At 65.9% G+C, this 109950-nt stretch carries 112 protein-coding genes, 2 tRNA genes and 1 other RNA gene (2 of these 115 only partly in view); 49 read left to right on the forward strand and 66 right to left on the reverse strand.

The features are described from left to right. Positions 1–971: the 3' portion of an AI-2E family transporter gene (locus SGRAN_RS15225; protein ID WP_067185050.1), read on the forward strand. 112 nt of this gene lie to the left of the window's left edge; only the last 971 of its 1083 coding nucleotides appear in the window; the start codon falls outside the window, past its left edge; it ends in the stop codon at positions 969–971. A gap of 593 nt (positions 972–1564) precedes the next feature. Here SGRAN_RS15225 and SGRAN_RS15230 read toward each other — a convergent pair. Beyond that, on the reverse strand, positions 1565–2089 hold the full coding sequence (locus SGRAN_RS15230) for an FKBP-type peptidyl-prolyl cis-trans isomerase (RefSeq protein WP_067185053.1): 525 nt from the start codon (positions 2087–2089) through the stop codon (positions 1565–1567). 371 nt (positions 2090–2460) lie between these two features. Then, positions 2461–2667: a 30S ribosomal protein S21 gene (gene rpsU, locus SGRAN_RS15235; RefSeq protein ID WP_003047635.1), complete on the reverse strand. Its 207-nt coding sequence runs from the start codon at positions 2665–2667 to the stop codon at positions 2461–2463. A 263-nt stretch (positions 2668–2930) separates the two neighbouring features. Between rpsU and SGRAN_RS15240 the strand changes: the two genes are divergently transcribed. The 4 genes from SGRAN_RS15240 to SGRAN_RS15255 all read left to right on the forward strand — a co-directional run bounded on the left by SGRAN_RS15240 (position 2931) and on the right by SGRAN_RS15255 (position 6634). Further along, entirely contained in the window at positions 2931–3695 is a 765-nt protein-coding gene (locus SGRAN_RS15240; RefSeq protein ID WP_067185055.1) for a class II aldolase/adducin family protein, read from the forward strand. 27 nt (positions 3696–3722) lie between these two features. Further along, the gene (locus SGRAN_RS15245; protein WP_067185059.1) at positions 3723–4268 is read left to right on the forward strand and encodes a (2Fe-2S)-binding protein; all 546 of its coding nucleotides are present in this window, start codon (positions 3723–3725) and stop codon (positions 4266–4268) included. Positions 4269–4392: 124 nt separating this feature from the next. Then, a complete protein-coding gene (locus tag SGRAN_RS15250; RefSeq protein ID WP_082737461.1) occupies positions 4393–5244 on the forward strand; it encodes an RcnB family protein in 852 nt (283 codons plus the stop codon). A gap of 118 nt (positions 5245–5362) precedes the next feature. Continuing rightward, positions 5363–6634, forward strand: coding sequence for a metal-dependent hydrolase family protein (locus tag SGRAN_RS15255; protein ID WP_067185064.1), 1272 nt, complete (start codon positions 5363–5365; stop codon positions 6632–6634). A gap of 7 nt (positions 6635–6641) precedes the next feature. On the opposite strand, the gene SGRAN_RS15260 is transcribed toward SGRAN_RS15255, so the two are convergent. Then, complete coding sequence (locus SGRAN_RS15260; RefSeq protein ID WP_067185066.1) at positions 6642–9284, reverse strand: EAL domain-containing protein; 2643 nt, start codon at positions 9282–9284, stop codon at positions 6642–6644. Positions 9285–9429: 145 nt separating this feature from the next. On the opposite strand from SGRAN_RS15260, the gene SGRAN_RS15265 reads away from it, so the two are divergent. After that, a complete protein-coding gene (locus SGRAN_RS15265; protein ID WP_067185068.1) occupies positions 9430–10461 on the forward strand; it encodes a fatty acid desaturase family protein in 1032 nt (343 codons plus the stop codon). Between the two features lie 20 nt (positions 10462–10481). Here the strand turns inward: SGRAN_RS15265 and SGRAN_RS15270 are convergent, their stop codons facing one another. Both SGRAN_RS15270 and SGRAN_RS15275 read right to left on the reverse strand, forming a co-directional pair. After that, entirely contained in the window at positions 10482–10961 is a 480-nt protein-coding gene (locus SGRAN_RS15270; protein ID WP_067185071.1) for an asparaginase domain-containing protein, read from the reverse strand. Between the two features lie 29 nt (positions 10962–10990). Further along, positions 10991–12607 carry a lysine--tRNA ligase gene (locus tag SGRAN_RS15275; protein ID WP_067185073.1) on the reverse strand — a complete coding sequence of 539 codons (1617 nt, stop codon included), beginning with the start codon at positions 12605–12607 and terminating at the stop codon, positions 10991–10993. Positions 12608–12912: 305 nt separating this feature from the next. On the opposite strand from SGRAN_RS15275, the gene SGRAN_RS15280 reads away from it, so the two are divergent. The 3 genes from SGRAN_RS15280 (at position 12913) to SGRAN_RS15290 (ending at position 16916) form a co-directional block, all read left to right on the forward strand. Next, a complete protein-coding gene (locus SGRAN_RS15280) occupies positions 12913–13278 on the forward strand; it encodes a PilZ domain-containing protein (RefSeq protein WP_067185075.1) in 366 nt (121 codons plus the stop codon). A gap of 288 nt (positions 13279–13566) precedes the next feature. Beyond that, entirely contained in the window at positions 13567–16302 is a 2736-nt protein-coding gene (locus tag SGRAN_RS15285) for an ATP-dependent DNA helicase (RefSeq protein ID WP_067185078.1), read from the forward strand. Positions 16303–16364: 62 nt separating this feature from the next. Beyond that, a complete protein-coding gene (locus tag SGRAN_RS15290) occupies positions 16365–16916 on the forward strand; it encodes a SixA phosphatase family protein (RefSeq protein ID WP_067185079.1) in 552 nt (183 codons plus the stop codon). Between the two features lie 198 nt (positions 16917–17114). On the opposite strand, the gene SGRAN_RS15295 is transcribed toward SGRAN_RS15290, so the two are convergent. From SGRAN_RS15295 to rpmF, 5 genes are all read right to left on the reverse strand, one after another. Further along, positions 17115–17453: a MerR family transcriptional regulator gene (locus SGRAN_RS15295; RefSeq protein ID WP_067187115.1), complete on the reverse strand. Its 339-nt coding sequence runs from the start codon at positions 17451–17453 to the stop codon at positions 17115–17117. Between the two features lie 59 nt (positions 17454–17512). Further along, positions 17513–17806 (reverse strand): integration host factor subunit alpha, encoded by a 294-nt coding sequence (locus tag SGRAN_RS15300; RefSeq protein WP_067185082.1) that lies wholly within the window; start codon positions 17804–17806, stop codon positions 17513–17515. 161 nt (positions 17807–17967) lie between these two features. Further along, a complete protein-coding gene (locus SGRAN_RS15305) occupies positions 17968–18933 on the reverse strand; it encodes a beta-ketoacyl-ACP synthase III (protein WP_067185085.1) in 966 nt (321 codons plus the stop codon). Next, entirely contained in the window at positions 18930–19964 is a 1035-nt protein-coding gene (plsX, locus tag SGRAN_RS15310; RefSeq protein ID WP_067112487.1) for a phosphate acyltransferase PlsX, read from the reverse strand. The genes SGRAN_RS15305 and plsX overlap by 4 nt, the downstream gene beginning before the upstream one ends. A 22-nt stretch (positions 19965–19986) precedes the next feature. After that, positions 19987–20166 (reverse strand): 50S ribosomal protein L32, encoded by a 180-nt coding sequence (gene rpmF / locus SGRAN_RS15315; protein ID WP_056348227.1) that lies wholly within the window; start codon positions 20164–20166, stop codon positions 19987–19989. Between the two features lie 318 nt (positions 20167–20484). Here rpmF and SGRAN_RS15320 point away from each other — a divergent pair, with 318 nt between their 5' ends. After that, positions 20485–20922, forward strand: coding sequence for an MAPEG family protein (locus SGRAN_RS15320; RefSeq protein WP_174521672.1), 438 nt, complete (start codon positions 20485–20487; stop codon positions 20920–20922). Between the two features lie 205 nt (positions 20923–21127). Here SGRAN_RS15320 and SGRAN_RS15325 read toward each other — a convergent pair whose 3' ends face one another. The 4 genes from SGRAN_RS15325 to ygfZ form a co-directional block, all read right to left on the reverse strand. Then, entirely contained in the window at positions 21128–21805 is a 678-nt protein-coding gene (locus tag SGRAN_RS15325; protein WP_067112490.1) for an MBL fold metallo-hydrolase, read from the reverse strand. A gap of 209 nt (positions 21806–22014) precedes the next feature. Then, entirely contained in the window at positions 22015–22578 is a 564-nt protein-coding gene (locus tag SGRAN_RS15330; protein ID WP_067185087.1) for a retropepsin-like aspartic protease family protein, read from the reverse strand. A 46-nt stretch (positions 22579–22624) separates the two neighbouring features. Further along, positions 22625–23248 carry a hypothetical protein gene (locus tag SGRAN_RS15335; protein ID WP_067185090.1) on the reverse strand — a complete coding sequence of 208 codons (624 nt, stop codon included), beginning with the start codon at positions 23246–23248 and terminating at the stop codon, positions 22625–22627. 31 nt (positions 23249–23279) lie between these two features. Beyond that, positions 23280–24017: a CAF17-like 4Fe-4S cluster assembly/insertion protein YgfZ gene (ygfZ, locus tag SGRAN_RS15340; protein WP_067185093.1), complete on the reverse strand. Its 738-nt coding sequence runs from the start codon at positions 24015–24017 to the stop codon at positions 23280–23282. Between the two features lie 68 nt (positions 24018–24085). Between ygfZ and pyrC the strand changes: the two genes are divergently transcribed. Beyond that, entirely contained in the window at positions 24086–25108 is a 1023-nt protein-coding gene (pyrC, locus tag SGRAN_RS15345; protein ID WP_067185095.1) for a dihydroorotase, read from the forward strand. A gap of 16 nt (positions 25109–25124) precedes the next feature. Here pyrC and rarD read toward each other — a convergent pair whose 3' ends face one another. Both rarD and SGRAN_RS15355 read right to left on the reverse strand, forming a co-directional pair. After that, positions 25125–26042 carry an EamA family transporter RarD gene (rarD, locus tag SGRAN_RS15350; RefSeq protein WP_067185098.1) on the reverse strand — a complete coding sequence of 306 codons (918 nt, stop codon included), beginning with the start codon at positions 26040–26042 and terminating at the stop codon, positions 25125–25127. 25 nt (positions 26043–26067) lie between these two features. Beyond that, on the reverse strand, positions 26068–26289 hold the full coding sequence (locus SGRAN_RS15355; protein WP_067185099.1) for a hypothetical protein: 222 nt from the start codon (positions 26287–26289) through the stop codon (positions 26068–26070). Between the two features lie 216 nt (positions 26290–26505). Here SGRAN_RS15355 and SGRAN_RS15360 point away from each other — a divergent pair, with 216 nt between their 5' ends. From SGRAN_RS15360 to SGRAN_RS15375, 4 genes are all read left to right on the forward strand, one after another. Then, positions 26506–26910, forward strand: a complete 405-nt coding sequence (locus tag SGRAN_RS15360) for a glycine zipper 2TM domain-containing protein (RefSeq protein WP_311879940.1) — start codon at positions 26506–26508, stop codon at positions 26908–26910. A 424-nt stretch (positions 26911–27334) separates the two neighbouring features. After that, positions 27335–27886, forward strand: coding sequence for a GNAT family N-acetyltransferase (locus SGRAN_RS15365; protein WP_067112511.1), 552 nt, complete (start codon positions 27335–27337; stop codon positions 27884–27886). Continuing rightward, a complete protein-coding gene (locus SGRAN_RS15370) occupies positions 27883–28320 on the forward strand; it encodes a DUF1330 domain-containing protein (protein ID WP_067185102.1) in 438 nt (145 codons plus the stop codon). Before SGRAN_RS15365 ends, SGRAN_RS15370 begins: the two co-directional genes overlap by 4 nt. Before the next feature lie 144 nt (positions 28321–28464). Next, positions 28465–29211: a hypothetical protein gene (locus tag SGRAN_RS15375; RefSeq protein ID WP_067185104.1), complete on the forward strand. Its 747-nt coding sequence runs from the start codon at positions 28465–28467 to the stop codon at positions 29209–29211. Between the two features lie 168 nt (positions 29212–29379). On the opposite strand, the gene SGRAN_RS15380 is transcribed toward SGRAN_RS15375, so the two are convergent. Both SGRAN_RS15380 and SGRAN_RS15385 read right to left on the reverse strand, forming a co-directional pair. Continuing rightward, a complete protein-coding gene (locus SGRAN_RS15380; protein WP_067112520.1) occupies positions 29380–29562 on the reverse strand; it encodes a CsbD family protein in 183 nt (60 codons plus the stop codon). 116 nt (positions 29563–29678) lie between these two features. Further along, on the reverse strand, positions 29679–30413 hold the full coding sequence (locus tag SGRAN_RS15385; RefSeq protein ID WP_067185107.1) for a Crp/Fnr family transcriptional regulator: 735 nt from the start codon (positions 30411–30413) through the stop codon (positions 29679–29681). A 429-nt stretch (positions 30414–30842) separates the two neighbouring features. On the opposite strand from SGRAN_RS15385, the gene SGRAN_RS15390 reads away from it, so the two are divergent. Then, positions 30843–32231, forward strand: coding sequence for a DUF1254 domain-containing protein (locus SGRAN_RS15390; protein WP_067185110.1), 1389 nt, complete (start codon positions 30843–30845; stop codon positions 32229–32231). Between the two features lie 217 nt (positions 32232–32448). On the opposite strand, the gene SGRAN_RS15395 is transcribed toward SGRAN_RS15390, so the two are convergent. The 3 genes from SGRAN_RS15395 to thiS are packed head-to-tail and all read right to left on the reverse strand — an operon-like array spanning position 32449 to position 33778. After that, on the reverse strand, positions 32449–33225 hold the full coding sequence (locus tag SGRAN_RS15395; RefSeq protein ID WP_311879941.1) for a bifunctional sulfur carrier protein/thiazole synthase protein: 777 nt from the start codon (positions 33223–33225) through the stop codon (positions 32449–32451). 2 nt (positions 33226–33227) lie between these two features. Next, complete coding sequence (locus tag SGRAN_RS15400) at positions 33228–33578, reverse strand: VOC family protein (protein ID WP_067113501.1); 351 nt, start codon at positions 33576–33578, stop codon at positions 33228–33230. Next, positions 33578–33778 carry a sulfur carrier protein ThiS gene (gene thiS / locus SGRAN_RS15405; RefSeq protein ID WP_210434152.1) on the reverse strand — a complete coding sequence of 67 codons (201 nt, stop codon included), beginning with the start codon at positions 33776–33778 and terminating at the stop codon, positions 33578–33580. Before thiS ends, SGRAN_RS15400 begins: the two co-directional genes overlap by 1 nt. A gap of 78 nt (positions 33779–33856) precedes the next feature. Here thiS and SGRAN_RS15410 point away from each other — a divergent pair, with 78 nt between their 5' ends. From SGRAN_RS15410 to SGRAN_RS15425, 4 genes are all read left to right on the forward strand, one after another. Then, entirely contained in the window at positions 33857–34309 is a 453-nt protein-coding gene (locus tag SGRAN_RS15410) for a type II 3-dehydroquinate dehydratase (RefSeq protein WP_067185114.1), read from the forward strand. A 69-nt stretch (positions 34310–34378) separates the two neighbouring features. After that, the gene (gene accB / locus SGRAN_RS15415) at positions 34379–34858 is read left to right on the forward strand and encodes an acetyl-CoA carboxylase biotin carboxyl carrier protein (RefSeq protein ID WP_067185117.1); all 480 of its coding nucleotides are present in this window, start codon (positions 34379–34381) and stop codon (positions 34856–34858) included. A gap of 8 nt (positions 34859–34866) precedes the next feature. Further along, positions 34867–36228, forward strand: coding sequence for an acetyl-CoA carboxylase biotin carboxylase subunit (gene accC, locus SGRAN_RS15420; RefSeq protein ID WP_067185119.1), 1362 nt, complete (start codon positions 34867–34869; stop codon positions 36226–36228). A gap of 375 nt (positions 36229–36603) precedes the next feature. Continuing rightward, positions 36604–37953 (forward strand): L,D-transpeptidase scaffold domain-containing protein, encoded by a 1350-nt coding sequence (locus tag SGRAN_RS15425; protein ID WP_237233532.1) that lies wholly within the window; start codon positions 36604–36606, stop codon positions 37951–37953. A gap of 450 nt (positions 37954–38403) precedes the next feature. Here SGRAN_RS15425 and SGRAN_RS15430 read toward each other — a convergent pair whose 3' ends face one another. Further along, the gene (locus SGRAN_RS15430; RefSeq protein WP_237233533.1) at positions 38404–39120 is read right to left on the reverse strand and encodes a murein L,D-transpeptidase catalytic domain family protein; all 717 of its coding nucleotides are present in this window, start codon (positions 39118–39120) and stop codon (positions 38404–38406) included. A gap of 206 nt (positions 39121–39326) precedes the next feature. On the opposite strand from SGRAN_RS15430, the gene SGRAN_RS15435 reads away from it, so the two are divergent. Then, a complete protein-coding gene (locus tag SGRAN_RS15435) occupies positions 39327–39671 on the forward strand; it encodes an arsenate reductase family protein (protein ID WP_067185124.1) in 345 nt (114 codons plus the stop codon). Positions 39672–39683: 12 nt separating this feature from the next. On the opposite strand, the gene SGRAN_RS15440 is transcribed toward SGRAN_RS15435, so the two are convergent. Both SGRAN_RS15440 and recF read right to left on the reverse strand, forming a co-directional pair. Then, positions 39684–40040 (reverse strand): hypothetical protein, encoded by a 357-nt coding sequence (locus SGRAN_RS15440; RefSeq protein WP_148650893.1) that lies wholly within the window; start codon positions 40038–40040, stop codon positions 39684–39686. 24 nt (positions 40041–40064) lie between these two features. After that, positions 40065–41174 (reverse strand): DNA replication/repair protein RecF, encoded by a 1110-nt coding sequence (gene recF, locus SGRAN_RS15445; protein WP_067185130.1) that lies wholly within the window; start codon positions 41172–41174, stop codon positions 40065–40067. A gap of 341 nt (positions 41175–41515) precedes the next feature. Here recF and SGRAN_RS23185 point away from each other — a divergent pair, with 341 nt between their 5' ends. Next, complete coding sequence (locus tag SGRAN_RS23185; RefSeq protein ID WP_255211446.1) at positions 41516–41641, forward strand: hypothetical protein; 126 nt, start codon at positions 41516–41518, stop codon at positions 41639–41641. A 58-nt stretch (positions 41642–41699) separates the two neighbouring features. Further along, positions 41700–41879, forward strand: a complete 180-nt coding sequence (locus tag SGRAN_RS15450; RefSeq protein WP_067109263.1) for a PspC domain-containing protein — start codon at positions 41700–41702, stop codon at positions 41877–41879. 100 nt (positions 41880–41979) lie between these two features. Here SGRAN_RS15450 and SGRAN_RS15455 read toward each other — a convergent pair whose 3' ends face one another. The 5 genes from SGRAN_RS15455 to SGRAN_RS15475 form a co-directional block, all read right to left on the reverse strand. Beyond that, positions 41980–42666, reverse strand: a complete 687-nt coding sequence (locus tag SGRAN_RS15455; protein ID WP_210434153.1) for a protein-S-isoprenylcysteine O-methyltransferase — start codon at positions 42664–42666, stop codon at positions 41980–41982. Positions 42667–43120: 454 nt separating this feature from the next. After that, complete coding sequence (rpoC, locus tag SGRAN_RS15460) at positions 43121–47404, reverse strand: DNA-directed RNA polymerase subunit beta' (protein WP_067185132.1); 4284 nt, start codon at positions 47402–47404, stop codon at positions 43121–43123. Between the two features lie 53 nt (positions 47405–47457). Continuing rightward, positions 47458–51636, reverse strand: a complete 4179-nt coding sequence (gene rpoB, locus SGRAN_RS15465) for a DNA-directed RNA polymerase subunit beta (RefSeq protein WP_067185134.1) — start codon at positions 51634–51636, stop codon at positions 47458–47460. A 391-nt stretch (positions 51637–52027) separates the two neighbouring features. Then, complete coding sequence (locus tag SGRAN_RS15470; RefSeq protein ID WP_067185137.1) at positions 52028–52564, reverse strand: redoxin domain-containing protein; 537 nt, start codon at positions 52562–52564, stop codon at positions 52028–52030. Further along, a complete protein-coding gene (locus tag SGRAN_RS15475; RefSeq protein ID WP_067185140.1) occupies positions 52561–52797 on the reverse strand; it encodes a hexameric tyrosine-coordinated heme protein in 237 nt (78 codons plus the stop codon). Before SGRAN_RS15475 ends, SGRAN_RS15470 begins: the two co-directional genes overlap by 4 nt. A gap of 242 nt (positions 52798–53039) precedes the next feature. Between SGRAN_RS15475 and SGRAN_RS15480 the strand changes: the two genes are divergently transcribed. Then, positions 53040–53624 (forward strand): hypothetical protein, encoded by a 585-nt coding sequence (locus SGRAN_RS15480; RefSeq protein WP_237233534.1) that lies wholly within the window; start codon positions 53040–53042, stop codon positions 53622–53624. An 86-nt stretch (positions 53625–53710) separates the two neighbouring features. On the opposite strand, the gene SGRAN_RS15485 is transcribed toward SGRAN_RS15480, so the two are convergent. After that, positions 53711–54352, reverse strand: coding sequence for a TetR/AcrR family transcriptional regulator (locus SGRAN_RS15485; RefSeq protein WP_067185142.1), 642 nt, complete (start codon positions 54350–54352; stop codon positions 53711–53713). Positions 54353–54424: 72 nt separating this feature from the next. On the opposite strand from SGRAN_RS15485, the gene SGRAN_RS15490 reads away from it, so the two are divergent. Continuing rightward, entirely contained in the window at positions 54425–55867 is a 1443-nt protein-coding gene (locus SGRAN_RS15490; protein ID WP_067185146.1) for an 8'-apo-carotenoid 13,14-cleaving dioxygenase, read from the forward strand. A 120-nt stretch (positions 55868–55987) separates the two neighbouring features. Then, the gene (locus SGRAN_RS15495; protein ID WP_210434154.1) at positions 55988–57010 is read left to right on the forward strand and encodes a hypothetical protein; all 1023 of its coding nucleotides are present in this window, start codon (positions 55988–55990) and stop codon (positions 57008–57010) included. Positions 57011–57109: 99 nt separating this feature from the next. Here the strand turns inward: SGRAN_RS15495 and rplL are convergent, their stop codons facing one another. Together rplL and rplJ are read right to left on the reverse strand one after the other, a co-directional pair. Then, the gene (rplL, locus tag SGRAN_RS15500; RefSeq protein ID WP_067109294.1) at positions 57110–57484 is read right to left on the reverse strand and encodes a 50S ribosomal protein L7/L12; all 375 of its coding nucleotides are present in this window, start codon (positions 57482–57484) and stop codon (positions 57110–57112) included. A 67-nt stretch (positions 57485–57551) separates the two neighbouring features. Further along, a complete protein-coding gene (gene rplJ / locus SGRAN_RS15505) occupies positions 57552–58067 on the reverse strand; it encodes a 50S ribosomal protein L10 (RefSeq protein ID WP_067185150.1) in 516 nt (171 codons plus the stop codon). 584 nt (positions 58068–58651) lie between these two features. Between rplJ and SGRAN_RS15510 the strand changes: the two genes are divergently transcribed. Together SGRAN_RS15510 and SGRAN_RS15515 are read left to right on the forward strand one after the other, a co-directional pair. Then, positions 58652–59245 (forward strand): PadR family transcriptional regulator, encoded by a 594-nt coding sequence (locus SGRAN_RS15510; RefSeq protein WP_404950379.1) that lies wholly within the window; start codon positions 58652–58654, stop codon positions 59243–59245. An 11-nt stretch (positions 59246–59256) separates the two neighbouring features. Continuing rightward, entirely contained in the window at positions 59257–59604 is a 348-nt protein-coding gene (locus SGRAN_RS15515; protein WP_067185153.1) for a DUF2218 domain-containing protein, read from the forward strand. Here SGRAN_RS15515 and SGRAN_RS15520 read toward each other — a convergent pair. The 4 genes from SGRAN_RS15520 to SGRAN_RS15535 all read right to left on the reverse strand — a co-directional run bounded on the left by SGRAN_RS15520 (position 59577) and on the right by SGRAN_RS15535 (position 64851). Further along, on the reverse strand, positions 59577–62375 hold the full coding sequence (locus SGRAN_RS15520; protein ID WP_237233535.1) for a DUF3857 domain-containing protein: 2799 nt from the start codon (positions 62373–62375) through the stop codon (positions 59577–59579). The genes SGRAN_RS15515 and SGRAN_RS15520 overlap by 28 nt on opposite strands. A 71-nt stretch (positions 62376–62446) precedes the next feature. Further along, a complete protein-coding gene (locus SGRAN_RS15525) occupies positions 62447–63850 on the reverse strand; it encodes an amino acid permease (RefSeq protein ID WP_067185157.1) in 1404 nt (467 codons plus the stop codon). Between the two features lie 64 nt (positions 63851–63914). Beyond that, positions 63915–64556: a YoaK family protein gene (locus SGRAN_RS15530; RefSeq protein ID WP_067185161.1), complete on the reverse strand. Its 642-nt coding sequence runs from the start codon at positions 64554–64556 to the stop codon at positions 63915–63917. 7 nt (positions 64557–64563) lie between these two features. After that, a complete protein-coding gene (locus SGRAN_RS15535; RefSeq protein ID WP_067185162.1) occupies positions 64564–64851 on the reverse strand; it encodes a 4a-hydroxytetrahydrobiopterin dehydratase in 288 nt (95 codons plus the stop codon). 52 nt (positions 64852–64903) lie between these two features. Between SGRAN_RS15535 and SGRAN_RS15540 the strand changes: the two genes are divergently transcribed. The 3 genes from SGRAN_RS15540 to SGRAN_RS15550 all read left to right on the forward strand — a co-directional run bounded on the left by SGRAN_RS15540 (position 64904) and on the right by SGRAN_RS15550 (position 66709). Further along, entirely contained in the window at positions 64904–65332 is a 429-nt protein-coding gene (locus tag SGRAN_RS15540; RefSeq protein ID WP_067185165.1) for a metallopeptidase family protein, read from the forward strand. Then, complete coding sequence (ccmA, locus tag SGRAN_RS15545; RefSeq protein ID WP_067185168.1) at positions 65329–65916, forward strand: heme ABC exporter ATP-binding protein CcmA; 588 nt, start codon at positions 65329–65331, stop codon at positions 65914–65916. Before SGRAN_RS15540 ends, ccmA begins: the two co-directional genes overlap by 4 nt. A 145-nt stretch (positions 65917–66061) precedes the next feature. Further along, complete coding sequence (locus tag SGRAN_RS15550) at positions 66062–66709, forward strand: heme exporter protein CcmB (RefSeq protein WP_067185170.1); 648 nt, start codon at positions 66062–66064, stop codon at positions 66707–66709. A gap of 196 nt (positions 66710–66905) precedes the next feature. On the opposite strand, the gene rplA is transcribed toward SGRAN_RS15550, so the two are convergent. The 5 genes from rplA to secE all read right to left on the reverse strand — a co-directional run bounded on the left by rplA (position 66906) and on the right by secE (position 69992). Next, positions 66906–67601: a 50S ribosomal protein L1 gene (gene rplA, locus SGRAN_RS15555; RefSeq protein ID WP_067185172.1), complete on the reverse strand. Its 696-nt coding sequence runs from the start codon at positions 67599–67601 to the stop codon at positions 66906–66908. Positions 67602–67605: 4 nt separating this feature from the next. Further along, entirely contained in the window at positions 67606–68037 is a 432-nt protein-coding gene (gene rplK, locus SGRAN_RS15560) for a 50S ribosomal protein L11 (RefSeq protein ID WP_067109329.1), read from the reverse strand. 159 nt (positions 68038–68196) lie between these two features. After that, the gene (locus SGRAN_RS15565) at positions 68197–69135 is read right to left on the reverse strand and encodes an acyl-CoA thioesterase (protein ID WP_148650894.1); all 939 of its coding nucleotides are present in this window, start codon (positions 69133–69135) and stop codon (positions 68197–68199) included. Positions 69136–69219: 84 nt separating this feature from the next. Further along, positions 69220–69756 carry a transcription termination/antitermination protein NusG gene (nusG, locus tag SGRAN_RS15570; protein ID WP_067109332.1) on the reverse strand — a complete coding sequence of 179 codons (537 nt, stop codon included), beginning with the start codon at positions 69754–69756 and terminating at the stop codon, positions 69220–69222. 38 nt (positions 69757–69794) lie between these two features. Continuing rightward, positions 69795–69992: a preprotein translocase subunit SecE gene (gene secE / locus SGRAN_RS15575; RefSeq protein WP_067109334.1), complete on the reverse strand. Its 198-nt coding sequence runs from the start codon at positions 69990–69992 to the stop codon at positions 69795–69797. Between the two features lie 371 nt (positions 69993–70363). On the opposite strand from secE, the gene SGRAN_RS15580 reads away from it, so the two are divergent. Beyond that, a complete protein-coding gene (locus tag SGRAN_RS15580; protein ID WP_067185175.1) occupies positions 70364–70984 on the forward strand; it encodes a PilZ domain-containing protein in 621 nt (206 codons plus the stop codon). Between the two features lie 64 nt (positions 70985–71048). Here SGRAN_RS15580 and SGRAN_RS15585 read toward each other — a convergent pair whose 3' ends face one another. Both SGRAN_RS15585 and SGRAN_RS15590 read right to left on the reverse strand, forming a co-directional pair. Beyond that, positions 71049–71369 (reverse strand): DMT family transporter, encoded by a 321-nt coding sequence (locus SGRAN_RS15585; RefSeq protein WP_067185178.1) that lies wholly within the window; start codon positions 71367–71369, stop codon positions 71049–71051. An 85-nt stretch (positions 71370–71454) separates the two neighbouring features. Further along, positions 71455–71530, reverse strand: a tRNA-Trp gene (locus SGRAN_RS15590). 213 nt (positions 71531–71743) lie between these two features. Between SGRAN_RS15590 and SGRAN_RS15595 the strand changes: the two genes are divergently transcribed. Both SGRAN_RS15595 and SGRAN_RS15600 read left to right on the forward strand, forming a co-directional pair. Then, complete coding sequence (locus SGRAN_RS15595) at positions 71744–72676, forward strand: DMT family transporter (RefSeq protein WP_067185180.1); 933 nt, start codon at positions 71744–71746, stop codon at positions 72674–72676. Further along, positions 72673–73290 (forward strand): glutathione S-transferase family protein, encoded by a 618-nt coding sequence (locus SGRAN_RS15600; RefSeq protein ID WP_067185183.1) that lies wholly within the window; start codon positions 72673–72675, stop codon positions 73288–73290. Before SGRAN_RS15595 ends, SGRAN_RS15600 begins: the two co-directional genes overlap by 4 nt. A gap of 164 nt (positions 73291–73454) precedes the next feature. On the opposite strand, the gene SGRAN_RS15605 is transcribed toward SGRAN_RS15600, so the two are convergent. Together SGRAN_RS15605 and SGRAN_RS15610 are read right to left on the reverse strand one after the other, a co-directional pair. Then, complete coding sequence (locus tag SGRAN_RS15605; RefSeq protein WP_067185186.1) at positions 73455–74327, reverse strand: sigma-70 family RNA polymerase sigma factor; 873 nt, start codon at positions 74325–74327, stop codon at positions 73455–73457. Next, positions 74327–74785, reverse strand: a complete 459-nt coding sequence (locus SGRAN_RS15610; RefSeq protein ID WP_067185188.1) for a carboxymuconolactone decarboxylase family protein — start codon at positions 74783–74785, stop codon at positions 74327–74329. Before SGRAN_RS15610 ends, SGRAN_RS15605 begins: the two co-directional genes overlap by 1 nt. Before the next feature lie 267 nt (positions 74786–75052). On the opposite strand from SGRAN_RS15610, the gene SGRAN_RS15615 reads away from it, so the two are divergent. After that, positions 75053–75430, forward strand: coding sequence for a DoxX family protein (locus tag SGRAN_RS15615; RefSeq protein ID WP_067185190.1), 378 nt, complete (start codon positions 75053–75055; stop codon positions 75428–75430). A gap of 75 nt (positions 75431–75505) precedes the next feature. On the opposite strand, the gene SGRAN_RS15620 is transcribed toward SGRAN_RS15615, so the two are convergent. The 4 genes from SGRAN_RS15620 to SGRAN_RS22320 all read right to left on the reverse strand — a co-directional run bounded on the left by SGRAN_RS15620 (position 75506) and on the right by SGRAN_RS22320 (position 79938). Next, the gene (locus SGRAN_RS15620; protein WP_067185193.1) at positions 75506–76480 is read right to left on the reverse strand and encodes a DUF6607 family protein; all 975 of its coding nucleotides are present in this window, start codon (positions 76478–76480) and stop codon (positions 75506–75508) included. Between the two features lie 26 nt (positions 76481–76506). Beyond that, positions 76507–78777: a TonB-dependent hemoglobin/transferrin/lactoferrin family receptor gene (locus SGRAN_RS15625; RefSeq protein ID WP_237233536.1), complete on the reverse strand. Its 2271-nt coding sequence runs from the start codon at positions 78775–78777 to the stop codon at positions 76507–76509. Between the two features lie 45 nt (positions 78778–78822). Further along, positions 78823–79128: a hypothetical protein gene (locus SGRAN_RS22315; RefSeq protein WP_148650895.1), complete on the reverse strand. Its 306-nt coding sequence runs from the start codon at positions 79126–79128 to the stop codon at positions 78823–78825. Positions 79129–79353: 225 nt separating this feature from the next. Next, positions 79354–79938: a hypothetical protein gene (locus tag SGRAN_RS22320; protein ID WP_148650896.1), complete on the reverse strand. Its 585-nt coding sequence runs from the start codon at positions 79936–79938 to the stop codon at positions 79354–79356. A gap of 85 nt (positions 79939–80023) precedes the next feature. On the opposite strand from SGRAN_RS22320, the gene SGRAN_RS21890 reads away from it, so the two are divergent. Then, positions 80024–80302: a helix-turn-helix domain-containing protein gene (locus SGRAN_RS21890; protein ID WP_237233537.1), complete on the forward strand. Its 279-nt coding sequence runs from the start codon at positions 80024–80026 to the stop codon at positions 80300–80302. Here SGRAN_RS21890 and cas1 read toward each other — a convergent pair whose 3' ends face one another. Then, a complete protein-coding gene (gene cas1 / locus SGRAN_RS15635) occupies positions 80303–81370 on the reverse strand; it encodes a CRISPR-associated endonuclease Cas1 (RefSeq protein ID WP_067185197.1) in 1068 nt (355 codons plus the stop codon). A gap of 18 nt (positions 81371–81388) precedes the next feature. Next, the gene (locus tag SGRAN_RS22325) at positions 81389–82342 is read right to left on the reverse strand and encodes a hypothetical protein (protein ID WP_148650897.1); all 954 of its coding nucleotides are present in this window, start codon (positions 82340–82342) and stop codon (positions 81389–81391) included. Positions 82343–82424: 82 nt separating this feature from the next. Between SGRAN_RS22325 and SGRAN_RS15640 the strand changes: the two genes are divergently transcribed. Genes SGRAN_RS15640 through SGRAN_RS15650 form a run of 3 tightly spaced genes read left to right on the forward strand, consistent with a single transcriptional unit; the run spans position 82425 to position 86374 of the window. Next, positions 82425–82994: a hypothetical protein gene (locus tag SGRAN_RS15640; protein ID WP_067185200.1), complete on the forward strand. Its 570-nt coding sequence runs from the start codon at positions 82425–82427 to the stop codon at positions 82992–82994. A gap of 12 nt (positions 82995–83006) precedes the next feature. Next, the gene (locus SGRAN_RS22330) at positions 83007–83372 is read left to right on the forward strand and encodes a hypothetical protein (RefSeq protein WP_148650898.1); all 366 of its coding nucleotides are present in this window, start codon (positions 83007–83009) and stop codon (positions 83370–83372) included. Further along, on the forward strand, positions 83369–86374 hold the full coding sequence (locus tag SGRAN_RS15650) for a hypothetical protein (RefSeq protein ID WP_067185204.1): 3006 nt from the start codon (positions 83369–83371) through the stop codon (positions 86372–86374). Before SGRAN_RS22330 ends, SGRAN_RS15650 begins: the two co-directional genes overlap by 4 nt. Before the next feature lie 77 nt (positions 86375–86451). Here SGRAN_RS15650 and SGRAN_RS21895 read toward each other — a convergent pair whose 3' ends face one another. After that, positions 86452–87339: a DNA adenine methylase gene (locus SGRAN_RS21895; RefSeq protein WP_210434156.1), complete on the reverse strand. Its 888-nt coding sequence runs from the start codon at positions 87337–87339 to the stop codon at positions 86452–86454. A gap of 34 nt (positions 87340–87373) precedes the next feature. Continuing rightward, positions 87374–88651: a hypothetical protein gene (locus SGRAN_RS22335; RefSeq protein ID WP_148650899.1), complete on the reverse strand. Its 1278-nt coding sequence runs from the start codon at positions 88649–88651 to the stop codon at positions 87374–87376. Between the two features lie 212 nt (positions 88652–88863). On the opposite strand from SGRAN_RS22335, the gene SGRAN_RS15660 reads away from it, so the two are divergent. Continuing rightward, positions 88864–89052 (forward strand): hypothetical protein, encoded by a 189-nt coding sequence (locus tag SGRAN_RS15660; protein WP_067185208.1) that lies wholly within the window; start codon positions 88864–88866, stop codon positions 89050–89052. 315 nt (positions 89053–89367) lie between these two features. Here the strand turns inward: SGRAN_RS15660 and SGRAN_RS15665 are convergent, their stop codons facing one another. From SGRAN_RS15665 to SGRAN_RS15705, 9 genes are all read right to left on the reverse strand, one after another. Beyond that, a complete protein-coding gene (locus SGRAN_RS15665; RefSeq protein WP_067185211.1) occupies positions 89368–90375 on the reverse strand; it encodes a PhoH family protein in 1008 nt (335 codons plus the stop codon). Between the two features lie 150 nt (positions 90376–90525). Beyond that, positions 90526–91890, reverse strand: coding sequence for a tRNA (N6-isopentenyl adenosine(37)-C2)-methylthiotransferase MiaB (gene miaB, locus SGRAN_RS15670; protein WP_082737297.1), 1365 nt, complete (start codon positions 91888–91890; stop codon positions 90526–90528). Between the two features lie 7 nt (positions 91891–91897). After that, entirely contained in the window at positions 91898–92692 is a 795-nt protein-coding gene (locus tag SGRAN_RS15675; protein WP_067185215.1) for a lysophospholipid acyltransferase family protein, read from the reverse strand. Further along, a complete protein-coding gene (locus tag SGRAN_RS15680) occupies positions 92661–93086 on the reverse strand; it encodes a Fur family transcriptional regulator (protein ID WP_067105391.1) in 426 nt (141 codons plus the stop codon). The genes SGRAN_RS15675 and SGRAN_RS15680 overlap by 32 nt, the downstream gene beginning before the upstream one ends. A 126-nt stretch (positions 93087–93212) precedes the next feature. Further along, complete coding sequence (locus SGRAN_RS15685) at positions 93213–93644, reverse strand: MucR family transcriptional regulator (protein ID WP_067105392.1); 432 nt, start codon at positions 93642–93644, stop codon at positions 93213–93215. 110 nt (positions 93645–93754) lie between these two features. After that, entirely contained in the window at positions 93755–94231 is a 477-nt protein-coding gene (locus SGRAN_RS15690) for a GNAT family N-acetyltransferase (RefSeq protein WP_067185218.1), read from the reverse strand. Next, the gene (gene tsaB, locus SGRAN_RS15695; RefSeq protein ID WP_067185221.1) at positions 94228–94845 is read right to left on the reverse strand and encodes a tRNA (adenosine(37)-N6)-threonylcarbamoyltransferase complex dimerization subunit type 1 TsaB; all 618 of its coding nucleotides are present in this window, start codon (positions 94843–94845) and stop codon (positions 94228–94230) included. Before tsaB ends, SGRAN_RS15690 begins: the two co-directional genes overlap by 4 nt. Positions 94846–94860: 15 nt before the next feature. After that, positions 94861–95454, reverse strand: a complete 594-nt coding sequence (locus SGRAN_RS15700; protein ID WP_067185224.1) for a malonic semialdehyde reductase — start codon at positions 95452–95454, stop codon at positions 94861–94863. A 22-nt stretch (positions 95455–95476) separates the two neighbouring features. Then, entirely contained in the window at positions 95477–96058 is a 582-nt protein-coding gene (locus SGRAN_RS15705; RefSeq protein ID WP_067105461.1) for a NifU family protein, read from the reverse strand. A gap of 61 nt (positions 96059–96119) precedes the next feature. Between SGRAN_RS15705 and SGRAN_RS15710 the strand changes: the two genes are divergently transcribed. The 3 genes from SGRAN_RS15710 (at position 96120) to SGRAN_RS15720 (ending at position 99942) form a co-directional block, all read left to right on the forward strand. Then, on the forward strand, positions 96120–96992 hold the full coding sequence (locus SGRAN_RS15710; RefSeq protein WP_067185225.1) for a hypothetical protein: 873 nt from the start codon (positions 96120–96122) through the stop codon (positions 96990–96992). Positions 96993–97014: 22 nt separating this feature from the next. After that, a tRNA-Thr gene (locus SGRAN_RS15715) sits at positions 97015–97090 on the forward strand. Positions 97091–97206: 116 nt separating this feature from the next. After that, positions 97207–99942 carry a M14 family metallopeptidase gene (locus SGRAN_RS15720; protein ID WP_148650989.1) on the forward strand — a complete coding sequence of 912 codons (2736 nt, stop codon included), beginning with the start codon at positions 97207–97209 and terminating at the stop codon, positions 99940–99942. 18 nt (positions 99943–99960) lie between these two features. Here SGRAN_RS15720 and SGRAN_RS15725 read toward each other — a convergent pair whose 3' ends face one another. Then, positions 99961–100542 (reverse strand): TetR/AcrR family transcriptional regulator, encoded by a 582-nt coding sequence (locus SGRAN_RS15725; protein WP_082737298.1) that lies wholly within the window; start codon positions 100540–100542, stop codon positions 99961–99963. A 151-nt stretch (positions 100543–100693) separates the two neighbouring features. Here SGRAN_RS15725 and SGRAN_RS15730 point away from each other — a divergent pair, with 151 nt between their 5' ends. The 4 genes from SGRAN_RS15730 to SGRAN_RS15745 all read left to right on the forward strand — a co-directional run bounded on the left by SGRAN_RS15730 (position 100694) and on the right by SGRAN_RS15745 (position 107612). Continuing rightward, the gene (locus SGRAN_RS15730) at positions 100694–101881 is read left to right on the forward strand and encodes an efflux RND transporter periplasmic adaptor subunit (protein WP_237233538.1); all 1188 of its coding nucleotides are present in this window, start codon (positions 100694–100696) and stop codon (positions 101879–101881) included. Beyond that, the gene (locus SGRAN_RS15735) at positions 101878–105078 is read left to right on the forward strand and encodes an efflux RND transporter permease subunit (RefSeq protein WP_067185235.1); all 3201 of its coding nucleotides are present in this window, start codon (positions 101878–101880) and stop codon (positions 105076–105078) included. The genes SGRAN_RS15730 and SGRAN_RS15735 overlap by 4 nt, the downstream gene beginning before the upstream one ends. Further along, a complete protein-coding gene (locus tag SGRAN_RS15740) occupies positions 105078–106490 on the forward strand; it encodes an efflux transporter outer membrane subunit (protein WP_067185237.1) in 1413 nt (470 codons plus the stop codon). The genes SGRAN_RS15735 and SGRAN_RS15740 overlap by 1 nt, the downstream gene beginning before the upstream one ends. Before the next feature lie 276 nt (positions 106491–106766). Beyond that, a complete protein-coding gene (locus SGRAN_RS15745; RefSeq protein ID WP_067185239.1) occupies positions 106767–107612 on the forward strand; it encodes a hypothetical protein in 846 nt (281 codons plus the stop codon). 4 nt (positions 107613–107616) lie between these two features. Here SGRAN_RS15745 and SGRAN_RS15750 read toward each other — a convergent pair whose 3' ends face one another. Further along, complete coding sequence (locus SGRAN_RS15750) at positions 107617–108249, reverse strand: cation transporter (RefSeq protein ID WP_067185241.1); 633 nt, start codon at positions 108247–108249, stop codon at positions 107617–107619. 68 nt (positions 108250–108317) lie between these two features. Between SGRAN_RS15750 and SGRAN_RS15755 the strand changes: the two genes are divergently transcribed. Together SGRAN_RS15755 and SGRAN_RS15760 are read left to right on the forward strand one after the other, a co-directional pair. Next, on the forward strand, positions 108318–108731 hold the full coding sequence (locus SGRAN_RS15755) for a MerR family transcriptional regulator (protein ID WP_067185244.1): 414 nt from the start codon (positions 108318–108320) through the stop codon (positions 108729–108731). Beyond that, a complete protein-coding gene (locus SGRAN_RS15760) occupies positions 108728–109066 on the forward strand; it encodes a YnfA family protein (RefSeq protein ID WP_067187124.1) in 339 nt (112 codons plus the stop codon). The genes SGRAN_RS15755 and SGRAN_RS15760 overlap by 4 nt, the downstream gene beginning before the upstream one ends. Before the next feature lie 204 nt (positions 109067–109270). On the opposite strand, the gene ssrA is transcribed toward SGRAN_RS15760, so the two are convergent. Then, positions 109271–109628, reverse strand: a transfer-messenger RNA (tmRNA) gene (gene ssrA, locus SGRAN_RS15765). A gap of 23 nt (positions 109629–109651) precedes the next feature. Continuing rightward, positions 109652–109950, reverse strand: partial view of a large conductance mechanosensitive channel protein MscL gene (mscL, locus tag SGRAN_RS15770; RefSeq protein WP_067105404.1) — the 3' portion only. Its footprint extends 115 nt past the window's final position; 299 of the gene's 414 nt are visible here — the last part of the coding sequence; the start codon falls outside the window, past its right edge; the stop codon is at positions 109652–109654.

Below are 109950 nucleotides of genomic sequence, written 5' to 3' on the forward strand. Positions count from 1 at the left end.
TCGGCGCCTGCATCATCCTGATCCAGCCGATCCTGCTGATCTTCGCGGGGATCGTGATGGCATCGATGCTCGACGGCGGCGCGCGCCTGCTCGGCCGCGTGCTGCCGATCGCGCGCAGCTGGCGACTGCTGATCGTCTGCCTCGGCATCGTCGCCTTCATGGCGTGGGCGATCCTGTTCGCGGGCTCGCAGATCGCCGACCAGGCCGCCGCGCTGCAGCAGGTGGTGATGGCGCAGATCGACCGCGTCGCCGCCTGGGCGAGCGAGCACGGCATGGGCAATCTGGAGATCGACACCAAGACGGTCACCGACAATCTGGCCGGAACCGTCGGCCGCGTCACCGCGGCGCTGGGCACCGTCTTCGGCGCGCTCACCAGCCTGGTGATGATCATGGTGCTCGGCATCTTCCTCGCGATCGAGCCGCGGCTCTACGAACGCGGCGTGGCGTGGATGCTGCCGATGAAGGCGCGCGAGGATTTCTACATCACCACCGCGCGCATGGGCTTCACGCTGCGCCGGCTGATGGCGGGGCGGCTGCTCGGCATGGTGGTCGAAGGGATCGGGACATGGCTTGCCTGTCTGGCGGTCGGCATTCCAATGGCGGTTCTGATGGGTCTGCTGACCGGCCTGCTCGCCTTCATTCCCAACATCGGCGCGATCGTCTCGGGCGTGCTGCTCGTCCTCGTCGGCTTTTCGGCGGGCGTCGATACCGGGCTGTGGGCGATTGCCATCTATTTCTTCGTCCAGACGGTCGACGGCTATCTGATCGTCCCGATGGTCGCGAAACAGACGGTCGACCTCGCGCCCGCTCTGGTGCTGGCAGCGCAGATCCTGCTCGGCACGCTGCTCGGCATCCTCGGCCTGTTCCTCGCCGACCCGATCGTCGCGATGATCAAGGTCGCGCTCGAACGCGAGGCGGAGCGCAATGCCGGCTCGCAGGCCGGTAACAAGAAGGCGGCGACGGGCTCCTGAAGCGCGAGCCTATGGGAATGAATAGCCATCGCTCCCGCGGACGCGGGGCGCGAAACGTCACACGACGCCGACGCACTTTCGTTACCGGGGACAGCGTGGCCAAATCCGCAATCGCTGAAATGGCCTTGGGGATGGATTCCACACACTTCCATCTTGTCATCTCCGCGAAAGCGGGGATCCAGAGCGGGCGTCGGCTAACCTTTCTCTGGGTTCCCGCTTTCGCAGGAACGACGAAGTAAGAAACGAGAATGGTGAAATCCGGTCGGCATCAGACGACCGAATCGATCCACGCCGCCCGGAGCCGGATTGTCCGGACAAGTCACGCCGTGACCCCGCGCAGGCGCACGCGCGGCTATTCTCTCAAAAAATTTCCCACATTACCGCCGAATGGCTCATTCGCTTTGCGGACATATGCGGCTCCCTCTCACAGGGAAGGCCTTTCGGCACGCACGCGCCGGGTGCGTTTCGCCCGCCGGGGAACGAAACAAGGGGGTACGTAGCGTGACTTTTGTATACTTTGGAATAATATTACACGCTCGCTAAGCCCGCCCGGCGGAGCGCATTCGCCGTCCCGAACGAGCCCGGCCGCGCCCTTACTGCTGCGGCGCGGGCGCCGGGGCGCCGGGGACACCGGGAGCGCCGCCTTGCTGCATCATCTGTTGCTGCTGCATCATCTGCTGCATCGCGCGCACTTCGGCCTCGGTGCGGAAGTCGATCAGTTCGACGTCGAAATGCAGCGTGCTGTTCGCGGGAATCGGCCCGACGGCGCGGTCGCCGTACCCGAGCGCGGGCGGGATGCTGATCTTGTACTTGCCGCCCTTCTGCATGCGGGTCAGCGCCTCCGAAAAGCCGGGGACGACCTGCGCCACCTGCATCGGCGCCTGCTCGTTCGAATCGAAGACGGTTCCGTCATCGAGCTTGCCCTCATATTTGACGAGCACGACATCGCTGATCGTCGGGCTGGGGCCGGTGCCCGCCTTCACCACCTCGAACCCGATGCGCGGCGTCGCGGAGAAGGCGAAGGCCGTGCCGACCGCGAGCAGCACCGCCAGCCCGATCCACAACAGCCAGAGCCCGCCCTTGCTCACCGGGCGCAATGGAACCGCAGTCACGCTCATCTTCTCATCCTTCCCCTACCCCGGTGTCGGGGCGAAAATATCGCGTCGCCTATAGGCGGAGCGACGCGGAAGGGTCCAGAGGCAATATGCGTCGCTTATGCACCGGCCATGCTGACAAGTTGGCGTATATGCCCTCGGACAAGCGAGGGATTGTACCCCGGCGAAAGCCGGGGTCCAGATGGCGTCGTGCAACCTCGCGTGGCCCCCGGCTTCCGCCGGGGAACGGTTATGTGTTGGAAAGAGAAAGTCGCCAGACAAGACCAAAAGGGGCGTAAGGGCGCGCGCCCCCCGCACGTCGCGCCCAACGAAAAAGGGCGCCGCGTTGCCGCAGCGCCCTTTTCTCGAATCAGGATCCCGGACGGGAAACGGACTTACTTGATGCCGTCGCGTTCCATCCGCTTGCGCTCCATCTTGCGGGCGCGGCGGACGGCGGCGGCGCGTTCGCGCGCGCGCTTCTCGCTGGGCTTTTCATAGTGACGGCGCAGCTTCATCTCGCGATACACGCCCTCCCGCTGCAGCTTCTTCTTGAGCGCGCGAAGGGCCTGGTCGACATTATTGTCGCGAACGATGATCTGCATACGCCGTGTCGTCTCCTGTTCGTCCAAACGGTTCTGGCGCCGGATAGAATGCCGGTATGCCGTGACCGCCGATATTCGGGCAATAAAAAGAGCGCCGCGACACCGCGACGTTCGGATGCAGCGCCCCTAAAGAGATTCGCGCCCAAATGCAAGCCCCGACGCGGCAGCCCGGCCGCCGTTCGCGCGCGGCCGGGATTGTGCCCCGCCCCGCGCCTGTGGCATAGGTAGCAGGACGAAACCCAAAGCAGAAAGAGGATCAGGCCATGGCGACCCAGCTCAAGCGCAACAGCAAGTACAGCGAAGCCGAGTGGACGGCGCGGCAGGAACTCGCCGCCTGTTACCGCATCTTCGCGATGATGGGCTGGGACGAGATGATCTTCAACCACATCACGGTGAAGCTGCCCGACGAGGACGGCAGCTATCTGATCAACCCCTATGGCATGCATTTCAGCGAGGTCACCGCGTCGAGCCTGATCAAGATCGACATCGACGGCAACAAGGTCGACGCCGACAATCCGTGGCACGTCAACAAGGCGGGTTTCGTCCAGCACAGCCTGTTCCACCGCGCGCTGCCCGACGCGCATGCGATCATCCACACCCACACCACCGCGACGATGGCGGTCTGCTCGCTCGAAGGCGGGCTGCAGCCGACCAATTTCTATGCCTGCAACTATATGGGCCAGATCGCCTATCACGACTTCGAGGGTATCACGGTGCGCGAAGAGGAAGGCGAGCGCCTGCTCGAGCATCTGGGCGACAAGCGCATCCTGATGCTGAAGAATCACGGCCCCGTCGTGATGGGCCGCACCCTTCCCGAGGCGTTCATCAAATATTGGGCGCTCCAGCGCGCGTGCGAAATCCAGCTTGCGACGATGAGCATGGGCAAGCCGGTGCTGATCGGCGACGACGTCGTGAAGGTCCACCAGCGCGACCTTTACCAGGCGCAGATTCCGGGCGGCGCCGGCAAGGCCGAATTCGACGCGATGGTGCGCAAGGTCGACAAGATCGACACGAGCTGGCGTGACTAATCCGTACCTTTCGCTATTGCGGATCGCATGACGAAATTCTCGGTCAACGACCGTCCGGTCGAATATCGCATGGACCCCGAAACGCCCCTGCTGTGGGCGCTGCGCGATGCGTCGAACCTGACCGGGACCAAATATGGCTGCGGCACCGGTGATTGCGGCGCCTGCACCGTCGACATCGACGGCGAGGCGATCCGCAGTTGCCTGGTCACCATCGCCGAATGCGAGGGGCGCTTCGTTACCACCATCGAAGGCCTGTCGCGCGATCGCAGTCATCCGGTCCAGCAGGCCTGGGTCGCCGAGCAGGTGCCGCAATGCGGCTTTTGCCAGTCGGGGATGGTCATGACCGCCGCGGCGCTGCTCCGCAAGAACAGCAACCCCGGCGATGCGGAGATCGACGCGGCGATGACCAACATCTGCCGCTGCGGCACCTATCCGCGCATCCGCGCCGCGATCCGCCTCGCCGGACGAGTGCTGCGCGGCGAGGAACGGATCGCCGCGGCGCCGCCCCCCGGCATCCGACCCGAGGATGCCGCGCGCGCCATTCCCGCGCTGCGTCCCCCGCCGGGACGCTGACCCGCAAGCTGAACCGCAGGCAACATCACGGTTCAGCGGTGACTCATCTTGTCCGCGGTAACTTTCGATTCATCTTCCCGGCTGGCCCCTCCAGCATGCGGGACATGAGTTGGAGAATGGCGAGATGAAGAATTGGATCGGAGGGTTGCTGATCGCCGCGACGATGCTGACCCCCATCGCCCCCGCCGCCGCGCAGGCGCGCGACGGCCATCAGTGGAGCCAGCGCGGTAGCAGCGGCGATCGCGGCGCGCGTAGTGCCGGCCCCCGCGGCGAAGCGCGCGGCCAGCGTCAGCAGGCCCCGCGCCCGCAGATGCGCCAGCAGCAGCCGGTTCAGCCGCGCGCCGAGCGCAGTCAGCGCTGGAACGGGCAACAGCAACGTCCGCAGCAGCAGCAACGCCAGCAATGGCAGCGCCCGCAGCAGCGCACCGAAGCACCGCGGAGCGACACGCAGCGCCAGCGCGGCACCACCTATGACCGGAGCCGTGACAGCCGCACCGATCGCCAGTGGGACCGCAACCGCAATGGGCAGGTCGACCGTCGCTCGGACCGCAATCGCAGCGGCACTGTCGACCGCCGTTGGGACCGCCGCAACGACAATCGCATCGACCGGCGGAACGACCGCAATCGCGTCGCCGACCGCCGCTACCGTGACAACCGGTCCGGCAACAACTGGAACCGCAGCTGGCGCGACGATCGCCGCTACGACTGGCGCAGCTATCGCGATCGCAACCGCAGCTATTACCGGATGCCGCGCTATTATAATCCGTATCGCGGACGCAACTACACCCGGTTCAGCATCGGCTTCACGCTCGGGTCGCTGTTCTACAGCCAGCGCTACTGGATCAACGATCCCGGCTATTATCGCCTGCCGCCCGCCTACGGCCCCTACCGCTGGGTCCGCTATTATGACGACGCGCTGCTCGTCGATACCTATTCGGGCGAGGTGGTCGACGTCATCTACGACTTCTTCTGGTAATATTCCTTTCGGTTACCGGAAGCTCCCTGAAGGGCCGGCTCTTGCGCCGGCCCTTCTTTTATGCGCATTCCCCATTATCGCGCCGCGTCGTCACGGCCGGAAAGACAGGGGAAACACTATGCGCAAACTGGGCCTGGTCGCCGCAGCAACATGCGCGCTGATGAGCAGCGCCGCCATCGCCAAGACCACCGTCATCTATGCCGGCCATGTCATCACCGACGTCGCCCAGCCGGCACAGGGACCGTCGACCGTCATCGTCACCGACGACCGCATCACCTCGATCGCGCCCGGCCGCGTCGACGCGCCTGCGGATGCCGAGATCGTCGACCTCGGCGACAAGACCTTGCTTCCCGGCCTGATCGACCTGCACGTCCACCTGACCGGCGATCCCGGCGGCGATTATCGCTCGGAAGCCGTCGAACCTGACGAATGGGGCGTCGTGGTCGGCGAAAAGAATGCGCGGATCACGCTGCGCGCCGGCTTCACCACCGTCCGCGAGGCGGGATCGGCGCAATATACCGCCTTCGCGCTGCGCCGCGGCACCGCCGAAGGCCTGATCGAGGGGCCGCGCATCGTCGCCGCCGGTCCGGCGCTCGCAATCATCGGCGGACATGGCGACGTCACCGGCTTTCGCGAGGATATCCACGCGGTGCTCGACCAGGGCTATACCTGCACCGGCGCGGTCGAGTGCGCCGAAAAGGTCCGCAAGGCGTCGCGGGCGGGCGCCGATGTCATCAAGATCACCGCGACGGGCGGCGTGCTGTCGCAGCAGGGCCGCGGGCTCGGCGCCCATTTCTCGAATGCCGAGATGGAGAGCATCGCCGAAACGGCTCATTCGCTTGGATTGAAGGTGATGGCGCATGCGCACGGCGCGCGCGGCATCGAATCGGCGGCGGCCGCGGGAATCGACAGTATCGAGCACGGCACCTTCGCCGACGAGGCGGCGCTGAAGGTCATGAAGGCGAAGGGCACCTATATGGTTCCGACGCTGATGGCGTTCGAGGGTATCCGCGAGCGGCTGGGCAAGGGCATCTATACGCCGACGGTCGAAGCGAAGGTGCGGATGACGCTGAACGACGTCGGCAAGGCAATGGCGCGCGCGAAAGCGCTGGGCGTTCCGATCGCCTTCGGCACCGACGCCGGCGTTTTCGAGCATGGCCGCAATGCCCACGAGTTCGCGCTGCTCGTCGAGCATGGCCTGACGCCGCGCGAGGCGCTGGCGAGCGCGACCACCGTCGCCGCGCGCCTGTTGTCGATGGAGAATGAGATCGGCCGCCTCGCCCCCGGCATGTCGGCCGACATGATCGCCGTGTCGGGCGATCCGCTGAGCGACGTGACGACGCTCGAAAAGGTCGATTGGGTGATGACGCGCGGGCGGATCGCCGGCTGACCGGCGGTCAGGCCGCGCGCTCGACCCGTCCCGATCCTTCGCCCGCCGGGCGCGGCTGACCGATCAGCCGCGCCGTCTCGACCGCTTCGGCGAAGCGGACGCCGACGCGATTCGCATCCGACCAGCGCGCCTCGGCCTCGATCGTCAGGTCGGGGCCGAATTCGAGGGTCAGCGGGGTTCCTTCGGGTACATTCCACAGTCCCTCGACCAGCGCGCCGCGTGACGAGACATTGCGGACGATGGCGTCGTAATCATGGCCGCCGCTGTGGACGCGAATGGTACGGAAGGTCCGCAGCCGCGTTTCCCGCACGCTCTTGAACCCCTGCGCGACGACCTGGCCCCCGCCGGCATCGAGAAGTGCAAGCACCTCGTCGACATCGATCGGCTTGCCATAGATATAGCCCTGGACATGGCTGCATCCGAGGCCGCGGATCAGCGCGAGGTCATCGTGCGTCTCGACTCCCTCGGCGGTCGTTTCCATGCCCAGCGCATCGGCAAGGCTGACGATCGACGCGATGATCGCCGCATTCATGCTGCTCTTGTCGGCGGCGCCGAGCACGAAGCTCTGGTCGATCTTGATCTTGTCGAACGGCGCTTTCTTCAGATAGCCGAGCGCCGAATAACCGGTGCCGAAATCATCGAGCGCAAGGCGCACCCCGGTGCGCTTGAGCCGCTGGAACATCTCCAGATTCTCGGGGCTTTCGTCGAGGAATATCCCCTCGGTGATTTCCAGTTCGAGCTGTTCGGGGCGAATGCCCGACGCCGACAATGCACTCATCACCGTCGCGGGCAGCTTTTCATTGGCGAATTGCCGCGGCGAAACGTTGACCGCGATGCGATAATCGGGGCCGAGCCGTGCGATCGTGTCGCAGGCGGTGCGGATGATCCACTCGCCGATCGGAACGATCAGGTTCGAATCCTCGGCGATGGGGATGAATTTCGACGGGCTGACGACATTTCCCGTGTCGCGGCGCCAGCGGATCAGCGCCTCGAAGCCCGAGATGCGCTCGCTCTTCACATCGACGATCGGCTGATAAAGCAGCGCCAGTTCGTCGCGCGCCAGTGCCTCGCGCAGCGAATCCTCGATCGCTTTCCGCTCGCTCGCCTGATCGTGCATCGCGTCGGCATAGAAACGATAGACGCCGCGCCCCGCATCCTTTGCGGCATAGAGCGCAAGGTCGGCGTTGCGGACGAGCGACGAGGCGGAAATGCCCCGCCCTTCCGATACCGCGATGCCGATCGACGATCCGATGCGCACCTGCTCGCCCTCGATGGCGAAGGGCTTGGCGAGGCTGAGGATGATCGCGTTGGCGATGCCGGCGAGCTTTTCGGGCTGGACCATCTGCGGCAGCACGATCTGGAACTCGTCGCCGCCCAGACGGCCGACCTGGCCCCTGTCGCCGACGATCTGGGTCAGCCGCCCCGCCACCTGCTGCAGAAGCTGATCGCCGACCGGATGGCCCAGCGTGTCGTTGACCGCCTTGAAACGATCGAGGTCCATCAGCAGCAGCGCGCAGGGTTGAGGCTGGCCGACGTGATTGCGGAGCGCGCGTTCTAGCAGGTCGGCGATATGCCGCCGGTTGGCGAGCCCGGTGAGCGTATCGTAGCGCGCGAGTTGATTGATCTCGCGCTCCGACCGCTTCATCTCGGTCAGGTCGGTACCGCTGCCGCGGAACCCCTGGAAATTGCCAAGTTCGTTGCTGATCGGATTGCCCGAGATCGACCACCAGCGCTCCTCGCCCGGCACCGCCGCCTGCACCGTCAGTTCCTTGAACGGCGTGCGCGACGACAGGCTGAAGCCGAGCGTGCGTTCTTCGCTTTCATCGTTGCCGAGCCGGCGGCGGATGATGTCGGTGAAAGGCCGGCCGAGCAGGTCGCCGAGCGGTCGGCCGAGCTTCGCCGCGACCGTCGGCGAGATATAGACGAGCTGGCCGTGGCGGTCGGTTTCCCAGAACCAGCCGCGCCCCGCCCTTTCGAAATCGCGCACGAGGCCCAGCGCGCGCTGCTGTTCGCTGACCGCCAGACGGGCTGCACGCGTCGCGCGGCGCTGGTGCCGGATATCCTCACGCATCATCACGATGAGCAGGCCGAGAAAGACGAGGCCCGCGATCGCGAAGGGCCACGACGCGGCGCCGAGCGCGCCGCCGAGCGCGCTGGCGCCGGCGAAGGCGAAGAAAGCGGGCCGCGCGATCGCCGCGGCCGAGGCGGCGACGAGGATCGAGCCCGCCTGGATCGCCAGGACGGCGTCGAACCAGCCGGCGGGATCGGGCGCCGCAATCTCGGCAAAGGTCGATGCGGAGGTGAGCAGGCTTCCTGCGGCAAGCAGGCCCAGGCACAGCGGGACGGTCAGCCGCGGGTCGGGCAGCGCCGCGACCCGACGGCTGCGTGCGACCTGACCGATCACCGTCAACGCAAGGTCGCACAGCAATCCCGCCGCCATCGGCGCCCAATGCAGCGGCGACGCCAGAAAGGGCGACGGGCCGGGAAAGAAGGCGAAGGCGAAGAAGCCGAGCGAACGCGCGATCAGCACATAGTGCCAGAGCTGCGCGACCCGCATCAGCCGCGCCACGAAGTCGGGCGAATCGAACAGCGACACATCCGCGGACGCTTCGCCGGTGGCCGGCCGTGTGATGATGCGTTTCGCCCCCAAGATCGTGTCATTCCTGCTGGAAGGGATCACCGCCCCTCTTTCAGAAAGGGGTTTCCAAATCCTTAGTCGGACCCAGCGAAACTCCTGATTTTGTGCCAGAATGGACGATGTTCCGTTTCATGGCGAAACTTGTTAGGATCGGCCCATGCCTGCCGTCCGCCTGCTGCCGCCCGACCGCTTTTTCGACCGCGCGCAATGGTCTGCCATCACGCGCGTCTCGGCGTGGCGGGGGCCGTGGCTCGTCGCGCATGCGTGGATCGTCAGCATCGCCGCGGTGGGGCTTGCCGCCTGGGCGCAGAACCCGGTCGGCTGGCTGCTGGCGATCATCCTCGTCGGTGGACGCCAGCTCGGCCTCGCGATCCTGATGCACGAGGCGGCGCACGGACTGCTCCACCCCAAGCGCAAGGTGAACAATTTCCTTGGTCAGTGGCTGACCGGCGCCGCGACCGGATCGGACCTGTTCGCCTATCGCACCTACCACCTCCAGCACCACAAGTTCACCCAGCAGGCCGAGGATCCCGACCTGTCGCTGTCGAAGCCGTTTCCGACGACGCGCGCCAGCCTGTGGCGCAAGGTGGTCCGCGACCTGACCGGGCAGACCTTCCTCAAGCAGCGCACCGCGCAGTTCCGCTTTGCGCTCGTCGGGCTCAGGGCGATGCTGCGCGGCGAAGGCGGCGCGAAAGGATCTGGCGGAACGCGCGCCGGAACACCCTTCAACCGGCAGTCCGACGACGGCATGACGGCGCCGACGATCGACGCCGCCGGCGCGATGGCGGTGACGCGCGCGGTCGGCCGGTTCCTGCTCGTGCAGGCGGTGCTGCTCGCCGCGTCGCTGATCCTCTATGGCTGGACCCCGTGGCTGCTGTGGACGCTGAGCCTCGCGACGACCTTCCAGCTTTACTTGCGCATCCGCAACATCGCCGAACATGCCTGCACGACGACGGGCAGCGACGATCCCTTCACCCATGCACGCACCACCCATGCCGGCTGGATCGCGCGCGCCACCGTGGCGCCCTATTGGGTCAATTACCACGCCGAGCACCATCTGTTCATGGGCGTGCCCTGCTATCGCCTGCCCGCAGTCCATGCGATGCTGGGAGAAGCCGGGCGGCACGAGGCGATGACGATCGCACCGCATTACCGCGCGGTGCTGCGTCAGGTCACCGCGAAGGGCTGACCGGGCGCGCCCCTCGCCCCCTATTGCTGGACAAAGCGCTGGCCGGCGCGGTCCTTCACGGTCGTCGCGGGGTCGAAGATCATGCCGTTCATCGCGATATAGACACCCGGCGGCAGCGTCTGCACCGCGGCGAGCGCGAAGCCGACGTTGAATTCGGCGTCGCTCGCGCGCACCGAGGCGGGCTGCATCGCGCCGGTCATCACGATCGTCTTGCCGGGGATTCCCGCCAGCACCCGCCCGGTCAGGACCATGGTATCGGTGCCGTGGGTGACGAGGATGCGCGCCGCGTCGCTCGCCGCCACCGCTACGCGGATCGCCTCGCGGTCGGCATCGTCCAGTTCGAGACTGTCCTTGCGCATCAGCTGCGTCACGCGGTGCGGGACATGGACGTTATTCTCGCGCAGCATGTCGGGGATCGCCGCGGGCCCGATCTGGAATTCGGACAAGGCGTCGAAATAGACCTTGTCGATCGTTCCGCCGGTGGTGAAGATGTCGATCATATAAGGCCCGCCTCAAAAACAAGGGTCGATTACGCCAAAGCCTCCGCGATCAGCCGCCGGGTGTTGGCGATGCCGAACAGCGCGATGAAGCTGCCCATGCGCGGCCCGGCGCTCGACCCAAGCAGCGTCTCGTAGAGCGCCTTGAACCATTCGCGCAGGTTTTCAAAGCCATAGGTCTCGTCCTTGCCAATCTCGTAGACGATGTTCTGGATGTCGTCCGCGGCGGTATCGGCGGGCAGCGCGGCGAGCCGCGCGTCGAGTTCGGCCAGCGCCGCCGCCTCGCCGCCGCGCGGCTTGCGGCGCTGGAGCGTCGGCGCGACATAGTCGCGGTTGTAGGCCATCGCATTGTCGATCAGCCGGTCGAGCTCGGGCCAGGTCGCCGCGTCCGCCCCCGCGACATATTGGCCGAGGTAGCGCCAGATCTGCTCCTTCGACGCATCGGCGCCCATCACCCCGACGAGGTTGAGGAGCAGGCCGAAGCTTACCGGCAGTTCGGTCGCGGGCACAGCCTCGCCGCGCGCGGCGTGGACGTGATGCACCGGGTTGCCGAGCTTCTTGTCCGGTTCCTGCGCCGGGTAATTGCCGCGCATCTGGAGATATTCGTCGATCGCCTTGGGGATCACGCCGATGTGGAGCTGTTTCGCCGCCTTGGGTTCGCGATAGGCATAGAAAGCGAGGCTTTCCTCGCTGCCATAGGTCAGCCATTGCTCGATCGACAGGCCGTTGCCCTTCGACTTCGAAATCTTCTCGCCCTTTTCGTCGAGGAACATCTCGTAGATCAGCCCCTCGGGCTTGCGGCCGCCGAGCGCCCGCGCGATCTTGCCCGACTGGACGCCGCTGTCGGTCAGGTCCTTGCCGTACATCTCGTAATCGACGCCGAGCGCGACCCAGCGCATCGCCCAGTCGACCTTCCATTGCAGCTTGGCACCGCCCGACAGGATGCTGTGGGTGATTACAGTCCCCCCGTCCTCGAACGACACCAGCCCCGAGTCGGCGTCGACCACCGTCACCGGAACCTGGAGCACGACGCCCGAGGTCGGGCTGATCGGCAGCACCGGCGAATAGGTCGCCGCACGCTCGGCGCGCAGCGTCGGCAGCATGATCGCCATGATCGCGTCATAGTGGCGCAGGACATTCTTCAGCGCGTCGTCAAACGCCCCGGACCGATAGCGTTCGGTCGAGCTGACGAATTCGTAATCGAAGCCGAAACGATCGAGAAAGTCGCGCAGCATCGCATTGTTATAATGCGCGAAACTTTCATATTTGCCGAACGGGTCGGGAATGGCGGTGAGCGGCTTGCCCAGATGTTCGCGCAGCATTTCCTGCTGCGGGACATTGTCGGGCACCTTGCGCAGGCCGTCCATGTCGTCGCTGAACGCCACCAGCCGGGTCGGCGCAGGCACTCCGGATTCATTGGCGGTCAGCGTCTGATAGGCGCGGCGGACCATCGTCGTGCGCAGCACCTCGTTGAAGGTCCCGATATGCGGCAGCCCCGACGGGCCATAGCCAGTTTCGAAGACGACGGGCTCGCTCCCCGGCTTGCCGTCCGGATAGCGTTTGACCAGCTTGCGCGCTTCCTCGAACGGCCAGGCCTTTGAGGTTAGCGCGGGTTCGCGCAGCGACGGATGGAGATGAAAGTCGGTCATGGCGCGCCCATAGCGGCAACGGGCGCCCAAGGGAAGAAGGGCGGATTTCCGCGCAACTTCACAGTGGAAACGCATAGGCGACCACGCCGATCGTCGTTTAAAGCCGCAAAGGCTCCGCTCGCGCAGTGCATTTTAGTGGCCTTTGTGGCTTTAGGCGGCGCCTCTCCTGCCGAAGGGCAAATGGCGAATGGGGGCGCATCTCCCAGCATGAAGCACGGCGGCGCAATGTGGACAGAGCGTTTTTTGCGTTTCGCGACCGATGAGCGTTACCGGAATATTTACCATGACCGGCCTAGCCTTTCGGCATGACCAGCACCCCGCCCCGCCCCCGCGCGCACAAGCGCACCCCGGTCTCCATCGAGGTGATCGTCAACGGCGTTCTGAACCATGTCGAGGGGCGGATCGTCGACCTGTCCGAAGGCGGCGCGCGGATCGATGGCGCCAGCCTGCCCGAACGATCGCGCTGCGAAATCCATTATGCGGGACAGGTCGTCTATGCGGTGGTGATGTGGTCGGAATGGGACCGCATGGGCGTGCGCTTTCCCTATGAACTGACGCAGGGCCCGCTCCATGCCGCGCTCGAACGCGCACGCGGCGCGGCCGCGATCCCGGCGACGCCGGTCTTCCTGAGCAACCGCGCGATCGGTTTCGGGCGACGCGGAGTGAGTTGAGGCGCGGGGCGGTTTTATCCATCCCTGCTTTGTCATGCTGAACTTGTCTGGCAATTATTCCCTTTGGACAGATGCAGTTCCCCGGCGAAAGCCGGGGTCCACGGGGGGCAGTCCATGCCAATCTGGACCCCGGCTTTCGCCGGGGAACAAGCTCTATACGTGGAGGGCGCACCTCTTACCTGTCTGAAGGATATATACGCCGAACAAGTTCAGGTGACGAATAGCGAGGGATATCGCCGAAGAGCACCGCCCCTTGCCGCGTTCCTCTTTTGTCCTTAGCTTGGCGCGATGGCGCCCGCCTCTCTCTCCCTGCCCGCGATCCATGCGAGCCATGTCGGAATCTGGCTGTCCGATACCGCGGGGCGGGTGCAGCGCGTCGGGCGCGGCGAGGCGATGGCGGCGGTGGCGGGAACGCCGCACCTGCTGCTTGGCGCGACGCTGACCGGCGACCGGCTCGGCTATCCCGAGCTGTCGGGGCTCGACCTGCTCGAACTGTTCGCTTTCCTTCACCCCGCGCGCTTCGCGGTGCCGACGCCGGCGGGCATCGCCGCCGCGCTCGGCCTGCCCGCGGCGCAGCGCGAGGATGAGGTCGCGGCCTTTCTGCCGCAGGCGGCGGCGGCGATGCTCGCCTGCCTCGACGATCCCGACTGGCCCGAGCGCGAGGGGGCGTGGCACGCGCTGCAAGCGCTGACGCGCCAACGCTGGCCGTGGGCGCCGCTGATCCAGCCGCGCCTCGCCGCACCCGACCGCGCCGACCGCTGGCTGTTCGCCCGCCTGCCCGAATGGGAGGAGCAGCCGCCGCGCGCTCAGCCGCGACAGGTGGTGCTCGATCCGGCGAACGTCGCGGCGCGGCTCGACCGGCTGACCGGCGACGGCGCCGAGAAACGGCCGGGGCAGCAGGATTATGCACGCGCGGCGACGGCGATCTTCGCCCCGCGCGAACGCCGCGACACGCCGCAGATGCTGGTGGCCGAGGCGGGTACCGGGATCGGCAAGACGCTGGGCTATCTCGCCCCCGCGAAGCAGTGGATCGACGAGTCGGCGGGCAGCGTCTGCATCTCGACCTACACCAAGGCGCTGCAGCGCCAACTCGCGCGCGAGACCGAGAAACTCTATCCCGACGCGCGCGCGCACCGCGAGAAGGTGGTGGTGCGCAAAGGGCGCGAGAATTACCTCTGCCTGCTCAATCTGGAGGACGCGCTGCAGGGCGGTTTTTCGGGGCGCGCAGCGGTGCTGGCGCAACTCGTCGCGCGCTGGGCCGCCTATACGCGCGACGGCGACATGATCGGCGGCGACCTGCCCGGCTGGCTTCCCGCGCTGTTCCGCCGCAACGGCGCGACGGCGCTCACCGACCGGCGCGGCGAATGCATCTATGCCGGGTGCCCGCATTTCCGCAAATGCTTCATTGAGCGCTCGACGCGCGCGGCGGCGCAAGCCGACATCGTGATCGCCAACCACGCGCTGACCATGGTGCAGGCGGCGCGGCCGCGAGACGGCGGCGCCCCGGCGACGCGGTTGATCTTCGACGAGGGTCATCATCTGTGGGATGCCGCCGATTCGATGTTCGCGGTCGCGCTGACCGGGCAGGAAGCGATCGAAATCCGCCGCTGGATCATGGGCCCCGAAGGCAAGGCGCGCGGCCGCCGGCGCGGGCTCGCCGCGCGGCTCGCCGATGTCGCGAGCTATGACGAGGCCGGCGAGCGCGCGATCCAGGCGGCAATCGCGGCCGCCGCCGAACTGCCCGGCGACGGTTGGCTCGCGCGGCTGGCAGAGAATGCCCCGTGGGGGGCGATCGAACGGCTGCTCGCCGCGGTGCGCGGACAGGTCTATGCGCGCGGCGCCGATCCGAAGCAGGCCGACAGCGGCTATGGGCTGGAGACCGAGCTTGCCGACCCCGACCCCGAGCTGGTGACGGCCGCCGCCGCCGCGAGCGACGCGGTCGAGGCATTGCTGCGCCCGCTGATGGCGCTCGGCAAGCGGCTCGACGCGCTGGTCGAGGACCCGCCCGACTGGCTCGACGGACAGGCGCGGGCGCGTGTCGACGGGGCGCGGCACAGCCTGGGGACGCGGATCGACACGCTCGGCGCGTGGCTGGCGCTGCTCGGGCGCGTCGGCGGCCCCGCCGACCCCGATTTCGTCGATTGGCTCGCGGTCGAGCGGTTCGACGGGCGCGAATATGACTGCGGACTGCATCGCCACTGGCTCGACCCCGCGAGGCCGGTCGCGGAAATCGTCTATCGCCCCGCGCAGGGCGTGCTCGTCACGTCGGCGACGCTGCGCGGCAACGGCCACGCGGCCGACGACTGGAGCGACGCCGACATCCGCACCGGCGCGCGCCATCTGGACGGAGGCGTGACGCATTTCGCGGTTCCCAGCCCGTTCGACTATGCACGCCAGTCGGAGGTGCTGATCGCCACCGACATCGCGCGCGGCGACCTGCCCGCGCTCGCGGGCGCCTACAGCCGGCTGATCGAGGCGGCGGGCGGCGGCGCGCTGGGGCTGTTCAGCGCGATCCGGCGGCTGCGCATCGTCCATGCGCGCATCGCCGACCGGCTGGCGCGCGCCGGGCTGCCGCTGTTCGCGCAGCATGTCGATCCGCTCGACACCGGGACGCTGGTCGATATCTTCCGCGCCGACCCGCACGCCTCGCTGCTCGGCACCGACGCCCTGCGCGACGGGGTCGACGTGCCCGGCGATTCGCTGCGGCTGGTGGTCATGGAAGGTGTGCCCTGGCCGCGCCCGACGATCCTGCATGCCGCGCGCCGCGCGGCGCAGGGCGGCAGCGCCTATGACGACCGGGTGATCCGCGCGCGCATCGCGCAGGCCTTTGGCCGGCTGATCCGCCGCAGCGACGATTTCGGCCAGTTCGTGATGCTGTCGCCGAGCTTTCCCTCACGGCTGCTGAGCGCCTTTCCCGACGGAACGCCGATCCGCCGCCTGCCGCTCGACGAGGTGGTCAATCGCGTCGCCGCCGCGAATGTCGAGCGGCGAAAAAGCGCCTATGCCGCCTTTTCACCGTCCTGAGTTTGCGGCACAAGGCGGCGGATTCGCGGGGGACAGGTGCCCGAGCGTCCGGGGGAGAGATTTTGAAGAGTTTGACCATCCTGCGCCACGCCAAATCGGGCTGGGACGCCGCCGTCGAGCGCGACTTCGATCGTCCGATCAACGCCCGCGGCGCACGCGGGGCCGAACTGATCGGCCAATATGCTAAGCGGCAGGCATGGCCGATCGACCGGATCGTCGCCTCCCCCGCGGTGCGCGTCGCCGAGACGCTCGCCATCTTCCAGCCCGCCGCGGGGCTCGACCGAATCGAACCGCACTGGGACCGGCGCATCTACCTTGCCTCGGCGGCGACGCTGATCGACGTGCTGCGCGACACCGGCGGCGATGCAGAGCATCTGCTGATCAGCGGGCACAATCCGGGGCTGGAGGACCTGATCCTGATGCTCGTTCCCGAAGCGCCCGACGACGCTCAGCGCGCGCTGGTCGAGGAGAAGTTCCCGACCTGCGCCCTTGCGCGGATGGACCTCGATATCGCCGAGTGGAGCGACCTCGACGTCAATCAGGCGCGCCTTGCGGCGCTCATCCGTCCGCGCGACCTCGACCCCGCGCTGGCGCCGGCGATGGACGATGACTGAGCCGCAACCGCTCGCTTCCAAAGCTTCGTCACCCCGGACTTGATCCGGGGTCCACTCACGCAGCGCCGAGAGAATGGACCCCGGATCAAGTCCGGGGTGACGGGGAAAGATAGGCTGCGTGGTCACCGCGAAGGCGGATGCCGTTGCCAGCCTTACGCGACGTGGCGGCCCCCATCTTCGCGGGGGCGACGACAGTTTCTAGCGCAACGCCGCCGCGAGGCGCTGGCGCAGCGCCACCAGCGCTTCGACCGGAACCCGGCCCGTCGCGGGTACCGCAGCCGTCGGCTCGGCGGCGTCCCCGTCCGGCGCCGCGGCGCCATCGGATTCGGACAACGCCTTGCGCGCGCCTTCGACCGTGAAGCCCTGCACGTGCAGCAGATGGTGGATGCGCTCGGCGAGCGCGATGTCGGCCGGGCGGTAATAGCGGCGGCGCCCCGACCGCTGGAGCGGTTTCAACTGCGGAAAGCGGGTTTCCCAATAGCGCAGCACATGGGTCGGCACCCCGATCCGGTCGGCGAGTTCGCCGATCGCGAGCATCGCGCCCGCCGCCTTGCCGCCCGTCGTTTCGTCAAACTCCGCCACGGCCGACGTCCGGTTCAGGTGCCGGCGACACGGGCACGCATCGCCTGGCTGGCGCGAAAGGTCATTACGCGGCGCGGCAGGATCGGCACTTCGATGCCGGTCTTGGGATTGCGGCCGATGCGCTGCGCCTTGTCGCGCAGCACGAAGGTGCCGAAGCCCGAAATCTTCACATTCTGGCCGGCGGCGAGCGCGTCCGACATATGCGCGAGAATCGATTCGACGATTGCCGCCGATTCGTTGCGCGACAGGCCGATCTGCTGGTTGATCCGCGCCGCGATGTCCGCGCGCGTGAGCGTCCCTGCTACCATCTTCTTCCCTTCCCCTCCTGAAAGCTGGTGCTCGGGAAGGCCCCCACCGTCACGAGTCCCACACGCATGTGTAACAAAAGCGAAGAAATCCGCCAAACTGAAAAGGATGGAGCGAGGAGTTGATGCGGTGAGCCATGCGGGGCCGACTCAGTGCGCGGCGGTCATATCCGCAGGACGGCCGCGCCCCAGGTGAAGCCGCCGCCCATCGCCTCGAGCACGACGAGGTCGCCGCGCCGGATGCGCCCGTCGCGCACCGCGAGGTCGAGCGCCAGCGGCACCGACGCCGCCGAGGTGTTGGCGTGCTGGTCGACGGTGAGCACGACGCGATCCGCGGGCAGCCCCAGCTTCTTCGCGGTCGCGTCGATGATGCGTTTGTTCGCCTGATGCGGCACAACCCAGTCGATGTCGGCGGGCGAGAGGCCGACGTCCGCCAGCACCTCGCCCAGCACGGCGGCGAGGTTGGTGACAGCATGGCGGAACACCTCGCGCCCCTGCATGCGGACGTGGCCGACCGTTCCCGTCGTCGACGGGCCGCCGTCGACATAGAGCATGTCGCCATATTGCCCCTCGGCATGCAGGCGAGTCGCCAGGATGCCGCGATCGTCCGCGACCTCCTCCGCCGCCAGCACAACCGCGCCCGCGCCGTCGCCGAACAGGACGCAGGTCCCGCGATCTTCCCAGTCGAGGATGCGGCTGAAGGTCTCGCTGCCGATGACGAGCGCATGCTTCGCGGCGCCGGTGCGCAGCATCGAATCGGCGACAGAGAGCGCGTAGAGGAAGCCCGAGCACACCGCCGCGACGTCGAAGGCGATGCAGTCGGGCGCGCCGATCAGCGCCTGAACCTTGGTCGCGGTCGCCGGGAAGGTGTTGTCGGGGGTCGCGGTCGCGACGATGATCAGGCCGATGTCGGCGGCCGCCAGTCCCGCCGCCGCGAGCGCCTGCCGCGCCGCGTCGGCCGCCAGCGTTCCCGTCGTCTCGTCGGCCTCGGCGATGTGGCGGAAGCGGATGCCAGTGCGCTCGACGATCCATTCGTCGCTGGTATCGACGCGCTTCGCGAGTTCGTCGTTCGAGACGCGCGTGCGCGGCAGCGCCGAACCGGTGCCGACCAGAATTGAACGACGCGTCACGCCGCGTCCTCGCGGCGGAAATTGGCGAGATCGTCCGTCACCTGACGCGTGATGTCCTTTTCGATGAGTTCGGCGCACAGATGCACCGCATTGGCGACGCCCTTGGCATCGGCACTGCCGTGGCTTTTCAGCACGACGCCGTTGAGGCCGAGGAACACCGCCCCATTGTGGTTGTTGGGATCGAGATGGTGGCGCAGCAGCTCGGTCGCGGGGCGCGAGATGAGGAAGCCGATCTTCGAGCGCAGCGAACTGGTGAAGGCACGGCGCAGCAGGTCGGTGACGAAGCGCGCCGTCCCCTCGATCGTCTTGAGCGCGATATTGCCCGAAAATCCGTCGTGGACGATCACGTCGACCCGGCCGCGCGACAGCTTGTCGCCCTCGATGAAGCCGGCGAATTCCATCGGCAGACCCTGCGTTTCGCGCAGGATCGCGGCGGCGTCGCGGATCTCGTCGGTGCCCTTGAGTTCTTCGGTGCCGATGTTGAGCAGCGCGACGCGCGGGCGTTCGAGCCCCATCGCGGTGCGCGCATAGGCAGCGCCCATCACCGCGAACTGGACGAGGTTGGTCGCGTCGCACTCGGTATTGGCGCCAAGGTCGAGCATCACCACGTCGTTGTCGCCGAGCGTCGGCAGCAGCGCGGCGAGCGCCGGCCGGTCGATTCCCGGCATCGTGCGCAGCGCGAGCTTCGCCATCGCCATCAGCGCGCCGGTATTGCCCGCCGACACGGCGCCGCCGGCGTCGCCCCGCTTCACCGCATCGATCGCGAGCCCCATCGAGCTGCCGCGGCCGTTGCGCAGCGCCTGGCTCGGCCGATCCTCACCCGACACTACCTTGTCGGTGTGGACGATCTCCGACGCCGCGCGCAGGTTCGGATGGTTTTCGAGCGCGGTCTTGATCCGCGTCTCGTCACCGACGAGCAGAAAGCGGAGGCCGTCGTGCTGATGACGCGCCATGGCCGCGCCGGCGCACATCACGCGCACGCCGACATCACCGCCCATCGCATCGATTGCGATTCGCGGTGTCAGGCTCATGGAAGCGGCCTCCGATTAATGGTCAGGCGCCGACCGACACCACTTCACGGCCATTGTAGTGGCCGCAGGCGTTGCACAGGTTATGCGGGCGCTTGAGCTCGCCGCAGTTCGGGCATTCCTGATAGGCTTCGACCTTCAGGCTGTCGTGGCTGCGACGCATGCCGCGCTTCGAGGGCGAGGTTTTTCGCTTGGGGACGGCCATGATATATCCTGCATTCTTAACTGTTTAACCGAATCGGCGAACCCGGACTTGTCGCCCACCGCCAAGGATGGAAAACGACTGGCCCGCCCGCCGTGCCGAAGGCTGCCCCGCCATGAAACGCGGGAAAATCTTCCGCCGGAAGGTGCCTCAACGCCTGATGGTGTCGGGTGCCGGATCGGGCGCGGCTATAGCGTTTTTGCCCGCAAAGGCAAGCCCCGAGCGCGAACGGGACGACGCTTGCCGATTGTCCGCGACGATGCCACACCCTTGCAGTGCCGGACAGCAGGAAAGAGCCGGGCCACAGACGGGGGAAGCGACATGATCATATTGCCGATCAGCCTGACGATCGCGGCGGGCGCCGCACTGCTCAACATCTGGATCGCGATGCGCGTCGGCCGCGTGCGCGGCGAGGCGAAGGTCTCGATCGGCGACGGCGGCGACGAACGGCTGATCCGCCGGATGCGCGCGCACAGCAACTATGTCGAGAACACGCCTTTCGTGCTGATCCTGCTTGCGCTCGTCGAGCTGGGCGCCGGCTCGTCGATCTGGCTATGGGCGGTCGGCGCCCTCTATCTGGTCGCGCGCATCCTGCACGCGATCGGCATGGACGGGCTGGGATGGGCGCGCGGCGCCGGCATCACCGTCACCATGCTGATCCAGCTCGGCCTCGCGGTCGCGGCGCTGCTCACCGTCTATCTGACCCCGACCAGCATCAGCTCTACCCTGACCGAGACGGTGGCGGTGGAATCGGAATAGCGGTTGAGCCGGGCCCGGCGGGACCCGGAAGGACTCGTCATTGCGAGCGGCGAAGCCGCGCGGCAATCCAGAGCGGGCGTAGCCCGCCCTCGATTGCTTCGCTTCGCTCGCAATGACGGCAGCGGACCGATGAGTCGGGCGACCTGGAGCGGCGTGCCATGAACCCGCAACGCCCCTTATCCGTTCAGATTTAAGACTCGATGTCCTAGGCCCCCTGGTGTGCCCCCATCGCCATGTCGCCGACATAGGGATTGGTGCGCCGTTCCTGCGCAAAGCTGCTGTGCGGTCCGTGGCCGGGCAGGAAGATGGTATCGTCGCCGAGCGGCCACAGCTTCTGCGTGATCGAATCGAGCAGTTGCTGGTGATCGCCGCGCGGGAAATCGGTGCGGCCGATCGATCCCTGGAACAGCACGTCGCCGACGATCGCGAGCTTCGACGGGCGATGATGGAAGACGACGTGGCCCGGGGTGTGGCCGGGACAATGGATGACGTCGATGACGAGGTTGCCCACCGTCACCGTGTCGCCGTCCTTCAGCCAGCGATCGGGCTCGAACACCTCGCCCGCCATGCCGTAGCGCGCGCCGTCCTCGCCCAGCCGCTCGATCCAGAAGCGGTCGTCCTCGTGCGGCCCTTCGACCGGGACGCCGAGCTCCTTCGCCAGTACGCCCGCCTGTCCGCAATGGTCCATGTGGCCGTGAGTGACGAGGATCTTCTCGACCTCCACCCCCGTCTGGCGGATCGCCTCGCGTAGCTTCGGCAGATCGCCGCCGGGATCGACCAGCGCCGCCTTGTTGGTTTCGGTGCACCAGAGCAGGGTGCAGTTCTGCTGGAAGGCGGTGACCGGGACGATCGCGGCCTTGAGCGGGGGATTGGGAGCGTTCATGCGCTTCGATGTGGGGAAATGCGGCGGGGTTGGCAAGGGCGGAGGGACTTGTAGTCGCGCCCTCCTCCCCTCCCGCTTGCGGGAGGGGCCGGGGGTGGGCCGGCGGCGTTGCGTCTGCCCACCCCGCTGCGGCTAGCGAACAAGTTCGCAAGCCTCGCTGCCCCTCCCGCAAGCGAGAGGGACAGGCGCACTTTCCGATGGTACCGGAATCAGCGCAGCGTCATCGTGTCGCCTTCGATATTCACCGCGTCGAGCCGCGACAGGAAGCTCTGGCCGAGCAGCGACACGCCCATGTCGGCATCGACCACCGCCGCTTGGACGCCGCGAACCTCGATCCCGTCCACCTCGACGCTGTCGAGCATTACCGGGCGCATCGGCACCGCGCCGCCCGCGGTATTCGCCATGCCCGCGACCGGCAGGCGATCGACGTCGATCCCGATCGCCTCCGCATCGCGGCGCGTCAGCGCGACGATCGAGGCGCCGCTGTCGACCATCATGCGGATATTCGCGCCGTCGACATCGGCGTCGGCATAGAAATGCGAATCGCCTGCGCGGCCGATCCGCACCTCCCCCGACCCGCCGCGCGCGGCGGCGGGTGCCGAAGACCAGCCATGACGGCGCTTCGTGGTAGTCCAGTTGCCGTTCGCGTCGTCATTGCCCGCATCGGCGGCGACTCCGGCATTGCCGATCGACGCCGTCCGGCTGGCGATTCCCGCCATCCCGATCGACACCGCCGCGACCACCGCGGCCAGACCCAGCATACGCCCCAACATGGCAGCGATTGTCGCAGGTCGGGGTTGGGGAATCGTTAAGCCGCGGTCAGAATCCGGTGACCGGCGTTTCGATGAAGGCGCGCCATTGCGGCGATCCCTCGCGCAGCGAATAAGCGATGCGCGCGCAGCCATAGGGGCGGCCGGGCGCATTGTCGGCTTCGGCTGCGGTGCGCGGCCAGACGGCTTCGGCCGGCGGGCGGGCGCTCCAGCAGACGAGCGCCTCGGCCTCGGGCCGCGCCGCGATCTCGGCGCGCTCGGTGGCGGAATAGGAGGCAGGGACGCTCCATCCCAGAATGCGGCGCGTCGGCGGCGTCTCGCCCGCGAGCAGCGGCGCGAAGGCACCGCATGGGTCGGCCAGCAGCGCTTCCACCGCGCGGGCATCCGCCGCGCCCAGCCATGGCCCGCCGAGCAGGGGTCGCCAGCGCGCGACATCGCCCGCGCGCAACGCCGCCAGCAGCGCGTCGGCCGCCGCGGCGAAGCGCGGCAGCCACGGCGAATCGCCGGCAAGGTCCGAAAGCGGCGTTGGGATCCGCACCGCATCGTCCTCATAGCCGGGGACGAGCGGCGCCGCCGCGGGCGGTTCGGCCGCCGGGGCAGGCGGCGCGCAGCGGCTCTGCGCGACGGCGGGCGTCGCGGCCGCCAGCAGGAAAAGAGTCAGGATCGCGCGCATGCCGCCATCATAGCGGCGCAGGCTGCACGCGTCATGAACCGTCCGACGCCAGCGCCTCGCGCATCCATGCGGGCGCCTTGGCCGCGTCGATCGACTCGACGCGGCGATGCTCGATCGACCAGCCGAGTTCGGGATAGGCGACCACCTGCCGCCTGGCATCGGCGTCGGCGATCGGCACGACGACCAGCCGCCGGTTGACCTTCTGCCGCCAGTTCATCCGCGCGGTGTTCTCCTGCCCGACATAGCAGCCCTTGGTGAAGCTGACGCCGTGCAGTTCCGCGGCATTGCATTCAAGCCACAGCGTCGTGCCATCGCCCAGCTCGGCCCGCCCCTCGGTGACGCCGAGCGACAGGCGGTGCGCGTGCCACGCCGCGGCGGCGCCCTCCCCCTCTTCGCCCTCATCGGCCGGGCCGAGCCAGCGCTGGCCGAGGTCGGGCAGGCGCGGATCGGGCTCGCCGAGGTCGCCGTAAGGCGCCCAGTGCACGGACAGGCCGGGCTCGGGCGCGATGGCGATCGCGCGGCGCAGGCGGTAGAGGGTCAGCCGCTTGACCAGCGCCTCGCTTGCTGCGCGCTCGCAGTCGATGAGGAGGTCGTCGCGGTCGCCCCAGATCAGGAAATCGAACAGCACCTTGCCCTGCGGCGTCAGCAGCGCCGCCCAGACCGGCAGGTTGCCCGACACGTCGTTGGTGACGAGTCCCTGCAGGAAGCCGCGGACATCCTCGCCCGACAGGCGGACGAGGGCACGATCGTCTAGGGTTGTGTTGGCCATGGAGGGACAATAGGGAGCCCGGGAACGAACTTAAAGCCCTTCCCCTGACCGGGAGGGGGGAGTCCAGCATGACCGACCGCCTGATTCTTCGCCGCCCCGACGACTGGCACGTTCATCTGCGCGACGGCGCGATGCTGGCGCATGTCGCGCCGTGGACCGCGCGCCAGTTCGCGCGCGCGATCGTCATGCCCAACCTGTCGCCGCCGGTGACGACGGTCGCCGAAGGCGTCGCCTATCGCGAGCGCATCCGCGCCGCGGTGCCCGCCGGGCTCGATTTCACGCCGCTGATCGTCGCCTATCTCACCGACCGCACCGATCCCGGCGAAATGGCGCGCGGCCATGCCGAGGGCGTGTTCACTGCCGCAAAGCTCTATCCGGCGCACGCGACCACCGGCAGCGCGCACGGCGTCACCGACATCGCCAACATCATGCCGGTGCTCGAGACGATGCAGGCGATCGGCATGCCGCTGCTGATCCACGGCGAGGTCACCGACGCGGACGTCGACATCTTCGACCGCGAGGCGGTGTTCATCGACCGCACGCTCGCGCCGCTGGTCACGCGTTTCCCGGCGCTCAGGATCGTCTTCGAGCATATCACGACGGCCGAGGCCGCGCAGTTCGTCGCCGACGCCCCCGCTACCGTCGCCGCGACGATCACCCCCCAGCATCTCCACATCAACCGCAACGCAATGCTCGTCGGCGGCATCCGCCCGCACGCCTATTGCCTGCCGGTCGCCAAGCGCGAGCATCACCGTCTGGCGGTGCGCGCGGCGGCGACCTCGGGCTCCCCCAAATTCTTCCTGGGCACCGACAGTGCGCCGCACGCGGTGCATACCAAGGAAGCCGCCTGCGGCTGCGCGGGCATCTTCAACGCGCCCTTCGCGCTCGAAAGCTATGCGACCGCGTTCGACGAGGACGGGGCACTCGACAAGTTCGAAGGCTTCGCGAGCGAGCATGGGCCGCGCTTCTATGGCCTGCCCCTCAACGAGGGTACGGTGACGCTCGAACGCGGCGCGGTGATGGTCCCCGACCGCATCGGCGAGGTCGTGCCCTTCCACGCCGGCGAAACATTAGGCTGGCGGCTGGCGTAGGGTCCGTCCCCGCCAGTCAGGGCGTCGGCGCAACCCGCGCGCCGCGCGATTTCGCCCAGATATCGAAGCTGAACAGCGCGATGCTGATCCAGATCAGCAGGAAGCAGAAGAGTTGCGCCGGTTTCAGCGGTTCGTCGAACAGGAAGAGGCCGAGCAGGAAGACGATGCTCGGCGCGAGATACTGGCAGAAGCCGAGCGCGGCGAAGCTCATTCGCCGCGCCGCGGTCGCGAAGAACAGCAGCGGGATCGCGGTGATCGCCCCCGCCGACACCAGCAACAGCGTGATGTCGCGGTCGGAGCCGAATCCCACCCCATCGCCGGCCGCGACATAATAGACCGCGACGACGAGCGCGGGCACGAACAGCAGCGTCGTCTCGATCGCCAGACCCGGCAGCGATCCGACCGGCGCCACCTTGCGCAACAGGCCATAGAAGCCGAAGCTGAAGGCGAGCGTCAGGCTGATCCACAGCGTTTCGAGCGCACCGCCGAGCAGTAGCGCGACGCCGAGCGCGGCGATCGCGACCGCCATCATCTGGAGCCGCGAGAGCCGTTCGCCGAGGAAGATCATTCCCAGCATCACATTGACCAGCGGGTTGAGATAATAGCCGAGGCTGGTCGCCAGCACATGGTCCGTCACGATCGCGTAAATGTAGACGAGCCAGTTGAGCGCGATCAGGATCGAACTCACGAGCAGGATGCGCAGCGTCCGCCAATCCCTGAGCGCCGCCAGATAGGCGCCGATCTGACGGCGGAAGACCATGATCGCGAAGCAGAGCGGCAGCGACCAGAGGATGCGCTGCGCCAGCACCTCGACCGGCGGCACGCTGACCAGCAGCTTGAAGAAGATCGGGACGAAGCCCCAGATGCCATAGGCGGCGAGCGCATAGGGCAGCCCGCCCTGATCGCTCCCCTGCGGGGCAGTGGCTCGATTCATGACGCGGGGTCGCCCGGTCGGCTGGTCAGAGGATGCCGCCGCCGAGCATCAGGCGTATCACGCCGACGACGATCACGACGATGTTGAGGTTGCGGCCGCTCGTCCGTCCCGACATCGCGCCCAGCGCCAGCCCGACGATGGCGATCGGCACGATCACCCAGTTCGCCCAGCCGAGCAGCGGGATGAAAGCCGGGATGGCCAGGACCAGCGCGAAAACGCCGATGACAAGCGAAAGGAGGTTGAGCATGGCTCTATGTCGCACGGCCGCCTGCGCCCTTCAAGCCACTTCGGCGGTCGCACGGCGATAGCCGCGATGCGAGAATTGTCTCGGTTCATCTATCGAAATACTCGCTTCGTCTTGTTGCCCAGGGTTCATGCAACGCAGTCCAGACAAGGCTCGTTCTCCCCATCGAAGCGTCCGCCGTCCGTGCGGCGGTCAGGACGCCAGACCAGGAAAGGATTCATGATGCAGAATTTCACCAAAGGCCTGATTGGCGCTTTCGTCGCGGCAGGCGTCGTCGGCAGCGTCCCGGCCTACGCCGGCCTGTCGAGCGCGGTTGCCGCTCCGGGCTATCACAAGGCGGAGGCTTCGGCCGATTATTACAAGAAGCGCAAGCACCGCCGCAATTATGCCTCGCGCGACGAGCGGATCAATTCGAACACCCGCATCTGGCGCGACAGCGACGGGCGCTATCGCTGCAAGAAGGACAATGGCACGACCGGCCTGCTGATCGGCGGTGCGGTCGGCGGCCTCGCCGGACACGAGATTGCCGGCGGCGGCGACAAGCTGCTGGGCACGGTGCTCGGCGCGGCGGGCGGCGCGCTGCTCGGTCGCGAGATCGACCGCGACAAGTATCGCTGCCGCTGATCCAGCGGACTCCAATGCGGGGTGCGGGTCCGAGACCCCTCCATCCGCTCCCCGCATGGAAGAGGGCGTCGACTTAGCTGTCGGCGCCCTCGTTCGTTGGGGCCATTGTCGTTCGGGCAAGCGAGGCCCTGTTCCCCGGCGAAAGCCGGGGTCCACGCGGGGCGGCAGCTCATGCCATCTGGACCCCGGCTTTCGCCGGGGAACGGTTAGCTGTCGAAAAAAGAGATGGTTGCCAACTTGTTTGGGAATCCATGGTCTGCACTGTCCATGGTGCGGCATCGAAGGACACGGCGGGCCATGGATGCTGAAACGCGTTCAGCATGACGAAGGAAGAAAGGGTATCGGCGGGCTTGCCCCTCGCCCCGCCTTGTCGCACAACCGGTCGCCCCGGCGCTTGCCGAAACGCCCTTCGGAAAGGATCGCCATGCTCAACGGCCCGTTGCTCGTCACCGAACGGCTGATCCTGCGCCCGCCGGCCACCGAGGATTTCGATGCCTTCGCCGCCATGTGCGCCGAAGAGGAGACGATGCGCTTCATCGGCGGCACCTGTCCGCGCTCGTCCGCATGGCGACATTGGTGCACGCTCGCGGGCGCGTGGCATATCCGGGGTTTTTCGATGTTCTCGGTGATCGAGCGCGCAACGGGCGAATGGGTCGGGCGGCTGGGGCCCTGGGAGCCCGACGGATGGCCGGCGCCCGAGATCGGCTATGGCGTGCGCGCCCGCTTCGCCGGCAAGGGCTATGCCTTCGAGGGCGCGGTTGCGGCATGCGATTTCGCGGTCGAATTTCTGAAATGGCCCGAACTGATGCACAGCATCGACCCCGCGAACGGCCGCTCGCAGGCACTGGCGCGGCGGCTGGGCGCCACCAATGCGGGCCCGACCCGCCTGCCCCCGCCCTTTGAGCACGCCCCCGTCGACGCCTGGACGCAGAGCGCAGAGGCATGGCGGGCCAAACGCAAGGAATTCCGTCCATGACCGATCGCCATGTCGACCCCGAACGCGCGCAGTTCGATGCCTTCAAGGCGCTGCCGCGCGATACGCCGATCCATATGCTGAACCTCGTGCGCTTTCGGGCCGAGGCCGCCTACCCGGCCGACCACCCGCTCGCGGGCAAGCGGCTGAGCGGCGCGGAGGCCTATGCCCATTACGGGCGGGACAGCGGCCCGGTGTTCGAACGGCTCGGCGGCCGGGTCGTCTGGCGCGGCACGATGGAAGCGATGGTGATCGGCCCGGCGGACGAAAGATGGGACGCGGTATTCGTCGCCCAATATCCGAACAGCGGCGCCTTCATGGCGATGGTGACCGACCCCGTCTATCGCGAGGCGGTGGTTCACCGGCAGGCGGCGGTCGAGACCTCGCGGCTGATCCGCTGCGCGCCGGGAACGGCGGAAACGAAGGGTTTCGCATAGGGCGCGCGGTGCGGCCGACGGAATAGCGTCTCGCTCCGGCACAGTTTTCGGCTAACAAATCCTTGCCTGTTAACGCTTTTTCCTCACATCTTCTTAACCAGCTTCCGGCAAGCCCGAGGCCAAGAGATTAAGGGAGTGTTAGCAATGATCGTGCGGGGAAAATGGCTGGTTGCCGGCTTGCTGGTGGCGACGTCGGGGCTCGCCGGCTGCCGGGACAATCCCGCCGCCAAGGCGGAGTTGAAGCCGCTCGACGACGGGCTGACCAACGCCGACCCGACGGTGAAGGGCGCGCTCGAAGACAAGATCATGGTCGATCCGAAGCTGACCGGCCAGGCGAACCGCAACGCGGTCGGACCGGGCAACCGGCCGGTCGACGGCGGCGTTCCCGGCATCGGCGCCGGCAAGGCGGCGACCGCGGCCGAAGCCGCGGCGGCGATGAAGGCGGGCAAATTGCTCGCCGCGCCCAAGGCGCTGCCGTTCGAGGCGAATTGCGACGGGTGCGAGGCGAAGCGCCCCGTCACCATCGGCGCGCTCGCCCGCGAGCAGGCGAAGGGAAGCTGCGATGCGAAGCTGACCTATGGCAACCAGTGGGCCGACCGCCTGCCCGCCGCCTTCCCCGTCTATCCGCGCGCGACGCTGCGCGAGGCGGCCGGAGTCGCCGGCGGCCAGTGCAACATCCGCGTCGTCAATTTCCAGACCGCCGCCTCGCTGCAGGGCGTTCTCGACTATTATCACACGATGGCGATCCGCGCGGGCTATACCAGCGACCACCGGATCAACGGCAATGAGCATATGCTGGGCGGCACGCGCGGCGACCTCGCCTATGTCGTCTTCGCGCGCCGCGACGGCGGGGTGACCGACGTCGACCTGGTGGCGTCGGGCGGAAAATAGCGGGCGGATTTCGGTATCAAGACCGGTAGGGTCCGGCCTTCCGCAGGCCGGATCCTCTTTCGATCCGCATCTCCACAGGCCATGGAGCGCGATCGTCAGGCAAGAAATGAAAATGCCCCGGAGAGAGGGGAGCTCCGGGGCATTTTCCATGTGCGGTGAAGGCTATCGTCAGACCTTGTCGCCGAGCGCGCCCTTCACCTTGCCGCTGAGATTCTGCGCTTCGCCCTTGCGTTCCTGAAGCTCGCCCTCGGCGCGCAGGCGCTCGTTGTCGGTCGCCTTGCCGACCGCCTGCTTCGCATTGCCGATCGCTTCGTTCGCGAGGCCCTTGGCCTTGTCTTTCATTTCACCCACGGGAGAGTCTCCTTGTTGATCGAGGCCGCATCGCCTCATGCCCGATCAACGCACCGACCGGGCCCATGTTCCACGGGCGCGGCAAAACGCGCGGGCCGCAAGGCAGCCCGGGTGGATCAATCCCCCGCCGCGGCGATCGCGTCGAGCGCCAGCGGATCGCGGATCGTGATGCGGTTGTAATCGGTCGCGATCAGCCCCGCCTCCTCGAAGCCGCGCAGCAGCCGGTTGACGCTCTGACGCGTCACGCCCAGCATCGCGCCGAGCTGTTCCTGCGGCAGGCGGAGGCCGAGTTCGGTGCCATCCTCGCCCGCGATGCCATGGATGCGCGCGAGGCCGACGAGCGTCGCCGCCATCCGCTGCTCGAGCGAGCCGAGTTGCTGGTCGTTGAGCAACCGCAGGCTGTCGCCCTGGCGCGCGCACATGAACAGCGCGATGTCGCGCCACAGCGCCGGTTCCGCATCGAGGATCGCGATCAACGCGTCGGCGGGCAGGTGAAGCAGGATACTGTCGGCATGCGCGCGATAGGCGAAATGGATGGGCTGGCGGTCGAGCAGGCGCACGAGCCCGACCACATCGCGCGGACCGGCGAGGCCGAGCACGAATTTCTTGCCCGCCGCCGACACGCGGCTGATCTCGATACCGCCCGAGACGACGACGAAAGCCTCGCGCCGCCGGGGATCGCGCGGATAGATTTCGGTGCCGCGCGGATAATGTCCGGCCCGCGCGATCGCCGCGAGATCGGCGAGCCGCGCCGCGGGCCAGGCGGCGAAAAGCTGACAGGACCGCAGCATCTCCAGCCGCTCCTCGCGGCTCCAGCGGTGCTCGCCCCGCTTCGCCTGCCCCCTCGCCATATCCAACCGGCCTCCCGCCCGTCGTTCTAGTTACCTGAATCTGACATTTGCCACATCGAATCCGTCATCCCGGGCTTGACCCGGGATCCCGCTTCCTTTCGCGCACGGACGGAGGAAAAGCGGGACCCCGGGTCAAGCCCGGGGTGACGATGAGGACAAAAACTTTGAGTCCACCATATTAGAGCGGCGTACAATAAACCTGCAACGCCCCTTATCCGTTCGTGTCGAGCGAAGTCGAGACACCCATCAGCGTGGCGCAAGGCCGATGCGTGTCTCGACTTCGCTCGACACGAACGGGACGATGGGTCAGATTTAAGGCTCGATGCTCCAATGCCGGGAACCGGAATCCCAGAAGATTGTCGCCCGGATGACAGACTGGCGCCGCCGCGAACGCTAGCGGGACGGAAAATCTGCGAGGAGATCGGTTCGATGAAAAGCCTGCTGGCCCTGATGGCGATGGCGACGATTCTGCTGCCCGGCGCGGCACGGGCGGCGCCGGTGAGCGAGGAGGAGGCCTATGCCGTCGGTCTCGAAGCCTATGCCTACGCCTATCCGATGGTGCTGATGGAAGTGACGCGGCGCGTCGCGACCAACGCCCGGGAAGGCCGGTTGCGCGCGCCGATGAACCAGTTTTCGCACATGCGGCGCTATCCCGACGCGACCTTCAGGGACGTCGTGCGGCCCAACGCCGACACGCTCTATTCGAGCCTGTGGTACGATGTCGGTAACGAACCGCTGGTCCTGACGCTGCCCGACACGGCGGGGCGCTACCATGTCGTGCCGATCATGGACATGTGGACCGAGGTGTTCGCGACGCTCGGCACGCGCACGACGGGCAATGACGGCGGCACCGTTGCGCTCGTCGGCCCGCGCTGGCAGGGCACGTTGCCCCAGGGCATGCGGATGGTGCGCAGCCCGACCGACATGGGCTGGATCATCGGCCGCATCCAGACCAACGGCGCCGACGATTACGATCATGTCCACATGCTGCAGGCACGCTATGCCGCGACGCCGCTGTCGGCATCGGGCAAGCCGCAGGCGGTCGCCGCGCCGGCGAAGGCCGATCCGTCGGTCGACATGACGACGCCGCCGGTCGAGCAGGTCGCGGCGCTCGCGCCCGACGCCTTTTTCGCGCTGTTCGCCGAGACGATGAAGCGCAATCCGCCGCACGCCACCGACATCGCGATCCTGCTGCGTATGGAAAAGGTCGGGCTGGAAGCGGAGCGGAGCTTCGATCTCGGCAAGGCCGAACCGGCGGTGCAGCGCGGGTTGGCCCGCGCCGTCGCGGACGGCTATCGCCGCATCGTCGAACGGCGCCGGAGCGTGCCGCTGAGCCGCGATGGCTGGGTCGCGCTGGGCAATGCGCTCGGCGTCTATGGCAATGATTATCTCCAGCGCGCCTTCATCGGCTATGCCGGGCTCGGCGCGCTGCCGCCCGAGGAGGCCATCTATCCGATGGCGCCGGTCGACGGCGACGGCAAGCCGCTGAACGGCGCGGCGCGCTATGTCCTCCATTTCGACAAGGAGCGGATTCCGCCCGCCGACGCCTTCTGGTCGCTGACCATGTACGGCGCCGACCAGTTCTTTGCCGCCAATCCGTTGAACCGTTTCGCGATCGGCGACCGCGACAAGCTGAACTTCAACGCCGACGGCTCGCTCGACCTCTATATCCAGACGGACAGCCCGGGCGCCGACAAGGAAGCCAACTGGCTGCCCGCACCCGCGGGGCCGTTCACGATGAACCTGCGCCTCTACCTGCCGCGGCGCGAAGCGCTGGAGGGGCGCTGGACCCCGCCGCCGGTGAAGCGGGTGCCTTAAGCAAGGTTATGCGCCAGCCTTGATCCGTTCGTGCTGAACGGATTTGGAATTGGCCGTGCCGATATGCCTAGAGCGTGATGACATCGAATGGACTCGTCATTGCGAGCGGCGAAGCCGCGCGGCAATCCAGAGCGCGCGGTAACCGCTCTGGATTGCTTCCCCCGGATCAGGTCCGGGGTCGCAATGACGAAGTAGGTCAATCCAAAGTCATCAAAGTCTAGATCAGCCCCGCGAGCGGGCTAGACGGGTCGGCATAGCGGCGCTGCCCCATGCGGCCGGACAGATAAGCGTCGCGGCCCGCTTCGACCGCCAGTTTCATCGCGCGCGCCATGCGGATCGGGTCCTTCGCCTCGGCGATCGCGGTGTTCATCAGTACCCCGTCGCAGCCGAGTTCCATCGCCACCGCCGCATCGCTCGCGGTGCCGACGCCCGCATCGACGAGCACCGGCACCGATGCACCCTCGACGATCAGGCGGATCGTCACCCGGTTCTGGATGCCGAGCCCCGACCCGATCGGCGCACCGAGCGGCATAACCGCGACGGCGCCCGCATCCTCGAGCTGCTTCGCCGCGATCGGGTCGTCGACGCAATAGACCATCGGCAGGAAGCCCTCCTTCGCCAGCACCTCGGTCGCGTGGAGGGTTTCGCGCATGTTCGGATAGAGCGTCTTCGCCTCGCCCAGCACCTCCAGCTTGACGAGGTCCCAGCCGCCCGCCTCGCGTGCGAGGCGCAGCGTGCGGATCGCGTCGTCGGCGCTGAAGCAGCCCGCGGTGTTGGGCAGATAGGTGATCTTCTTCGGATCGATATAGTCCGTGAGCATCGGCGCATTCGGGTCCGACACGTTGACGCGGCGCACCGCGACGGTGACGATCTGTGCCCCCGACGCCTCGACCGCGGCGGCGTTCTGCTCGAAATCCCGGTATTTGCCGGTGCCGACGATCAGCCGCGACGTGAAGGTCCGCCCGGCAACGCTCCAACTGTCGATACTGTCCACATTCAATCCTTGTTCTGCACCACGTTCGCAATGTCGCCGAGGGGATCGCGAACGAAAAACCGGCGAACGCCCCAGGGTTCGTCGCGCAGGGCGTAGACGATCTCGTGCCCCGCCGCGACCGCGCGGGCATGCACCGCATCGACGTCGTCGACGCCCACCGAATAGGCGGGCCGCAGCCCCGACGGGTCGTCGGTCAGGACGCTGATCTGCGCCGTCGGCTGGGTGGACGAGCGATAGATAGTGATGAAATCGATCGCCATCGCCGTTTCCAGCCCCAGCACATCGTTGAAAAAGCCCGCGCCTTCCCGGACGTCGCCGGCATAGCGATTGGGCACGATCCGCGCGACCGCCATCAGCCGCCTCCCACGAAATGGACGATTTCCAGTGCGTCACCTTCCGCAAGCGCCACATCGGCGAGGGTCGAGCGCGGCACGATCTCGCGATTGCGTTCGACCGCGACCTTCTTCACGTCGAGCCCGAGCGACGCGACGAGGTCGGCGATACTGCCCCCGCGCACCTGCCTCTGCTCTCCGTTGAGGATGATCGCAATCACCGCCGCTGCCCTTCTTTGCGTTTCGCCGTGCAGCCCATATAGGGGGAGCGAGCCCCGCCGCAACCGAAAGCCAGGTCTTTGCCGGAAACCCCCTCCAAAACCCCCGTCGTCTTCGTCCTTTCGGGCCCCAACCTCAACCTGCTCGGCACGCGCGAGCCCGAAATCTACGGCCACGATACGCTGGACGCCATCCACGCGCGGCTGGCCGCGCAGGCGGCCGGGCTGGGCCTGTCCGTCGACTGCCGTCAGTCGAACCACGAGGGGGTGCTGATCGACTGGCTGCACGAGGCGCATTTCGCGAGCGCGAAGGCGGTGCTGCTCAACGCCGGCGGTTATACGCACACCTCGATCGCGCTGCACGATGCGATCAAGTCGATCGCGGTGCCGGTGATCGAGGTTCATCTGTCGGACCCGAAAAGCCGCGAATCCTTTCGCCATATCAGCTATATCGGCATGGCGGCGGCCGCGCATTTCGCGGGGCACGGCGCGAACAGCTATACGCTGGCGCTGGACGCCGCCGCGCGTCTCTGACAAGAGGGCGCGACCAGAACAGGGGTCGAGTGCCACCAAGGCACCACAACAACAACAGGAACTATCGCAATGGGTGACCACAAGGATCAGGGCATCAACATCGATCCGGCTTTCGTCCGCGCGCTCGCCGAGCTGCTCGACGACACGCAGCTTTCGGAAATCGAGGTCGAGGACGGCGACCGCAAGGTGCGCGTCGCGCGAACGCTGACCGCCGCCGCAGCCGCGCCCGTCGCCTTCGCCCCCGCGGCCCCCGCCGCCGCTCCCCTCGCGCCGCCCGCTCCCGCCGCGGCGCCGCCGCCCGCCGCCGACAGCTTCGCCGACGCGGTCAAGTCGCCGATGGTCGGCACCGTCTATCTCGCGCCCGAGCCGGGGGCGCCGACCTTCGCCAGCGTCGGATCGTCGGTGAAGGAGGGCGACACCGTCCTGATCATCGAGGCGATGAAGGTGATGAACCCGATCACCGCCCCCACCTCCGGCACGCTGAAGGCCGTGCATGTCGAGAACAGCCAGCCGGTCGAGTTCGACCAGCCGCTGTTCACCATCGGCTGATCCATCCGATGACGATCGAGAAACTGGTCATCGCCAACCGCGGCGAGATCGCGCTGCGCATTCACCGCGCCTGCCACGAAATGGGGATCAAGACAGTCGCGGTGCATTCGACCGCCGACGCCGACGCGATGCACGTCCGCCTCGCCGACGAGGCGGTATGCATCGGCCCGCCGGCGGCGAAGGACAGCTATCTCAACATTCCCGCGATCATTTCGGCGGCCGAGGTGACCGGCGCCGACGCGATCCACCCCGGCTACGGCTTTCTGTCGGAAAATGCGCGCTTCGCCGAGATCATCGAGGCGCACGGCATCACCTTCGTCGGCCCTAAGCCCGAGCATATCCGAACCATGGGCGACAAGGTCGAGGCCAAGCGCACCGCGGTCGAACTGGGCCTGCCCGTCGTTCCCGGCTCGCCGGGCGCCGTCATCTATGGCGACGAGGCGAAGCGGATGGCCGAGGAGATCGGCTATCCGGTGCTGATCAAGGCGGCGTCGGGCGGCGGCGGCCGCGGCATGAAGGTCGTTCCCGACGCCGACAGCCTCGAAAGCCTGATGGGCCAGGCATCGAGCGAGGCGGCGGCGGCATTCGGCGACCCGACCGTCTATATGGAGAAATATCTCGGCAATCCGCGCCACATCGAATTTCAGGTGTTCGGCGACGGCAACGGCAATGCGATCCACCTCGGCGAGCGCGACTGCTCGCTCCAGCGCCGCCACCAGAAGGTGCTGGAGGAAGCGCCCTCGCCCGTCATCTCGGCCGAGGAACGCGCGCGCATGGGCCAGATCTGCGCCGATGCGATGGCGAAGATGCACTATCGCGGCGCCGGCACGATCGAGTTCCTGTGGGAAAACGGCGAATTCTTCTTCATCGAGATGAACACCCGCATCCAGGTCGAGCATCCGGTGACCGAGATGATCACCGGTTTCGACCTCGTCCGCGAACAGATCCGCATCGCCGACGGGCGCGGCCTGTCGGTCCGTCAGGAAGACCTGGAATTCCGCGGCCACGCGATCGAATGCCGGATCAATGCCGAGGACCCGCGCAGCTTCCTGCCCTCGCCGGGCAAGGTGACGCAATATCACGCCGCGGGCGGCATGCACGTCCGCGTCGATAGCGGGCTCTATGCGGGCTATGCGATCCCGCCTTATTACGACAGCATGATCGGCAAGCTGATCGTCTATGGCCGGACGCGCGAAAGCTGCATGATGCGGATGCGCCGCGCGCTCGACGAGATGGTCGTCGGCGGGATCAAGACCAACATCCCGCTGCATCAGGCGCTGCTCGCCGACCCCGACGTGATCGACGGCAACTACACGATCAAATGGCTCGAGGACTGGCTCGCGCAGCAGGATGCCGAAGCGAAGGGGTAGGGCGCGGGGCCGAAGCCGGCCACTCGGCGTCGTTGCGAGCAGCGAAACCGCGCGGCAATCCAGAGCGTGGCGGGAGCATCGCGCCTCTATCCTGAATCACTGTCCCGTTCGTGTCGAGCGAAGTCGAGACACCCATCGGCCTTGCGCTACGTCGATGGGTGTCTCGACTTCGCTCGACACGAACGGATTTCAGTTGGTCCGGATTAAGCACGGCGCTCTGAATTGCTCCGAGATTGCTTCTCCCTGATCAGATCCGGGGTCGCAATCGCGACGCCGGTCAAGGCCATCGAACTCCGGCACCACCTCCATTCGGAGCCACCCTGCCCACCCGTCCCGCGCTTCCAAACCCTTGGAAACTCGGTTATGGCGGGGCGCATGTCGAAACTCTCCCCCCGCTTCGCATTCGCCCTGCCGCTTCTTTTCGCGGCCGCACCAGCCCTCGCGCAGACGACCGACGTCAAGGAGGATTCGGTCGTCCTGCAACCCGACAAGGTCACCGACGACGCGCCCGTCGTCGAAACGCTGGCCGAAGCCAATCTGCCCGACTGGTCGGCGAACAATGCGAAGGCGCTGCTCGCCTTCATCGGCAATGTCGGCGCCGAAGGATTGTTTCCAAAGGATTACAACCCCGACGGGCTGCAGGCCGCGATCGCCGGCGGCGACCAGGCGCGGCTCGACAAGGTCGCGACCGACAGCTTCCTGCTGCTCGCGACGCATATGCGCGACGGGCGCACGCCGAACGCAGCGCGCAAGCAGTGGTTCATGACCGACAACGACGCCGAACAGACGCCGCTGATCGCATTGCTCACCTCCGCGCTGCTGTCCAATTCGGTTCCCGACGCGCTGCTCGGCCTCGACCCGGTCCATCCCGATTTCGCCGCGCTCAAGGCCGCGCTCGCCGTCGCCAAGACGCCCGCCGACGCCAATGCGATCCGCGTCAACATGGAGCGCTGGCGCTGGATGCCGCGCGACCTGGGATCGGGCTATGTCGTCAGCAACGTTCCCGAATATCTGACCCGCGTCGTTCACGACGGCGTCGTCATCGCAACGCACAAGGCGGTGGTGGGCAAGCCGTCGACGCCGACGCCGCAGCTCAACCCGATGGCGACGGGCGTAATCCTCAACCCGACCTGGACGCTGCCGCGCAGCATCATCAACGAGGGCATCGGCGCGACGATCGCGCGCAATCCCGCTTCCGCACGCGCGCAGGGCTATACCTGGACGGGCAGCGGCAAGACGCTGTCGGTCGTGCAGCAGCCCGGTGCCAACAACGCGCTGGGCGTGATGAAGATGGAGATGCTGAACGAACACGCCATCTACCTGCACGACACGCCGTCGAAGGGCGCCTTCGCGCAGGCGGCGCGCGCGTTCAGCCACGGCTGCATCCGCACCGAGCGCGCGCTGCACTTCTCGGGCCTGATGGCGGTGATGTTCGCCGGCCGCAGCCCCGAAGAGTTCGGCGAGGCGGTGGCGAGCGGCAAGACGACGCGCTTCGGCTTCGAAAATCCCTTCCCGGTCTATGTCGCCTATTGGACAGTCGTTCCCGATGCCAAGGGCGGAGTGAAGAAACTCACCGACATCTATGGCCGCGACGCGCCCGTCGTCGCCAGCTTCGCCAAGCCCGGCCGCACCGCGGCGGTCGTCATCTCCCCGGCGCCGCCGACCGTGGTGCCGACGATCCCGGCCCCCAACGTCACGACGCAAGCGACGACCGGAATCTATTGAGCCTGACGGTCATAGCCGGGTGACGCCGCATGGGATCACCATTGAATAGCTAGAGCGGGATGACATCGAATCGTCATTGCGAGCGGAGCGAAGCAATCCAGAGCGGTTTGCGCACGCTCTGGATTGCCGCGCGGCTTCGCCGCTCGCAATGACGAAGTAGGTCAATCCACAATCATCAGAGTCTAAGCCGACAGCCGCGTGCTCCTGCGCAGGCGGGAGCCCAGAGCGACAAAGAGCCAGCGTCGGCATTCAGAACCGGGTCCCCGCCTTCGCGGGGACACCATCATTTTTGTTTGGCGTTTATACCCTTGAGACAGGGACGCTGGTGATCCCCGGCGAAAGCTGGGGTCCATGCGAGGCAGGCGCACGTAGCTGGACCCCGGCTTTCGCCGGGGAACGCTCACCTGTCGGAAGGGGATAATTGCCTTTTCATTCAAGGACGATCATGCCCTAATCCGCCGTCTTGGGCAGTGGTCCGTTGGCGCCGGTGCGGATGATGTTGTCCGCGACCGGCGGCAACTCGAACGGCGCCGGCGGCGGCGATACGCTCAGCTTGTCGGCGAAGAGCAGGCGCCCGGGGCCGAGCTTGTAGAGGATTTGCGGCAGCAGCGTCTCGCCGAACACGAAGCAGCCTTCGCTGCGCCCGAGCTTGCCCTGCGTCGCAATCAGCGCGGGGTCGGCATACCAGGCGCCGTGGACGACGATCGCGCGGATATCGGCATTGCTGTTGTCGGGCTCCAGCCCCGCGAGGCGCATCGACGAGCCGTTGGCGCCCCAATAATAGTCGCTGGTGCGATAGGCGCCGCGCGAACTGGCCAGCGATCCGACGCGGTTCGAGAAACTCTTGAGCCAGCCGTCGTGCTGCGGATCGGAGCCGCGACCGTGGGTCACCGGATAGAGGTCGATGGTGCCCGCGACGAGGTCGACAAGCGCGAAGCGCGGACGCGAAGAGGGGAGTCCGAAATCGACGATGCCGACGCGATCGGTCTGGCCGATTCGGTTGCCCTGCCGTTCGAGCTGCTGGCGCGCGACCGCCAGATAATCGACCGGCGGCGCGGGCGGCGCCACCGGCTGCCGAATCCAGTCGGGGAGCTGCGCGCGGGCCGGGGCGGCGGCCATCGCCCCCGCACCGGCCAAGGCCGCCAGCATCGCCCTGCGATCCATCATCTCATTCACGTGCAACCCAACCCCGCATCGGCCGCCAGCCGGCGGCTCCTCGACCGTCATAAGCGCCTGTCCGCGTGGCAAAGGCAAGACGGTCGTGCTTCGTCATGCGGGAGAATGTGGCATATTCGCCATGAATAGCGGGTTTACGCCGGCGCCCCTTTTTCACGACCTTGCCCGCGCCGGACCCTCGCGGTAGGAGCGAGCGCATGAAAGCGACCATCTGGCACAATCCCGCCTGCGGCACCTCGCGCAAGACCCTCGCCATCCTCGAAGAGACGCCCGGCGTCGAGGTCGAGGTCGTCGAATATCTGAAGACGCCCTACACCGCCGACAAGCTGCGGCAACTCTTCGCGGACGCCGGGCTGACAGCGCGCGAAGCGCTTCGCCTGCGCGGCACCGACGCCGAGGAGCGGGGCCTGCCCGACGCGGGCGAGGATGCGATCATCGCCGCGATGGTGGCCAATCCCGCCTATGTGAACCGGCCCTTCGTCGAAACCGACAAGGGCGTGCGTTACTGCCGGCCGCAGGACGTGGTACGGGAAATTCTCTAGACTGCCGTCCCGTCACGGACATTGCACGCCAACGCTGCCCGGCGGCACGCAGATGAGATACGTCCCGTCATCGCCGCGTCGCAGCTTCCAGCGCATTTTCCGGCCGTCCCGAATGTGCGTGTGGCCGAAATAGCGGACGGTGATGACGCGGGCCAGGCGCTGACCGCTCAGCACGCGCGAGACGTGCAGTCTGGCCGTCATCCAGCCGTGACCCAGCACGTCATCGGGATCGTTCGTCGATTGATAATCGTGGAGATTTTCGAGCCGTCCAATCAGGTCCACATAGGGCGTCGCCGCAGGCGCTTCGGCGGCCGCCCCGGAACCGAGCATCAGCGCGCCAACCAGCGTGGCTGAGTGTCTCCACGGCATCCCGCACCTCCCCTTGGTTATTCTTCATGCGGCCGAAATCCGACCGCCCGCGATATGGAATCGCATCACCGGGCCCGGCATCGCGTCGAACAGCGCCGGCTCGGTTCCGGTCAGCCACGCCTGCCCGCCCTGCCCCGCAAGCCGTTCATAGAGCGCGGCGCGGCGCGAGGGGTCGAGGTGCGCGGCGACCTCGTCGAGCAGCAGCACCGGCCGTCGCCCCCGCGCCCGCGCCACGCAATCGCCGTGCGCGAGGATGAGCGAGAGCAGCATTGCCTTCTGCTCGCCGGTCGAGCAGCGCGCCGCCGCGCGGCCGCTCGCGGCGTGGACGGCGGACAGGTCGTCGCGGTGCGGTCCGGCGGTCGCCCGCCCCGCTGTCGCATCGATCCGCCGCCGCCCCGCGAACAGCGCACGCAGCGCCTCGGCCGTCCATGGTTCGGCGCGGGCCTCCCCTTCGCTGTCGACGAGCGTCAGCAGCGGCCGCGCGAAGGGGGCGTCGGGCTGCTGCGCCAGTTCGGCGGACAGCGCCGCGAGCGTGTGCTGCCGCGCGGCGTCGATTGCGGCGCCATGCTCGGCGAGTTGCGCTTCGAGACTGGCAAGCCATTGCGGGTCCGTCGAAGCCGCGTCGGCGAGCAGCTTGCCGCGCGCCCGCAGCGCCGCCTCGTAGCGGTTGCCGTGCTGCGCGTGGCGGGGATCGAGCGCCAGCACCAGCCGGTCGAGAAAGCGCCGCCGGTTCCCCGCGGTCTCGACAAACAGCCGGTCCATCGCGGGGGTGAGCCACAGCACCGACAGCCAGTCGCCGAGCGCGGTCGCCGCCGCCGCGCCGCCGTTGATCCGCACCAGCCGCCGCCCCGGATGCGCGGGCTCGATCCCGGTGCCGAGCGCGACCGGCGGCAGATCGTCGCCCGCAAGCACCTCCGCGAACACCGCGAAGCCGCCGCCCGCCCCATCGCGCACCATCTCGGCGAGCGGCGCGCGGCGCAGCCCGCGCCCCGGCGCGAGCAGCGAGATCGCCTCCAATATATTGGTCTTGCCCGCGCCATTGTCGCCGTGGAGCGCCACCAGCCCCGGACCGGCAGCCAGATCCGCGCCGGCGTGATTGCGAAAATCGGTCAGCGAGAGGCGGATCAGCGTCATCGGCTTTCCGCGTAGGATATTTCCCACGCCAAGGGAAACCGCTCTTTCACCCCGTGCGGCGCGGCAGCGGGATCAGCGGGCGGGTTCATTGGCCACGAACCGGGGAGACGGACCAACCTTCCATGCGGAGATGACGAAAAACGCCCCGTCGAATCCAAGTCGCATAGATTATGCCGATCAATGGTATTTTTCACCATCATCGCGCAATTCTCACAACGAAATAAAATATCAAAACCGCAAGAACAGCGCTGAACCGCCAATGAACGCAATTGGCACGATCCCTGCATAACACGGGACATCCACCGGATAGTCCGGATGGGAGGAAAGAAAGGAACTTCACAATGGCCCGTTTCGACATGGACTCGTTCAAAAGCTACGCCCTCGCCGCCTTCGCATCGCTCTATGCCTCGGCCCTGCTGATGGCGATCGCCGCCCAGAACGCGCAGGTCGGCTCGCTGGTCGTCTGACCGGCCGCCGCCTTCGCCAGCAACTCCGGCCCCCGTGGCCGGGATCGAAAGGAACAATATGAAACAGGGTTTTCGCAAGAATCGTCAGGACGGCCTGATCTTCGGGGTCTGTGCCGGCCTGGCCGATCAGTTCGGCTTCGACGTCTTGTGGACACGCGTCGCCTTCGTGGCGCTGACCTTGCTCGGCTTCGGCCTGCCGCTGCTGCTCTACCTGACCGTCGCGATCCTCGCGCCCTAGCAGCACCGGGCCGGCCGCCTTCGAGGCGCCAGCACCGGCCCGCCCATTTCCAGAACCAGAAGCCCGTCGGCCATGCCGGCGGGCTTTTTCATTCATCGATTCAGCGCGCCCTTTTCGGGAACAAACGGTCGGTGCGCGCGCAATATTCGTCCCATGCGTCGCCGAAACGGCCACGCATCAGAGCCTCCTCGTTCGGAACGCGAAGGAACCACATGGCCGCGAAGGCGGGCACGACCAGAAAGCCGGCGATCCAATTATGGATCAACAGCGGCTGCGCGAGCGCCGATATCCAGATCGCGGCATACATGGGATGGCGAATACGGGCATAGATGCCCTTTGCGACCAACTGGTGCCCGTCGCGAACCTCCAGCCCCGGACTCCAGTTGCGGCCAAGGTCCGCATGGCTGCGCCAGAACAGCCACAGATAGGCGGGCTGCGCCAGCGCCCCGATCGCCGTCGCCCAGTCGGGCAGCGAATAGTCGGCAAAGCCAAGGCCCCCTACCGCAAGATGAAGAAGGGGCAGCACCATCATCGCAAGAAACATCGCCGCAAGCAGCAGGATTTCGTCCAGTCCTTTGCGCGCATCGACCACGATATTGGCGCGGTTGCGCTTCGCATGCGGCGTGCGAATGGCGAAGGTCGCGACGAAGGCCGCGAGCCAGACCAGCGCGCCCCAGCCATTCTCCCGCCATCGCAGCGCGGCAGCCAGCAACAACGCGAGAGCGACGATCACGGTCGCCGCCATGACCAGCCCTTTCAGGATCGGTCGCTGCGCCTTGTCCGCCATCTTTCCCTCCCGTGCATGCGTCGATGGCTGCCGCTTACTATATTTGATATTGATTCTCAATATCTATTGAAAAGAGGGCCAGCCGGAAACTCTCGGTCTCTTGCCCATGCCGAACTCGTTTCGACATCCGTGGCCGACCTCACCTTCATTCAAGGACGGCCGTATCCCTTGAAGCTGGGGATTATCCCTGTCCGACATGGATTGTGTTCCCCGGCGAAAGCCGGGGTCCATGCCAGATGGCGCTGCCACTTCCGGACCCGGCTTTCGCCGGGGAACGAGACCCGCCATGAGATTCAAGGGAGAGACGAACCAATCCCGTTCAGGGTAGCGCAACAGGAAGGATTGGCCGTGCCGAACGCAGACATATTCGCGAGCCACCGGCCTTCCAAAAGAAAGCCCCGCCGGATCGCTCCGGCGGGGCTACTTTCCTTTGGCCGTCGGGCCAGCGTGGGGCTTATTCTTCCTCGCCGCCTTCGGGACGGTCCTCGACCATCACGTCATCGGTGGTGAAGTCCTCGCCCTGCACCTTGCCGAGCGGATCGTCGCCCAGCGCAGCTTCGGGGCCCTGCGCCAGTTCGGCCGCATGCTCCTCGGCCGCCGTCTGCGGCGCGACGAGGTGCGCCTCGTTCGCGGCGCGCATGGCGGCGCGCAGCGCGGCGTCCTTCGACGAAGCGGTGACGCGGACGCGGTTCATCGCCGCACCGGTGCCGGCCGGGATCAGACGGCCGACGATGACATTCTCCTTGAGACCCATCAGCGAGTCGACCTTGCCCTGCACCGATGCTTCGGTGAGAACGCGGGTCGTTTCCTGGAAGGACGCCGCCGAGACGAAGCTGCGCGTCTGCAGGCTCGCCTTGGTGATGCCGAGGAGGACCGGGCGACCCTCGGCAGGCTTGCCGTTCTTGGGCAGCTTGGCGTTATATTCCATCATCTCCAGATAATCGAGCTGCTCGCCCGGCAGCAGCGTGGTGTCGCCGCCGTCGGTGATCTCGACCTTCTGCAGCATCTGGCGGACGATCACCTCGATGTGCTTGTCGTTGATCTTCACGCCCTGGAGTCGATAGACTTCCTGGATCTCCGCGACGAGGAACTCGGCCAGCGCCTCGACCCCCATGACATCGAGGATGTCGTGCGGGTTGGGCGAGCCGCTGATCAGCGCGTCGCCGCGCTTCACATAGTCGCCTTCCTGCACCTCGAGCACCTTCGACTTGGGGATCAGATATTCGACCGGATCGCCCTCTTCCGGAACGATCGCGATCTTGCGCTTCGCCTTGTAGTCCTTGACGAATTCGATGCGGCCGCTGATCTTGGCAATCACCGAATTATCCTTGGGGATACGCGCCTCGAACAGTTCGGCGACGCGCGGCAGACCGCCGGTGATGTCGCGCGTCTTCGACGCTTCGCGCGTGACACGCGCCAGCACGTCGCCCGCCTTCACATCCTGCCCGTCGTCGACCGAGATCATCGTGCCGACCGCGAGCAGGTAGCGCGCCGCTTCGCCGCTCGTCTCGTCGAGCAGGGTCAGTCGCGGCTGGAGCTCTTCCTTCTTGCCGCGGCCCGTGGCGCGATATTCGATGACGACGCGCTGCGCGATGCCGGTCGCCTCGTCGACCTGTTCGGCCAGCGTCTTGCCGTCGATCAGGTCCTGATACTTCACGACACCGTTCTTTTCGGTGATCAGCGGCATGGTGAACGGATCCCATTCGGCGATCCGGTCGCCCTTCTTCACCTTTTCGCCATCCTTGTGCATGATCTGCGCACCATAGGGCAGACGATGTGTCGCGCGCTCGCGGCCCTCGGGGTCGATGACCGCGATCTCGCCCGAACGCGACAGCGCCAGACGGCGGCCGCGCTGATCGACGATCGTTTCCATGTCGCGATATTCGATCGTGCCGTCGGAGATCGCCTCCAGGTTCGACTGTTCGTTGACCTGCGCCGCGCCGCCGATGTGGAAGGTTCGCATCGTGAGCTGCGTGCCCGGCTCGCCGATCGACTGCGCCGCGATGACGCCGACCGCTTCACCGATGTTCACCGGCGTGCCGCGCGCGAGGTCGCGGCCATAGCATTTGGCGCAGACGCCCAGTGCCGCTTCGCAAACGAGCGGGCTGCGGATCTTGACCGCCTGAACCTCGGCCTCCTCGATCTTCGCGACCGTGGCTTCGTCGAGCAGCGTTCCGACCGGCGCAAGCAGCGTACCGTCGGAATCGGTGACGTCCTCGAGCGTCGTGCGGCCGAGGATGCGCTCGCCGAGCGACGCGATCACCGATCCGCCCTGCACGATCGCACGCATTTCCATACCGCGATCGGTGCCGCAATCCTCCTCGATCACCACGCAATCCTGCGACACGTCGACGAGACGGCGGGTCAGATAGCCCGAGTTCGCCGTCTTGAGCGCCGTGTCCGCCAGGCCCTTGCGGGCGCCGTGGGTCGAGTTGAAATATTCGAGGACGGTCAGGCCTTCCTTGAAGTTCGAGATGATCGGCGTTTCGATGATCTCGCCCGACGGCTTGGCCATCAGCCCGCGCATGCCGGCAAGCTGCTTCATCTGCGCCTGCGAACCGCGGGCACCCGAGTGCGCCATCATGTAGATCGAGTTGATCGGCGCGAGGCGGCCGTCGTCGAGCTTCGGCGTGGCGCGAATCTCGTCCATCATCGCGTTCGCGACCTTGTCGCCGCACTGCGACCAGGCGTCGATCGCCTTGTTGTATTTTTCCTGCTGCGTGATCAGACCGTCCTGATACTGCTGCTCGAAATCCTTCACCAGGGCGCGCGTCTCGTCGACCAGCTTCTCCTTGGCCGCCGGGATGATCATGTCATCCTTGCCGAACGAGATGCCGGCACGGAAAGCGTGACGGAAGCCCAGCGCCATGATCGCGTCGGCGAACAGCACCGTCTCCTTCTGCCCGGTGTGGCGATAGACCTGGTCGATGACGTCGCCGATCTCCTTCTTGGTGAGGAGGCGGTTGACTACGTCGAAGGGCACGGTGTGCGACTTCGGCAGGCATTCGCCGATCAGCATGCGGCCCGGGGTGGTCTCGAACCGCTTGAGGTAGCTGTTGCCCTGCTCGTCGGTCTGCGGGACGCGGCTGACGACACGCGTGTGCAGCGTCACCGCGCCCGTATAGAGCGCCTGGTGCACCTCGGCCATGTCGGCGAGCAGCATGCCCTCGCCCGGCTCGCCCTCGCGCTCCATCGACAGATAATAGAGGCCGAGCACCATGTCCTGCGACGGCACGATGATCGGCTTGCCGTTCGCGGGGGACAGGATGTTGTTGGTCGACATCATCAGCACGCGCGCTTCGAGCTGCGCTTCGAGCGACAGCGGGACGTGCACGGCCATCTGGTCGCCGTCGAAGTCGGCGTTGAACGCAGCGCACACCAGCGGGTGAAGCTGGATCGCCTTGCCCTCGATCAGCACCGGCTCGAACGCCTGGATGCCGAGGCGGTGGAGCGTCGGCGCGCGGTTCAGCAACACCGGATGCTCCCGGATCACCTCGTCGAGGATGTCCCAGACTTCCTTGCGTTCCTTCTCGACCCACTTCTTCGCCTGCTTCAGGGTCATCGACAGACCCTTGGCGTCGAGGCGCGCGTAGATGAAGGGCTTGAACAGTTCGAGCGCCATCTTCTTGGGCAGGCCGCACTGGTGCAGCTTGAGTTCGGGGCCGGTCACGATGACCGAACGGCCCGAATAGTCGACGCGCTTGCCGAGCAGGTTCTGGCGGAAGCGGCCCTGCTTGCCCTTGAGCATGTCGGACAGCGACTTGAGCGGACGCTTGTTGGCGCCGGTGATCGTGCGGCCGCGGCGGCCGTTGTCGAATAATGCGTCGACGGCTTCCTGCAGCATGCGCTTTTCGTTGCGGACGATGATGTCCGGGGCGCGCAGTTCCATCAGCCTTTTCAGGCGGTTGTTGCGGTTGATGACGCGGCGGTAGAGGTCGTTGAGGTCCGAGGTCGCGAAGCGGCCGCCGTCGAGCGGCACCAGCGGGCGCAGTTCGGGCGGGATCACCGGGATGACTTCCAGAATCATCCATTCGGGACGGTTGCCCGATTCGATGAAGCTCTCGACGACCTTCAGACGCTTGATGATCTTCTTGGGCTTCAGCTCCGACTTGGTCGTCGCCAGCTCTTCCATCAGGTCGGCGCGTTCCTGTTCGAGATCGAGATTCTCGAGCAGCACGCGGATGGCCTCGGCGCCGATCCCGGCACTGAATGCGTCCTCGCCATATTCGTCCTGCGCGTCGAGCAGTTCATCCTCGGTGAGGAGCTGGAACTTCTCCAGCGGCGTCAGGCCAGGTTCGAGGACGATATAGGCCTCGAAATAGAGGACACGCTCAAGCTGCTTGAGCTGCATGTCAAGCAGCAGGCCGATACGCGACGGCAGCGACTTCAGGAACCAGATGTGCGCGACCGGCGCGGCCAGTTCGATATGACCCATGCGCTCGCGGCGGACCTTGGTCACCGTGACCTCGACGCCGCACTTCTCGCACACGATGCCCTTGTATTTCATGCGCTTGTACTTGCCGCACAGGCATTCGTAATCCTTGATCGGACCGAAGATGCGTGCGCAGAACAGGCCGTCGCGTTCGGGCTTGAACGTGCGGTAGTTGATCGTCTCGGGCTTCTTGATCTCGCCGAACGACCACGAGCGGATGCGCTCGGGGCTGGCGATGCCGATCTTGATCATGTCGAAGGTTTCGGGCTTCGCCACCGGGTTCATGAAGTTGGTAAGCTGGTTCATATTTCAGGCTCCATCTTCCCCTCTCGCGGCAAGCAAGAGGGGTGAGGAAAAAATCATTCGGCGGCTTCGGGAAGAGCGTCCGGACCTTCGTCGGGATCTTCGTCCGAATAGGACGACAGTTCGACGTTGAGGCCCAGCGAGCGCATTTCCTTGACGAGTACGTTGAAGCTTTCGGGAATGCCCGCCTCGAAGGTGTCGTCGCCCTTGACGATCGCTTCATAGACCTTGGTGCGGCCGATCACGTCGTCGGACTTCACCGTCAGCATTTCCTGCAGCGTGTACGCCGCGCCATAAGCCTGGAGCGCCCAGACCTCCATCTCGCCGAAGCGCTGGCCGCCAAACTGCGCCTTACCGCCCAGCGGCTGCTGGGTGACGAGGCTGTAGGGGCCGATCGAGCGCGCGTGGATCTTGTCGTCGACCAGGTGGTGCAGCTTGAGGATATACATATATCCTACCGTCACCCGGCGGTCGAAGCGGTCGCCGGTGCGGCCGTCATACAGATCGACCTGACCCGAGCGATCGAGCCCGGCGCGTTCGAGCATCGCCGACACGTCGCCTTCGCGCGCGCCGTCGAACACCGGCGTCGCGAAGGGCACGCCCAGCGACAGCCGCCCGGCGAGGTCGACGACCTGATCGGGGGTCCGCGCCTCGATGTCGGCGGCATAGTCCTCGCCATAGGCGTTGAGCAGCGCCTCGCGGACCGCCTCGGGCGGCGAGGCCGCTTCGGGGTTCGGGTTCGCCGCGCGCCACTCGTCGAGCGCCGCGGTGATCTGCCGCCCGAAGCCGCGCGATGCCCAGCCGAGATGCGTTTCGAGGATCTGACCGACGTTCATGCGGCTCGGCACGCCCAGCGGGTTGAGCACGACATCGACGTGCGTCCCGTCCTCGAGGAACGGCATGTCCTCGATCGGCAGGATGCGGCTGATGATGCCCTTGTTGCCGTGACGGCCGGCCATCTTGTCGCCCGACTGCAGCTTGCGCTTGATCGCGACGAACACCTTGACCATCTTGAGCACGCCCGGCGCCAGTTCGTCGCCGCGCTGCAGCTTTTCGACGCGATCCTCATATTTCGCGTTGATGCGCTTGATCGCCTCGTCATACTGCGCCTTGATCGCTTCGAGCGCGGCCTGTGCGCGGTCGTCGACGACGGCGAGCTTCCACCAGTCGGAGCGTTCGAGCTCGACAAGCTGCTCCTCGGTCAGCGCCTCGCCCTTCTTCATGCCCTTCGGCACCGCGCTTGTGGTCTGGCCGACCAGCAGTTCCTTGAGGCTGGAGAAGGTCGCGCGGTTGAGGATCGAGCGTTCGTCGTCGGCGTCCTGCTTCAGCCGCTCGATCTCCTCGCGTTCGATCGCGATCGCGCGCTCGTCCTTGTCGATGCCGTGGCGGTTGAAGACGCGAACCTCGACGACCGTGCCAGACACGCCCGGCGGCAGGCGCAGCGAAGTGTCGCGCACGTCGCTCGCCTTTTCGCCGAAGATGGCGCGCAACAGCTTTTCTTCCGGCGTCATCGGGCTTTCGCCCTTCGGCGTGATCTTGCCGACCAGGATGTCGCCCGGGCCGACCTCGGCGCCGATATAGACGATGCCCGCCTCGTCGAGGTTGCGCAGCGCTTCCTCGCCGACGTTCGGAATGTCGCGGGTGATGTCTTCCGGCCCGAGGCGCGTGTCGCGCGCGGTGACCTCGAACTCCTCGATGTGGATCGAGGTGAAGACGTCGTCCTTCACGATGCGCTCGGAAATGAGGATCGAGTCCTCATAATTGTAGCCGTTCCACGGCATGAAGGCGACGAGCACATTCTTGCCGAGCGCCAGTTCGCCCAGTTCGGTCGACGGACCGTCGGCGATGATGTCGCCGGTGCGGATCACCTCGCCCACCTTCACCAGCGGGCGCTGGTTGATGCAGGTATTCTGGTTCGAGCGCTGGAACTTCTGCAGGCGATAGATGTCGACGCCCGACTTGCCCGGTTCGACCATATCGGTCGCGCGGATGACGATGCGGGTCGCGTCGACCTGGTCGACGATGCCGCCGCGGCGCGCCGCGATCGCCGCGCCCGAATCGCGCGCGACGGTGCCTTCCATGCCGGTGCCGACCACCGGCGCCTCGGCCCGCAGCAGCGGCACCGCCTGACGCTGCATGTTCGATCCCATCAGCGCGCGGTTGGCGTCGTCGTTCTCGAGGAAGGGGATCAGCGACGCCGCGACCGAAACAAGCTGCTTCGGCGACACGTCCATCAGCGTGATCTGGCCCTTCGGCGCCATCAGGAATTCGCCGGCCTCGCGCGCCGAGATCAGCTCTTCGGCAAAGCTGCCGTCGGGGTTGAGATCGGCATTCGCCTGCGCAACGGTGTGCTTCGATTCCTCCATTGCCGACAGATAGACGACCTCGTTGGTCACCTTGCCGTCGACGATGCGGCGGTACGGCGTCTCGATGAAGCCGTATTTATTGACGCGCGCAAAGGTCGCGAGGCTGTTGATCAGACCGATGTTCGGACCTTCCGGCGTTTCGATCGGACAGATGCGGCCGTAGTGGGTCGGGTGAACGTCGCGGACCTCGAAGCCCGCGCGCTCACGTGTCAGACCGCCCGGCCCGAGCGCCGACACGCGGCGCTTGTGCGTCACTTCGGACAGCGGGTTGGTCTGGTCCATGAACTGCGAAAGCTGCGACGAGCCGAAGAATTCGCGCACCGCGGCGACCGCGGGCTTCGCGTTGATCAGGTCGTTCGGCATGACGGTCGACACGTCGACCGACGACATGCGCTCCTTCACCGCGCGCTCCATGCGCAGCAAGCCGACGCGATACTGATTTTCCAGCAGTTCGCCGACCGAACGGACGCGGCGGTTGCCGAGATTGTCGATATCGTCGATCTCGCCCTTGCCGTCCTTCAGGTTCACCAGTTCCTTGACCACAGCGAGGATGTCCTCGCTGCGCAGCGTCGTCACCGTGTCCTCGGCATCGAGACCGAGGCGCATGTTGAGCTTGACGCGGCCGACCGCCGACAGGTCGTAACGCTCGGGGTCGAAGAACAGGCCGCCGAACAGCGCTTCCGCCGTCTCACGCGTCGGCGGTTCGCCGGGGCGCATGACGCGATAGATGTCGCTCAGCGCCTGGTCGCGGTCCTCGGCCTTGTCGGCCTTCAGCGTGTTGCGGATCCACGGGCCGGTGTTGTTGTGATCGATGTCGAGCAGCACCAGCTTGTCGATGCCCGCCGCGTCCATCTTTTCGAGATTCTCGGCCGTCACTTCGTCGCCGGCCTCGATATAGATTTCGCCGGTCGCGTCGTTGATCAGGTCATAGGCCGAATAGCGGCCGAAGATTTCCTCGGTCGGGATCAGCAGCGTGTCGAGTCCGTCCTTCGCCGCCTTGTTGGCGAGACGCGGGCTGATCTTGTGGCCCGCGGCGAAGACGACTTCGCCGGTCTTGGCGTCGACGACGTCGAACGCGGGCTTCGCACCGCGCCAGTTCTCGACGACGAAGGGCACCTTCCAGCCGTTCTCGGCGCGCTCGAAGACGAGGCGGTCGTAGAAGAAATTGAGGATGTCCTCGCCCGACATGCCCAGCGCATAAAGCAGAGTCGTGACCGGCAGCTTGCGCTTGCGGTCGATGCGGACGTTGACGATGTCCTTGGCGTCGAACTCGAAATCGAGCCACGAGCCGCGATAGGGAATGACGCGCGCGGCAAACAGATATTTGCCCGACGAGTGCGTCTTGCCGCGGTCGTGGTCGAAGAGCACGCCCGGCGAGCGGTGCATCTGCGACACGATGACGCGCTCGGTGCCGTTGATGAAGAAGGTACCGTTCTCGGTCATGAGCGGCATGTCGCCCATGTAGACGTCCTGTTCCTTGATATCGAGGACCGAGCGGGTGTCGGTTTCGCTGTCGACCTCGAACACGATCAGGCGCAGCGTGACCTTCATCGGTGCCGCATAGGTGATGCCGCGCTGACGGCATTCCTCGACGTCGTATTTCGGGTCTTCGAGTTCGTAGTGGACGAAGTCGAGTTCGGCGGTGCCGGCGAAATCGCGGATCGGGAAAACGCTGCGCAGCGTCTTTTCGAGGCCCGAGACATAGCCGACCGAGGGGTCGGACCGCAGAAACTGTTCATAGGATTCGCGCTGCACCTCGATGAGGTTGGGCATTTCCACCGCTTCGTGGATGTTGCCGAACAGCTTGCGGATTCGCTTGCTTGCGGTTGCTTCGAGGGCCTTGCCCACCGACGTCGCCTTGGTCGCCATATGTGATTGTCTCGCCTGCAAAAAATCAAGTCGCGAGCGCGATAGGGACGCAAAAAGGCCGCAGGCAACCGTTGCCGGTTTACCGCAGCTTCTCAACGCATCCCGAAATCCCCGACGCCCTATTCCTGTGGCCCGCTGCGCAAGGTCGGACCCGTCCCGGACGTAAGGAGGTGTGGGCGCGATATAGGATCGGAGGCGCGCGCTGTCAACGTGGGGAGGTTGCCGCCATGCCCGACGCCATGCCTGCGCGCCGCAGCCCTCACGTCATGCTGAACTTGTTTCAGCGTCCATGGCCCGCCCACCCGGTTTACGCAGCGTTTGCCGCAAGGCTCCGCCATGGATGCTGAAACAAGTTCAGCATGACGAAGCATGTTGGAGCGGGCCCGGACTCTCAGCCGCAATCGCCTCCGACGGCGCAGACCTCGCCCTCCTGCCCGACCGGCGGAATCGCGCCCTCCCCCTCGTCGAGCAGTTGCTGGATCGCGGCGCCGACGGCGAGGTCTGGGACATGGCCGAAGCGATGCAGGCGAAGGCGGCCCTGCCGGTCGATCAGCAACAGGCTCGGCGTGCCGCGCAGACCATAGCGCGCCATCGTAACTGGCATGCCCGCCGGATCGTCGTGGCGATCGACCGCCACCGGAAAGGCGATGCGATATTCGTGGAGAAAGGGTTCGAGCGACACCGGGGTCATCGCGGCATGATGTTCGAACACGCTGTGCAAGCCGATGACGACGACCGCTTCCTTCGGGAACAGCTCGTATATCCGCTGGAGCTGCGGCAGGCCGTTGGCGACGCAGCCGGGGCACAGCATCTGGAAGGCGCCGATCGCGACGACCCGGCCGCGCAGCGCCGCGAGCGACAGCGGCGCGCTGTTGAACCAGCGCGCGATATCGAGTTCGGGGGCAAGCGCGCCCGATCCGGCCGTCACCGGCCCTTCCAGTAATCGTTCGCCGCGGCGACGGTCGCGAAATGGGTCGCGACGACCTGCGACGCGGCGATCAGTGAATCGGCATTGCCGCCATAGGCCGCCCGGCCCGCGTCGCGGACCGCGGCGTCGGGCTGCGTCAGCTTGACCGCGACACGCGCCATCTTGACCGCGAGCGCAAAACCCTCTTCGGGCGTTTCGGTCGTCAGGCTCGGCAGCCAGCTTGCGTCACTCATCCTTTTTCTCCTTTGCGGGCGCCCGGACTCGGACAGCCGCGGCGAGCCTAGGCCTTTGCAGCCAAAAATGCACATCGGCGCCGAGCGCCGTCGCCGCCCCGTCGCGGCCGATTACACGACTCGTCCCGCCGCACGCACGGTTCGGCAGCATCGCGTTGGCCATATCGCGCGCTGGCGGGTTCAGCGTGCGTGTCTGTTGATCACCAAGGAGAATGAACGCGATGCGAAAGATCGCCTGTTTGATGACGTCTCTTTCCCTCGGCATGGCCCTCGCCGCCGCTGCCCCGGCGGCAGCGCAGGAAGCGGCCCAGGCCGCGGCCGGCCCCAATCTTGCGCCCGGAACGGTCGTCTATGATTCCGAAGGCGCCGAAATCGGTCCGGTTTCCAGCGAGGTCGGCGACAATATCGTCGTGATGCTGGGCGACAAGCCGGTCACCCTGCCCAAGAATGCGTTCGGCCAGTCGGACAAGGGTCCCGCGATCACCATCACCCGCGCGCAGTTGACTGCTGCGGTCGATCAGGCGGCCGCCCAGACCGCCGCCGCACTCGACGCCGCGATCCAGCCGGGTGCCGACATCCTCGGCGCGAATGGCAGCGCCGTGGTCGGCAAGGTCAAGCTGGTCGAAGCCGACGGCATCGTCGTCGCGACGTCGAGCGGCGACGTCAAGATGCCGCGCCATGCCTTCTTCCTCTCGCCCAAGGGCCTCGCCACCAGCTTCACCGCCGAGCAGTTCGCCGCGGCCGTCGCCGAAGCGACCGCTCCCGCTGCCGCGAGCGAAGCGGTTGCCGATGCCGATACCGAGACGCCGGATCGCTCTGCGAACTGACGCATCGAGGATCGCAAACAGGAAGGGCGCGGAACCATCGCGGTTCCGCGTCCTTCTTCGTATGGGTGCATCCGGAAGGAGGGTTCCTATTCGGCGACGCCGAAGGTCAGGCCGACGACCTTCTCCACCATCGTCTCGTCCCATGCGACCCGGTGATCGAGGATCAGCATGGCGAGGCCATGGACCACGGCCCAAGCGTGGAGCGACGCGGGTTCGGGATCGTCGAGATCGGGCAGCGCCTGCGCCACCCCGGCGCGCAGCAGATGATAGGCGGTCTCTCCCCCGTCGGCGCCGCCGTCGCGATAACGCTCCGGCATCTGCCGCGTGAAGCTCAACCGGAAGATCGCGGGCTCGTCATGCGCGAAGCGGACATAGGCGATGCCGGTCGCAAGGAAGCCCGCCTTGCCGCCGCCCGCCTTCAGCCACGCCTGCGCCTGAAGCGCGCCTAGCCGCCGCAGCCCCTCGTCAGCAAGCGCGTCGAGCAAGGCCTCTTTGTCGGGGAAATGGCGATAAAGGGCAGTGGCGCTCACCCCCACGTCACGCGCCAGTGCGCGCAGGCCCAAGTCGCTCCCGTCGCCCTCCGCCAGCCGCTTCATCCCCGCCGCGATGACCGCCGCGCGCAGATCGCCGTGGTGATAGGAGCCGCCCCGCGGCACGGTGCCCTCCGCATCCGGTGCCGGCGCGGCCAGACCGCTTTCCAAGTTGACACTGTTATCATCGACTGTCATGTTGCCACCGTAAACATAGCGACTCGATCGCGCAAGCGCAGAGTCCGGACCGAGGAGCAGAGGAGCACTGCCATGGCCAGCAACGTCGAAAATCTGATCCGCAGCGCGGTGACCAAGGGTATCACCAAGGTGGCGGACTATAATCGCAGGCGCCTGCCCCGTCCGACCGACGCGCATCCCTATCTGAGCGGCATCCACACGCCGATGACCGAGGAACTGACGCTGGAGGCGCTGCGCGTCGAGGGCGATATTCCTGCCGCGCTGTCCGGCCGCTACCTGCGCAACGGCCCCAATCCGGCTCTCCCCCCCGATCCCGCGAGCTACCACTGGTTCACGGGCGCCGGAATGGTCCATGGCATCCGCATCGAAGACGGCCGGGCGCACTGGTACCGCAACCGCTGGGTGCGCGGGGCCGAGGCGTGCGAGGCGCTCGGCGAACCGTTGCCGCCCGGACCGCGCGGCGACCGCAACGACGCGCCGAACACCAATGTCGTCGGGCTGGCCGGGCGAACCTTTGCGATCGTCGAGGCGGGCGGCAAGCCGGTCGAGTTGTCCGACACGCTGGACAGCATCGCGCACAATCCGTTCGACGGCACGCTCGCCGGTCCCTACAGCGCGCACCCGCACCACGACCCCTTCGCCAACGAGACGCATGCAGTCACCTATGCCGGGGGCGAGCCGAACCGCGTGTGGCACGTCGTCCTCGACGCCGACGCGCATGTGATCCGCGAAGAACCGGTGGCGGTCAGCGACGGGCCGTCGATCCACGACTGCGCGATCACCGAACATTATGCGCTGGTCTTCGACCTGCCCGTCACCTTCTCGATGAAATCGCTGCTTGCCGGGCACAGCTTTCCCTATGCGTGGAACGAGCATCATCGGGCTCGGGTCGGCCTGCTGCCCCGCACCGGGCGCGGCGACGACATCGTCTGGGTGCCGGTCGATCCCTGCTATGTCTTTCACCCCGCCAATGCGTTCGAGACGGCGGACGGCAAGGTGATCGTCGATGTCGTCGCGCACGACACGATGTTCGCGCGCTCGAAACGCGGCCCCGACAGCGAACGGTCGCGCCTCGAACGCTGGATGATCGATCCCGCTGCGCGGACGACGCTGCGCACGGTCATCGACGACCAGCCGCAGGAATTCCCGCGTTACGACGAGCGGCTGACGACGCGCCCCTATCGCTATATCTACAGCGTCGCGCTGCCCGAAAGCGCCGGCGCCGAGATGGCGATCGCCGAGACACGGCTGCTGCGCCACGATCTGGAGAAAGGCACGACCGAAGCGCGCGACTTCGGCCCCGGACGCCATCCCGGCGAATTCGTCTTCGTGCCGCGCGCGGCGGCGGGCGCGGAGGATGACGGCTGGCTGATCGGGCTGGTCGTCGACATGAACGACCAGACGACCGAACTGATGATCCTGAACGCCGACGACTTCAACGGACCGCCGCAAGCCGTCGTGCATCTGCCGCACCGGGTGCCGCCGGGGTTCCACGGCAACTGGGTCGCCGACTGACGCCTTCGGGCGGACGCAGCAGCACCCAATCTTCGCCCAGCCGCCTCAGGACAACGGCTCATCGTGGAAATCGGCTGTTTTGGGCAGCGCTTTGCGCGCGCCATCCGTTCGATTGTCACTATGACAAGACATATTGCCCTCTCCCGCCCCGCCACGAGCGCGATTGCCGCGCTCATGGTCCTGTCCGCCCCTGCCGCTTTCGCGCAGGAAGCGCCGACGGCGCCTCCCACCGTATCCCCCACGATGCCGATGAGCCCGCCGGTCGCCGCACCGACCGTTCCGGCACCCGGCCCGGCCGCTTCCACGGCCCCCGTCGCCACGCCGCCCGCGCCGCAGCCGGTGATCCGCGTTCCCCTCGATATCGCGCCGCCCGACGAGGCGGGCACGCCCAAGGCCGAACCGAAGGCGGCAGCCGCGGCGGCCCCGACACAGGCGCAGCGTGCCCCGGCACGGCCGCGCGCGGCAAATCCCGCTCGGGCCGCCGCCGCGCCGGCGCCCGTCGAAACGGCTCCCGCCGAAACAGCCGAAGCGGCGCCAGCCGCCGAGATGACGGCGGCCGCTCCGCTTGCCGCAGCCCCCGCGACCGTTGCGCCGCCGGCCGAGCTCATGGCTGAACCAGTTGCGCAGCGCGCGACGGGCAATGACGCCTTTCCCTGGGAGATCGTCGGCGGCGCCGCGGCCCTGCTGGTGATCGGCGGCGCTGGCCTCGCCTTCGCACGCCGCCGGCGCACGGTGGATGAAGAAGACGCGTTCGACACCGTCTTCATCGACGATACCCGTGCAATCGATCCGGTCCCGGCGGTTCCCGCACCCTCGCCGACGCCGCCGAGCGCGCCCGCCTTTGCCGCAACCCCTGCTGCCGGCACGGGTCGTCACGAAGCGATGGCGATGGCCGGCCCTACCCCGGACAACCCCTTCGTCACGCTTCGCAAGCGCCTCGTGCGTGCGCGCTTCCTCGATCGACAGGACCGCGCCCGCTACGACGCCATGCTCGCGGGCCAGAAGGACCTGCGCCGCAAGCCGGTGAGCGCGTGGGAGGTTTCGCAGCGCCCCGCCCCGGCCCCGGCGGCCGAGCAGGAGGTACGCCGGCCGGCGCCAAGTCGTCTGGGCGAGACGCGCCGTCCCGGCCTGACTCGCGGCTGACCAACAGAAACCAACAGAAAAAGGGCGGCGCCATGCGGCACCGCCCTTTTTCTTTTAGCGGAAGCGGCGGAACAGGCCCGCCGCGACCCGCACGACCGATTACTTGAGTTCGACGGTCGCGCCGGCAGCTTCCAGCTTCTTCTTGATTTCTTCGGCTTCCGCCTTGTTGGCGCCTTCCTTGACGGCCTTCGGCGCGCCTTCGACGAGCGCCTTGGCTTCGCCCAGGCCCAGGCCGGTGATCGCGCGGACTTCCTTGATGACGTTGATCTTCTGACCACCATCGCCCGTCAGGATGACGTCGAATTCGGTCTGCTCTTCGGCAGCCGGAGCGGCGCCACCAGCGGCGGGAGCGGCAACCGCAACCGCGGCCGCGGCCGAAACGCCCCACTTTTCTTCGAGCAGCTTCGAAAGCTCGGCGGCTTCCAGAACGGTCAGCGCCGACAGGTCTTCAACGATCTTGGCAAGATCAGCCATGTTCATTCTCCATATGGGACCGGGAAAACCCGGTGAATTGTTGCAGATAGATAATCAGATAAAAGGCTTATGCCGCTTCCTTGGCACCATAGGCGCCAAACACCCGCGCAAGCTGACCCGCCGGGGCTGCCGCGATCTGGGCAACCTTGGTGGCCGGGGCCTGAACCAGGCCGATCAGCGTGGCGCGCAATTGGTCGAGCGACGGCAATTCTGCCAGCGCCTTCACGCCTTCCACATCGAGGATCACGTCCCCCATGCCGCCGCCAACGATCTCGAGCTTGTCGTTGGTCTTGGCAAATTCCACCGCGACCTTCGCAGCAGCCACCGGATCGGCGGATGAAGCAATGGCCGTGGGGCCGGTCAGCAGATCGCCGATACCGGTATAGGGCGTGCCGTCGAGCGCGATACGGGCGAGGCGGTTCTTCGAGACCTTGAAGCTCGCGCCGGCGTCACGCATCTGCTGGCGAAGCACCGTCGACTGGGCGACGGTGAGGCCCAGGTTGCGAACAATCACAACCGAGGCTGCATTCGACAGCGTAGCGTTCAGCGCGGATACGGCTTCGGCCTTTTGAGCACGATCCATGCCTTGTTTCTCCACTCATGCCCGAAAGCCCGCGCACCGGAATGCGCGCGCCGCCGGGCGGCTGACACACGCACGGACAGACACGGGACGCATCCCGCCGATCCGCGCGCAACGATGTCCGATGGGGTCGGTCAAGCCGCGAACGCCGGGCGGAGCCAGGCGGGCGACCGATAAAGACTGTTCCCCGTCTAGGCTGGAAATTAAGCGGGGCAAATCCCCCGCACCAACGGTCTCGGACGGAATTGCCGGAGCCGGGGCCCTGACAACACGGGGGCGCTCATAGCGGCGCGTCGCGCAAAGTCAAGGCGTGGGGGGCATTAGGATGTCGTGCGCCTACCTGATCTCCCCTCCTGCCTGCGGGAGGGATCGAGGGTGGGTCAGCACCGGTGCGCCTGCTCACCCCGCTGCGGCTAGCGAACAAGTTCTCAAGCCTCGCTGCCCCTCCCGCAAGCGGGAGGAGAGTCAGACCTCAGCTGCCGCATTCAAAATAACCCGGCGCCACATGAAATTCATCATTCGCCCTTGCCAAAATCTATTTAAGATATATCTTAGAAACATCTTTAAGTACATAAAGGAAAAATATCATGCATTTTCATCGACATATGAACGGCTGCGGCAAACGGCACGGCATGCACCGCGGCGGACGCGGCTTCGGCCATGGGTTCGGTCCGGGCTTCGGCAGCCGGCGCGGCCATGACGACGGCGCGCGCGGTCCGCGTCGCCGCATGTTCGACAGCGGCGAACTGCGGCTCGTGCTGTTGAAGCTGATCGCCGACGAACCGCGCCACGGTTACGACCTGATCCGCCGGATCGAGGAACTGACCGGCGGCACCTATGCGCCGAGCCCGGGCGTCGTCTATCCCACCCTTACCCTGCTCGACGACATGGGGCAGATCGAAGCGCAGCAGAGCGAAGGCGCGAAGAAGCTGTTCGCGATCACCGCCGCCGGCGAAGAGGAACTGGCGGCGAACCGCGAGCTCGTCGAAGCGCTGATCGCGCGCCTTGCCGCGATCGGCGAGGAGCAGCAGCGCACCGACAGCGCGTCGGTCCGCCGCGCGATGGGCAACCTGCGCGCGGTGCTCGTCAACCGGCTGCGTTCGCGCGACCTCGACGAGGCGATGGTGCACCAGGTCGTCGCGCTGATCGACGAGGCGGCGCAGAAGATCGAGCGGCTGTGACGGAGGAAGCAATGAGCGCCGCCACCGCCACGGTGCCGACCGGGCATGCCAGTCGATACCTCCAGCAATTGTGCAAGCATTGGCAGCATAATCTGGCGGTCGAGTTCACCTCCGATCGCGGAACGGTCGTGTTCCCGCGCGACGTGCGCGGGGCCGACTGGCCCGGCGATGCGCGCGTCACCTTCGACGCTACCGCCGCCGCGCTGACCGTCCGCATCGACGCCAGCAGCGCCGAGCATCTCGAAGCGCTGAAAGAGGTGGTCGCCCGCCACCTCGACCGCTTCGCCTTTCGCGAGGCGCCGCTGGCCTTCGACTGGCGCGCGCCCGACGATCAGGGTTTCAGGCCGAACCGCGCGTAATCGCGTTCGAGCGCGGGGGACAGCTGGCGGGCAACCGCCAGGTCGGCCGCCGCCCGCTCGCCATGACCCAGCCGCTTGTTGACGATCGCGCGCAGCAGGCGGCTGGAGGCGAGCGACGGAATTTGCGACAGCGCCGCATCGAGGTCGCGCAGCGCATCCTCGTCGCGGCCGAGCCGCATCCACACGAGCGCGCGGCTGTCGAGGATGTTGGCCGTGCTCTCGCTCAGCTCGATCGCCGAGGTGCAGTCCTTGAGCGCGGTGTCGATCGCGACATTGCGCGTCGCCTTCACCCAGCAACGCGCGTTGAGCAGCGCCGGCGAGCCCGGCTTCTCCCCGATCAGCGCGTCGAACGCCTCGATGGCGGCCTGCGCTTCACCGAACTCGCCGACCATCGCCGCTTTGGCGAAGCGGAAATCGTCGCGCGCCTTGCCGCCCAGCGCGATGCGTTCGTCGAGCAGCCGCGCCGCCCGGTCGACATCGCCCTGCGCGGCGACCAGCCACGCCAGCGACGATATCGCGGACGCCGACGAGGGGTCGAGCTTGCGTGCCTCCTCGGCATCGGCGATCGCGCCCGCGCTGTTGCCCAGCTCCTTGCGGACCGCCGACCGCTCCAGATAAGCATCGACCGAAGGAAGCAGCGCGATCTGCCGCGTGAGCATCGCCTCGGCCGCCTTGAAATCGCCGATGCCGCGCTGGAACGACGTGGCGCTGGTCAGCGCGGTGATATTCTCCTCGTCCGCCTTGGCGGCATTGGCCGCATAGATCGCCTTGATCGCGTCGAGCTGCGACGTCGAAGCCGCCCCGGCGAGGTTCCAGCGACGGCGCGCGTCCTCGGGTGCGATCATCCGCGGCGCCTGCCCCAGCATCGTCGCGACCCGGTCGCGCTCTCCCGCGACCTGTGCCGCTGGAATCTCGGTGCCGGAGGTCGCCAGCGTCTCGTCGACGGTGACGACGCCGTCGGCCAGCGTCACCGATCGCTGCACCTCATAACCGCCATAGCGGCCGTCGAGCGCCCCTTCGCCTTCGATCCGATACCCGCGCCCGCCGTCGGGCAGGCGGATGCGGAGGCGGTAACGGGCGCGATCGGGACCCGGCGTCGCCACGGGAATATCGGCCCAGGCGGCGCGCGCACGGTCGGGCGCGAACGCCACGATATCGGGAATGCGCGCCAGCCAGCGCTCGGTGCGCTTGTCGACGCGATCCCAGGCGCTGCCGAACACGCCGCGGGCGCGGATCGAGACGCTGCCGTCCTCGACCGCCGGCGTTACGGTCACATCCTCGAACTGGGCTTCGCCGACATATTCCTGCAGCAGGCGCTGGGTCAGGTCGCGGCTCTCCTTCGCGCCGAGCTGAGACGACGCCAGCGTGAGCAGGCTCGCAAGCTGGCCGCGCAGCGTCATGTCGACCGTCATCACCGACGGCAGGTCGACGCTGGTGCTTTCGTCGGCGTCGAGGGCGAGATCGACGATCGGCCGCGCCGGCGGGCGCGCGTCGATCCGCTCCAGCTCCGCGCCGCCCGCCCGCACCGGCAGCACATGACCGAAAGGCGGCGGGTCGCCAAGGTCGGGCAGCCTGGTGCCGAGCGCCGTGCCGTCCAGCCACAGCGCCCTGCCCCCGACATGCGCCCGCACGAGGATATGGTTGAACGCGAGCACACTCGGAATCCGCGAGGGGATCGCGTCGCCGAGCTGGGCATGCGCCATCACCGGCTCCGCGTCGATCTCCATCGCGTGCAGCATGGCGAGCAGCAGCAGGGTCTTGGCCTTGCAGTCGCCATAGCGCGCATCCCACGTTTTCGCGGGAGTCTGCGGTACATAATTGCCGCCGTCCATGCCGACCGCCAGATAGCGGACCTTGTCCTGCACCAGTTGCAGCGCCATCGCCGTCCGGCGCAGCGGATCGTCGGTCGCCGCCATGATCCGTTCCACCTCGGCCGCGATCGGGCTGCCGTCGGCGATCGTCCCCTCGGTCGTATAGAGCGGCGCCATCACCTTCGACACATCGTCCCAGCCGGCAAAGGTCGAGGCCTCGACCATCGGAGGCCGGCGATAGCGGATCGGCGCATCGTCGGGCATCTCGGGCTGCTTCGCCAGCGGCAGCGCGATCGGCAACTCCATGAAATCGCCGTTGCGCCGCGGCGTGGCATCGACGCCGCCGGTCAGCGCCTGCCACTTGAGCGGCTCGTCCTTGCGCCACGACAGGCGATAGGACGCCGACGCGACGCGAACCGGTTCGGCGAGCAACGGGACGGCGAGCTGGCTGCGCCCGCCGAGCGCCGCATCCTTGCTCGTCGTCGACATGCGCAGCCGCAGCGTGTCGCCGACCCGCAGCCCCTCGACCGCCAGCGCCGCCGACAGGATGCCGGTCAGTTCGCGCTGCTCGAGCGCCTGCTCACGGCGCAGCACGGTGAATTTCTGCCCGTTGGCGAGCGCGTCGATCTCCGCCCCGTCACGGAGGATGACGAGTTGGTGGATGATCAGGTCGCCCTTGTCGGGCGACCAGGGCAGCACGATGTTGCTGCTTTGCGACAGCTCCTCGGGCGTGCCGATCTTCACCGCCGTATCGCTGAACGCCCAGACGGTGGGCCCGTCGATGCGCTGCTGGATGTCGAGGACGAGCAACCCGTTCGGCGCGCTCGCCATGTCGGGCAGCTTGACGGGCGTCACCCATTCGGGCGCCGACCGGTAAAGCGGTTCCTCGCCCGCCGATGCCGCGCCCGCCGGCAGCGTCGCCGCCGCCACGACCAGCATCCGCCCCCAACACCGCATCATTTCCTCCCCCCCCGTGTGGATACCATGCCCTCGACCGCATGGGCGCCCCGCCCGATGCGGCCGGACCGACCTCAGTTCGCTGCCGCCGCCAGCGCGCGCTTGCGCGCATAGAGGAAATAGACGGCGAGACCCGCCGCATTCCACACGCAGAACCAGATCTGCGTATTCACCGGCAGGCTGAAGAAGAGATAGACGCAGCCGAGCATCGCGACGATGCCGATCACCCACGGCATCGGCGCGCGGAAGGTGCGCGGCGCATCGGGCGCGCGGCGGCGCATGATGAGCATGCACAACGAGACGGCGGTAAAGGCGGCGAGCGTCCCCGCGTTGGCGAGCGCGGCCAGTTCGCCGAGCGGGATGAAGCCCGCCAGCACCGCGACGACGAGCGCAGTGAAGATGGTGATGCGCACCGGCGTCCCGCGTCCCGACAGCTTCGCCAACCCTTCGGGAAGCAGGCCGTCGCGCGCCATGGTGAAGAAAATGCGGCTCTGGCCATAGAAAAAGGCCAGGATCACCGTCGGCAGCGCGATCACCGCCGAAATGGCGAGATAATGCGCGGCGAGCGGCTGTCCGAGTTCGCGCAGGATCAGCGCCAGCGGTTCGGGGCTGTTCGCGAAGCGGCCATAGGCGACCGCACCCACCGCGGCCACGGCCACGGCGATATAGATGGCGACGCAGGCGATCATCGACCCGACGATTCCGATCTTCAGGTCGCGGTCGGGGTTCTTGGTCTCCTCAGCCGCCGTCGCGATGGCGTCGAAGCCGTAGAAGGCGAAGAAGATGATCGCCGCGGCCGCCATCACCCCGCGCTCGACGCCGTCGGGACCCATGTGCTTGGCGAAGCCATAGGGACTGAACGGCTCCAGGTTCGCGGCATCGAAGGCGGGCAGCGCGACCGCGACGAACACGGCGAGCGCCGCGATCTTGACGAGCACGAGGATCGCGTTGACCGTCGCGCTCTCGCGCGTGCCGTACAGCAGCATCCCCGCAACGAGGGCGATGATCGCGATCGCCGGCAGGTTGACGATGCCGCCGAGTTCGGGCCCCTGCATCAACGCCATCGGCATGCCTGCCCAGGATTGCAGCAGCGGCGCGGCATAGCCCGACCAGCCGACCGCGACCGCGCTGACCACCAGCGAATACTCGAGGATCAGGCTCCATCCGACGATCCAGGCGATCAGTTCGCCGATCACGACATAGCTGTAGGTATAGGCGCTTCCCGATGCCGGGATCATCGTCGCCATCTCGGCGTAGGCGAGCGCGGCGCAGGCGCAGATGATGCCCGCGACGGCAAAGGACAGGATCACCGCCGGTCCGGCCTTGTCGGCGCCGACCCCGATCAGCGTCAATATGCCCGTGCCGACGATCGCCCCGACGCCCAGCGCTACCAGATGCGGCCAGCTCAGCGTGCGCACCAGTTGATGTCCCCGCCCCTCCGTCTCGATTACTTTGCGGCGCAGCAGGCTGTCGGACATGCGTTGTTCCCCTCTCTGGTTTGCGGTCTTGTGGAGCGGCGGCGCGGCGAAGGCAAGCGCCGCTTCACCGCGCCTGGCGATCGATCGCCGCGGCGCGCAACGTCAGCGCGGCGGCAAGTCCGATCGCGGCGCCATAGGCGAGCACACCCCACTGGATGACTGCGACCGCGCCCAGGATCGCGCCGCCGGTAAGCCCGGCCCACAACGCCAGATGCGGCCACCAGCGCGCGTCGCCTTCGCCGCGCAGCCGGTTGGCGAGTTTGTAGCCGGTCTGGACGAGCGTGCCGGTCATGTAGGTGACGCCGACCACCGCGCCGTCGCGCCCGCGGAACGCCGCGTTGACCACCCCCATGGCGAGCGTCAGGCACAGGACCGCGGGCCAGACCGCATCGACCGCGCGCAGCCCCGCGGCGGCGCACAGCAGCAGCGTCGCGCACGACAGCACCGCGGGCGTCCGCACGCGGCGATACTGTTCGGCGACGAGCGAACCGACAACGACGCCGGCCACGAAGGTCGCGATCAGGCCGCCGGCGATCGCCGCGCCGCGCGTCCCCTCCGCGACCCCGACCGCGAAGCGCGTCGAGTTGCCCGTCATGAAGGAGACGAAGAAGCCGGCGGTCTCGATGAAGCCGATGGCGTCGACGAAGCCCGCCAGCGCCGCCACCCCGATTGCCAGTGTCTGATAAGCGCGGTCGAAACGGATCATCGGCGCGTCAAAGCAGGGCCTCGATCGCCTCGGCCAGCCGGGCGTCGCGCTCCGACAAGCCGTTCGCATCGTGCGTCGTCAGCAATATGTCGACGCGGTTGTAGACGTTCGACCATTCGGGATGATGATCCATCTTCTCCGCGACGATCGCGACGCTGGTCATGAAGCCGAACGCCTGCGCGAAATCGGCGAACTGGAACCGCCGCACGATCGCGTCGCGGTCGGGTTCGTGCCGCCAGTCGGGAAAGCGGGCGAGCAGCGCGGCGCGCGCCGCATCGTCGAGTTTCTGGACCACCTGTTCTTCTCCCGCTGGTCAAGGCCGCGCGCCCGCCATAAGGAAGGGCGCGATGACCGACAAGACCGTCCTTTCCGACCTGCCCGCCGGCTGGACCGGCGGCGCGCCCGACGCCGACGCCTTTCATGCGATGGCGCAGGCGGCGCTGGCGACGCTGCCCGACGTCTTTCTGCAGCACATCCGCGACGTGGTGATCGCGATCGAGGAATTCGCCGACGATGCGACGCTCACCTCGCTCGACATCGAGCATCCCTATGACCTCACCGGCCTGTACGAAGGCCGCCCGCTCACCGAACGCAGCATCGACCACAGCGGCGGCATGCCCGACCGCGTGACGCTCTATCGCATCCCGATCCTCGTCGAATGGATCGAGGGCGGCGAACGGCTAGACTGGCTTGTGCGCCATGTGCTGATCCACGAAATCGGCCATCATTTCGGCTTCTCCGACGACGACATGCACGCGCTGGAAGACATGGCGTGACCGACGCGCTGCTGCGCCTCGACCGCGTCGCCTGCATCCGCGGCGACCGGCTGCTGTTCGAGGGGCTGTCGCTGACGCTGGCGCGCGGCGAGGCGCTGTGGCTGCGCGGTCCGAACGGCGCGGGCAAGTCCAGCCTGATCCGCCTCGCCGCCGGGCTGCTGCGCCCCGCCGCCGGAACCGTGGAGCGCCATGAACGCACCGCGCTGATCGACGAGGCGACGGCGCTCGACGCCGAACTGCCGCTGCGCCGCGCGCTCGACATCTGGGCGCGGATCGACGGCATCGACGGACCGATGGTGGCGCGCGCGATGGAAGCGATGGCGCTCGCCCCGCTCGCCGAAGTGCCGGTGGCGATGCTGTCGACCGGCCAGCGCAAGCGCGCCGCGATGGCGCGCGTCATCGCGAGCGCGGCACCGATCTGGCTGCTCGACGAGCCCGCGAACGGCATGGACGACGCGGCGCGGGCGCGGCTCGTTGCGGCTATCGCCGCGCACCGTGCGAACGGCGGCGCGGTACTGCTGGCGTCGCACTTCGCGCTCGGGATCGAGGGCATGGCGGAACTCGACTTGGGAGCGCTGGCATGATCCCGGATCAACCCCACCCCCGTTCCGTTCGCCCTGGGCTTGTCGAAGGGCCGTTCTTTCCTTCGCCCTCAAAAGAAGGAAGAACGGTGCTTCGACAAGCTCTGCACAAGCGGATTTGGGGCGGCAATGCCACGGGAAAGGACCGATGACCGCCCTCCTCACCCTGTTCTGGCGCGACCTGCGGCGCGCATGGGGCAGCGGCGCGCTATGGCTGCCGGTCACCTTCTTCCTGCTCGTCGCGACCGCCTTCCCCTTCGCCGTCGGCCCCGACGCGCCGCTGCTCGCGCGCACCGGCGGCGGCATGGTGTGGGTCGCGGCATTGCTCGCGGCGCTGCTTCCCATCGACCGCCTCGTCCGCCCCGACCGCGAGGCGGGGGTGCTCGACCAGCTTGCGGTGCGCGGTTTCGCCGACGAGATCATCGCTGCGATCAAGATCGCCGCCCACGCCATCGGCTTCGGCCTGCCGCTGCTGATCGCGCTGCTCCCCGCGGCGGCGCTGCTGGCGCAGGACGGCGTCCGCGTCGAGACGTTGGCGACCGGCCTCGCCATCGCCATCCCTGCCCTCGCCTCGCTCGCGGTGCTGAGCGCGGCGCTGACGGCGGGGCTGAAAGGCGGCAATGCGATCGGCGGCCTGCTGGTACTGCCGCTGGCGGTGCCGCTGCTGATCTTCGGCGCCGGAATGCTCGACCCAGCCGGGCGCGGCGCGGTGAAACTGCTCGCCGCGTCGAGCCTGCTGCTGACCGTGATCGGCCCGTTTGCAGCAGGGGCGGCGCTGAGGGGGCTCAGGGAATAAGGTGCGATCCAGAAACAGGACTGGGCCTATCCTTTCATCGTCATCCCGGACTTGATCCGGGATCTATTCACGCCAGTGTCGGATGAGTGGATCCCGGATCAAGTCCGGGATGACGAGAAGAAGATCGAAATACGCATTTCCCAAAAGAAAAGGGCCGGAGTTCCCCCGGCCCTTCCCCAAATCTCGGTGGTGCAGATCAGGCGCCGATTTCGGCGACGTCGATCTTCACGCCCGGGCCCATCGACGACGATATCGCGATCTTGCGGACATATTTGCCCTTCGCGCCGGCCGGCTTCGCCTTGACGATCGCATCGACGAAGGCGTCGAAGTTCTGGCGCAGCTTGTCCTCGCCGAACGACAGCTTACCGAGGCCGGCGTGGATGATCCCCGCCTTTTCGACGCGGAACTCGATCTGGCCGCCCTTGGCCGCCTTCACCGCTTCGGCGACGTTCGGGGTGACGGTGCCCAGCTTCGGGTTCGGCATCAGGCCCTTCGGACCCAGCGTCTTGCCGAGGCGGCCGACGATGCCCATCATGTCCGGCGTCGCGATGACGCGGCCATAGTCGAGGTTGCCCGCGAGCATGTCTTCCATCAGGTCCTCGGCCCCGACCTTGTCGGCGCCGGCGGCGAGCGCCTTTTCGGCATTGTCGCCGCGCGCGAAGACCGCGACCTTGACGTCCTTGCCGGTGCCGGCGGGCAGCGTGACGACGCCGCGCACCATCTGGTCGGCGTGACGCGGGTCGACGCCCAGGTTCATCGCGATCTCGAGCGTTTCGTCGAACTTCGCCGAGGCGAGTTCACGCACCGTCTTCAGCGCGTCATCGACGCTGTGCAGCTTCGTCGCGTCGACCTTGCCCTCGAGCGCCTTCTGCTTCTTGGTCAGCTTTGCCATCGGTTCAGCCCTCCGTCACTTCGAGGCCCATCGAGCGGGCGCTGCCTTCGATGATCTTCGTCGCCTGTTCGATGTCGTTGGCGTTCAGATCCTTCATCTTCAGCTCGGCGATCTCGGCGAGCTTCGAGCGGGCGATCTTGCCGGCGACGAGCTTGCCGGGTTCTTTCGAGCCCGACTTGAGGTTCGCCGCCTTCTTGATGAGATAGGTCGCCGGGGGCGTCTTGGTGACGAAGGTGAAGCTCTTGTCGGCGAAGACGGTGATGATCGTCGGGGTCGGCTGACCCTTTTCGAGCCCATCGGTCGCGGCGTTGAACGCCTTGCAGAACTCCATGATGTTGACGCCGCGCTGACCCAGCGCCGGCCCGAGCGGCGGCGAGGGGTTCGCGGTCCCCGCCGGAACCTGCAGCTTGATATAGCCGCTGATCTTCTTGGCCATGATGGCCTCCTTTCTTTCTGTCGGCGCGCCGCGGACGGCGAGCCTCAAAATAAGCGGTCAAACGGAGGGCATCACCCCTCCTCCCGCGCGGATTCGCGCCCGTATCTGACGCGAAGCGGCGCGCTTAGGCGCAAATGCCGCCGAAAACAAGCCCGATCGTCACCCCTGCGGGCGGTAGCGGACCAGTCCTTCCTGCGCCGCGTGCGCGATCAGCGTGCCGTCCTGACGATAGATCGCCCCGCGGCACAGCCCACGGTCGCCGCCCGTCCACGGGCTGTCCATCACGAAGACGAACCATTCGTCGACCCGGATGTCGCCGTGGAACCACATCGCGTGGTCGAGGCTGGTCGACACCATCCCCGGCGTCCAGAAGCTCACGCCGTGCGGCAGCATTGCGGTGGACAATAGCCCCATGTCGGAGGCGAAGGCCAGGAAACCGCGATGGACGAGCGGATCGTCACCGATCGGCGCGGCGACGCGAAACCACTGATAATGCTGCGTCGCCTGCGCCGAGGCGGGCGGACGATAGCTGCGAATCTCGAACGGCCGGCGCCGCGACATGTGCGCGAGGTGGCGTTCCGAGATGTCGGGATCGGCGGCGACGAAATCGGTGAAGTCCCAGCACTGCTCGGGCGGCAGCAGATCGGGCATCGGCACCTGGTGCGCCAGCCCCTCGGCGGGGAACTGGAAGGAGGCGGTCAGGTTGAAGATGACCCTGCCGTCCTGCCGCACGACGACGCGGCGGTTCGAGAAGCTGCGCCCGTCGAAGTCGCGGTGGATGCGGAAATGCAGCGGTTTCGTCTCGTCGCCGCCGCGCAGGAAATAGGCGTGGAGCGAGTGGATCTGCTTCCCCGCCTCGACCGTGCGCGCCGCCGCGACCATCGCCTGCGCGATCACCTGACCGCCGAAGATGCGGTCGCGCGCGGTGGTGGGCAGCGCCGGAAAGGTGAACTCGTCCTCGACCCCCGGAACGGGATCGAGGTCGAACAGGCGCATGACGGCGCCGACGACCGTCTCGGCCGAAACGCCGGCGTTGATCTCGCGCGCGCGGGCGATGCGCGCCTGAAGCTCGGAAGGAGAGAGGGATGTCACGGTCATGCCCCTTTTCGTCATCCCGGCGAAAGCCGGGATCGCTTGCGTTGCCGCAATCGCCAACGGCCCCGGCCCCGGCCGGGACGACGCTTATTTCATCCGTTCGACCTGCTCGAAATCGAGCTCGACCGGGGTCGCGCGGCCAAAGATCGACACGCTGACCTTGACGCGCGCCTTGTCGAAATCCAGTTCCTCGACGACGCCATTGAAGCTCGCGAACGGGCCTTCGAGCACCTTGACCTGATCGCCGATCTCGTAATCGACGCGCACCTCGGTCTTGGGCCGCGCCGCGGCCTCTTCCTTGCTGTTCAGGATGCGCGCCGCCTCGGCCTCGCTGATCGGCTGCGGCTTGCCCGACGAGCCGAGGAAACCGGTGACCTTCGGCGTGTTCTTGACGAGGTGATAGACGTCGTCGGTCATCGTCAGTTTGGCGAGCACATAGCCGGGAAAGAATTTGCGCTCGGCCTGCACCTTCTTGCCGCGCTTCACCTCGGTGACGGTCTCGACCGGCACCTCGACCGCCTCGACGAAATCGCCGAGCCCCATGCGCTCGGCTTCCGCGAGCACCGAATCGCGGACCTTGTTCTCAAAGCCCGAATAGGCGTGAATGATGTACCAGCGCGCCATGATGCGTGTCCTGTCCCCGAAATCCGAAAAAGCGCGGCTCAGCGCGCGAGCGACGTCAGCCAGCTAACGATGAACTGAAAAACTGAATCGATGCCCAGAAAGAAGAAACACAGAATCACCGTCATGATCAGCACCATGATCGTCGTCCGCACCGTCTCGCTGCCGGTCGGCCACACGATCTTGCGGGCTTCGGCGCGCACCTGATTGAGGAATTCGGCCGGGCTGTTCTTGGCCATGTCGATCGTCCTGTCTTTCAAACGTCCGTGGTCCGGGTCAGATGGGTTGCCGCCCGCTACGCGTCAAGCGCGCTTTCGGGCACCACTCCGCCCACCCTCCCCGACAGGTCGGCGAAAGGCGGATGGAAAACGGCGCATCTGTCCGAATGGGCGGCCTTTACCCGCGCGCCCCGTCCTTGGCAAGTGCGCCCGTGACCGCCGAAGATTGCGGCCGGTCCGCCCGACAAAAATACATAACCCCTAATAATATATTAATAAATATTTTTCAGGAACAATATATATCGACTAAACTGCCTTAATATTCTATGGTTTCTCCGTAAACGCATAGGTCCCCAAGCGCTCTTTCGGGTCGCCATGAAGAGGAAAAGCCTATGACCATGTCTCGCGCTCCCACGCCGCGGCCTGCGGATGCGAGTGCCCCCATCGAGGACCGCCGCGGCGGAAATCGTCATTGTACCGTGTTCCGCATCGCGAAGATCGCGCGCGAAGGCGACGCGGGCTTGTGGCGCGTGCGTAATATCTCCGACAGCGGCATGATGCTGGCGACCAGCGTCGCCGTGGAAACCGGCGAGCGGCTGGAAATCGCACTATCCGAAGAAGTGGTGCTGACCGGCGAGGTCGTCTGGGCGCGCGAGGGACGCTGCGGCGTCGCATTCGACGCACCGGTCAATGCGCTCGATATCCTGCGCCAGCTGGCCGCAGAGCGGCAGTCGGGCGAATATCGCCCGCCGCGCCTGCCCGTCCAGGGCCGCGCGCTCGCCGTGACCGACGATGGCGAGTTTCCGGTCGAGATCGAGAATCTGTCGCAGAACGGCGCCGGCATCATCCACGACGGCCGGCTCGAAGCCGGCACCGAACTGACGCTGGCGCTGGGCGAGGACGTCCGCCGGCGCGGTATCGTCCGCTGGTCGCGCAAGAATCGCGCCGGCATCTGGTTCGCCTCGCCGCTCGGCGGCGCCGACCTCGAAAGCATCCGCCGCTTCGAATCCTGAAGCGCCTCCCGCCTGGCCGGACCATAGGGGCCAGGCGCCTCCGCATTCCACTTCACCAACGCCCTCAGGCGGGCGACGCCAGCTTCATCAGCAGCAGGCCGCAGACGATCAGCACCGCGGCCGCGATCCGCATCGCGCTCATCGCCTCGCCGAGCACGACGACGCCGACCACGAACGCGCCGACGGCACCGATTCCCGTCCAGATCATATAGGCGGTTCCCAGCGGCAGCGCCTTCATCGACAACGACAGCAGGCCGAAACTGGCCGTCATCGCGACCAGCGTGACGAGCGACGGACCCAATCGGGTGAAACCGTCGGATTGCTTCATCGAAAAAGCCCAGACGATTTCGAGTATGCCGGCAATCGCAAGATAGACCCAGGCCATGGGCAGCCTCCTTCAACAGGCTGCCGGGCCGTCCCGGACATGAAACCCGCACGGTGCGGGCGAGGACGTGGCCTCTTTGGCGGCCTGGCAGGGGCAGCAGGATTCGAACCCGCGACCCTCGGTTTTGGAGACCGATGCTCTACCAGCTGAGCTATACCCCTAGGCCGGACAGCGCCCTTAGCCGCAACGGGCAGGAGTGCGCAAGGGGATTGCGAGTGCAGGTTGCGGGTCCCGTCTGAAATGGCTGCGAAGAGTTGTCTCCCCTCCCGCAAGCGGGAGGGGAGGAAAGATAAGCGCGTGCAATTGCCCGGGATCGCGGCAATGCCGATGCATAGCTTGCAAAGCACCCCCGGGCTGATATGCGCGGACCCCGCATGACCGCCGCCCGCCCCTTCGACGTTCCGCAGCATTATCTCGGCGGCATCGCGCTTCGCCTTCTCGCCATGCTCAGCCTGTCGCTGATGTTCGTGCTGGTGAAGCTGATCGACGCGGCGGGCATCCATATCGTCGAAAGCCTGTTCTGGCGGCAGGCGATCGTCCTGCCGATGCTGGTTGCCTGGGCGATGACGCACGGCGGGCTGTCGCTCTATCGCACCCACCGGCTGGGCACCCATGCGCGCCGCGCGATGATGGGGCTGACGGGGATGGCGCTCAATTTCGGGGGCATGATCTTCCTGCCGATGGCGGAGGCGACGACGATCAACCTGTCGGTGCCGATCTTTGCGGTGATCTTTGCCGCGATCTTCCTGGGCGAACGCACCGGCTGGCAGCGGGGAAGCGCGGTGATCGTCGGCTTCCTCGGCGTCCTCGTCGTGCTCAACCCGACCACCGTCGTGTCGAGCGGCTTTGCCGGCGAGCACGGCATGGGCACGCTGATCGCGCTGGCGGGCGCGATCATGACCGCGCTCATCACGATCCAGGTCCGCGACCTCGCGCGCACCGAAAGCCCGATGGCGATCGTCTTCTGGTTCAGCCTGATCTCGCTGGTGCCGCTGGGGCTCGCCCTGCCCTTCGTGATGACCGCGCACAGCCCCGCCGAATGGGCGCTGCTCGCGGGGCTCGGCGTGCTCGGGGCGGTGGTACAGATGGCGCTGACCGGCGCGTTGCGGCTCGCCCCCGTCGCAGTGGTGATGCCGATGGATTATTCGAGCCTGCTCTGGTCGATCGCCTGCGGCTGGTATTTCTTCGGCACGCTGCCCGCCGACACGACCTGGGTCGGCGCACCGCTGATCATCGCGAGCGGCCTGTTCATCGCCTGGCGCGAGCATCGCCTCCATATCGAGCGGCAGAAGGATATCACCGCATGACGCGACCGATCCTCTATCACTGCGCCGACGCGCGGTCGCTGCGCTGCTTGTGGGCGGCCGAGGAAGCGGGGATGGCCATCGATCTTCGCCTGCTGCCCTTCCCGCCGCGCGCCTTCGCGCCCGACTATCGCGCGGTGAACCCGCTGATGACGGTGCCGGGCTGGGTCGAGGACGGGCGGCTGATGACCGAATCGGCCGCGATCTGCGAGCGCATCGCCGAAGGCACGCCGCTGGAGGTGCGTCGCGAAGAGGAGGATTACTGGGCGTGGCGCAACTGGCTGCACCGCAGCGACGCGACGCTGACCTTTCCGCTCGCGATCATGATCCGCTACACGCGCGTCGAGCCGCCCGAGCGGCGGCTGGCGCAGGCGGTTGCCGACTACAAGGCCTTCTTCGGAGGGCGCGCGCGGAGCATCGAGGCGGCGCTGTCCGACGGCCGCGACTGGCTGGTCGCCGGACGTTTCACCATCGCCGACATCGCGATCGGCTATGCCGCCTTCCTCGCGACGACGCTGGGCGCGGACGACGTGCTGGGCGAAGCGACGACCGCCTGGCTCGCACGCTGCACGGCGCGCGACGGGTTCCGGCGCGCACGCGAACGCCAGAAGGGGTAAGCGCGCCCGTCGCGGGGGCGATCAGGCGTCATCCTGCGCTTATCCAATTCATCATTGCGAGCGGAGCGAAGCGATCTTCAGCTATCGGCAGGGCGGAGCGATAGCTGGAGGCTGCTTCGTCGCTGCGCTCCTAGCAATGACGATTCCGTCCGGGTCAGCCCGCCCTAGTGCATATGCTTCAGCTTGTCGGGGTTGCGCATCACATAGATGGCGACGACCTTCCCCGCCTCGACCTCCAGCGCCGTCGTCTGATATTCGCCGTCGGCTTCGCGGGTGACGAAGCCGGGCAATCCGTTGATCGTCCCGACATGGACCAGCGTCGAGGCATGTTTGGCGAACAGCACGGCGAGGCTGCGATGCACCCGCATCACATGCGCGAAGCCGAGCACCGGCACCATCGCCGCGGGACGCTTGCCGCCGCCGTCGGACCACAGCCCGACATCCGCCGCAAGCAGCGTGCCCAACGCCTCCATGTCGCCGCCGCGCGACGCGGCGAAGAAGGCGTTGGCGATCGCGAGCCCCTGCTCTCTTTCGAGCCTGTAGCGCGGGCGCGCCTCGCGGACGTGCCTGCGCGCCCGCGCCGCGAGTTGGCGCGTCGCGGCGGCGTCGCGGCCGATCGTCGCCGCGACCTCGTCGAAGCCGACGCCGAAGACATCGTGCAGCAGGAAGGCCGCGCGTTCGAGAGGGGAGAGCCGTTCGAGCGCGAGCATCAGCGGCAGCGTGACATCGTCGTCGGCCGCTTCCTCGACGAGCGGATCGGGCAGCCACGGTCCGATATAGGTCTCGCGTTGGCGCCGCGCCGACTTGAGCTGGTCGAGGCACAGCCGCGTCACGGTGCGGCGCAGCCACGCCGCCGGCACCTCGACCGCCACGCGATCGGTGCCAAGCCAGCGGAGGAAGGCATCCTGCACCACATCCTCGGCATCGGCGACCGAGCCGAGCATGCGATAGGCGACGCGGGTGAGCAGCGGCCGCAGCGGGTCGAAACTCGCCGCCGCATCCGCCGCCGCCGCGCCGGCGATGCCCGCTTCCGGCATCAGGCGGCCTTCACGGCCTTGCCGCCTTCGTACCACAGGCCGAAACCGACGACGAGGCGGTTCCAGCCGTTGATGACGTTGATCATCAGCGTCAGCTTCACTTGCTCCTCAGGCGTGAAATGCGCCTCCAGCGCCTCCCGCGCCGGTTCGTGCGCATGGCCCTGCGACAGGCGGGTCAGGGCGTCGGTCCACGCGAGCGCGGCGCGTTCGCGGTCGGTGTAGACCGGCGCCTCCCGCCATGCCGCGAGCAGATAGAGGCGCTGCTCGCTTTCGCCCTTCTCGCGCGCTTCCGCCGTATGCATGTTGATGCAGCTCGCGCAGCCATTGAGGATCGACGAGCGGATCTTCACCAGTTCGATCAGGCTCGGCTCGAGGCTGTCCTGCGTCGCAAGCGACAGGCTCATCCATTGCTTCATCAGGGCCGGCGCGGCGGCAAAGGGGTCGGTCACAGAGGTCATCGCATGTCTCCTTGGCTTGAACATACGAACATGACGAGCGAGGCGCGGGCATTGTGACATGCCGGCGGAAAATAATCGCATTCGCACCGTCATGATCCCCCTCCCGGTAAAGCCGCTGCCCGGCGAAAGCCCGGTTCCATGTTCGGTCGCGCTGCGCCACGTGGCCTGGCAAGCTCAAGGTCGTCTTCGAGGCTGCGCGCGCGGCGCTATGCAACGGGCCGCGCTTGACCTAACACATGCAATCGACAGCGAAGGAGGGATTTGGTCATGAAATTTCTCGATGGTTACGCCGAACAGGCCTATGCGCTGCTGCGCATCGTCGCGGGGCTGATGTTCCTCGCGCACGGGATGCAGAAATTCTTCAATTTTCCGACGGCCTTCCCGATGCCGCTCAACCCGATGCTGAGCGCGGCGGGAGCAATCGAACTGGTCGCGGGCGGGCTGATCGTCATCGGCCTGTTCACGCGCCCCGCCGCCTTCGTCGCCAGCGGCATGGCGGCGGTCGGATACTGGATGGTCCACGGCAGCAAGGATATCTTCCCGATCGTCAACGGCGGCGAGACGATCGCGCTCTATTGCTTCCTCTTCCTGTTCGTCGCGACCCGCGGCGCGGGCATCTGGAGCGTTGACGCGGCGCGCGGATAACCGAGCCGGCAAAGATCGGGGGCAGCCCTTGCGGGCCGCCCCCAGTTGCGGGCTTCACATGCGTGAAGGGAGAGATCAAAGCGTCTTCGTGTTGGTCTCGATCAGCTTCTTCGCCTCGGCGATCGCCTTGGCGGTGGTCAGCTTCCTTTCCTGAACCTCGTCGGCGATCTCGAGCAGGCGGCCGCTGACGACGGTGCCGGTATCGGCCTGTTCCTCGATGGCGATGCCACCTTTCTCACGCGCGACCCGGTCCCATTCGGCGCGCACGGCGGCCCAGTAATCCCTGGTCGCGGCCCAATAATCGTCGGCCGCCTTCACATCGTAATCGTCATATTTGATATAGGTGTTGAGGACATATTCCTGGACGATCGGGACGAGCTTGCCGCCCTTGATCCCCATCTTCGTATTGTCCTGCCAGTGAATCCAGCCGTCTGGCGACAGTTGGTGGCGGTTGATCGAATAATAGCGGTCATAGGCGGGATTGCGGACCGCATCGCGGCGCGCGAGCGGGCGCCACGTCCAGTTGGAGCGCCAGCGGCGGATGCCGGCCTGCGTCTCGAACTGGCCCCAGCCGCCATAGCGCGGGCTGTCGTCGACCTGCCACACCGTCTGCGACCAGCGGCCGGTCCGCATCTTCTCGGGAACATCCTCCCATTGCCAGCGGTTGCGGTCGGCATAGACGAGCACCCGCGCCGGTTCATATTCCCAATCCTGCCGCCAATGCTTGATGACGAAGGTCTTGTCGTTGTCGTCGGTGATGACCAGCATGTGCTGGAGCACGATCCGGCGCCCCGTGTCCTCGATCACCCGGACGACCTCGTTGCCCCCCGACCGCTTCGGTTCCAGTACCTCGTAGGTGGGGTCCCAGCGCGTCGATTCCTGCATGTTGAAGCCGACGTGATAATTGCCCGCCATCGCCAAGATGTCGGCCCGGTCGCGTTCGAAATTCGCGGCGGCCTCCTCGGCCGCGATCGGCGGATGCGCCGAAGCGGCGACGGGCAGCGCGGCGGCGAGGAACAGCGCGGCGGCGAACGGGCGAAATCGGGTCATGGTGCAGTCTTCTTCCGGTTTGACGATCAGAAACGATAGCTCAGCGACACGCTCGCGTTGCGGCCGGGCTGGGTATAGGCATCGGCGCTGGCGGGAGCGACAAAGGTCGGCGGCGTCCCCGGCGGAGATCCCGCCGGCGGCGGAACCGCGGTCATCGCCAGGCTGCGCACGTCGCTCCACCAGCTGTATTTCTTGTCGAGGATGTTGAAGATGCCGCCACGCAGCGTCAGCCCATCGGTGATCCGCACGAAGGCGGTCGCGTCGATGATGGTGAAATCGTCGGGGCGGAAACATTCGGTGGAACAGACACCCGTGGCGCGCGATGCTTCCTTGCGGGCGCTGTGCGTCATGATGATCTGGCCGCCGAAGCGCCCCTGCCCCGGCTCGCGCCAGCCGACGCCGGCGACGAGCTTGAGCGGATCGACGCTCGACAGCGGCGAGCGGGCGCCCGACGGGTCGATCACGTCGCCCTTGGCATAGGATAGGGCGAGCGTCGTATATAGGCCGGACGACGCCCGCCCCTCGAACCGCGCCTCGGCCCCCTTGACCCTGACGCGATCGAGATTGACGAACTGGAATATGGTCGGGTCGGCCGCGGTGCCGCTGCCCCCCACATCTTCCTGACTGATGAAATCCTTGTAGCGCGCCGAAAAGGCGGTGACGTCGAGGCTGACATGGTCGGTCGAAAAGCGCACGCCGCCCTCGAAGCTTTCGCTGCGCTCGGGCCCCAGGTCGGGGTTCGGCGCCGAGGTGTAGCCGAAAGCCAGATTCTCGAAGAACTGGTTCACCTCGCCCGGCTCCGGCGCCTTGAAGCCGGTCGCATAGTTGGCGAACAGCCGCACCTCGTCGGTGATCTTCCACACCACCCCGAACTTGGGCGACAGGCGCGATCCGTCCTGCCCGGCGCCGGTGAAGCCTGGAAGCAACGGGTCGTTGCGCGGCGACAGGTCGTACCAGTCGAAGCGCAACGCCGGATAGAGCGTCAGCCGTCCGTCGGCGATCGAAATCTCATCGCCGACGAACAGGCCCGCGCGCGTGAAGTCGGTGGTCGGAAAGGCACGGGTCGGAAAGACCTCGCCCATCGGCGGGACGGTCCCGTCGCGCACGCCGCGCTGGCGCGTCTTGCTGATATCGCCGCCGAACACCAGCCGGTGCGCGATCGCGCCGGTGGCAAAGTCGGCGCGGGCGTCGGCCGATGCGCCGAACACGCGGTTTTCGAAGGTGTTCAGGCGTTCGCGGTCAACCGCCGGGGTGCGATCCTCGTCGGTGAACTGCCGGTCCTCGCCGTCCTGCCAATAGAGGGCGACCCGCGCGAAATCTATCGCACCCTCGCCCTGCCAGCTCCAGTCGAGCGACACGCGCTTGCGCTGCCCCGTGTCGCGCGCCTCGAGCAGTTCGACCGTCGGGCTGAGCCCGGTCAGCCCCTCGGTGAACAGGCGCGTGTCGAGATATTCGCCGGTCAGCCGCAGCTTGTGGCCGTTCGCGGGATCATAGACGATGCGGCCGAGCAGCGCGTCGGAGCGGCCGTCCTGCGGATTGGGTTCGGTGCGCGCCGTGCCGGTGCCGCCGACCGTCCCCTTGTTGTCGAGTTCCTTGTAGTCGCGCCGCGTATAGGCCGCCATCGCCGACCAGTCGCCGCTGCGCCCCGCGAGGATCAGCGTTTCGCTGAACTCCTCGTCGGCGCTGCTGTAGGCGGCGCGAGCGAGGCCGCCGACGCTTTTGCCGCCCTCCAGGAAATCGGCCGGGTCGGCGGTGATGAAGCTGACCGCGCCGGCGAGACCGTCGCTCCCATAGAGCGCCGACGAGGGGCCGCGCAATATCTCGACCGACTTGACGAGGCCCAGGTCGACATAGTCGCCGCGCCCCGCGGCCTGCGCGCCGAAGCTGAAGCCGTCGGGAACGCGGACGCCGTCGACCTGGATCAGAACGCGGTTGCCGCCGATGCCGCGGATGTTGAAGCTGTCGTTGCCCGAGCGCCCCGTCGCGCTGAGAGCCGCGTTGAACCGCGCGGGCTGGCGCTGGACGCTGACGCCGGGTTCGAAGCGGACGAGGTCGCGGATGTCGGTGACGAGTTCGTCGGCCATTTGCTCGTCGGTCTTGACGGTGACGGTGGCCGGAACATCCTCCGCCTTCGTTGCGATGCGCGTCGCGGTGACCACGATGTGATTCTTCCGCGCGAGCCAATAGGCGCCGTCATTATCCTGCGCGACCGCGGGCGCCGCCGTGACGGCGAGCGCGAGACCGAGCGCCGCGCCGGCGGCGAGACGGGCAGCGGATGACGGGCGGTGGCTGATCAATTCTCTTCCCCTGAATGATTGCGATTGATTCGCAATAGCGTCGCCCTAGAGGCGGCTGATCATGGGGTCAAGAATGATATTGAGAATCGTTTGCGCAAACTGGGAGGCGGGGAGCATGCGGAAAGGCGCGCGGCCAGATCCGCGGTTCGGGGCGATCTGAAAGGACTTTCCTAAAATATCGCGGCGTGCCAGCCTTCGCATGGCTCTTTCGCTTTTCGGACGAGCAGCTTTCATTGAAAGCCATGCGGCATGCCGCGCCGCCATGCCAAGAAAGGGAGCAAGCTCGCCAAGGCAGCGAGGACGAATTCCGCAATCATTGAAAAGACGAATCGCCTTTGCGTGAAAATCCACGTGCTCCCGCGAAGGCGGGGGGGTATAGTGATCACGTGTAGAAATTCTGCAAATGACCACAACGCAGTATTTTGATTCACTCTGTCACGAGGGGTGGAAAGCGTCAAAGTCTGAAATGGGGTGGAAAACGGTCGTTTGAGACATGCCCTAGTTTCCCCTCCCGCCTGCGGGAGGGGAGACAAATGGCGCCTTTCGGTCGATTGCTGACATTAGCGATTACGCGGTTCAGAACCTAATCCGCTTTTGTGCTTCACTTTTTGGGCTCCGGTTCAGTTTCGCTTGGTCCGACCACAGGATCCGGAAATCCAGCATGTTGATTTGAAGTGTGACTTGTGGGCCTTCGCTCCCCAGCATCGCGTACGCCCAGTTCGTTTCCATATGGGTATTGATGTCTCCGTACATGGTGACGGGCTCGACAATACCCCATCTCCAAGGGTTTGCTGTCTGAAGTTTCGAAGGACCATATTTCGATGTCAGACGTTGCCCTAGCTGTGCCAAAAATTCAGCATCGACAGAGAAGCGCCCGATGGGCTGAGTTGATTCGATATGATACAATCGGCCCAAAGGTGTGAACGCCATTCTGTAATAGGTTTCATCCTCATGCCCTTCGAAATCACCGCCTCCCAAATGCGATAACTGAATCCTTTCCCGAACTTTTGTGATGTGGTCGCCCAATGTCAGACCATTGATGTCTCTAGCTTCAGTTGCAGAAGTTGGTGCCTGTCGCTGTTCTGGTTCGGCAGCTACCAACGTCACAGAGATGCTTACGAATGGGAAAAGAAGACAGGTCAAAAAGTGGTTGTAGCGCATGATAACCTCTCGTTGTTACGATGCTACGCTACGGCCAAAACATTAATATGATGGATATATCCAGTGGTTTTATGGCCATCGAAAAGTGTCCAGTCGCGTCATGCGAGGGCGCGAACTTGTTGGTATCAATGTGAAACGTCTGCGCATCGAGCGCGATATTTCTCAAGAGCGGCTGGCCTTCGATTCCGGCGTGGACCGGTCTTATTTGGGCGGAGTCGAACGAGGCGAGGAAAATCCCTCGATCGATATACTCGACCGAATTGCTGCGACCCTTTCGGTCCATGTCAGCGAATTGGTCAAGGAATTGCCGTCCGATGCAAAACCGCCAGCAGGCTTGAAGCCGGGGCGCAAGCCGTCGCGTTGATTAAGCGGCGAGCATCGCAACGACCCGCGCCAATTGCGGCGACAGTCGGCAAACGCCATCCTTACGCAGAATGAAATCGGCCGCGCTGAATGACCGGCTGGCGATGAAGGCGAGAATAGCCGCATCAACTTTGGGGCGTTCCGGCTCGATGATGTCGAAGATATAGGCAGGCTTGCCACGCCGTCCGTGGTGAAGGATGCCGATGGTCGGATCGTAGCCATCGGCAATAGCCTGTATCTGTAGCTGCGCCTGCTTCACGGCATAGGCATAGTTGAGCATGGCATTGACGGGATGCGACGCGCTGCGGTTGATCGGCTTGATCCCGTTCGCCATCGAACTGCGAATATCATAGGCCCGCCATTCGTCGGGTACGGCGCGGCGTCCCGTCCATTTGATCGGCAAACCCTGCCACGCCCGGAAATAGGCCGACGCGCAATGCCCTTCGATCCCGCGCAAATCGCTCATTTCCGAAAAGTCGCCTTGGTCGAGCCGTTCAATGGCTTTGCAATGATATTCGACAGCGACGGCGCATTTCGGTGTTGGCGGAATATGGTCGGTCAGAACATCCAGACTGGCGACCAGCTTACGGCGGATAAGGTCCGCGACATAGGCCAGCCTGCTATCGTGGTCGGCGTTTATCTCGCGCTGCCATTCGACCTTGGCCGGATCGGCGGCATAGCCGGTGCCGCTTGCGACAATCGCGATTTCGCCGCTCCATTTGACCCGCACCAGCGCAACGCCCTGTTCGCCAAGCCATGACAGCGCGTCGAAAGACAGACTGCCGCTGCCGTCGAGCAATAGGATACGTTGCGGAATGTTCCGACTGCCGGGAAAGAAACAATGCGTTACCTGCTTTTGCGGATAATGAGTGAAGCCGTCCCGAACGACCAGCGCGCCATTCTCTACGCGCAGCGATGCCCCTTGTCCGGTGATAATCAGCGGAGTGGAATTGCGTTCACGTCGCTTGCGCGGCGGCATCTTTTCCGACGCTTCAATCAGCCAGTTATCGCCGCGAATCGCCCATTCGTCGGCAATTTCCGATCGGTCAAATTCCGTGTCCAAAAGCATGAAAATTCATAGCAAGTTCTAAGAATTATAACAATAAATACTGTCGAAAATTTTAGTTATGTCGGGAAAATGGCGTCCCAATTCAGGAAATTTAATGTGAACATGCAAGGCGATAACGAATATGAATATCATCCATGGTCCGATTGATATTTGAGGATGGAGCCGAGAATATAATTCAATTATGTCTCGGTATTTTTCTCTTAGGTGCATCGTTGCAATTTGAGCGAATGGAAATTCCGACATATTGATTATTAGTCTAACGAATTTTCGGGCTTTTTCAAATTGATCGGGTGTCGCGTTTCGGATTGTCGCTTCTCCCGAATTTACGATTTCATCCGGGTCGCCTGTTAGTCCAGCTATCAGAGGCGCAACGGCGGCGATGCGCTCTTTTGGAAACATCTGCTCAATTTCGGGGCCATATCGGTTTATTGCTTCGTTTAGCATGGATGTCATTCGTCTGGTATCGGCATCGCCGGTACGAGCCGCATCGATGAACGATGCATAAAACTCCGACGTCTGCTCAAGTAATGTCCCAACAAAACGCTGATCGAGCGGACCCAGTTGGTTCTTGATCGCCCGCTGCTTCCAAGCGCCAACCTCCGCGAACGACTTTTGACCAAAGAAAGTTGTTTGGCGGCGATTCAATGGGGCGCGCCATTTTATAAATTCACTCAAAATTGCGTCTCGCACCAGATCGAAATCGGGGTGTTCCCATTCAAAATAGGCTTGTGCGATAACGGCATTCTTACGGCGTATTCCTGCCTTTCGAAGTTCGGCCAGCCGAACGGCGCGTATCTGGCTCTCATTGTCCCGCGACCATGCAGGCGCCGTGCCTACCATCCGGCCTCTCGCCGTCGCCTTGGGAAGAACATCCCAATCCACCCATTGACGGATAACATTGACCGTAACTGCATCTTTTCCGGTCAAACCCACGGTCACGTTCAACTGATCTGCCAGCTCTTTATTGGTCATCTCGGCTCCGATCGAATCCCTATCACACAGATGCGTCTCGATTTGCGAGAGTGGACTCGCGATAGTGGGTCACCGATTACCCATGACGCGAAAACGAGATTATCGCGCAGAATATCAGCGCCGCATCGCCAATGCCGCCAAGCGCGGCCTGAGCCGTTCGCAGGCCCGCGGCCATGCCAAGGCCGGTGAGACGGCGGTCGGCAAGCGCACCGTCAAGGACGCGGATAAATTTGAAGCTGCCCTGAAACTCTATCGCCAGACTGGCAATCGTGCCGCTGCGGCGAAGGCGGTAGGCATCGCGCCTGAGCGCTTTAGCAGATTTCTGGCTGATGCGGTCGCAGTTTTCGGACGCGGCAAATCTCTCAAAATATCCGATGATCGTCCACGCGAAATGGTCGTGATGACGAACGGCGAATGTCACCGGATCAAGCTGCGCGATTTTGGTCATGCGTCGCTCAATGGCGATCATCTGAACGCGGTCAAAGCATTCCTGACATCGAATAATCCGGACTTGCTGCGTCCCTTCGCGGGCAAGTCGGTCCTCGACACCAAGGGCAGGGCACATCTCCTCGAAACCGATCCCAACACGCTGCATCGGATCGCCGCGTCCGGCGAACCTGCGTTCCCTGAAATTTACCGAATTGTTCAATGAAGGAGAATGGACGTGACCAATGACGAACTGCGCAAAGAGGTGCGAAAGCAATTTCGACTGGAAAGGTTAGGCAGCAATCATCCGCGCTGCGGTGTTTGCGGTGAAGGTGATGACCGCTGTCTTGAGGATCATCACATTGCGGGGCGCCGATGGGATGATGCCACGGTGATTATCTGCCGCAACTGCCATCGCAAGGTCAGCGACGACCAGAAGGATTATCCCGTTTTCAATCCTAACGCCGATCCGCTGCTGGACCGGATTGGTCATTTCCTACTCGGCCTCGCCGACATGCTGCGGCTGATCGTCGAAAAGCTGGTCGCCTTCGGTCATGCGCTGATCGAACGGGCCGCGCCGGCGTCGGTGGGAAGCAAGGCATGACGAGTGTCCCACCGATCACCGATCGCTTGCCGATCGCCGTCCGCGCCTTCGCAGGTCCGCGATATATAGACCTGTCCGAACTCGACGATCGCAAGCCAAAGCGCGGCCGGTCGATCACACCCGCATCCGAATGGACGCTGATTTTCGATACCGAGACAACGGCTGACGCTGCCCAGGCATTGCGGTTTGGTGCATATCAGTTCCGCAAGCTCGACGAACTCGACGAGGCTGGCATCTTCTATGATCCCGATTGCGTCACCGCAGCCGAACTGGAATGCTTGTCCGCCAATGCCGAAGCGCATCGGCTGCGCTTGCGAACTCGCGACGAATTTGTCGACGAGGTGTTCTTCGCCCACGCCTTCGCGCTCCGCGCCCGTATCGTTGGCTTCAACCTGCCATTCGATATTTCACGGCTCGCGATCAAGCATGGATCGGCCCGGACTCCGATGAGCGACGATAACGGCATGATGCGCGGAGGCTTCACGTTCAAATTGTCGCGACAGAAAATCTATCCGAATATTCGGGTCAAGCATATGTCGCGGCGCGCTGCGTCCATCGCTTTCGCCGCAATCATGGCGCAGCGCAACAGTCGCAGCCAGCGCAAGCGCGGGCAGAATATGCCGGTTCGGCGGGGGCATTTCCTCGATGTGAAAACGCTTGCCGGCGCACTGTTCGCTCGCAATTTCTCTCTCGCCAGCCTGTGCGACTTTTTGAAGGTCGAGCATCCCAAGCTGGATTTCGATGACTTTTCCGCACCGATCAATGATGAGATGATCCGCTACGGGGTCGCCGACGTGCAAGCAACATGGGAATGCTATCGTATCGCCTTGGCCCGTTTTGACCAGCTTGAGTTGACCGACGCCCGACCGGAGAAAATCTATAGCGAGGCGAGCATCGGCAAAGCCTATCTGAAAGCAATGGGCATTCAGCCGTGGCGAAAGATGCAACCGGATTTCCCGCGTAATCTGCTCGCGAAAATCATGGGCAGCTATTTCGGAGGCCGGTCCGAGGTCCGTATTCGCCGCGAACTGCGGCAAGTTATGCTGTGCGATTTCCTGTCCATGTATCCGACCGTTTGCACCCTCATGCGCCTGTGGGATTTCGTCATTGCCGACGGCATGACATGGCATGACGCCACCGACGAAACCCGCTCGCTTCTAGCCCGCATCGACTTGGCCGACCTGCAATCGCCGGATATTTGGCAGGCAATGACCGTGCTGGTGCGCGTGATGCCGGACGGGGATATTTTCCCCGTTCGCGCCGACTATGCGGAGCAAGGGCAAAACACGATAGGCTTGAACCATCTGTCATCCGACACTCCGTTATGGTTCACGCTCGCGGATTGCATCGCTTCCATGCTTTTGTCTGGCAAGGCCCCGGTCATATTGGAGGCTATCCGCTTTGCGCCGGGGCCGGTGCAGCCCGGACTTGCGGCGATCAATATCAACGGCAATCCTGCCTATCGCGTCGATCCGAACGAGACGGACTTTTTCAAGCGCGTCATCGAACTGCGCCAAACCGTCAAACAGGACCGCGACGACGCCGACGATGCCGACCGCGAGGCGTTGGACATCGAACAGAACGCCCTGAAAATTGCTGCCAATGCGACCAGCTATGGTATTTGGGTCGAGGTCAATGTCGATGAGCGTCCCAAGCCGTCGCGGGTCACGGTGCATAACTCGACCGGCGAGCCGTTCAGTTTTTCGACCGATCGGCATGAAAATCCCGGCACCTATTTTCATCCGCTGCTCGCAACGCTGATTACCGGCGCGGCGCGGTTGATGCTTGCCATCACCGAACGCCTTGTCACCGATGCGGGGCTGGACTGGTCCTTTTGCGACACCGACAGCATGGCGATTGCCAAGCCCGATGCCATGTCGTCCAACGAATTTACGGCGCGGGTGAAAAGCGTCGCGCAATGGTTCGACGCGCTCAACCCCTATGACTTCGCCGCCTCAATCCTCAAAATCGAGGACGTGAACTATTCGCTGGAAACCGGCGAACTGGAGCCGCTTTTTTGCTTGGCGATTTCATCGAAGCGATATGCCCTGTTCAATCTCAACGGCGAGCGTCAGCCGATCATGCGGAAAGTGTCGGCGCATGGGCTGGGGCATTTAATGCCGCCCTATGATGATGCCGACGCTCCGAAACATTTTCCGGTGCCAGATAAATCAGTGCTGAAAGATGGCACGGTGCGCTGGCATTGCGACCTGTGGCATCAGATTGTCAGTGCCGTGCTAGCCGGTCGTCCCGATCGGGTGGCGCGGGATTATCACCCGGCCATGAACGGGCCTGCGCGCAGCCGCTATGCTGCAACCTCGCCCGACCTGTTGCGCTGGTTCAAATTCCACAACGCGAATCGCGACTATCGCGATCAGGTCAGGCCGTTCGGGTTTATGCTCTCGTATGGTATCGGGCTGGTGGGCTTTTCCGAAACCATCGTCGATCCCTCGAAGCGAGGGCGGCCCAAAAAGGTCGCACCGATCAAGCCCATCGCGCCCTTTGAGAAAAACGGCGTGAAAGCCGCCGCAACCGTGTTTGACCGGGAAACCGGCAAATCCGTCGATCCCGCAATTCTGCGAACCTATGCCGAGGCGCTCGCCCAATATCATATCTCCCCTGAAGTCAAATTCTTGAACGGCAATTTTCTCGACAAAGGCACGACGCTGCGGCGACATATCGCCGTTCCCTATATCCGGTATATCGGTAAGGAGGCCGATGATTGGGAGCGGCGAGCGGCATTGGGTCAGACCGACACCATGAAAATCAACTATGGCGTGTCGGATGCCGACCGCTCGCGGGCCGAAGCGCAGACCGGAATTGCTCGCGTCGAAGAACAGGCCGAACAAGCTCGGAATCGGGAAGCTGAATTGGCCGGGCTTCGCGATCAAGTCGCGGCACATGGGTTGCGGCCTACCGCAAGGGCTCTGGGTGTCGATCCATCAAACCTCAGAAGGCGGCTGTTGTATGATGTGGTATCGTCGGTAAGTGGCTCAACCTAATATCTGACACCACCCCGAAGGTTGAGCAGATTTATAGGCGTTGCAATCGCTCGCAAATGGCACGGGCGACCAAGTAGCTATGCCGAGCGATATTGGGGTCGGTAAACCATCCTGTCCCGCACTTCGCTCGGCATTTTTAATCCTTTCGATGCGACGAGCAATTCTGTACCAACGCGCTTGGTCTGGACCGAATAATTTACATCAAACCCAAATTGTCGACGCGCTTTATAAAGATATGAAATTTCTGGAGTATTGTCGTAAGTCAGTATCCAAGGCCGATCTAGACCTAGAACCGCTTGGCTAACCGCAGCATGATCATCAGGATTATAAAAGCTAGTATATAGGCTTGACCCTTTATTGAAATAAGGAGGGTCTATACAAAAAAATGATCTTACTGGAAGCTGTTTATCCATAATGTCCATGAATTCTAGCGCGTCGAGACGATAAAGGTGGATGCGAGATTTGTATTTTGCGATGCGATTTACCCTCCGGATTAATTCAGTTCTATTGAAGCGGCAATCGATCTTGTAGTTTCCATCCTGATTCAGGCCACCAATCACACCAGCCCCCTTTACAATGCCGGATCGGTTTGTCCGGTTCAGAAAGAACGTGCTGAAGCCCAAGGTGAGATCGTCAAAATCCTGAGGGTTGAGGCAGATATTCCTCTGACGATGCCACTCGTCGATGTTGACAGGAGTATCCCGGATCAATCCGACCAGCTCATCCGTCTGATTGAGCAGACTATCCCAAAACGCCCAAACCGAGCGGTCGATATCGTTTAGGTGGATGTCGCTTACATGCCCCTCAAACAGCAAGGTCACCGCGAGGCCAGCTCCGCCTGCATAGGGTTCCGCGTAACTGCATCGCTCCAATTTGTTCAGTCGAAGGATTTCAGAGGTAAGACCATAGAGACAGGTTTTACCACCGGGATAGCGAAGGGGCGAGTTCGATCGGGCCATAACCATATATCGGCACCTCGGCCGTTCGGCCACACCTATTTTATGGCGACTGGTTTTCGATCTCCTTGATGCACTGAATGATCAATTCTTTTAATGTATCCATATTGTTAGCAAGCTGTTCACCATTGAACAGCGCAGCCGTCCCGTCGTGTTTCGTAACATCACCTGAGGCTGACACTTGGTTGAGCGCCTCGGTGATGGCCTTTGATCCCTTACCAGTCGGTAGCCCGTATTTAGCACGCCGATCCCTGCTGAAGAATGACAAGAAGTTTGTGTTTTCATCCGCACCCGCTTTCGTCGCCAGCGATTCTAAGAAGGCCCATGCTCCAACAGAAACGAGTGGGGCGTGAGGAGTCAGCGGAATGATCGTGATCGAGTTATAGAGGCTGATCAATTTTTGGCTGTTGACGGCCTTCAACGCATCCATAATCTCATGTTCGTGAGCGAGAGTAGCGCGGGGTTTGATCTTGGTCCGGCGACGCGCGGACGGCTTTCGACTCTGATTAATATCGAGGAGGCCGGGAACGACTTTTCCCTGCCCGGACACGGGAACTGACTCCAATTCGCGACCGTAGGCCGTGAAGGTCTCAACGCCCTTGGCTCGGCTGTTGACGTGGCCACTCGCGAGATCGCCGAGAAATTTACCCAAGAGAGTATCGAAATCGCCCTCCGACTTCGTAAGTCGAATCTTATTTAGATCGGTTGCATCAATGCCAAATGCAGCTTGGACAGGTGCTTTCGTTACATACCTTGATACTGTAGTGAGGGTTCCCTTACGTTCATCAGATGAGATTAAGCCCTTCTTTTCAGCGTAGTCCAGAATTTTCAGTGCGAGCTTATCCTTGTTGCTCCCACTGTGACGCGCAGATTGGTCGGAACTCCACTTTCGGCGCCCCATGCCGCCCTGCTCGCCATCATGAATACGCTTCAACCAAAGGTCTACGGCCTTACGATCATCGAAGACAACACAGGGCAGCGGCCCGACGCCGGGCCAACCGCTCGCAGCTTGAGAAAAACCATTTCGAAGTTTTGCAGGTGCAAGATCAGGGTCATGCAGGAGCTTTAACGCACAAATCCGTCGATTTCCCTCAGCAACAACATAGGTTGAAGAGTCATCGTCCGCATCATCGTCAGGGATTAGTGCAAATTGTTCGATCGGATTAAGACCGTTGGCAGCAATATCCCTCGCAAGGGTGAGGATGCTCTCGTGGCTACACAAATATTCAATGACTTCAGATTGTGTTTCATAAGGCTTGTGGCGAGGATTCTCTTGGTCGAGAAAGATACGGTCCACATCAATTTCAAGTCTCGTCACCATTTCCCCACTTTCCCCCGTAGGCTATATCCTTAATATATGCCAATATGAGCCACATCGGCCGAGGAGAGTCAATTTAGCACCCCATTTTGAAGGCGCGGAATGGACAAATTTAAACGAGCCGCCCGCGACCGGGGAAGCGGATGAAGATGAAGCGCGCTGGGATGAGCGGCTAAAAGAGGCCGTAGAACCAAGCTGAAATCGGAGAAACCCGAATGAGTGGCCCCTTTTGGATTGAGATAATTCTGGCGCTAGCGATTGTTATCAATCCGATCGCATTGCTGATCTATCGGGCCAAGGCGAAGAAGGCAGATGGAACGAGCTTCGGCCTCGGCGTTCGCGTCGTGCAGGCAGTTTGCGGGCGCAACAACTTTGCCGCCGATGATCATAATATTGGCCCTTGAAGGGCTGATTGATGGGAGCACAGTTGCAACGCTGGCCGGGGCTTTGGTCGGCTACCTGTTCTCGGGAGTTGCAGAGTTCGATCGTCGCAAAGCTGACTGATGGCGCAATAGCCGAACCTGCATTGCTCACCGAGCTCAATATGTTCTGTGGTCAACAAGCTAATTCTGTCCACAATCACTATACCCCCCCGCGAAGGCGGGAGCCCAGAGCGGCGAAAAGTCTGCGCCGGTGTCAGAATGCTCCGGCCCCCCGCCTGCGCGGGGACACCCAGCCGCGAGCACCGGAAGACCGTCAGAGCGGAATATCGATCGGCCCTAAGCCCCCGGCCCCTCATAGGCCTCGACGATCCGCCCGACGATCGGGTGGCGGACGACGTCGGCGGCGGTGAAGCGGCTGACGTTGATCCCCTCGATCCCTTCGAGCCGCGCGACCGCGTCGGCCAGCCCGGACGTCGCGGGCGCGGGCAGGTCGACCTGCTTGGGGTCGCCGCAGATCACCATGCGGCTGTTCATGCCGAAGCGCGTCAGGAACATCTTCATCTGCGGGATGGTGGTGTTCTGCGCCTCGTCGAGGATGATGAAGGCGTCGGCGAGCGTGCGGCCGCGCATGAAGGCGAGCGGCGCGATCTCGATCTCGCCGCTCGCGATCCGGCGCTCGACCTGCTCGGCGGGCAGGCAGTCGTGGAGCGCGTCGTAGAGCGGGCGCAGATAGGGATCGACCTTTTCCTTCATGTCGCCGGGCAGGAAGCCGAGCTTCTCGCCCGCCTCGACCGCGGGGCGCGACAGGATCAGGCGCTGGACGCTGCCGGTGATGAGCTGCGCGACCGCCTGCGCGACCGCAAGGTAGGTCTTGCCGGTACCCGCCGGGCCGAGTGCGAAGATCACGTCGTCGCGCGCGAGCGCCTGCATATAGGGGACCTGCGACGGCGCGCGCGGGACGATCGTCTTCTTGCGCGTGCGGATCATCACCGCCGGCGCGTCCGCCGCTTCGTGGCGGATGATGCCGTCGAGCGTCGGTTGCGCCGTCATCGCGATCACCGCGTCGACCAGCCCGACGTCGATTTCCTCGCCGCGCTCGATCCGGCCATAGAGTTCAGTGAGCACGTCGCGCGCCCGCGCCGCGGCCTCGGCCTCCCCCTCGATCTGCACCCGGTTGCCGCGCGCCGAGATATAGACGCCGAGCCGGTTCTCGATCGCGACGAGATTGCGGTCGAACTCGCCGAAGAGGATGCCCAACAATTGTGTCCGCTCGAACTCCGCCGTCAATCGGACGCGGTCGCCGGGTTCGGCGGGCGTTGCGGCGGTCAGCGGGCGTTTGGACACGTGGGCAGGACTCCTTGAACCAAGTTCAGCGAAACAAAACCGTTCGCCCTGAGCTTGTCGAAGGGCTGTATTTTCTTTTGACGTCGCAACAAGAAGGACGGTGCTTCGACAAGCTCAGCACGAACGGAGTTTTTGTTTCAGCGGATCGCACTAGGCAACTTCTTCCATCAGCGGTTCGGCGCCGAGACTGTTCGGACCCGCCGAGGTGATCCGCACCTCGACCATGTCGCCGATCATGAGCCCCGGCGCGGTGACGTGCACCGACTGGAGCCAGGGCGACTTGCCGATGAGCTGGCCGTCATGCTTGCCACGACGTTCGAGGAGCAGGCGCGTCGCCCGCCCCACCGTCCGCTCGTTGAACGCCTGCTGCTGTTCGTTGAGCAGCGCCTGGAGCCGCTGGAGCCGGTCGTTCATCACCGCCTCTTCGACCTGTCCGTCCATCGTCGCGGCGGGGGTACCGGGACGGCGCGAATATTTGAAGCTGTAGGCCATCGCATATTGCGTGGCGCGGACGATGGCGAGGGTCTCCTCGAAATCCGCTTCGCTCTCGCCCGGAAAGCCGACGATGAAGTCGCCAGAGATCGCGATGTCGGGCCGCACGGCGCGGACGCGCTCTATGACCCGCAGATAGGATTCGACGCTGTGGCTGCGGTTCATCGCGGCGAGGATGCGGTCGCTGCCCGCCTGCACCGGCAGGTGGAGAAAGGGCATCAGCTTGTCCACCTCGCCATGCGCGGCGATCAGCCCGTCGGTCATGTCGTTCGGGTGGCTGGTCGTATAGCGGATGCGTTCGAGCCCGTCCTCCTTCGCCAGTTCGCGGATCAGCCCGTCGAGCCCGATCGCGCGACCCCGCTCGTCCTCGCCGTCCCACGCGTTGACATTCTGGCCGAGCAGCGTGATCTCGCGCACCCCGCCCGCGACCAGCGCGCGCGCTTCGGCGATCAGGTCCGCGAAGGGCCGGCTCGTCTCGGCGCCGCGCGTGTAGGGCACGACACAATAGGTGCAGAATTTGTCGCAACCCTCCTGCACGGTCAGGAAGGCGGTTGGGCGCTGGCCGCCGGCGCGCTTCGGCAGCGCGCCGAACTTGCTGTCGAGCGGCATGTCGAGGTCGATCGCCCTCTCGCCCCTTTCGGCGCGCGCGATCAGGTCGGGCAGGCGGTGATAGGCCTGCGGCCCCACCACGACGTCGACGCTCGGCGCGCGGCGCGCTATCTCCGCTCCCTCGGCCTGCGCGACGCAGCCCGCGACCGCGATCGTCGGGCGGCTGCCATCCTCGCGCTTCAGCCGCCCGATGTCCGAATAAACCTTCTCGGCCGCCTTTTCGCGGATGTGGCAGGTGTTGAGGACGACGAGGTCGGCGTCGACACCCTCGGCGGCGGCGGCATAGCCCCCGGCCTCCAGCATCTCGGCCATGCGCTCGCCGTCATAAACGTTCATCTGGCAACCGAAGGATTTGACGCGAAAGGTCTTGCCGGGGCCCGGGGCGGGCTTGCGGGCTGGAGAGTCGAATGTCATCGGCGCGCTATAGGCGATGCCGTGCCGTCGCGGAAGGGCGCGCCGTTTCCATGCGCGCGACGATCGCGCTGCGCGCCGCCTCGGCCAGCAGCTTGCGATCGCTCTCCATCTCGTCGGGCAGCGGATCGAGATAGTGGATGGTCAGCGCGACCGGGCGCCGCCGCGCGAGCATCCGCTTGAAATTGTCGAGCCCCGATTCGGGGTCCAGCCACGCGATATCGGGCGCTTCCTCGCCATAATCGAGGAATACCGGCTGGACCTGAAGCCGCGGCGGCGTCGGGATGACTGCCTGGAGCAGCGAGGGGCGGAAGGGCAGCAGGCCATCACCCGGCCCCGTCGTCCCCTCGGGAAACAGCGTCACCGGCCGCCCCTGCGCCAGCGCGCTGCGCAGCGCGTTCGTCTGGTTGTGAATCTCGCGCTTCGCCTCGCGCTGGACATAGATGGTGTGATTCTGGTCGGCGAGCCAGCCGACCAGCGGCGTCGCCCCCACCTCCGCTTTCGACACGAAGGCCGACCGCGCGGCGCCGCCCAGCGCCAATATGTCGAGCCAGCTCACATGGTTCGACACGAACAGCACGTCGCGGCGCAGGCGGGTGCCCGTGGTGCGGATGCGCAGCCCCGCGATCCAGCCCGCGGCGTTCAGGAAAGCCATGACCATCGGCGATGGCCGCCCCACCGCGCGATAGCAAAGATGCGGAACGATCAGGAACAGCAGCACTACCACCATCAGCGCCAGCCGGCAGACCGTGCGCCAGGTGACCGGAGCGCGATCAGTCGCGCTTGCGATCGATGGCGACGCCATAAAGCTCCATCCGGTGATCGACGAGGCGATAGCCGAGCCGCTCGGCGATCACCTTCTGCAACGCCTCCAACTCGGGATCGACGAATTCGATGACCCGGCCGGTCTCGACATCGATCAGATGGTCGTGATGCGCCTCGGGCGCCGCCTCGTAGCGCGACCGGCCGTCGCCGAAATCGTGGCGGTCGAGAATCCCCGCCTCCTCGAACAGGCGGACGGTGCGATAGACGGTGGCGATCGAGATGCCGCTGTCGATCTTCGACGCGCGCTCGTACAGCGTTTCGACGTCGGGATGATCCTCCGAATCCGAAATCACGCGGGCGATGATCCGGCGCTGCTCGGTGATGCGCAGACCCTTTTCGTGGCACAGGGCCTCAAGATCGATCGTACCGGACATGGGAGCCTTTCCTGCAAGAAGCAGCCGTGCCTGTTCTTATGCCGACTGTATAGGGTCGCCCGGGCGATAGGACAAGGGCGGCGGCCTTGCGGCCGTCGCCCCCTTCCTTTCCACCGGCGCGAAAATTCAGGCTTTCTTGCGCTTGCGACCGCCACCACGCCCCTTGGTGCCGAGGCCGATCTCCTTCGCGAGCGCGCGCCGCTTCTCGGCATAGCTGGGGGCGACCATCGGATAGTCGGCGGGCAGGCCCCACTTGGCGCGATAATCGTCGGGGGTCATGCCGTAATGCGTCATCAGGTGGCGGCGCAGCATCTTCAGCTTCCGGCCGTCCTCCAGGCAGACGATATGGTCGGGCTTGACCGACGCACGGATCGACACCGCGGGGACCGGCTTTTCCTCGGGCTCCGGCTGGGTGCCGAGCCCCGACAGCGCGGCATGGACATTATTGATCAGCATCGCAAGGTCCGAAATCGCGACGCTGTTGTTGCTGACATGTGCTGCGACGATATCGGCGGTCAGCGTCACGAGCATTTCATTGGTATCGGCCTGATCCGACATGAGCTTGTTCCTTATCGTATGAACCGGAGGCAGGAATGCCCCATAGTATATCTCTGCGTCCCGACACCTATAGTGGCATCGGGATCGTTCCGTCGCAAGACGAATCGTATCTATTCTTCGGCTATGTCCGATCGCCGCATGGTAATCGCATCGCGGACCAATCCATCGCCGCCTCTATAATAGGCATTTCGCCTGCCACATTCAGAAAAGCCGGCGCGGGTGTAAAGATGAACGGCGTCATTGTCGGCGCGCATTTCGAGGAAATAGTCGGACACGCCCTGATCCGACGCCCATTGCCGCCAGTCGTCGATCAGGCGTGCGCCGATTCCGCGCCCGCGCCGGTCGGGCACGACGGCGAGCAGCAGCAATTCGCTTTCGGGGCCCGCGACGCGCGCGGCATAGAAGCCGCAGGGCACCTCCCCGTCCCAGGCGAGCGCGACGCGCGCCGACGGCAGCGCGAACAGCGTAAGCATCTGCGCGCTGCTCCACGCTTCGCCATAGGTCGGGTCGAACGCCGCCTCCATCACACGCATCACCGCGCCGATGTCGGCGATCTTGGCCGGCGCGAGGCGCAGACCCCCCATCATCGCGTCACCATCGGTTTCGCATCGGGGTCGCGGCCATAGATCGGGCTGGGATCGTCGAAAAAGGCGACGGGGGGTAACGCGGCGGCATGGCGGGCGTCGGGCAGCATCGGCAGCGCCCGGCCCGACCCGCGCCGCGCGACAAAGGCTTCGGCGCGGTTGCCGACCGCCAGCGCCGCATCGAGCGTGGCCGCCTCGTCGGGCAACAGCGAGCGCACCGGAGCGCGGGGCGCGAGATCGGCGCCGAAGGGCTGCACGAACCATTGGCCGTGCCCGCCTTCCATCACCACCAGCGCGCCGTCCGCCGCCGCGACCGCTTCCGCCGCCCCTGCCGCGACCAGCGCCAATGTCGAAAAGCCCTGCACCGGGATGCGCCAGCCGAGCGCCAGCGCGCGCGCCGCGGCGACGCCGATGCGCACGCCCGCGAAGCTGCCCGGGCCGCAGCCGACCGCGATCGCGTCGGCGCGGCCGCCGTCCGCCAGCTCTGCGATCAGCGGCACCAGCCGTTCGGCATGGCCACGCCCGATGATTTCATGCCGGAAATCGACGACCCGGTCCTCGTCCAGCAGCGCCGCCGAGCAGGCTTCGCTCGCCGAATCGATGACCAGGCGCCGCATCGATGCCGCGCGCGGTCAGGCGATGCGATTGAAGCGGCCGAAATCGGGCCGCGGGCTGCGCTCGAAGATGCTCGCCGGATCGCCATAGCCCAGCGTTGCAATGAAATTGCTCTTCACGTTCGGCGTATCGGCAAAGAAGGCCGCGTCGACCCCCGCATTGTCGAAGCCCGACATCGGGCCGGTATCGAGCCCGAGCGCGCGGGCCGCCATGATGAAATAGGCACCCTGCAGGCTTGCGTTGCGGAACGCCGTCGTCTGCGCCAGCGCCGCGTTGCCGACGAACCAGCTCCGCGCGTCGGTGTGCGGGAACAGTTCGGGCAGATGCTCGTAGAATTCATGGTCCATCGCGATGATCGCGGTGACCGGCGCCTTCAATATCTTCTCGGCATTGGCCGGCATGGCGAGCGCCGCCAGCTTCTGCTTCGCCGCGTCCGACACGCACCAGACGATCCGCGCCGGCAGACTGTTCGCGCTCGTCGGGCCATATTTCATCAGGTCCCAGATGGCGCGCAGTTGATCCTCCGATACCAGCCGGTCGAGATAACCGTTATAGGTGCGCGCGGCACGAAAAAGCTGGTCGAGGGCGCTGTCGGCAAGCGGCTCGCTCATCGGGATACTCCTGTGGCTGGATTCAGATGGCGTGAACCGCCGTCACTTCGGGAACATAATGCTTGAGCAGCGTCTCGATCCCGTTCTTGAGCGTCGCGGTCGAAGACGGACAGCCCGAACAGGCGCCCTGCATCTTCAGATAGACATTCCCCTTGTCGAACCCGCGATAGATGATGTCGCCGCCGTCGTTGGCGACCGCGGGGCGGACGCGGGTCTCGATCAATTCCCTGATCTGCGCGACGATGTCGGCATCGGCTGGGTCATCGGCGAACCCGCCTTCCTCTTCCTCCGCCGGAACCGCGATGCCCGTGGCGCTCGGAGGATGGAACAGCGGCATGTCGGCCAGGAAATGATCGACCATGATGCCCAGCACGTCGGGCTTCACATCGCCCCATGCGGCACCGGGCGCGATCGTTACCGAAATGAAGTCGCGACCGAAGAAGACGCCGGTCACGTCGCCGAGCGCGAACAATGCGGTGGCGAGCGGCGACGCTTCGGCTTCCTCGGGACTGGCGAAGTCGCGGGTTCCCATGTCCATCACCGGCCGGCCGGGCAGGAATTTGAGCGTCGCGGGGTTGGGCGTCGATTCGGTTTCGATCAGCATGGCGTGCATGTGGGACGCCCGCGCGCTTTGTGCAAGGAATGAGATAACTCTATGAGGACGCATGCGCCGCTTTTCCCATTTCACCGCCATCGATTGGTCGGGCGCCCGCGGCGCGCGGCACAAGGGGATCGCGCTAGCGGTCGCGAGCGGCGCGGCGGCGCCGCGGCTGGTCCATCCCGGTCATGTCTGGTCGCGGGGCGAGGTGCTTGCATGGCTCGAATCGCTACTGGCCGCGGACGCGGACATGCTGATCGGTTTCGATTTCTCGGCCGCCTTCGCCTTCGCCGACCGCGACGCCTATTTTCCCGGCTGGCGCGACAGCCCGGACCGGATTCGCGACCTTTGGGCGCTCGTCGAGCGGCTGGCGGCGGGCGATCCGCATCACGAAGCCGGCGGCTTCCTGGCTCACCCAGAGGCGCGGCGCCATTTCCGGCACCCGGGGGGCGAAGTCGGCGATCTGTTCGAGCCCGGCGCCGGGCGGCTGCGCATCGTCGAGCATCACCAGCGCGCGACGCGCCAGGCGGCGAGCGTCAGCAACTTCAACCTCGTCGGCGCGGCACAGGTCGGCAAGGCGAGCCTCAGCGGCATGCGCCTGCTCCATCGCCTCGCCGGCCGCCTGCCGCTGTGGCCGGTCGATCCGGTGCCCGCACGGGGTCCCCTGCTCGTCGAAATCTATACCAGCCTCGCCGCGCGTGCGGCAGGAATGGCACCGGGACGCAGCAAGATCCGCGACGGCGCCGCGCTCGATGCCGCGCTCGCGGCGCTGGGGTCGCCGCCCGCGAGCTTCGTCGGCCCGATCAGCGACCATGCGAGCGACGCGCTGCTCACCGCCGCCTGGCTGCGCGCGATCGCATCGGACACCGCCCTCTGGTCCCCCGCCCCGCTGACCGATGCCGTCGCACGCACCGAAGGCTGGACCTTCGGCATCATTTGAAGCAAAGGGCGAAACGCCGCGTGCCGGCTTAGCTCAGTTGGTAGAGCAACCGCCTTGTAAGCGGTAGGTCGTCGGTTCGAGTCCGACAGCCGGCACCAGCGATACGGCATTCCGCCGGTCGCGCCTTCGCCCGCCATCAGTTCAACCGGAGTCGTTCATGCGCCATCATCCTTCGGCCGCCATCGCCGCAGCCCTGTTCGCGGCAACGCTGCCGATGGGATCAGCGCTCGCGCAGCAGGCCGCCGAAGCGGGCACTACGACCGCCGCCGTCACCGCGCCGGCCGATTTCTTCAAGCAGTCGCCGGGAAGCGACTATTATCTCGCGAACTACAGCGAATATGAGGCCTATCTGAAGCGCCTCGCCGGCGAGACGGACCGGATGAAGCTGGTCGACATCGGCAAGACCGCCGAAGGTCGCACCCAGTGGATGGCAGTGGTCTCCTCCCCCGCCAACCTCGCCCGGCTCGACGAATATCGGAACATTGCGCAAAGGCTGGCAAAGGCGGAGGGCGTCGACGAAGCCGAGGCACACCGGCTGGCGGCGCGCGGCAAGGCCGTCGTGTGGATCGACGCCGGTCTCCATGCTACCGAGACGGTGACGTCGCAGGGGCAGATTCAGATCATCCACCGCATGCTCAGCCAGTCCGATCCCGAAACGCTGCGCATGCTCGACGACTGCATCATCCTGTTCGCACACGACAATCCCGACGGGATGGAACTGGTCAGCAATTGGTACATGCGCCACGCCGACCCGGCAAAGCGCGAATATGCGACGCTGCCGCGGCTCTACCAGAAATATGTCGGCCACGATAACAACCGCGACAGCTTCATGGCGGCGATGCCGGAGACCGAGAACGTCAACCGCGTCCTGTTCCGCCAATGGTATCCGCAGATCGTCTACAACCAGCACCAGACCGGCCCCGAGGGAATGGTGGTGTTCGTGCCGCCGTTCCGCGACCCCTTCAACTTCAACTATGATCCGATCGTGATGGCGATGCTGAACGAGGTCGGCTTCGCCATGCATTCGCGCCTGATCGCAGAGGGCAAGGCGGGATCGGGCACGCGCAGCGCGGCGCCCTATTCGACGTGGCACAACGGCATGGAGCGCTCGGTCTCCTATTTCCACAACAGCATCGGCCTGCTGACCGAGATCATCGGCGGCCCGACGCCGACGAAGATACCGCTGGTCCCGGCAACGCAGTTGCCGCGCGGCGACGAGATGATGCCGATCGCGCCGCGCGCCTGGCATCTGCAGGATTCGCTCGATTATCAATGGACGCTCAACCGGGCGGTCATCGACTATGCGTCGCGCAATCGCGAGCGGCTGCTCTTCAACATCTGGCGGATGGGGGCGAACAGCATCGAGAAGGGCAGCAGGGACAGCTGGACGATGACGCCGACCAAAGTCCAGCGCCTCGCCGACGCCGCACCACTGGACCAGAAGGACGCGCGCCCGGGCAGCGCGAAGAAGGTCGACCCGGCGCTCTATGCCGCCCTGACGCAGCGACCCGAGGAGCGCGATCCGCGCGCCTATGTGATCCCGGCGGGACAGGCCGACATGCCGACCGCGGTTGCCTTCCTCAACGCGCTGATCAAGAACGGCGTCGATGTCGAACAGGCCGCCGCGCCATTCGCGGCGGGGGGTAAGACCTATCCGGCGGGCTCCTATATCGTGCGCACCGCGCAGGCCTATCGTCCGCATATTCTCGACATGTTCGAGCCACAGGACCATCCGCACGACACCGAATATCCCGGCGGTCCGCCGAAGGCGCCCTACGACATCACCGGCTATACGCTCGCCTATCAGATGGGGATCGGCTTCGACCGCATCCTCGACGGCGTCGAGGGGACGTTCGAACGCGTGCCCGACCTGTTGCCCCCGCCCCCCGGCCGCATCGAGGGACAGGGCAAGGCCGGCTGGATCGTCGGCCACGAAACGAACAACAGTTTCATCCTGACCAACCGTCTGCTCAAGGCGGGGGCAAAGCCGGCATGGATCGACGCGCCGGTCACCGCGAACGGTCACGCGCTGCGGCCCGGCGCGATCTGGATCCCGGCCTCGCCCAGGGCGGCACCGGTCATCGAGCGGGCCGTCCGCGAGTTGGGACTGGTCGCGATCGCCAGCGACCGGGCGCCCGAGGCGGGACTCCTGCCGCTGAAGCCGGTGCGCATCGGCCTCGTCGACCGGTACGGCGGGCTGATGTCGGCGGGCTGGACCCGCTGGCTGCTCGAACAGTTCGAGTTCGATTTCCGGCCCGTCTATCCCAAGCGGCTCGAGGCCGGAAACCTCGCGCACGATTTCGACGTGATCCTGTTCACCGACGGCGCGCTGCCGCCGAAGGGGGCGTGGGGAACCGACCGGGCGGGCAAGCAGCCGTCCGAACGGGACACGCCGCCCGAATATCGCGCGACGCTGGGAACACTCTCGGACGAGCGGATCGCACCCGCCATCGACGGCTTCATCCGCGGTGGCGGGACCGTCGTCGCGATCGGCAATGCGGGACGGTTCACCGACCTTCTGTCGGTGCCGCTCGCCCCGGCGCTGGTGCGGCAGGTCGGCGGTGAGCGCAAAGCGCTCGACACCAAGAGCTTCTATATTCCCGGGTCGATCCTGCGGGCGCGCGTCGATAACCGGCAACCGCTGGGATACGGCCTGCCCGAGGCGGTCGACATCTTCTTCAACCGCTCGCAGACCTTCACCCCGGCGCCCGGCGCCACGGATTACGGCAAGGTCGCCTGGTTCGAGGATCGTAATCCGCTGCGCAGCGGCTGGGCCATCGGCGAGGAAAGGCTGGCCGGCACGATCGCGGTGGCCGACATCGGCCTCGGCCGCGGAAAGCTGTTCCTGATGGGGCCGGAGGTCGCCCAGCGCGCGCAATCGCACGGCACCTTCAAATTCCTGTTCAACGGCCTGCTCTACGGTCCCGCCGCGGCAGAGGCGAAGCGGTAATCCGCCTCGCCCCGCACGTCAGCAGGTCAGCGCGGCTTCGAACAGGCAGCGAAAGCGTTCGGTGCATTCGGCCCGGTCGCCGTCGTCGAGCGACAGCGCATCGACGCGCATGATGCTTCGCAGCACGCCGATCCCGATCAGGATCGACAGCAGCATGTTGGCGCGCAGTTCGCCGTCCTTGCCGATCAGCTCGGCCAGCGGGCCGAGCACGTCGAGATGGACGAGGTCGCGGATGATCTCCCCCGCCTTGGGCGAGGAAGCGGAACGCAGCATGATGATGAACATTTCCATCCGATGCTGCCGATCCTCGTCGGCATCCTCGGCAACAAGCTGGGCCAGGAAAGCCGGCAGGTCGGCGACGCTCTTCGGTTCGCGGAACAGATGCGCTTCCTTGTCGGCGAATACGACTTCGCGGAACAGGCCCTCCTTGCTGCCGAAATAGCGGCCGATCAGCGCGACATCGACCCCGGCGTCGCCGGCGATGTCGCGCAGCCCGACGCCGTCATAGCTTTCGCGCACGAAACGCTGGTGCGCCGCGGCCAATATCGTCGCGCGCGTCGCGACAGGGTTGCGTTTCCTTATGGGTGTGGTCCTCACCATGGCGCCGCCCCTAAAGCATTCCGCGAATAAATCAACAGGTGTTGACTTGCCTCGCAAGGGCGATTAGTCGGCGTCCCCGGCGTCGCGCGGCCCCTTCCCCCTCCCTCGCCGCGCGATGCCGCATCGTCCTGACAGAAAAAAGATACAAGCCATGACCCTGCGCTTTCCTCTCGCGCTTTCGCTGATGCTTTCGCTGCTGCTGTCCGCCTGTTCGGGCGGCGACGACGCGCAGGGCGGTCCACCCGCGCTGCCGGTTACGGCGGCCACGCCGCTGGTGCGCGAGGTTACCGAATGGGACGATTATGTCGGGCGGTTCGAGGCGGTCGACAGCGTCGAGGTGCGCCCGCGCGCCTCGGGCTATCTCCAGCGCTCGCATTTCACCGACGGCCAGTATGTCCGCGCCGGCCAGCTTCTCTTCACCATCGACGCGCGACCGTCGCAGGCCGCGCTCGACCAGGCGCGCGCGCAGCTTGCGCGGGCGCAGGCGACGCTCGCCAACGCACGGACCGAACTGGCGCGCTCGCAGACGCTCGCCGCCTCGCAGGCCGCCAGCACCGAGGAGGTCGAACAGCGCCGCGCCGCCGTGCGCACCGGAGAGGCCGACGTCGCTGCCGCGCAGGCCGCGATCCGTGCCGCCGCGCTCAACGTCGGCTTCACCCGCGTCACCGCCCCGATCTCGGGCCGCGTGTCGCAGCGGCTGGTCGACCCCGGCAATGCCGTCACCGCCGACCAGACGATCCTGACGACGATCGTGTCGACCAGCCCGATGCATTTCAGCTTCCAGGGGTCGGAGGCGAGCCTGCTCGAATATGAGCGCCGCGGCGACACGCTGCAGGACGCACCGGTGCGCATCCGCCTGCAGGGCGAGGAAGGCTACACCCGCACCGGACGCATCGACTTCGTCGACAATGCGCTGAGCACCGGGTCGGGCACGATCACCGTGCGCGCGGTGGTCGCCAACAGCGACGGCAAGCTGCGTCCCGGCCTGTTCGGCCAGCTCCAGCTCGCCGCCTCGGCACCCCGCTCCACGATCCTCGTTCCCGACACCGCGATCGTCACCGATGCCGCGCGCCGCCTCGTCTATGTCATCGGCCCCAAGGACGTCGTGCAGGCACGTCCGGTGACGCTCGGCCCGGTGATCGACGGGCTGCGCGTCATCCGCTCGGGCCTGACCGCGCAGGATCGCGTCGTCGTCGGCGGCATCCAGCGCGCGATGCCCGGCAAGCCCGCGAAGGTCGAGGCCGGCCGCATCGCCCCCGACGGCAAGGTCGTCACCGCCAAGGCCCAGCCGACCTCCCCGGCCAGGAACGCGGCGGCGAAGAAGGGCGCCGACCAGTGAAATTCAGCCGTTTCTTCGTCGATCGCCCGATCTTCGCGGCGGTCATCGCGATCTTCATCACGCTGATCGGCGCCTTCGCCTATCCGCAGCTTCCGCTCGCCCAATATCCGGAGATCGCGCCGCCGACGATCGGCATCACCGCCTCCTATCCCGGCGCCTCGTCCGAAACGATCGCCGAGACGGTCGCCTCGACGCTGGAGCAGGAGATCAACGGCGTCGAGAACATGCTCTATCTGCAGAGCAGCTCGACGCAGGGGATGGCGCAGATCACCGTCACCTTCCAGCCGGGCACCGACCTCGATGCCGCGCAGGTGCTTGTCCAGAACCGCGTCGCGCTCGCCGAGCCGCGCCTGCCCGAACAGGTGCGTCAGATCGGCGTGCAGGTGAACAAGCAGGAAACCGGCTTCCTGATGATCGTCGCGCTGACCTCGACCGATCCGGCGATCGACACCGATTATGTCGGCAACTACGCCAATTCGACGCTGCGCGACCGGCTGCTGCGGCTGAAGGGCGTTGGTGGCGTCCAGATCTTCGGCGGCGGCTTCTATTCGATGCGCGTGTGGATCGATCCCGACAAGGCCGCCGCGCGGAACCTGACCGCGACCGAAATCGTCGCCGCGCTGCAAAGCCAGAATGTCCAGGTCGCCGGCGGTTCGGTCGGCGCCCCGCCCTATGGCCAGGGCAATCCCGCGTTCGAGCTGCCGGTCGAGGTTCCCGGCCGTCTCGTCACCCCCGAACAATTCGCCGACGTGGTGATCAAGACCGACACGCAGAACGGCGCGATCACCCGGCTGAAGGATGTCGCGCGGGTCGAACTGGGCAGTCAGGACTACAGCGTGCGCGGCGTGTTCAACGGCCGGCCCGGCGTCGGCATGGCGGTGATCCAGCAGCCCGGCGCCAACGCGCTCGACGCCGCGAATCTCGTGCTGCAGGAAGTCGAAGCGGCGTCCAAGGATTTCCTGCCGGGGCTCGAATATCAGATTCCGTTCAACCCGACCGAATATGTCCAGGCGTCGGTGACGGCGGTGCAGGAAACGCTGGTCGAGGCGCTGCTGCTCGTCGTGCTGGTGGTGATGGTCTTCCTCCAGACGTGGCGTGCCGCAATCATTCCGATCGTCGCAATCCCCGTGTCGCTCGTCGGCACCTTCGCGGTGCAGCTCGCGCTCGGCTTCTCGATCAACTCGCTGTCGCTCTTCGCGCTCGTGCTCGCGGTCGGCATCGTCGTCGACGACGCGATCGTCGTTGTCGAGGCGGTCGAGAAGCATGTCCGGCAGGGCCTCAGCCCGCGCGAGGCCGCGCACCGGACGATGGACGAGGTGTCGGGCGCGCTGATCGCGATCGCGCTGGTGCTCGTCGCGGTGTTCGTACCGACCGCTTTCGTCCCCGGCATCCCCGGCATCTTCTATCAGCAGTTCGCGGTGACGATCGCCGCCGCGACGGTCTTCTCGCTGCTCACCTCGCTGACGCTGTCGCCGGCGATGGCGGCGCTGCTGTTGCGCCCGCACGAAGAGGGTCGGCACGCGGAACCGAAGAACCCGGTGATGCGCTTCGGCCGCCGCGCGGCGGACCGGTTCAACGAAGGGTTCGACAAGCTGTCCGAACGCTACGGCCAGACGACGGCGAAGCTGGTGCGCAAGACCGGCGTGATGCTGGTCATCTATGCGGTGCTGCTCGCCTTCACCGGCTGGCGCCTGACCGACACGCCGACGGGCTTCATTCCCGACCAGGATCAGGGCGTGCTGATCGGCGTCGTCCAGCTTCCTCCCGGCGCGTCGCTCGACCGCACCAGCGAGGTGCTGACCCGCGCCCAGCAGACGGTAGGGGCGATGGACGGGATCGAGAGCGTCTCGACCTTCGCCGGGCTCGACGGCGCGAGTTTCTCGACCGCATCGAACGCGGGCACGATGTTCATCCGCCTCGCCGACTGGAGCGATCGCGGCAAGACGCTCAGCGCGACCGCACTGTCGCAGCAATTGTCGGGCGCGCTCGCCGGCGCGCTGCCCGAAGCCAACGCCTTCGTCATCGCCCCGCCGGCAGTGCAGGGGCTCGGCAACGGCAACGGCTTCACCATGATGATCCAGGCAACCGGCGGCGGCAGCTATCAGGATCTCGAAAAGGCGACGCTGGCGATGATGGGCGGCGCGCAGCAGGTGCCCGACGTCACGCAGGTCTTTTCGCTGTTCAACACCGGAAGCCCGCGCATCTTCGCCGACGTCGATCGCGACAAGGCGCAGATATTGGGCGTCGACCCTAGCCAGGTCTATGCCGCGCTCGGCACCTATCTCGCCTCGACCTATGTCAACGACTTCAACTTCCTCGGCCGCACCTTCCGCGTGACCGCGCAGGCCGAACCGTCCGCGCGCAGCCGGATCGAGGATGTCGGCCGGCTTCAGGTTCGCTCCTCGTCGGGCGAGATGGTCCCGCTTTCGTCGGTCGCGAGCTTCCGCGACGACAGCGGTCCGACGCGCGTCGTGCGCTACAACCTCTTCCCCGCGGTCGAATTGCAGGGACAGGCGGCGCCGGGCGTGTCGTCGGGCGCGGCGCTCGCCGCGATGGAGGGGCTCGCCGCGCAGACCCTGCCCGCCGGATTCGCCTATGAATGGACGGGCCTCGCCTATCAGGAGAAGGCGGCGGGAAGCAGCGCGGTGCTGATCTTCCTGCTCGCGGTCGTGTTCGTCTTCCTCGTGCTCGCGGCGCAATATGAATCGCTGCCGCTGCCGCTCGCGGTGATCCTGATCGTGCCGATGTGCATCCTGGCGGCGATGATCGGGGTGAACCTGCGCGGGATGGACAATAATATCCTGACGCAGGTCGGCCTCGTCGTCCTGATCGCGCTGGCGGCGAAGAATGCGATCCTGATCGTCGAATTCGCCAAGCAGGGCGAGGAGGAAGAGGGGATGAGCACGCTGGAGGCTGCGGTGCATGCCGCACGGTCGCGCCTGCGGCCGATCCTGATGACCAGCTTCGCCTTCATCTTCGGCGTGCTCCCGCTCGCCGTCGCCAGCGGCCCGGGACAGGAAATGCGCCAGGCGCTCGGCACCGCCGTCACCTTCGGCATGCTCGGCGTCACCGTGTTCGGCCTGATCTTCACCCCCGTCTTCTATGTCGTCTGCCGCCACCTCGGCGACCGCGTGAAGGCGCGGGTCAGGCGGCGCCGCGGCGGCGCAGGCGGCGAACAGCCGGTGGAGGCCCAGTGATGACCCGTTCGATCCTTCTCTCCGCAACGGCCGCGGTCGCGCTGTCGGGCTGCATGGTCGGTCCCGGCTATGTGTCGCCGACTCCGACCGCGCCCTCGCAGGCGCCGTTCCTCGAAGCGGGCGCATCGCCCGCCTTCACCGGCGACCAGCCGCCGGGCGAATGGTGGAGCCTGTTCGGCGACCCGACGCTCGACGCACTGGTCGGGCAGGCGCTGGCCGCCAACACCGACCTGCGCGTCGCCGCCGCCAATCTGGCGCAGGCGCGCGCGGCGCTCAAGGAAGCGCAGGCGGGCCGCCTCCCGACGACCAGCATCGGCGCCGGCGGCACCTATGCGCGCCAGTCGGGCGCGACCACCGGCGTCGGTCCGGTCGAGGGCGAAAGCTATGACGTCGGTCTCGACGTCGGCTATCAGGTCGACCTGTTCGGCCGCGTCGAAAGCGCGATCCGCGCGAGCCGCGCCGACGCCGACGCGGTGCAGGCCGCCTTCGACCTCACCCGCATCACCGTCGCGGCGGAAACCACGCGCGCCTATGCCGATGTCTGCGCGTTCAACCGCCAGCTCGCGGTCGCCAACGACACGCTGCGCATCCAGGAACAGACCTTCGACCTGACGCGCCGCCTGTTCGAGGGTGGCCGCGCGACGCGGCTCGACACCGGTCAGGCGGGCGCGCTGCTCGAACAGACGCGCGCGACACTGCCGACGCTGGAAGCGCAGCGCGCCGCAGCGCTCTATCGCCTTGCGGTGCTGACCGGCAAGCCGCCGGCGGAGGCGCCGCAGGCGGCGCTGCAATGCCAGGCGCCGCCCGAGCTCGACCGGCCGATCCCGGTCGGCGACGGCGCCTCGCTGCTCGCGCGCCGCCCCGACATCCGCCGCGCAGAGCGTCAGCTCGCGGCGGCGGCGGCCCGCGTCAACGTCGCGACGGCGGACCTCTATCCCAGCATCAGCATCGGCGGCGCGATCGGATCGACCGCGGGGTCGGTGTCGGGGCTCGGCCGTTCGGACAATTTCCGCTTCTCGATCGGCCCGCTGATCTCGTGGAGCTTTCCGAACATCGCGGTCGCACGGTCGCGGCTGAAACAGGCGGAGGCGGGCGCCGACGCGGCGCTCGCGACCTTCGACGGGACGTGGCTGGCGGCGTTGCAGGAGACCGAGAGCGCGCTCGCCAACTATGCGGGCGAACTCGACCGGCTGGCGGCGCTGCGCCGCGCCGCGGACGAGGCGGGCGAAGCGGCGCGCATCGCACGGCTGCGCTATCAGGCGGGGCGCGAGGCTTTCCAGGTCGTGCTCGACGCCGAACGCTCGCTCGCCCAGATTCGGGCAAGCATCGCGCAGGCGGAACAGCAGCGTTCGACCAGCCTCGTCGCGCTGTTCCTCGCTCTCGGCGGCGGCTGGCAGGCGCCGGTGGGTTGATCGACGTGGCGTTCAACCGGAACCCCGCTGCCGGAGCGGAGCGGCCTTATTTGGAATCGTCATTGCGAGCGGCGAAGCCGCGCGGCAATCCCGAGTGTGCGTAGACCGCCCTCGATTGCTTCGCCCGGCTTTCGCAGGGGTCGCAATGACGACTCTGTTCGTGCTATCCCGCTCCAGGGCGCCACGCCCATAGACCTCCCCTTTTCAGGCAGGTGTTCGCTTCACGCCAGATAGGGGCAGCCCCGGAAGCATGATGCCCCTGCAGGAATCCACGGCTTGACCATCCTGATCGCCCTCGTCGCCGCGCTCGCCTTCGTTCCGCTCGCGGCGGGGCTTTGGCTGTTGCCGCAAGCACCGGGCCGCAAGTCCATGCAGTGGCGCGGCTTCGGCGCATCGGCACTGCTTTGCGCGCTCGCCTTCAACCTGACCTTCTTCGTGCAGGAGGTCGGGCTCGTGCTCCCCAAGGCGTTGGTGCCGGGGCTGCATCCGGTGCTCTACCACAATGATCACGACTGGCGCGGCGATGCGCCCATCGCCGAATTGCTGCAGGCCACGGGCGCGGTCGCGACGCTGGCGAGCGGGTTTTTCTTCCTCTGGCTGGCGCGGCGGATCGGGCCGGACCGACCCGGCTGGCGCCTGTTCGCCTTCTGGATGGCGTTCGAGGGGCTGTTCCAGTCGCTGAGCCAATGGGCGGTCGGCAGCCTGATCCCGGGCAACGACGTCGGCCGTGCGCTGGCCTGGCTGGGCGCCGGGGCCGGGGTTCGCGCCGCGCTGCTCGCCGGGACGGCGATCGCGCTGTTCGCCGCCGGGCGTGCATTGGCGCCGCTGTGGCCGCTGCGCCGCGGGTCCGCGAACCGCGCGACGGTGCTGCCGGTCGCTGCCGGGCTGGCCGCGGCGGTGCTGCTGTGCATTCCGTTCCGCGTTCCGCGCGAACCGGTCGAGGTCGTGCTGATCCCGATCGTCGTGCACCTGATCGGGCTCGGCTGGCTGGCGCTCGGCTTCGCCATGCGGCGCGCCGGAACGGAAAGTCATGCTCTCGCGCACCCCGGCCCGCCGCTGGCGGCGCTGGCCCTGCTGCTCGCCTTCTTCCAGATCGTCCTGCGACCCGGCATCGCCTTCTGACGCCTCAGCGCGCCTCCTGCGCCGCGACCGTCAGGTCGCCGCGCGCATGGCGGAACACGTCGAGACTGCCCCAGATGGCGAGCGCGGCCATGATCGCGGCGACGATCAGGTCAGGCCACCCCTGCCCCGTCCCGAACACGCCCAGCGCCGCGGCAAGCACCGCGAGATTGCCGAGCGCGTCGTTGCGCGAGCAGATCCATACCGACCGCATGTTCGCATCGCCGGTGCGATAGCGATAGAGGAGCAGCGCGACGATGACGTTGGCGGCCAGCGCAGCGATGCCGATGATCCCCATCGTTTCGGCATGCGGGCTGCTGCCGCTCAGAAATCCCCACAAGGTCGATGCGAGCACCCAGAGGCCGAAGGCCAGCATCGTCGCCGCCTTGAGCAGCGCGGCACGCGCCCGCCACGTCAGTGCCATGCCCGCGACGCCCAGGCTGATCGCATAATTGGCGCTGTCGCCCAGGAAATCGAGCGCGTCGGCCTGAAGCGCCCGCGAATCGGCGGCAACCCCGGCAACGATCTCGACCCCGAACATCGCGGCGTTGATGACCAGCGCGATCCACAGGATGCGCCGCCATCTGGGATCATTGAGCGCGCTGGTGCCGCTTTTGCCGGCGCAACATGAATCGGCCATCACCGAACCTCCTTGGGTTTTCGAGTCGGCGTCCTATATGCAGCCTGTAGCAACTACGGGGTCAAGCGATGAAAATCGGCGAGCTTGCGCGGGCCACCGGCACGCATATCGAGACGATCCGCTATTATGAGCGGATCGGCCTGCTTCCGGCGCCGGACCGCACCGCCGCCAATTACCGCAGCTATGGCGACGCGCACCGCGCGCGGCTGAGCTTCGTGCGCCATTCGCGCGAACTCGGGTTCACGATCGACGAGATCCGGTCGCTGCTCGACCTTTCCGATCATCCGGCGCGCGACTGCGGCGAGGCCGACCGCATCGCGAGCACGCATCTGGAGCAGGTGGAGGGCAAGATCGCGCAGCTCGCCGCGCTGCGCGACGAACTGGAGCGGATCGTCGGACGCTGTCGCGGCGGGCTGGCGGGCGATTGCCGGGTGATCGAGGCGCTCGGCGATCACCGCCTGTGCGCGGCGGACCATCCGTGACCGCGCCGCTCTCCACCCTCGCCTTCTACATCCTCGCCGCCTTTGCCGAGATCGGGGGCTGCTTCGCCTTCTGGGCGGTGCTGCGCCTCGGCCGCTCGCCGCTGTGGCTGGCGCCCGGCGCGGTGTCGCTTGCACTGTTCGCCTGGGCGCTGACGCGCGTCGATGCCGATGCCGCGGGCCGCGCCTTCGCGGCCTATGGCGGCATCTACATCCTCGCCTCGCTGGTCTGGCTGAAAATGGTGGAGGGGGTGGCGCCCGACCGCTGGGACCTGATCGGCGGCGCGATCTGCCTCGGCGGCGCGGCGCTGATCCTGTGGGGACCGGGGCGCGGATAGGGCGCCGTCTGATCGGAAAATCATCCCTCTGCCGACAAAGGCTCGTTCCCCGGCGAAAGCCGGGGTCCACGCGGGGCAGTGTCATGCCATCTGGACCCCGGCTTGTGCCGGGGAACAAGTTATTCCTGATGTAGAGGGCGCAATCGGCACGGACATGTAAGGAAAGGTGGGACGATTCTGTTGCCCGGCTCGTCCCCAGCCGCTGGTATCCGATTCTGTTGCCCGGTTCGGTCCGAACCGCGTTCTATTTGTCTAACCTTAGGCCGTGAGGCTTATCGGTTAGGCAGCAAGAGCGAGTGCTTCGTTATCGTTAGCACTTATTGGTTTTGAGCCTTTAACGGGTTACTCAGCCCGGAAGAAAACATCGTCTTTGAACACACGTCGATCCTGGTTCGGCCCCGTCAGAAGCCCGCGCACCCCTTCAAAAGCGCGCGGGTTTGTGGTGGAGCCGCCGGGTACTGCCCCCGGGTCCGCTGTGTCTATTCCACGACACCATTTATCCTCATAGCCGGCCGAAACCGGCATTGCCGATATAGGGAGCCGCGGGGCGGTTTGCAACGTGGGCGGCCGACCGCCGCCGCGGCGCTATTTCCGCCGCAATTCGTCGCGGATTTCGGTGAGCAGGTCGACCTCGGTCGGCGCGGCGGCTTCGGGCCCCTTGCGCAGCAGCCGGTTCACCGCGCGCACCATCAGGAAGATGATGAAGGCGAGGATCAGGAAATTGATCACCGCGGTGATGAAGGCGCCATAGCCGACCATCGCCACCCCGGCTTTCTTGAGCGCCGCATAGTCGGTCGCCGCGATCCCGTCGGGCACGCTGCCCAGCAGGATGAACTTGCTGGAGAAATCGACCCCGCCGAATATCCAGCCGACGAAGGGCATGA

It is taken from the genome of Sphingopyxis granuli, assembly GCF_001559015.1.
GTDB lineage: Bacteria > Pseudomonadota > Alphaproteobacteria > Sphingomonadales > Sphingomonadaceae > Sphingopyxis > Sphingopyxis granuli.

What these genes read in the sequence shown, in the direction of transcription:
- SGRAN_RS15230 (WP_067185053.1), bottom strand. Translation starts at nt 2,089, where the DNA reads ATGAGCGTGACTGCGGTTCCATTGCGCCCGGTGAGCAAGGGCGGGCTC.
- rpsU (WP_003047635.1), bottom strand. Translation starts at nt 2,667, where the DNA reads ATGCAGATCATCGTTCGCGACAATAATGTCGACCAGGCCCTTCGCGCG.
- SGRAN_RS15240 (WP_067185055.1), top strand. Translation starts at nt 2,931, where the DNA reads ATGGCGACCCAGCTCAAGCGCAACAGCAAGTACAGCGAAGCCGAGTGG.
- SGRAN_RS15245 (WP_067185059.1), top strand. Translation starts at nt 3,723, where the DNA reads ATGACGAAATTCTCGGTCAACGACCGTCCGGTCGAATATCGCATGGAC.
- SGRAN_RS15250 (WP_082737461.1), top strand. Translation starts at nt 4,393, where the DNA reads ATGAAGAATTGGATCGGAGGGTTGCTGATCGCCGCGACGATGCTGACC.
- SGRAN_RS15255 (WP_067185064.1), top strand. Translation starts at nt 5,363, where the DNA reads ATGCGCAAACTGGGCCTGGTCGCCGCAGCAACATGCGCGCTGATGAGC.
- SGRAN_RS15265 (WP_067185068.1), top strand. Translation starts at nt 9,430, where the DNA reads ATGCCTGCCGTCCGCCTGCTGCCGCCCGACCGCTTTTTCGACCGCGCG.
- SGRAN_RS15270 (WP_067185071.1), bottom strand. Translation starts at nt 10,961, where the DNA reads ATGATCGACATCTTCACCACCGGCGGAACGATCGACAAGGTCTATTTC.
- SGRAN_RS15275 (WP_067185073.1), bottom strand. Translation starts at nt 12,607, where the DNA reads ATGACCGACTTTCATCTCCATCCGTCGCTGCGCGAACCCGCGCTAACC.
- SGRAN_RS15280 (WP_067185075.1), top strand. Translation starts at nt 12,913, where the DNA reads ATGACCAGCACCCCGCCCCGCCCCCGCGCGCACAAGCGCACCCCGGTC.
- SGRAN_RS15285 (WP_067185078.1), top strand. Translation starts at nt 13,567, where the DNA reads ATGGCGCCCGCCTCTCTCTCCCTGCCCGCGATCCATGCGAGCCATGTC.
- SGRAN_RS15295 (WP_067187115.1), bottom strand. Translation starts at nt 17,453, where the DNA reads ATGCTCGCGATCGGCGAACTCGCCGACCGGATCGGGGTGCCGACCCAT.
- SGRAN_RS15300 (WP_067185082.1), bottom strand. Translation starts at nt 17,806, where the DNA reads ATGGTAGCAGGGACGCTCACGCGCGCGGACATCGCGGCGCGGATCAAC.
- plsX (WP_067112487.1), bottom strand. Translation starts at nt 19,964, where the DNA reads ATGAGCCTGACACCGCGAATCGCAATCGATGCGATGGGCGGTGATGTC.
- rpmF (WP_056348227.1), bottom strand. Translation starts at nt 20,166, where the DNA reads ATGGCCGTCCCCAAGCGAAAAACCTCGCCCTCGAAGCGCGGCATGCGT.
- SGRAN_RS15320 (WP_174521672.1), top strand. Translation starts at nt 20,485, where the DNA reads ATGATCATATTGCCGATCAGCCTGACGATCGCGGCGGGCGCCGCACTG.
- SGRAN_RS15325 (WP_067112490.1), bottom strand. Translation starts at nt 21,805, where the DNA reads ATGAACGCTCCCAATCCCCCGCTCAAGGCCGCGATCGTCCCGGTCACC.
- SGRAN_RS15330 (WP_067185087.1), bottom strand. Translation starts at nt 22,578, where the DNA reads ATGTTGGGGCGTATGCTGGGTCTGGCCGCGGTGGTCGCGGCGGTGTCG.
- SGRAN_RS15335 (WP_067185090.1), bottom strand. Translation starts at nt 23,248, where the DNA reads ATGCGCGCGATCCTGACTCTTTTCCTGCTGGCGGCCGCGACGCCCGCC.
- ygfZ (WP_067185093.1), bottom strand. Translation starts at nt 24,017, where the DNA reads ATGGCCAACACAACCCTAGACGATCGTGCCCTCGTCCGCCTGTCGGGC.
- pyrC (WP_067185095.1), top strand. Translation starts at nt 24,086, where the DNA reads ATGACCGACCGCCTGATTCTTCGCCGCCCCGACGACTGGCACGTTCAT.
- rarD (WP_067185098.1), bottom strand. Translation starts at nt 26,042, where the DNA reads ATGAATCGAGCCACTGCCCCGCAGGGGAGCGATCAGGGCGGGCTGCCC.
- SGRAN_RS15355 (WP_067185099.1), bottom strand. Translation starts at nt 26,289, where the DNA reads ATGCTCAACCTCCTTTCGCTTGTCATCGGCGTTTTCGCGCTGGTCCTG.
- SGRAN_RS15360 (WP_311879940.1), top strand. Translation starts at nt 26,506, where the DNA reads ATGATGCAGAATTTCACCAAAGGCCTGATTGGCGCTTTCGTCGCGGCA.
- SGRAN_RS15365 (WP_067112511.1), top strand. Translation starts at nt 27,335, where the DNA reads ATGCTCAACGGCCCGTTGCTCGTCACCGAACGGCTGATCCTGCGCCCG.
- SGRAN_RS15370 (WP_067185102.1), top strand. Translation starts at nt 27,883, where the DNA reads ATGACCGATCGCCATGTCGACCCCGAACGCGCGCAGTTCGATGCCTTC.
- SGRAN_RS15375 (WP_067185104.1), top strand. Translation starts at nt 28,465, where the DNA reads ATGATCGTGCGGGGAAAATGGCTGGTTGCCGGCTTGCTGGTGGCGACG.
- SGRAN_RS15385 (WP_067185107.1), bottom strand. Translation starts at nt 30,413, where the DNA reads ATGGCGAGGGGGCAGGCGAAGCGGGGCGAGCACCGCTGGAGCCGCGAG.
- SGRAN_RS15390 (WP_067185110.1), top strand. Translation starts at nt 30,843, where the DNA reads ATGAAAAGCCTGCTGGCCCTGATGGCGATGGCGACGATTCTGCTGCCC.
- SGRAN_RS15400 (WP_067113501.1), bottom strand. Translation starts at nt 33,578, where the DNA reads ATGGCGGTCGCGCGGATCGTGCCCAATCGCTATGCCGGCGACGTCCGG.
- accB (WP_067185117.1), top strand. Translation starts at nt 34,379, where the DNA reads ATGGGTGACCACAAGGATCAGGGCATCAACATCGATCCGGCTTTCGTC.
- accC (WP_067185119.1), top strand. Translation starts at nt 34,867, where the DNA reads ATGACGATCGAGAAACTGGTCATCGCCAACCGCGGCGAGATCGCGCTG.
- SGRAN_RS15425 (WP_237233532.1), top strand. Translation starts at nt 36,604, where the DNA reads ATGTCGAAACTCTCCCCCCGCTTCGCATTCGCCCTGCCGCTTCTTTTC.
- SGRAN_RS15430 (WP_237233533.1), bottom strand. Translation starts at nt 39,120, where the DNA reads ATGATGGATCGCAGGGCGATGCTGGCGGCCTTGGCCGGTGCGGGGGCG.
- SGRAN_RS15435 (WP_067185124.1), top strand. Translation starts at nt 39,327, where the DNA reads ATGAAAGCGACCATCTGGCACAATCCCGCCTGCGGCACCTCGCGCAAG.
- SGRAN_RS15440 (WP_148650893.1), bottom strand. Translation starts at nt 40,040, where the DNA reads ATGCCGTGGAGACACTCAGCCACGCTGGTTGGCGCGCTGATGCTCGGT.
- recF (WP_067185130.1), bottom strand. Translation starts at nt 41,174, where the DNA reads ATGACGCTGATCCGCCTCTCGCTGACCGATTTTCGCAATCACGCCGGC.
- SGRAN_RS23185 (WP_255211446.1), top strand. Translation starts at nt 41,516, where the DNA reads ATGGCCCGTTTCGACATGGACTCGTTCAAAAGCTACGCCCTCGCCGCC.
- SGRAN_RS15450 (WP_067109263.1), top strand. Translation starts at nt 41,700, where the DNA reads ATGAAACAGGGTTTTCGCAAGAATCGTCAGGACGGCCTGATCTTCGGG.
- SGRAN_RS15455 (WP_210434153.1), bottom strand. Translation starts at nt 42,666, where the DNA reads ATGGCGGACAAGGCGCAGCGACCGATCCTGAAAGGGCTGGTCATGGCG.
- rpoC (WP_067185132.1), bottom strand. Translation starts at nt 47,404, where the DNA reads ATGAACCAGCTTACCAACTTCATGAACCCGGTGGCGAAGCCCGAAACC.
- rpoB (WP_067185134.1), bottom strand. Translation starts at nt 51,636, where the DNA reads ATGGCGACCAAGGCGACGTCGGTGGGCAAGGCCCTCGAAGCAACCGCA.
- SGRAN_RS15475 (WP_067185140.1), bottom strand. Translation starts at nt 52,797, where the DNA reads ATGAGTGACGCAAGCTGGCTGCCGAGCCTGACGACCGAAACGCCCGAA.
- SGRAN_RS15480 (WP_237233534.1), top strand. Translation starts at nt 53,040, where the DNA reads ATGACGTCTCTTTCCCTCGGCATGGCCCTCGCCGCCGCTGCCCCGGCG.
- SGRAN_RS15485 (WP_067185142.1), bottom strand. Translation starts at nt 54,352, where the DNA reads ATGACAGTCGATGATAACAGTGTCAACTTGGAAAGCGGTCTGGCCGCG.
- SGRAN_RS15490 (WP_067185146.1), top strand. Translation starts at nt 54,425, where the DNA reads ATGGCCAGCAACGTCGAAAATCTGATCCGCAGCGCGGTGACCAAGGGT.
- SGRAN_RS15495 (WP_210434154.1), top strand. Translation starts at nt 55,988, where the DNA reads ATGACAAGACATATTGCCCTCTCCCGCCCCGCCACGAGCGCGATTGCC.
- rplL (WP_067109294.1), bottom strand. Translation starts at nt 57,484, where the DNA reads ATGGCTGATCTTGCCAAGATCGTTGAAGACCTGTCGGCGCTGACCGTT.
- rplJ (WP_067185150.1), bottom strand. Translation starts at nt 58,067, where the DNA reads ATGGATCGTGCTCAAAAGGCCGAAGCCGTATCCGCGCTGAACGCTACG.
- SGRAN_RS15510 (WP_404950379.1), top strand. Translation starts at nt 58,652, where the DNA reads ATGCATTTTCATCGACATATGAACGGCTGCGGCAAACGGCACGGCATG.
- SGRAN_RS15515 (WP_067185153.1), top strand. Translation starts at nt 59,257, where the DNA reads ATGAGCGCCGCCACCGCCACGGTGCCGACCGGGCATGCCAGTCGATAC.
- SGRAN_RS15520 (WP_237233535.1), bottom strand. Translation starts at nt 62,375, where the DNA reads ATGATGCGGTGTTGGGGGCGGATGCTGGTCGTGGCGGCGGCGACGCTG.
- SGRAN_RS15525 (WP_067185157.1), bottom strand. Translation starts at nt 63,850, where the DNA reads ATGTCCGACAGCCTGCTGCGCCGCAAAGTAATCGAGACGGAGGGGCGG.
- SGRAN_RS15530 (WP_067185161.1), bottom strand. Translation starts at nt 64,556, where the DNA reads ATGATCCGTTTCGACCGCGCTTATCAGACACTGGCAATCGGGGTGGCG.
- SGRAN_RS15540 (WP_067185165.1), top strand. Translation starts at nt 64,904, where the DNA reads ATGACCGACAAGACCGTCCTTTCCGACCTGCCCGCCGGCTGGACCGGC.
- SGRAN_RS15550 (WP_067185170.1), top strand. Translation starts at nt 66,062, where the DNA reads ATGACCGCCCTCCTCACCCTGTTCTGGCGCGACCTGCGGCGCGCATGG.
- rplA (WP_067185172.1), bottom strand. Translation starts at nt 67,601, where the DNA reads ATGGCAAAGCTGACCAAGAAGCAGAAGGCGCTCGAGGGCAAGGTCGAC.
- rplK (WP_067109329.1), bottom strand. Translation starts at nt 68,037, where the DNA reads ATGGCCAAGAAGATCAGCGGCTATATCAAGCTGCAGGTTCCGGCGGGG.
- SGRAN_RS15565 (WP_148650894.1), bottom strand. Translation starts at nt 69,135, where the DNA reads ATGACCGTGACATCCCTCTCTCCTTCCGAGCTTCAGGCGCGCATCGCC.
- nusG (WP_067109332.1), bottom strand. Translation starts at nt 69,756, where the DNA reads ATGGCGCGCTGGTACATCATTCACGCCTATTCGGGCTTTGAGAACAAG.
- secE (WP_067109334.1), bottom strand. Translation starts at nt 69,992, where the DNA reads ATGGCCAAGAACAGCCCGGCCGAATTCCTCAATCAGGTGCGCGCCGAA.
- SGRAN_RS15580 (WP_067185175.1), top strand. Translation starts at nt 70,364, where the DNA reads ATGACCATGTCTCGCGCTCCCACGCCGCGGCCTGCGGATGCGAGTGCC.
- SGRAN_RS15585 (WP_067185178.1), bottom strand. Translation starts at nt 71,369, where the DNA reads ATGGCCTGGGTCTATCTTGCGATTGCCGGCATACTCGAAATCGTCTGG.
- SGRAN_RS15595 (WP_067185180.1), top strand. Translation starts at nt 71,744, where the DNA reads ATGACCGCCGCCCGCCCCTTCGACGTTCCGCAGCATTATCTCGGCGGC.
- SGRAN_RS15600 (WP_067185183.1), top strand. Translation starts at nt 72,673, where the DNA reads ATGACGCGACCGATCCTCTATCACTGCGCCGACGCGCGGTCGCTGCGC.
- SGRAN_RS15605 (WP_067185186.1), bottom strand. Translation starts at nt 74,327, where the DNA reads ATGCCGGAAGCGGGCATCGCCGGCGCGGCGGCGGCGGATGCGGCGGCG.
- SGRAN_RS15610 (WP_067185188.1), bottom strand. Translation starts at nt 74,785, where the DNA reads ATGACCTCTGTGACCGACCCCTTTGCCGCCGCGCCGGCCCTGATGAAG.
- SGRAN_RS15615 (WP_067185190.1), top strand. Translation starts at nt 75,053, where the DNA reads ATGAAATTTCTCGATGGTTACGCCGAACAGGCCTATGCGCTGCTGCGC.
- SGRAN_RS15620 (WP_067185193.1), bottom strand. Translation starts at nt 76,480, where the DNA reads ATGACCCGATTTCGCCCGTTCGCCGCCGCGCTGTTCCTCGCCGCCGCG.
- SGRAN_RS22320 (WP_148650896.1), bottom strand. Translation starts at nt 79,938, where the DNA reads ATGCGCTACAACCACTTTTTGACCTGTCTTCTTTTCCCATTCGTAAGC.
- cas1 (WP_067185197.1), bottom strand. Translation starts at nt 81,370, where the DNA reads ATGCTTTTGGACACGGAATTTGACCGATCGGAAATTGCCGACGAATGG.
- SGRAN_RS22325 (WP_148650897.1), bottom strand. Translation starts at nt 82,342, where the DNA reads ATGACCAATAAAGAGCTGGCAGATCAGTTGAACGTGACCGTGGGTTTG.
- SGRAN_RS15640 (WP_067185200.1), top strand. Translation starts at nt 82,425, where the DNA reads ATGACGCGAAAACGAGATTATCGCGCAGAATATCAGCGCCGCATCGCC.
- SGRAN_RS15650 (WP_067185204.1), top strand. Translation starts at nt 83,369, where the DNA reads ATGACGAGTGTCCCACCGATCACCGATCGCTTGCCGATCGCCGTCCGC.
- SGRAN_RS21895 (WP_210434156.1), bottom strand. Translation starts at nt 87,339, where the DNA reads ATGGTTATGGCCCGATCGAACTCGCCCCTTCGCTATCCCGGTGGTAAA.
- SGRAN_RS22335 (WP_148650899.1), bottom strand. Translation starts at nt 88,651, where the DNA reads ATGGTGACGAGACTTGAAATTGATGTGGACCGTATCTTTCTCGACCAA.
- SGRAN_RS15660 (WP_067185208.1), top strand. Translation starts at nt 88,864, where the DNA reads ATGAGTGGCCCCTTTTGGATTGAGATAATTCTGGCGCTAGCGATTGTT.
- miaB (WP_082737297.1), bottom strand. Translation starts at nt 91,890, where the DNA reads ATGACATTCGACTCTCCAGCCCGCAAGCCCGCCCCGGGCCCCGGCAAG.
- SGRAN_RS15675 (WP_067185215.1), bottom strand. Translation starts at nt 92,692, where the DNA reads ATGGCGTCGCCATCGATCGCAAGCGCGACTGATCGCGCTCCGGTCACC.
- SGRAN_RS15680 (WP_067105391.1), bottom strand. Translation starts at nt 93,086, where the DNA reads ATGTCCGGTACGATCGATCTTGAGGCCCTGTGCCACGAAAAGGGTCTG.
- SGRAN_RS15685 (WP_067105392.1), bottom strand. Translation starts at nt 93,644, where the DNA reads ATGTCGGATCAGGCCGATACCAATGAAATGCTCGTGACGCTGACCGCC.
- SGRAN_RS15690 (WP_067185218.1), bottom strand. Translation starts at nt 94,231, where the DNA reads ATGATGGGGGGTCTGCGCCTCGCGCCGGCCAAGATCGCCGACATCGGC.
- tsaB (WP_067185221.1), bottom strand. Translation starts at nt 94,845, where the DNA reads ATGCGGCGCCTGGTCATCGATTCGGCGAGCGAAGCCTGCTCGGCGGCG.
- SGRAN_RS15700 (WP_067185224.1), bottom strand. Translation starts at nt 95,454, where the DNA reads ATGAGCGAGCCGCTTGCCGACAGCGCCCTCGACCAGCTTTTTCGTGCC.
- SGRAN_RS15705 (WP_067105461.1), bottom strand. Translation starts at nt 96,058, where the DNA reads ATGCTGATCGAAACCGAATCGACGCCCAACCCCGCGACGCTCAAATTC.
- SGRAN_RS15710 (WP_067185225.1), top strand. Translation starts at nt 96,120, where the DNA reads ATGCGCCGCTTTTCCCATTTCACCGCCATCGATTGGTCGGGCGCCCGC.
- SGRAN_RS15720 (WP_148650989.1), top strand. Translation starts at nt 97,207, where the DNA reads ATGGGATCAGCGCTCGCGCAGCAGGCCGCCGAAGCGGGCACTACGACC.
- SGRAN_RS15725 (WP_082737298.1), bottom strand. Translation starts at nt 100,542, where the DNA reads ATGGTGAGGACCACACCCATAAGGAAACGCAACCCTGTCGCGACGCGC.
- SGRAN_RS15730 (WP_237233538.1), top strand. Translation starts at nt 100,694, where the DNA reads ATGACCCTGCGCTTTCCTCTCGCGCTTTCGCTGATGCTTTCGCTGCTG.
- SGRAN_RS15740 (WP_067185237.1), top strand. Translation starts at nt 105,078, where the DNA reads ATGACCCGTTCGATCCTTCTCTCCGCAACGGCCGCGGTCGCGCTGTCG.
- SGRAN_RS15750 (WP_067185241.1), bottom strand. Translation starts at nt 108,249, where the DNA reads ATGGCCGATTCATGTTGCGCCGGCAAAAGCGGCACCAGCGCGCTCAAT.
- SGRAN_RS15755 (WP_067185244.1), top strand. Translation starts at nt 108,318, where the DNA reads ATGAAAATCGGCGAGCTTGCGCGGGCCACCGGCACGCATATCGAGACG.